The 112,881-nt window shown below is 72.4% G+C and carries 97 protein-coding genes and 6 pseudogenes; 49 read left to right on the top strand and 54 right to left on the bottom strand.

Translation table 11 applies throughout. From position 1 onward, the window contains the following. Positions 1-56 precede the first annotated feature (56 nt). A pseudogene (locus ACIP4X_RS31735) lies at positions 57-293 on the bottom strand (transposase); the annotation flags it as partial. Here ACIP4X_RS31735 and ACIP4X_RS31730 point away from each other — a divergent pair. From ACIP4X_RS31730 to ACIP4X_RS31720, 3 genes and pseudogenes are all read left to right on the top strand, one after another. Next, positions 202-804, top strand: a pseudogene (locus ACIP4X_RS31730) (transposase); the annotation flags it as partial. The pseudogenes ACIP4X_RS31735 and ACIP4X_RS31730 overlap by 92 nt on opposite strands. 46 nt (positions 805-850) lie before the next feature. Further along, positions 851-1,036 carry a hypothetical protein gene (locus tag ACIP4X_RS31725; protein ID WP_358738371.1) on the top strand — a complete coding sequence of 62 codons (186 nt, stop codon included), beginning with the start codon at positions 851-853 and terminating at the stop codon, positions 1,034-1,036. Positions 1,037-1,478: 442 nt separating this feature from the next. Further along, positions 1,479-1,769 (top strand): hypothetical protein, encoded by a 291-nt coding sequence (locus tag ACIP4X_RS31720; protein WP_358738364.1) that lies wholly within the window; start codon positions 1,479-1,481, stop codon positions 1,767-1,769. Positions 1,770-2,312: 543 nt separating this feature from the next. Here the strand turns inward: ACIP4X_RS31720 and ACIP4X_RS31715 are convergent. Both ACIP4X_RS31715 and ACIP4X_RS31710 read right to left on the bottom strand, forming a co-directional pair. Further along, on the bottom strand, positions 2,313-2,768 hold the full coding sequence (locus ACIP4X_RS31715; protein WP_401351619.1) for a hypothetical protein: 456 nt from the start codon (positions 2,766-2,768) through the stop codon (positions 2,313-2,315). A 60-nt stretch (positions 2,769-2,828) separates the two neighbouring features. Continuing rightward, a pseudogene (locus ACIP4X_RS31710) lies at positions 2,829-3,443 on the bottom strand (amidase domain-containing protein); the annotation flags it as partial. A 195-nt stretch (positions 3,444-3,638) separates the two neighbouring features. Between ACIP4X_RS31710 and ACIP4X_RS31705 the strand changes: the two are divergent. After that, positions 3,639-4,349: a DUF4232 domain-containing protein gene (locus ACIP4X_RS31705; RefSeq protein ID WP_358733591.1), complete on the top strand. Its 711-nt coding sequence runs from the start codon at positions 3,639-3,641 to the stop codon at positions 4,347-4,349. 490 nt (positions 4,350-4,839) lie between these two features. Here ACIP4X_RS31705 and ACIP4X_RS31700 read toward each other — a convergent pair whose 3' ends face one another. Beyond that, on the bottom strand, positions 4,840-5,721 hold the full coding sequence (locus ACIP4X_RS31700) for a helix-turn-helix transcriptional regulator (protein ID WP_401351614.1): 882 nt from the start codon (positions 5,719-5,721) through the stop codon (positions 4,840-4,842). 164 nt (positions 5,722-5,885) lie between these two features. Here ACIP4X_RS31700 and ACIP4X_RS31695 point away from each other — a divergent pair, with 164 nt between their 5' ends. Then, positions 5,886-6,281: a cupin domain-containing protein gene (locus tag ACIP4X_RS31695; RefSeq protein WP_401351612.1), complete on the top strand. Its 396-nt coding sequence runs from the start codon at positions 5,886-5,888 to the stop codon at positions 6,279-6,281. A gap of 126 nt (positions 6,282-6,407) precedes the next feature. Then, complete coding sequence (locus ACIP4X_RS31690) at positions 6,408-7,283, top strand: fructosamine kinase family protein (RefSeq protein ID WP_358733599.1); 876 nt, start codon at positions 6,408-6,410, stop codon at positions 7,281-7,283. Positions 7,284-7,353: 70 nt separating this feature from the next. On the opposite strand, the gene ACIP4X_RS31685 is transcribed toward ACIP4X_RS31690, so the two are convergent. Then, complete coding sequence (locus ACIP4X_RS31685) at positions 7,354-7,482, bottom strand: hypothetical protein (RefSeq protein ID WP_358733601.1); 129 nt, start codon at positions 7,480-7,482, stop codon at positions 7,354-7,356. A 417-nt stretch (positions 7,483-7,899) separates the two neighbouring features. On the opposite strand from ACIP4X_RS31685, the gene ACIP4X_RS31680 reads away from it, so the two are divergent. Beyond that, the gene (locus ACIP4X_RS31680; protein WP_401351610.1) at positions 7,900-8,937 is read left to right on the top strand and encodes a YihY/virulence factor BrkB family protein; all 1,038 of its coding nucleotides are present in this window, start codon (positions 7,900-7,902) and stop codon (positions 8,935-8,937) included. Between the two features lie 276 nt (positions 8,938-9,213). Beyond that, the gene (locus ACIP4X_RS31675; protein WP_391459229.1) at positions 9,214-10,122 is read left to right on the top strand and encodes an RNA repair domain-containing protein; all 909 of its coding nucleotides are present in this window, start codon (positions 9,214-9,216) and stop codon (positions 10,120-10,122) included. A gap of 96 nt (positions 10,123-10,218) precedes the next feature. On the opposite strand, the gene ACIP4X_RS31670 is transcribed toward ACIP4X_RS31675, so the two are convergent. The 4 genes from ACIP4X_RS31670 to ACIP4X_RS31655 all read right to left on the bottom strand — a co-directional run bounded on the left by ACIP4X_RS31670 (position 10,219) and on the right by ACIP4X_RS31655 (position 14,803). Then, positions 10,219-11,445 (bottom strand): acyl-CoA dehydrogenase family protein, encoded by a 1,227-nt coding sequence (locus ACIP4X_RS31670; protein WP_391459227.1) that lies wholly within the window; start codon positions 11,443-11,445, stop codon positions 10,219-10,221. 97 nt (positions 11,446-11,542) lie between these two features. Continuing rightward, positions 11,543-13,156, bottom strand: coding sequence for a hypothetical protein (locus tag ACIP4X_RS31665; RefSeq protein WP_391459226.1), 1,614 nt, complete (start codon positions 13,154-13,156; stop codon positions 11,543-11,545). A gap of 7 nt (positions 13,157-13,163) precedes the next feature. Then, a complete protein-coding gene (locus tag ACIP4X_RS31660; protein ID WP_401351608.1) occupies positions 13,164-14,117 on the bottom strand; it encodes a hypothetical protein in 954 nt (317 codons plus the stop codon). A 212-nt stretch (positions 14,118-14,329) separates the two neighbouring features. Next, positions 14,330-14,803 carry a hypothetical protein gene (locus tag ACIP4X_RS31655; RefSeq protein WP_358733611.1) on the bottom strand — a complete coding sequence of 158 codons (474 nt, stop codon included), beginning with the start codon at positions 14,801-14,803 and terminating at the stop codon, positions 14,330-14,332. 110 nt (positions 14,804-14,913) lie between these two features. On the opposite strand from ACIP4X_RS31655, the gene ACIP4X_RS31650 reads away from it, so the two are divergent. After that, positions 14,914-15,552, top strand: coding sequence for a LysE family translocator (locus ACIP4X_RS31650; protein ID WP_358733613.1), 639 nt, complete (start codon positions 14,914-14,916; stop codon positions 15,550-15,552). A gap of 43 nt (positions 15,553-15,595) precedes the next feature. Here the strand turns inward: ACIP4X_RS31650 and ACIP4X_RS31645 are convergent, their stop codons facing one another. After that, on the bottom strand, positions 15,596-17,104 hold the full coding sequence (locus ACIP4X_RS31645) for a cryptochrome/photolyase family protein (protein ID WP_391459221.1): 1,509 nt from the start codon (positions 17,102-17,104) through the stop codon (positions 15,596-15,598). A 335-nt stretch (positions 17,105-17,439) separates the two neighbouring features. Between ACIP4X_RS31645 and ACIP4X_RS31640 the strand changes: the two genes are divergently transcribed. From ACIP4X_RS31640 to ACIP4X_RS31605, 8 genes and pseudogenes are all read left to right on the top strand, one after another. Next, a complete protein-coding gene (locus ACIP4X_RS31640; protein WP_358733617.1) occupies positions 17,440-18,690 on the top strand; it encodes an NAD(P)/FAD-dependent oxidoreductase in 1,251 nt (416 codons plus the stop codon). Positions 18,691-19,093: 403 nt separating this feature from the next. Further along, entirely contained in the window at positions 19,094-20,221 is a 1,128-nt protein-coding gene (locus ACIP4X_RS31635) for a 4Fe-4S dicluster domain-containing protein (RefSeq protein ID WP_358733850.1), read from the top strand. Continuing rightward, on the top strand, positions 20,218-21,036 hold the full coding sequence (locus ACIP4X_RS31630; RefSeq protein WP_358733619.1) for an FAD/NAD(P)-binding protein: 819 nt from the start codon (positions 20,218-20,220) through the stop codon (positions 21,034-21,036). Before ACIP4X_RS31635 ends, ACIP4X_RS31630 begins: the two co-directional genes overlap by 4 nt. Position 21,037: 1 nt before the next feature. Further along, positions 21,038-21,916 (top strand): oxidoreductase, encoded by an 879-nt coding sequence (locus tag ACIP4X_RS31625; protein ID WP_358733621.1) that lies wholly within the window; start codon positions 21,038-21,040, stop codon positions 21,914-21,916. Beyond that, positions 21,913-23,259 (top strand): Ni/Fe hydrogenase subunit alpha, encoded by a 1,347-nt coding sequence (locus ACIP4X_RS31620; protein WP_401351605.1) that lies wholly within the window; start codon positions 21,913-21,915, stop codon positions 23,257-23,259. The genes ACIP4X_RS31625 and ACIP4X_RS31620 overlap by 4 nt, the downstream gene beginning before the upstream one ends. Then, the gene (locus ACIP4X_RS31615; protein ID WP_391459215.1) at positions 23,256-23,735 is read left to right on the top strand and encodes a hydrogenase maturation protease; all 480 of its coding nucleotides are present in this window, start codon (positions 23,256-23,258) and stop codon (positions 23,733-23,735) included. The genes ACIP4X_RS31620 and ACIP4X_RS31615 overlap by 4 nt, the downstream gene beginning before the upstream one ends. A gap of 21 nt (positions 23,736-23,756) precedes the next feature. Then, a pseudogene (locus tag ACIP4X_RS31610) lies at positions 23,757-23,828 on the top strand (CBS domain-containing protein); the annotation flags it as partial. A 113-nt stretch (positions 23,829-23,941) separates the two neighbouring features. Further along, entirely contained in the window at positions 23,942-24,616 is a 675-nt protein-coding gene (locus tag ACIP4X_RS31605; protein ID WP_358733626.1) for a CBS domain-containing protein, read from the top strand. Between the two features lie 31 nt (positions 24,617-24,647). Here the strand turns inward: ACIP4X_RS31605 and ACIP4X_RS31600 are convergent, their stop codons facing one another. Then, positions 24,648-25,466: a universal stress protein gene (locus tag ACIP4X_RS31600; protein WP_391459212.1), complete on the bottom strand. Its 819-nt coding sequence runs from the start codon at positions 25,464-25,466 to the stop codon at positions 24,648-24,650. A gap of 196 nt (positions 25,467-25,662) precedes the next feature. Between ACIP4X_RS31600 and ACIP4X_RS31595 the strand changes: the two genes are divergently transcribed. Together ACIP4X_RS31595 and ACIP4X_RS31590 are read left to right on the top strand one after the other, a co-directional pair. Then, on the top strand, positions 25,663-26,529 hold the full coding sequence (locus tag ACIP4X_RS31595) for a universal stress protein (protein WP_401351602.1): 867 nt from the start codon (positions 25,663-25,665) through the stop codon (positions 26,527-26,529). 298 nt (positions 26,530-26,827) lie between these two features. After that, positions 26,828-27,553, top strand: coding sequence for a CBS domain-containing protein (locus ACIP4X_RS31590; RefSeq protein ID WP_401351600.1), 726 nt, complete (start codon positions 26,828-26,830; stop codon positions 27,551-27,553). 349 nt (positions 27,554-27,902) lie between these two features. Here ACIP4X_RS31590 and ftsH read toward each other — a convergent pair whose 3' ends face one another. The 4 genes from ftsH to ACIP4X_RS31570 all read right to left on the bottom strand — a co-directional run bounded on the left by ftsH (position 27,903) and on the right by ACIP4X_RS31570 (position 34,036). Then, entirely contained in the window at positions 27,903-29,852 is a 1,950-nt protein-coding gene (gene ftsH, locus ACIP4X_RS31585) for an ATP-dependent zinc metalloprotease FtsH (protein WP_358733632.1), read from the bottom strand. 160 nt (positions 29,853-30,012) lie between these two features. Next, the gene (locus ACIP4X_RS31580) at positions 30,013-30,480 is read right to left on the bottom strand and encodes an Hsp20/alpha crystallin family protein (protein ID WP_358733633.1); all 468 of its coding nucleotides are present in this window, start codon (positions 30,478-30,480) and stop codon (positions 30,013-30,015) included. Positions 30,481-30,915: 435 nt separating this feature from the next. After that, complete coding sequence (locus ACIP4X_RS31575) at positions 30,916-31,377, bottom strand: universal stress protein (RefSeq protein ID WP_358733635.1); 462 nt, start codon at positions 31,375-31,377, stop codon at positions 30,916-30,918. Positions 31,378-31,582: 205 nt separating this feature from the next. Beyond that, entirely contained in the window at positions 31,583-34,036 is a 2,454-nt protein-coding gene (locus tag ACIP4X_RS31570) for a DUF4118 domain-containing protein (protein WP_401351597.1), read from the bottom strand. A 227-nt stretch (positions 34,037-34,263) separates the two neighbouring features. Between ACIP4X_RS31570 and ACIP4X_RS31565 the strand changes: the two genes are divergently transcribed. Next, entirely contained in the window at positions 34,264-34,731 is a 468-nt protein-coding gene (locus ACIP4X_RS31565; protein WP_358733638.1) for a universal stress protein, read from the top strand. Positions 34,732-34,936: 205 nt separating this feature from the next. Beyond that, entirely contained in the window at positions 34,937-35,557 is a 621-nt protein-coding gene (locus tag ACIP4X_RS31560) for a pyridoxamine 5'-phosphate oxidase family protein (protein ID WP_391459203.1), read from the top strand. Here ACIP4X_RS31560 and ACIP4X_RS31555 read toward each other — a convergent pair whose 3' ends face one another. From ACIP4X_RS31555 to ACIP4X_RS31495, 13 genes are all read right to left on the bottom strand, one after another. Beyond that, the gene (locus tag ACIP4X_RS31555; RefSeq protein ID WP_401351594.1) at positions 35,558-36,010 is read right to left on the bottom strand and encodes a CBS domain-containing protein; all 453 of its coding nucleotides are present in this window, start codon (positions 36,008-36,010) and stop codon (positions 35,558-35,560) included. A gap of 25 nt (positions 36,011-36,035) precedes the next feature. Next, positions 36,036-37,025 (bottom strand): Acg family FMN-binding oxidoreductase, encoded by a 990-nt coding sequence (locus ACIP4X_RS31550; RefSeq protein WP_401351593.1) that lies wholly within the window; start codon positions 37,023-37,025, stop codon positions 36,036-36,038. A gap of 30 nt (positions 37,026-37,055) precedes the next feature. Continuing rightward, positions 37,056-37,934, bottom strand: coding sequence for a universal stress protein (locus ACIP4X_RS31545; protein WP_358733645.1), 879 nt, complete (start codon positions 37,932-37,934; stop codon positions 37,056-37,058). Beyond that, positions 37,918-38,208: a DUF1918 domain-containing protein gene (locus ACIP4X_RS31540; protein ID WP_358733647.1), complete on the bottom strand. Its 291-nt coding sequence runs from the start codon at positions 38,206-38,208 to the stop codon at positions 37,918-37,920. Before ACIP4X_RS31540 ends, ACIP4X_RS31545 begins: the two co-directional genes overlap by 17 nt. A 152-nt stretch (positions 38,209-38,360) precedes the next feature. Beyond that, positions 38,361-38,981 (bottom strand): V-type ATP synthase subunit D, encoded by a 621-nt coding sequence (locus tag ACIP4X_RS31535; RefSeq protein WP_358733650.1) that lies wholly within the window; start codon positions 38,979-38,981, stop codon positions 38,361-38,363. After that, positions 38,978-40,366 carry a V-type ATP synthase subunit B gene (locus tag ACIP4X_RS31530; protein WP_401351590.1) on the bottom strand — a complete coding sequence of 463 codons (1,389 nt, stop codon included), beginning with the start codon at positions 40,364-40,366 and terminating at the stop codon, positions 38,978-38,980. Before ACIP4X_RS31530 ends, ACIP4X_RS31535 begins: the two co-directional genes overlap by 4 nt. Next, a complete protein-coding gene (locus ACIP4X_RS31525; RefSeq protein ID WP_401351589.1) occupies positions 40,363-42,126 on the bottom strand; it encodes a V-type ATP synthase subunit A in 1,764 nt (587 codons plus the stop codon). The genes ACIP4X_RS31530 and ACIP4X_RS31525 overlap by 4 nt, the downstream gene beginning before the upstream one ends. 35 nt (positions 42,127-42,161) lie before the next feature. After that, positions 42,162-42,671 (bottom strand): hypothetical protein, encoded by a 510-nt coding sequence (locus ACIP4X_RS31520; protein WP_358733656.1) that lies wholly within the window; start codon positions 42,669-42,671, stop codon positions 42,162-42,164. After that, positions 42,668-42,895 (bottom strand): V-type ATP synthase subunit F, encoded by a 228-nt coding sequence (locus ACIP4X_RS31515; protein WP_358733658.1) that lies wholly within the window; start codon positions 42,893-42,895, stop codon positions 42,668-42,670. The genes ACIP4X_RS31520 and ACIP4X_RS31515 overlap by 4 nt, the downstream gene beginning before the upstream one ends. Positions 42,896-42,897: 2 nt before the next feature. Then, positions 42,898-43,311, bottom strand: coding sequence for an ATP synthase subunit C (locus ACIP4X_RS31510; protein ID WP_358733659.1), 414 nt, complete (start codon positions 43,309-43,311; stop codon positions 42,898-42,900). Next, positions 43,296-44,738: a V-type ATPase 116kDa subunit family protein gene (locus ACIP4X_RS31505; protein ID WP_401351586.1), complete on the bottom strand. Its 1,443-nt coding sequence runs from the start codon at positions 44,736-44,738 to the stop codon at positions 43,296-43,298. Before ACIP4X_RS31505 ends, ACIP4X_RS31510 begins: the two co-directional genes overlap by 16 nt. Beyond that, the gene (locus ACIP4X_RS31500; RefSeq protein WP_391459187.1) at positions 44,725-45,654 is read right to left on the bottom strand and encodes a hypothetical protein; all 930 of its coding nucleotides are present in this window, start codon (positions 45,652-45,654) and stop codon (positions 44,725-44,727) included. The genes ACIP4X_RS31505 and ACIP4X_RS31500 overlap by 14 nt, the downstream gene beginning before the upstream one ends. Continuing rightward, positions 45,651-46,088 carry a hypothetical protein gene (locus ACIP4X_RS31495; RefSeq protein ID WP_401351584.1) on the bottom strand — a complete coding sequence of 146 codons (438 nt, stop codon included), beginning with the start codon at positions 46,086-46,088 and terminating at the stop codon, positions 45,651-45,653. Before ACIP4X_RS31495 ends, ACIP4X_RS31500 begins: the two co-directional genes overlap by 4 nt. A 170-nt stretch (positions 46,089-46,258) precedes the next feature. Here ACIP4X_RS31495 and ACIP4X_RS31490 point away from each other — a divergent pair, with 170 nt between their 5' ends. Further along, entirely contained in the window at positions 46,259-47,080 is an 822-nt protein-coding gene (locus tag ACIP4X_RS31490) for a CBS domain-containing protein (protein WP_358733666.1), read from the top strand. A 227-nt stretch (positions 47,081-47,307) separates the two neighbouring features. Here ACIP4X_RS31490 and ACIP4X_RS31485 read toward each other — a convergent pair whose 3' ends face one another. Further along, a complete protein-coding gene (locus ACIP4X_RS31485; protein WP_401351581.1) occupies positions 47,308-47,931 on the bottom strand; it encodes a CBS domain-containing protein in 624 nt (207 codons plus the stop codon). 266 nt (positions 47,932-48,197) lie between these two features. Here ACIP4X_RS31485 and ACIP4X_RS31480 point away from each other — a divergent pair, with 266 nt between their 5' ends. Beyond that, positions 48,198-49,103: a universal stress protein gene (locus tag ACIP4X_RS31480; protein WP_391459183.1), complete on the top strand. Its 906-nt coding sequence runs from the start codon at positions 48,198-48,200 to the stop codon at positions 49,101-49,103. A gap of 252 nt (positions 49,104-49,355) precedes the next feature. Then, positions 49,356-49,880: pseudogene (locus tag ACIP4X_RS31475) on the top strand (GAF domain-containing protein); the annotation flags it as partial. Positions 49,881-49,899: 19 nt separating this feature from the next. Here ACIP4X_RS31475 and ACIP4X_RS31470 read toward each other — a convergent pair. From ACIP4X_RS31470 to ACIP4X_RS31455, 4 genes and pseudogenes are all read right to left on the bottom strand, one after another. Further along, a complete protein-coding gene (locus tag ACIP4X_RS31470; RefSeq protein WP_391459181.1) occupies positions 49,900-50,553 on the bottom strand; it encodes a CBS domain-containing protein in 654 nt (217 codons plus the stop codon). Positions 50,554-50,564: 11 nt separating this feature from the next. Then, positions 50,565-50,660: pseudogene (locus ACIP4X_RS31465) on the bottom strand (regulator); the annotation flags it as partial. Positions 50,661-50,873: 213 nt separating this feature from the next. Then, the gene (locus ACIP4X_RS31460) at positions 50,874-53,363 is read right to left on the bottom strand and encodes a lamin tail domain-containing protein (protein WP_358733674.1); all 2,490 of its coding nucleotides are present in this window, start codon (positions 53,361-53,363) and stop codon (positions 50,874-50,876) included. 491 nt (positions 53,364-53,854) lie between these two features. After that, entirely contained in the window at positions 53,855-54,511 is a 657-nt protein-coding gene (locus tag ACIP4X_RS31455) for a DUF2238 domain-containing protein (RefSeq protein ID WP_358733676.1), read from the bottom strand. A 308-nt stretch (positions 54,512-54,819) separates the two neighbouring features. Between ACIP4X_RS31455 and ACIP4X_RS31450 the strand changes: the two genes are divergently transcribed. Both ACIP4X_RS31450 and ACIP4X_RS31445 read left to right on the top strand, forming a co-directional pair. After that, the gene (locus tag ACIP4X_RS31450; RefSeq protein ID WP_358733677.1) at positions 54,820-55,368 is read left to right on the top strand and encodes a DinB family protein; all 549 of its coding nucleotides are present in this window, start codon (positions 54,820-54,822) and stop codon (positions 55,366-55,368) included. Positions 55,369-55,550: 182 nt separating this feature from the next. Beyond that, entirely contained in the window at positions 55,551-56,006 is a 456-nt protein-coding gene (locus ACIP4X_RS31445) for a GNAT family N-acetyltransferase (protein WP_358733679.1), read from the top strand. Between the two features lie 166 nt (positions 56,007-56,172). Here ACIP4X_RS31445 and ACIP4X_RS31440 read toward each other — a convergent pair whose 3' ends face one another. Next, positions 56,173-57,549 carry a glycosyltransferase gene (locus ACIP4X_RS31440; protein ID WP_358733681.1) on the bottom strand — a complete coding sequence of 459 codons (1,377 nt, stop codon included), beginning with the start codon at positions 57,547-57,549 and terminating at the stop codon, positions 56,173-56,175. A 157-nt stretch (positions 57,550-57,706) separates the two neighbouring features. Beyond that, entirely contained in the window at positions 57,707-60,043 is a 2,337-nt protein-coding gene (locus ACIP4X_RS31435) for a chorismate-binding protein (protein WP_358733683.1), read from the bottom strand. 854 nt (positions 60,044-60,897) lie between these two features. On the opposite strand from ACIP4X_RS31435, the gene ACIP4X_RS31430 reads away from it, so the two are divergent. From ACIP4X_RS31430 to ACIP4X_RS31405, 6 genes are all read left to right on the top strand, one after another. Further along, positions 60,898-61,344 (top strand): MarR family transcriptional regulator, encoded by a 447-nt coding sequence (locus ACIP4X_RS31430; RefSeq protein WP_358733685.1) that lies wholly within the window; start codon positions 60,898-60,900, stop codon positions 61,342-61,344. Continuing rightward, positions 61,341-64,181 carry an AAA family ATPase gene (locus ACIP4X_RS31425; RefSeq protein ID WP_358733687.1) on the top strand — a complete coding sequence of 947 codons (2,841 nt, stop codon included), beginning with the start codon at positions 61,341-61,343 and terminating at the stop codon, positions 64,179-64,181. The genes ACIP4X_RS31430 and ACIP4X_RS31425 overlap by 4 nt, the downstream gene beginning before the upstream one ends. 69 nt (positions 64,182-64,250) lie before the next feature. Then, entirely contained in the window at positions 64,251-67,022 is a 2,772-nt protein-coding gene (locus tag ACIP4X_RS31420) for an AAA family ATPase (protein ID WP_391459176.1), read from the top strand. 5 nt (positions 67,023-67,027) lie between these two features. Then, positions 67,028-69,817 (top strand): LuxR family transcriptional regulator, encoded by a 2,790-nt coding sequence (locus tag ACIP4X_RS31415; RefSeq protein WP_358733691.1) that lies wholly within the window; start codon positions 67,028-67,030, stop codon positions 69,815-69,817. Positions 69,818-70,379: 562 nt separating this feature from the next. After that, a complete protein-coding gene (locus ACIP4X_RS31410; protein ID WP_358733693.1) occupies positions 70,380-71,105 on the top strand; it encodes a LuxR C-terminal-related transcriptional regulator in 726 nt (241 codons plus the stop codon). Between the two features lie 241 nt (positions 71,106-71,346). Beyond that, positions 71,347-72,702, top strand: coding sequence for a beta-1,3-glucanase family protein (locus ACIP4X_RS31405; protein ID WP_358733695.1), 1,356 nt, complete (start codon positions 71,347-71,349; stop codon positions 72,700-72,702). 88 nt (positions 72,703-72,790) lie between these two features. Here the strand turns inward: ACIP4X_RS31405 and ACIP4X_RS31400 are convergent, their stop codons facing one another. From ACIP4X_RS31400 to ACIP4X_RS31385, 4 genes are all read right to left on the bottom strand, one after another. Beyond that, complete coding sequence (locus ACIP4X_RS31400) at positions 72,791-73,297, bottom strand: hypothetical protein (protein WP_401351577.1); 507 nt, start codon at positions 73,295-73,297, stop codon at positions 72,791-72,793. Continuing rightward, the gene (locus tag ACIP4X_RS31395) at positions 73,281-73,772 is read right to left on the bottom strand and encodes an RNA polymerase sigma factor (RefSeq protein ID WP_358733698.1); all 492 of its coding nucleotides are present in this window, start codon (positions 73,770-73,772) and stop codon (positions 73,281-73,283) included. Before ACIP4X_RS31395 ends, ACIP4X_RS31400 begins: the two co-directional genes overlap by 17 nt. A gap of 142 nt (positions 73,773-73,914) precedes the next feature. Continuing rightward, complete coding sequence (locus tag ACIP4X_RS31390; protein WP_358733700.1) at positions 73,915-74,553, bottom strand: class F sortase; 639 nt, start codon at positions 74,551-74,553, stop codon at positions 73,915-73,917. Then, complete coding sequence (locus ACIP4X_RS31385; protein ID WP_358733702.1) at positions 74,550-74,933, bottom strand: sortase-dependent protein; 384 nt, start codon at positions 74,931-74,933, stop codon at positions 74,550-74,552. Before ACIP4X_RS31385 ends, ACIP4X_RS31390 begins: the two co-directional genes overlap by 4 nt. Before the next feature lie 226 nt (positions 74,934-75,159). On the opposite strand from ACIP4X_RS31385, the gene ACIP4X_RS31380 reads away from it, so the two are divergent. Next, positions 75,160-75,546: a DUF6343 family protein gene (locus ACIP4X_RS31380; RefSeq protein WP_358733704.1), complete on the top strand. Its 387-nt coding sequence runs from the start codon at positions 75,160-75,162 to the stop codon at positions 75,544-75,546. A 49-nt stretch (positions 75,547-75,595) separates the two neighbouring features. Here ACIP4X_RS31380 and ACIP4X_RS31375 read toward each other — a convergent pair whose 3' ends face one another. Both ACIP4X_RS31375 and ACIP4X_RS31370 read right to left on the bottom strand, forming a co-directional pair. Further along, on the bottom strand, positions 75,596-76,777 hold the full coding sequence (locus ACIP4X_RS31375; protein ID WP_358733705.1) for an amidohydrolase: 1,182 nt from the start codon (positions 76,775-76,777) through the stop codon (positions 75,596-75,598). Positions 76,778-76,892: 115 nt separating this feature from the next. Beyond that, complete coding sequence (locus tag ACIP4X_RS31370) at positions 76,893-78,023, bottom strand: PP2C family protein-serine/threonine phosphatase (RefSeq protein ID WP_358733707.1); 1,131 nt, start codon at positions 78,021-78,023, stop codon at positions 76,893-76,895. A 235-nt stretch (positions 78,024-78,258) separates the two neighbouring features. On the opposite strand from ACIP4X_RS31370, the gene ACIP4X_RS31365 reads away from it, so the two are divergent. Next, entirely contained in the window at positions 78,259-79,287 is a 1,029-nt protein-coding gene (locus ACIP4X_RS31365; protein ID WP_401351575.1) for a 6-phosphofructokinase, read from the top strand. Between the two features lie 22 nt (positions 79,288-79,309). Here ACIP4X_RS31365 and ACIP4X_RS31360 read toward each other — a convergent pair whose 3' ends face one another. Next, a complete protein-coding gene (locus ACIP4X_RS31360; RefSeq protein WP_358733711.1) occupies positions 79,310-80,170 on the bottom strand; it encodes a universal stress protein in 861 nt (286 codons plus the stop codon). A gap of 164 nt (positions 80,171-80,334) precedes the next feature. Between ACIP4X_RS31360 and ACIP4X_RS31355 the strand changes: the two genes are divergently transcribed. After that, complete coding sequence (locus tag ACIP4X_RS31355; protein ID WP_358733713.1) at positions 80,335-82,089, top strand: GAF domain-containing sensor histidine kinase; 1,755 nt, start codon at positions 80,335-80,337, stop codon at positions 82,087-82,089. Between the two features lie 84 nt (positions 82,090-82,173). Here the strand turns inward: ACIP4X_RS31355 and ACIP4X_RS31350 are convergent, their stop codons facing one another. Beyond that, the gene (locus tag ACIP4X_RS31350; protein WP_358733714.1) at positions 82,174-82,644 is read right to left on the bottom strand and encodes a universal stress protein; all 471 of its coding nucleotides are present in this window, start codon (positions 82,642-82,644) and stop codon (positions 82,174-82,176) included. 254 nt (positions 82,645-82,898) lie between these two features. On the opposite strand from ACIP4X_RS31350, the gene ACIP4X_RS31345 reads away from it, so the two are divergent. The 3 genes from ACIP4X_RS31345 to ACIP4X_RS31335 all read left to right on the top strand — a co-directional run bounded on the left by ACIP4X_RS31345 (position 82,899) and on the right by ACIP4X_RS31335 (position 85,877). Further along, entirely contained in the window at positions 82,899-83,804 is a 906-nt protein-coding gene (locus ACIP4X_RS31345) for a universal stress protein (RefSeq protein WP_358733716.1), read from the top strand. Between the two features lie 178 nt (positions 83,805-83,982). Then, a complete protein-coding gene (gene adhP, locus ACIP4X_RS31340) occupies positions 83,983-85,005 on the top strand; it encodes an alcohol dehydrogenase AdhP (RefSeq protein ID WP_358733717.1) in 1,023 nt (340 codons plus the stop codon). Between the two features lie 5 nt (positions 85,006-85,010). After that, positions 85,011-85,877 (top strand): universal stress protein, encoded by an 867-nt coding sequence (locus ACIP4X_RS31335; protein WP_358733719.1) that lies wholly within the window; start codon positions 85,011-85,013, stop codon positions 85,875-85,877. A gap of 2 nt (positions 85,878-85,879) precedes the next feature. On the opposite strand, the gene ppk2 is transcribed toward ACIP4X_RS31335, so the two are convergent. From ppk2 to ACIP4X_RS31315, 4 genes are all read right to left on the bottom strand, one after another. Further along, positions 85,880-86,683, bottom strand: a complete 804-nt coding sequence (gene ppk2, locus ACIP4X_RS31330) for a polyphosphate kinase 2 (protein ID WP_358733721.1) — start codon at positions 86,681-86,683, stop codon at positions 85,880-85,882. A 67-nt stretch (positions 86,684-86,750) separates the two neighbouring features. Beyond that, positions 86,751-88,100, bottom strand: coding sequence for a phosphoribosyltransferase family protein (locus ACIP4X_RS31325; protein WP_358733723.1), 1,350 nt, complete (start codon positions 88,098-88,100; stop codon positions 86,751-86,753). Positions 88,101-88,214: 114 nt separating this feature from the next. After that, positions 88,215-88,802, bottom strand: coding sequence for a hypothetical protein (locus ACIP4X_RS31320; protein WP_401351571.1), 588 nt, complete (start codon positions 88,800-88,802; stop codon positions 88,215-88,217). Positions 88,803-88,864: 62 nt separating this feature from the next. Continuing rightward, positions 88,865-89,263: an STAS domain-containing protein gene (locus ACIP4X_RS31315; RefSeq protein WP_358733727.1), complete on the bottom strand. Its 399-nt coding sequence runs from the start codon at positions 89,261-89,263 to the stop codon at positions 88,865-88,867. Between the two features lie 455 nt (positions 89,264-89,718). Here ACIP4X_RS31315 and ACIP4X_RS31310 point away from each other — a divergent pair, with 455 nt between their 5' ends. The 8 genes from ACIP4X_RS31310 (at position 89,719) to ACIP4X_RS31275 (ending at position 98,219) form a co-directional block, all read left to right on the top strand. After that, positions 89,719-90,789 carry a zinc-dependent alcohol dehydrogenase family protein gene (locus ACIP4X_RS31310; protein ID WP_358733729.1) on the top strand — a complete coding sequence of 357 codons (1,071 nt, stop codon included), beginning with the start codon at positions 89,719-89,721 and terminating at the stop codon, positions 90,787-90,789. Between the two features lie 111 nt (positions 90,790-90,900). Continuing rightward, positions 90,901-91,341: a pyridoxamine 5'-phosphate oxidase family protein gene (locus ACIP4X_RS31305; RefSeq protein WP_358733731.1), complete on the top strand. Its 441-nt coding sequence runs from the start codon at positions 90,901-90,903 to the stop codon at positions 91,339-91,341. Between the two features lie 102 nt (positions 91,342-91,443). Next, the gene (locus tag ACIP4X_RS31300; protein ID WP_358733733.1) at positions 91,444-92,178 is read left to right on the top strand and encodes a CBS domain-containing protein; all 735 of its coding nucleotides are present in this window, start codon (positions 91,444-91,446) and stop codon (positions 92,176-92,178) included. A gap of 129 nt (positions 92,179-92,307) precedes the next feature. Continuing rightward, positions 92,308-93,183 carry a universal stress protein gene (locus tag ACIP4X_RS31295; protein WP_358733735.1) on the top strand — a complete coding sequence of 292 codons (876 nt, stop codon included), beginning with the start codon at positions 92,308-92,310 and terminating at the stop codon, positions 93,181-93,183. Between the two features lie 7 nt (positions 93,184-93,190). Further along, the gene (locus ACIP4X_RS31290; protein WP_401351567.1) at positions 93,191-95,578 is read left to right on the top strand and encodes a glycoside hydrolase family 65 protein; all 2,388 of its coding nucleotides are present in this window, start codon (positions 93,191-93,193) and stop codon (positions 95,576-95,578) included. A gap of 135 nt (positions 95,579-95,713) precedes the next feature. Further along, positions 95,714-97,099 (top strand): rhodanese-like domain-containing protein, encoded by a 1,386-nt coding sequence (locus ACIP4X_RS31285; protein ID WP_401351565.1) that lies wholly within the window; start codon positions 95,714-95,716, stop codon positions 97,097-97,099. Continuing rightward, the gene (locus tag ACIP4X_RS31280; protein ID WP_358733740.1) at positions 97,096-97,476 is read left to right on the top strand and encodes a rhodanese-like domain-containing protein; all 381 of its coding nucleotides are present in this window, start codon (positions 97,096-97,098) and stop codon (positions 97,474-97,476) included. The genes ACIP4X_RS31285 and ACIP4X_RS31280 overlap by 4 nt, the downstream gene beginning before the upstream one ends. Next, a complete protein-coding gene (locus ACIP4X_RS31275; protein WP_391459149.1) occupies positions 97,473-98,219 on the top strand; it encodes a TSUP family transporter in 747 nt (248 codons plus the stop codon). The genes ACIP4X_RS31280 and ACIP4X_RS31275 overlap by 4 nt, the downstream gene beginning before the upstream one ends. A gap of 38 nt (positions 98,220-98,257) precedes the next feature. On the opposite strand, the gene ACIP4X_RS31270 is transcribed toward ACIP4X_RS31275, so the two are convergent. Then, the gene (locus ACIP4X_RS31270; protein ID WP_326801077.1) at positions 98,258-98,545 is read right to left on the bottom strand and encodes a metal-sensitive transcriptional regulator; all 288 of its coding nucleotides are present in this window, start codon (positions 98,543-98,545) and stop codon (positions 98,258-98,260) included. Positions 98,546-98,638: 93 nt separating this feature from the next. Here ACIP4X_RS31270 and ACIP4X_RS31265 point away from each other — a divergent pair, with 93 nt between their 5' ends. Then, positions 98,639-99,226, top strand: a complete 588-nt coding sequence (locus tag ACIP4X_RS31265) for a rhodanese-like domain-containing protein (protein WP_401351563.1) — start codon at positions 98,639-98,641, stop codon at positions 99,224-99,226. Between the two features lie 59 nt (positions 99,227-99,285). On the opposite strand, the gene ACIP4X_RS31260 is transcribed toward ACIP4X_RS31265, so the two are convergent. Further along, positions 99,286-100,092: a ribonuclease BN gene (locus ACIP4X_RS31260; RefSeq protein ID WP_358733743.1), complete on the bottom strand. Its 807-nt coding sequence runs from the start codon at positions 100,090-100,092 to the stop codon at positions 99,286-99,288. 361 nt (positions 100,093-100,453) lie between these two features. Then, the gene (locus ACIP4X_RS31255; RefSeq protein WP_100571208.1) at positions 100,454-100,687 is read right to left on the bottom strand and encodes a hypothetical protein; all 234 of its coding nucleotides are present in this window, start codon (positions 100,685-100,687) and stop codon (positions 100,454-100,456) included. 372 nt (positions 100,688-101,059) lie between these two features. Between ACIP4X_RS31255 and ACIP4X_RS31250 the strand changes: the two genes are divergently transcribed. Together ACIP4X_RS31250 and ACIP4X_RS31245 are read left to right on the top strand one after the other, a co-directional pair. Next, positions 101,060-103,306 carry a tetratricopeptide repeat protein gene (locus tag ACIP4X_RS31250; protein WP_401351560.1) on the top strand — a complete coding sequence of 749 codons (2,247 nt, stop codon included), beginning with the start codon at positions 101,060-101,062 and terminating at the stop codon, positions 103,304-103,306. Between the two features lie 61 nt (positions 103,307-103,367). Further along, positions 103,368-104,936: a phytoene desaturase family protein gene (locus ACIP4X_RS31245; RefSeq protein ID WP_401351558.1), complete on the top strand. Its 1,569-nt coding sequence runs from the start codon at positions 103,368-103,370 to the stop codon at positions 104,934-104,936. 204 nt (positions 104,937-105,140) lie between these two features. Here the strand turns inward: ACIP4X_RS31245 and ACIP4X_RS31240 are convergent, their stop codons facing one another. From ACIP4X_RS31240 to ACIP4X_RS31225, 4 genes are all read right to left on the bottom strand, one after another. Beyond that, positions 105,141-107,087, bottom strand: a complete 1,947-nt coding sequence (locus tag ACIP4X_RS31240) for a PQQ-binding-like beta-propeller repeat protein (protein ID WP_401351557.1) — start codon at positions 107,085-107,087, stop codon at positions 105,141-105,143. Between the two features lie 46 nt (positions 107,088-107,133). Beyond that, the gene (locus ACIP4X_RS31235) at positions 107,134-108,729 is read right to left on the bottom strand and encodes a vWA domain-containing protein (protein ID WP_401351555.1); all 1,596 of its coding nucleotides are present in this window, start codon (positions 108,727-108,729) and stop codon (positions 107,134-107,136) included. A gap of 100 nt (positions 108,730-108,829) precedes the next feature. Beyond that, on the bottom strand, positions 108,830-111,424 hold the full coding sequence (locus ACIP4X_RS31230; protein WP_401351553.1) for a hypothetical protein: 2,595 nt from the start codon (positions 111,422-111,424) through the stop codon (positions 108,830-108,832). A 36-nt stretch (positions 111,425-111,460) separates the two neighbouring features. Further along, positions 111,461-112,840, bottom strand: a complete 1,380-nt coding sequence (locus ACIP4X_RS31225) for a hypothetical protein (protein ID WP_401351551.1) — start codon at positions 112,838-112,840, stop codon at positions 111,461-111,463. Positions 112,841-112,881: the final 41 nt, after the last annotated feature.

Genomic DNA, 112,881 nt, shown 5'->3' with positions numbered 1-112,881 from the left:
TCCTGCGCGAAGAAGGCGGTCGCTTTTCCCAGGATGTCGACCGTCTTCTCCAGCTCACGGACCTTGCGCCGCAGCTGGGCGAGTTCTTCCCGCTCGGCGCTGGTCAGAGCCCCGGCAGGCCCCTCGCCCCGGTCGACCTTGGCCTGCTTCACCCAGCCACGCAGACCCTCCGGGCTCACCCCCAGGTCCCGGGCGACCTCGGTGACCGTCTTGTCCGACGACAGCGCCAGCGCGACGGCATCCCGCTTGAACTCCGCCGTGTACCGCTTGCTCGTATTGCTCTTCTTGCTCACTACCTGTGACTGCTTCCTCCGGGACCTTCCGTCCCAGTATCAGGCTGTCCAGGTCAAAGGGGGAGCTTCAGTACGTGCTAACCACGTCGTGCGCCTGGCGGCGGCTGCCAGGCTTCGGGGTGAGCCCGGTCATCGCTCACCGCCGGTACACCGCCTGGACGAAGGCGGATGTGTGGCGACGCCTGCATCTCGCAGTTCTCCACCGGCTCGGCGCCGCCGGTGCGCTGGACTGGTCCGCCGCCCTGGTCGACTCCGCCTCGGTGCAGGCGAAGGGGGGGGGCGAAGTGGGCGGGCCGAATCCGGTCGACCGGGGCAAACCCGGCTCCACCTCCTGACCGACGCCGAGGGTATGCCACTGGTCACCGTCGTTTCCGCAGCCAACACCCACGACAGCCTCGCTCTCAGGCCTTTGGCCAAGGCCGTTCCCGCCGTACTTTCGCGCCGTGGCTCCTGGCGCCGCAGGCCAGTCAAGTTCCGCGCCGACAATGGCTATCACTATCCCGAACTCCCCTGCTGGGTGCGCAACCGGATTCCACCGGAAGCACCATGGCGATGGCTTGAGGCTTGCTTCCGATGCGCTGCTGGAGGTGATCGCCGGGGAGTCCGCTGTGGGGCGGACCAAGTTCTGGCACTGGATCGATGCCGACAAGGACGGCTGCACCACCCGCTCCGAGGTCCTCAAGGCCGAAGCCGTCGTCGCGCCCGAGCAGGGACCCAAGTACGCACTGTCGGGCGGGCGGTGATACTCGCCGTAACGACGACCGCTACATCGACGACCCACGCGGACTCGACATCGACCACCTGGTGCCGCCGGCCGAAGCGCGTGACCGCGGCGCCTACGCCTGGAGCGCGGCGCAGCGGGACGTCTACGCCAACGATTGGGCGACGGCCGGACGCTGATCTTGGTGCGCAGCTGCTTCCAGTCGACCTCAGGGTGCGCGGCACCACCGCCTGATCGCGCCCCGTCAGCCTGAACGGGGACCGGCCCCCCCAACCCCTCAGCTCGCTTTGAAGCGCCATCGGCAGGCCTTCGCCGTCAGTGTGACAACGCTCCGGTACCGCAACTATGTTGAGCAACAGCTTCACGGGGCCGCCTGTGCTGAGCGTTCGAGCCGTGAACGCCCGGATGATGCAGGTGAGTTGCCGATTTCATGGACGTGCACCCGACTGATTATGATCTTGGTCATGACTGTGCAGAACCCTGACAAAACCCCTTCCCGTAAACAGAGACTTCAGGAGAGGCAGCGCCGTGAGCTGGCGGTGGCCGACACCGTGGACAAGGCCGAGGCCAAGGTCCGCAAGGCAGAGGTCGAACTGGCCCTGGCGGTCATTGAGGCAGTGCAGGTCTTCGGCGACGAGCAGTCCGCGTCCGAGGGACTCGATATGCCGGTCGAAGCCATCCAGCGCTTCCTTGGCATGGGACGGGACGAAGTGGCCAGGGGCGACAACGCCGCCGAGGTCGACGGCACATCCTGAGCCCGGCGTTCGTGGCGAGCCATGGTGCGAGATCAGCGTCACCCAAAACGGTTCAGCCACTGACCCGGCAAGCCGTTTGCGGGAGGCACCAGACAGCCGCCGGCCGTGCGGCAGACAATGAACCATCGGCCCGGGAAGGCGCTCTCCCGGGCCGAGTTCGCCGCCGCCGAGTGGACCGACGGGTAGTCGAAGCCGGGCTGTACAGCAACTACGCCGCCCTCTATGCCTGCCGTCTGAGCCTGGTCAGGTGCTCGGGTTCCTCCACAGATGCCGCTCTTCCAGGGTTCCGAACCGTACGTCTCCGCGTTCAAGGTCGACCAGGATGGGCCAGCAATCCAACAGTTGCTCTCTCACATCACGCGAGGCGAGGTACTGCACAGAGTTGTAAGGCGCGATCAGGAGCCCGTTGTTCTCGCGGACTCGCCCTGTGTCGATGGCAAGGGGCGGCTCGTCATCGCGTCGGCAGTTCGCGGTGGAGGCTAGTCAGGCAGTCTTCGAGGGGATCGTGGGCGGCCGGCCGATGTTCCTCATAGGAGGCGTCGCCTATGGTGCTGTGGGGTCGCCCTCTCCCAGTTGCAGCCACCACACGTCGTCGTGGTCGCGGCTGAGCTGCAGCGTCTGTCGCTGTCCGTCGCCGAAGTGGAGGTCGACGTCAGCGAGATACGGAACCACTGGCTCCTGGACGATCGCCTCGACCGGTCCGCCGGCGTGAGCGCTGTACCGGTCGACCATTTCCCGCGCGGCCCGTTGGCGGCCGGTGTACCAAGGGGCGCCGATGCGAGCCAGGTCGGAGGCGTCACCGGACTCGAGGCGTTGGATGTACACCTTGACGAGCAGATCGACGTCGTCGGCGGTCCCCTGAGTGTCAGGATATTCGGAGTTCTCCGCGTGGACGGTGACCGTCACTGCCGGCGTCTTGCGTAGGGAGTATGGGGTGGGGTCGCGCAGGAGCCACCAGATGGCGGGGACCGCTGCGAGGACGGTCACAGCCACGGCCATCACCGACAAGCGTCTCCGGTATGTGCTGGGCATCAGTACCATTCTGGAACGAAGTGACTTGTTCAGGCGGGCGCCGGTGTGTGCGCTCACGTGAGCCTTTCCGTTTTTCGTTTTGGTGATGACGCCCGCGTGGTCGCAGCCGCCCTTGCCGCCCCAATTGAACAGGACAATGTCACCGACCTTGACCTCCTTCCGCTTGGTCTCTGTGTTGGGCGATGCCGGGCTACGTTGTCCCGCCTTTGTGTGTTGATGATCGGCGTGACCGGCTGGCAGCGGGGCCGGTCGTGACCGCCGGAGCGGCTGAGGGGGTGGCGACGAGGGTTGTTCTACGTGCAGCCCCGGCGGTCTGCGGGTGGCGAGTACCGGCTTCTTGGGCGAGAGTCTCGGAGAGGTCGGCCGGCGGCGAACTCGGGGTGTGCGGGGACGCGGTGACGGTGCCAGGGCGGGGTCCGGCCCACATACGGTCCAGGTGGCCAGGTTCGTCACTTCTGCCGGTCGGTGAGGGCGGGGCTGCTGGTTGGTGGGGATGCGTCTCCGGTGGCGGCCCAGGCGGCGAGGAGTTGGAGCCTGTCGTGGTCGGGGGTGTTGGGCGGAGCGCCACGCAGCGTTGAGCCAGTTGCGTGCTGACCTGGGCACTCCTCGGGCCTTTCCCTCATCGGCCACGGTTTCGGTCATGTTCATCTGGGCGGCAACGAGTTTGTCGACGAGCGCTGTGAGCTCGACGAGTTGTTACCGAAAGCGGACATACCCGAGTGAACTACGCCCACCCTGGCGTCATCTGATGGGGTGCAGCGAAACAGTCGCTGCGGCCGGTCGCCCTGCGTGAGCAGGGGGTGCCGCGCCCTGACAGACTATGGGGGAGCTTTCATCATGACCACGCACCGTGCCCGCCGTACCGCCCGTTCCGCCACCCTGGCCGCCGTCACCGCCGCGCTGGCACTTGGCCTGACCGCCTGTGCCGGCGCCGACGACGGCTCGAAGTCGACGGGCGGCGACCACGCCGCTGGTACCGCGCAGAGCCGGCCCGCGTCCAACGGGGACGGCAAGGGCAGCGTGGAGCAGGCCCACAGCGGTGGTGACACCAAGGAGGGGGCGCCCTCGGCGACCGCCTCGGGCGGGACGGACGAGGTCGCGAGCAGCGGCACAACGGCCGGCGCCCGGCAGTGCCGCGGAGACGAGATGCTGGTCACCGCGGTGCACCGGTTCGCCGGTCAGCAGGGTGATCACCTGCTGATCACCGCGTCGAACGACGGCACCAAGCCATGCTGGGTCATCTCTTATCCGGCCGTGAAGCTCGGCGAGGACGTCGACGGCGCCGCACTGCCGCACTCGAAGAAGGACGCCCCGGGCGGCGACAAGCGCATCACGCTCCGGCCCGGAGGCAAGGTGTACAGCGCGGTGAACCTCTTCGACTACGGCTCGAAGAACCACACGGCGCACTCGTTCGCCATCGCGCTGCGCGGCGCGGACGGTCACAACGGTCCCTTCTACTCCGTCGACACCAAGGGCCAGAAGCCGCAGTTCAGCTGGAACGAGGCCGACGTGCTGAACTGGAACACCAAGAAGCCGTACGACTTCTGACGTCCCGTCGGCCAGGGCGGCGTTGCCGCCTTCCGGCACGTCCAGGTGAACGGCACCGCGCCCCGCGCCCTCAGCGCACTCGGCTGGGGTAGCGGTCTGTTCGTTGAGATCCACATTGAGGAAGTGGTATGAACCCGCGGCTTCGGTCAGGGCAGGTACTCGCGAGTCTCTGTCCGGGCGAGAAGCTGCTCCCGTACGGGGCTGGATTGCAGGTGATTGACGGGCCTGTCCAGATGAGCCTCGGGGTTTCAGTCCTGGTTGTCATCGTCAGGACCGAGCTGGTTGATCATCCACATCCGGGCCTGTCGGCCTGGGCGACCTGGTGGGCTGCCATCACCTGACAGATAGCCGATCTCGACAAGGTCGTTGAAGCCCGGTTCCCCGACCTCCATGCCCTCTGGGCTCGTCATGGCTCAACCAGGTCAAGCGATGTTCGCCGAGCCCACGAGCAACGCCGACATATGTCCGTTTACCGCATTGCCGGTGGTGCTCAGACATCCGACTTGGAAGGTAGGCGGCGCGGCAAGTCGCCTCCGTCCCCTGCATAACTCGCCAAGAAGTTGAATCCCTCCTCGGATCGCGATCCGGGCTCCGCCATGTAGGCGAAAATCTCCAGACCGGGGTCCGCGGTTACCGAGAGTCGCTCGTACCGCAGTGTGAGCTCGCCCACGAGAGGATGATTGAAGCGCTTCTCTGCTTCACGATGCAGGCGCACGTTATGGGTGGCCCAGAACGCGGCGAATTCGTCGGAGTGCAGAGAGAGCTCGCCAACGAGGTCGGACAGATCACGGTCGAACGGATCGCGCCCGACTTGCGTTCTCAAGGCTGCGACGCATTCTTTGGCCGTCCTACCCCAATCGGCGAAGAATTCCTTCGCGCGTGGATCGAGGTACGTGAACCGGGCCACGTTCGCGGGTGCGTGAGACATGAACATCGGTGCGTAGAATTCTCGTCCGAGATGGTTGACGGCGAGTATGTCCTGTCGACTGTTGACGACGAACACGGCCGCACCGTTCAGCGCATTGATCATCCACTCGATGCTCGGGCGCACAGTCCGCCTGGTCGGTCGACGGCGCTTGTCAGTGACCCGATCCTTCGAGGCGCGAGCCAGGTCGAAGAGATGCGCCCGCTCGGCTTCGTCCAGGCGAAGCGCGCCCGCGACCGCTCCGAGGATCTCCTCCGAAACGCCCGCCAAGTTGCCGCGCTCCATCCGGTTGTAGTAGTCGACGCTGACCCCTGCCAGGGCCGCGACTTCCTCTCGCCGGAGACCCGGAACCCGTCGCGCCCCGTAGGAGGAAAGGCCAACCTCCTCGGGCGTGATCTTTGCTCGCCGTGAGGTGATGAAATCCCGTATCTCGGTCTTTGCGTCCACGGCAGCGAGATTACCTCCGAAGCCGGGGTCGTGGGGTGCCCTGCGAGTACATGGATGCGTCCGCCCTCCCGCCCCCGCCGGAACGGTGTTTTCCTGGCCTCGGACGGAATTCGAAGACGGTCCACCCTCACTTCGAGGGCGAACAGCAACGTAGGAGGAGAAGGATGAAGGTCATAAAGAACGGACTTGAAACGATGGCTGGTCCCGGCGAATGGTTTGCCGGGAACGTCTGCATCAACATCATCAGCACACCGGCGCCGCCTTCGCGAATCATGGGCGGAGTTGTCCACTTCGCACCTGGAGCGCGTACGTCATGGCACACTCACCCCCTTGGTCAGACGATCCTTGTCACCGAGGGAATCGGTCTCATCCAGCGCGAGGGAGGACCGGTCGAGGAAGTGCGGCCGGGTGACCGCGTTTACATCGAACCGGGTGAGAATCACTGGCACGGCGCCGCACCCACGTGCTTTCACACCCAGATCGCCTACCAGGCGTCCGACAATGACGGCAATCACACCACTTGGGGTCGCCACGTCACCGAGGAGGAGTACTCGGGCTGAGACGTATTGCTGAAGGTCGTGAACAGACAGCCTGCGCTGGACTGTTGGCGTGTCTGGGCGTGCGGTGACGGATTGGACCGACCCGCATCTTCAAGGACGACGCGGGTTGAGTTAGCTTGAGTTCTCGTGCTTGTTACCTCTTTACTGCGTGACCGCCTTCACGCTGTCGGACTGAGCGATGTCACGGCAGTCGAGCCGGTCGAGGGCGGGATGGCGGCGCTCGCCGGCGTCGCCATCCGGCGCAGCGGGCCCCCGCTGTTCGTCAAGTCGTTCATCGATGTGCCGGCGGACGGCCTGTTCGCGGCTGAGGCGGAAGGACTCGACGTTCTGCGGGAACGCGGTGCGCTTGCCACGCCCCAGGTCGTGCGTGCGACGCGTGACGTGCTGGTGTTGTCCGTCCTGCAGGCGCGTCCGGCGAAGGAAGTCTTCTGGGAGCAGTTCGCCCACGTGCTCGCACGGCTGCACACCTCGACCGTGCACGACAGGTTCGGCTGGGGGCGCGACAACTGGCTCGGCCGCTACCGGCAGGAGAACGCTTGGACCGCCGACGGATACGAATTCTTCGCCCGGCGCCGTCTGCTGCGCTGGCTGCCGGAGCGCCGTGTCCAAGCGGCGCTGGACCAGCAGGACCGGCGATCCTTGGAACGACTGTGCGAACGGCTGCCCGACCTACTGCCGCCCCGGCCCGCCTGCCTGACCCACGGGGATCTGTGGGCGCACAACATCCTGGCGACCAACGACGGTCGACCCGCGTTGATCGACCCGGCGGTCTCCTACACATGGGCGGAGGTCGACCTGGCTCACCTGTGGTGCTCTCCACATCCGCCGGAGGCGAAGCGGTTCTTCGAGGTGTACGCGGAGCTGACGGGCCTGGATGACGACTGGCGAGCCCGAATGCCGCTGATCCAGCTGCGTCAGCATCTCGCCGTCATCGCCCAGTTCGACCACGACTGGGGCGCGGCGCAGCAAGTCCGCGCCATTCTCAAGCCGTTCCGCCGATGAGGTTCACGTCCACGGGGGTTGTTCCGCACGGTCGGCAGTATCGATCTTGCGGCTTCGAAGGTCACCTGGCCTACAGGCGAACGAGGGAACGGGCACGCACTGGGCCCGTGCTGCCGTTGCCGCCGCGGTCGGCGAAGACCGTGGTCGAGAAGTAGCCGAACAGGGTGAGCGCGGCGGCTTCGTACAGGGTGCGCAGCATGGTGCGTACCCCTTCGCCCGTGCCCCACAGCAGTGGGGAGGATGTCGAGCCGTGCGGCGTCCAAGGGCGGGTTCGCCGCGCCCAGCAGCAGCGCGCCCGCGGCCAGCAGGCGCAGGGCCACGCCCAGGGAGGACACGTGGATGGCCGGCGCGAGCAGGAGAGGAACGCCCAACAGGCACACGGTGGGCACCAGGGTCCGGGCGCTCACTCTTCCGCCGCGCAGGACACCCGCCAGGTGAGGTAGAAGTAGCCGAACGCGGACGCCGCGATCAGGGCCAGGTTGGTGCGCACCCGTTTGGGAACGTGAGACCCCGGATACCCGAACGGCGGAATCTGCTGCGCAGAGGGTCTTTCCGCATACGAAGTCGTGACGGCGCCCCATGCCGCCGGGCGCGGGGTCGGCATCAGGGAGACGTCATGGGTGCGGTGGACCGTCTCGACGGCTTCCAGCGACGGCATCGCTGGCTGGGCATGCCTTTGGCCGTGGTGTACAAGTTCGCCGATGACCAGGGAATGCATCTGGCCGCCCTCATGGCCTTCTACGGCTTCCTGTCCCTCTTCCCTCTTCTTCTGCTCCTGGTCTCCACCCTGGCGGCGGTGCTCCAGAACGACCCCACCCTGCAGCAGCAGGTCCTGAACTCGGCCCTGCGGAACTTCCCCGTGCTGGGCGACCAGCTGAAGCACAACATCCATTCCTTCCGCGGCAGCGGGGTCGCCCTGGCCGTTGGTGTGCTCGGAAGCCTCTACGGTGGCCTGGGCGTGACCCAGGCCGTGCAGCACGCCCTGAACAAGATGTGGGCCGTGCCGCGTCACGCCCGCCCCGATCCCGTGCGGTCCAGGGTGCGGGGGCTGCTGTTCATCGCTCTGCTGGCCGTCGGCCTGCTGTCCACCACCGGAGTCTCGGTCGTCGCCTCCTCGGCGCGGGCCTTCGGCCTGCGCTTCGAGGGTGGGGTCCGGGTGGGCGCTGTTCTCGGCGTCGTCCTGCTGAACGCCGCCCTGCTGGTGCTGACCGTCAGAGTCCTCACCCGCGCACGGATCGACGTGCGGTACCTGTGGGGCCCGGCCGTGGGCGGCGCCTGCGCATGGCAAGCACTGCAATGGGGCGGCGCTTACTACGTGCGCCACTACCTCAACGGCGCCAGCGCGACGTACGGCCTGTTCGCGATCGTCCTCGGCCTCGTTGCCTGGCTGTATCTCGCGGCCCTCGGCTTCGTCCTGACGGTCGAGGCCGCCGCAGTGCGCGCACATCGGCTCTGGCCGCGCAGCCTGCTCACCCCCTTCACCGACGACGTCCTCCTCACCGAGGCCGACCGCCGGGCCTATCGGTCGTATGCGACCACCGCGAGCTTCAAGGGCTTCCAGGAGGTCCACGTCGAGTTCCACGGCCAGCCGTTCCCAGGGCCGGACAAAGGCGGGGGCGACAAGGCCGTCGACAAGCCCTCTCGCGAAAGCTGATCCACCGGCACCGTAGCGGCGTCATCCGGCGGGGGGACATCGAATGCGGATACCGTCGGGGCATGATCACCGATTCAGCCGAAGGCACGATATCCGCTGCCCCTGCCAGGCTCGGCCGGGGCAGCGGATCGGCGACTTCCTCATCATCATCGATTGGCCTCGTGATTCTGAGCCTGGCACTCGCCAGCGTTCTGTGACGCTCGCTCGGCGCGCATCACTGATGCCGCTGGGAAGCGCTGGAGGAGGCCGAGGTGTGATGGTGGGAGAGGAGGCGTGGTGCGTACCAGCGACGAGATCTATCACCGGGTCCGCTGGGATCCGCGGTTCGACCCGGCCCGGTTCGTGCTGGGGATCAGCCGGCGCGGGGACGGCATCGACCGCGTCCCCCTGCCTTCCTTCGTGCCCGGCGGCGACATCCCGTGGCACCGGGTGGTGTTCATCGAGGCGGACGGCGAGGTGGTCTGGGACCGGGCCACGGGTGTGGACCGTATCGACGCGTCGGGCGTCGGCCGGGTGCGTACCCCGCGAGCGGACCCGAGCCGCGACACGAGGTCCCACGGGGCCGGGCACGTCCTCGACGTGTTCCCGACACCCCGTACGGCGGTGGCCTGGATCCCGCCCGCGGAACTGTGGCCGCCGCTCCAGGACATCCGCCAGGACTACGATCCGCAGATCCACCGGTGGCCGCCGCACGTCAACGTGCTCTTCGGCTTCGTGCCGGAGTCCGACTTCGAGCGGGCCGCCCCACTGCTCGCCGCGGCGACGGCCGAGACGCCCGTCTTCACCGCCCGGCTGGACGGAGTGCGCACCTTCCGGCACAGGGCGTACGCCACCGTGTGGCTCGACCCGGCGGCAGCCGGCAAGGCGCCCTGGGCTGACCTGCACCACGCACTGCGGCAGCGGTTCCCGCGCTGCGGTCGGCCCACCGAGGACTTCACCCCGCATCTGTCCCTGGGCCGGACCCGCGATCCGCGGCGGGTCACCGCCGACTGCGCCACCCGGCTCGACGCCATGACGGCGACAGTCTGGGAAGTCGTCCTGCTCTCACGCAGGGGCGACGGGCCGATGCGGCCGCGGGCCACGGTCGCCCTGCGATCGGGCGAGGTGCGCCGGCTGCCCGCGCTCGACCTCGAAGCGCCGGGCCCGGAGGACACGGCATGGCTGTCCGTGATCAACGACAGGTGAGGCCCTGGCCGGCTGGGGCGAAGCGCGGGGTTCTGGCTGCTCCCCGGGAGGCTCCGGGCAGCGGTACCGCCCACTCTGCGAAGCTCCGGGCCTCGCTCAGAGTCTGTGGAAGGACAGGTCGTACTGCTCGCCGAGCACGGCACGGCCTATGGTCGCGAGAACGTGATCGTTGTTGTCGTGCAGTCCGTACAGCGTCAGGTCGCGCAGGACCCGCTCCACGGGGCTCGGGCGGATCAGGCTGCGGGCGCCGCAGGCCTGGATGGCGTGCTGCACCGTCTCCTGTGCCAGACGCGCGATCGTGTGCCAGGCCCTGGCGCCGGCGATCCGGGCCTCGTCGTCCCTGCCCTCGTCCCACAGAGCGGCGACATGGCGCAGCCAGAGGCGCCCGGTCTCGACATTGACCGCCATGCTGCCCACTCGCTGCTGCACATAGGGGTCGCCGCCCTTGCCCTGTCGTTTCAGATACGCGAGCCCGTACTCGTACGCGGCGAGGGCGCCGCCGAGGAAGCTGGCAGCGTAATGGGGTACGAACGCGGTCTGCCACTGCCCCTCGAAGAAGCTGCCGGGACCCCCGACGAGATGCTCGCGCGGTATGAAGGTGTCGTGGAAGCACACCGCGTGGCTGACGGTCGCACGCATGCCGGCGGGGTCCCACCAGGAGGCGTCCACGGTCACGGTCGGGTCGGACAGGTCGCAGGCCAGCAGCAGGAGCCTCCCGCGGGCATCCGGGGTCTGACGGGCTCCGCCGGGTGTTTCCGGATCGACGAGCAGGATCGCCCACTGTGCTCCGGTGGCCCCTGTGGCGAACGCCTTGCTGCCACGGAGGACCCAGCCGTCGCGGACGGGGACCAGTGTGGTGCCGAAGCGAAGGTTCTCGCCCGGCTTCGGGGCTTGGGGTTCGCCGCTCCAGGCGGCCCATTTCTCCCCGTGTTCCACCACGCCCGCGAACCAGCGTCGTTTCTGCTCGGGGGTGCCCAGGGCGTCGATCAGGACCAGTGCGTTGGCGTGCCCTTCCCAGCAGCGGGCCAGTGAAAGATCCGCCTTGGCCAGCGTGGTGGTCATCTCCCACAGGGGCAGGGTGTGGCGCTGCTGAGGGCCGTAGCCCAGGCCCCCGTATTCGCGTGGCACGGTGGCGCCCAGGAGATTGCTGGAGAACAGGTCGTCGAAATCCTCGGTGGGGAAGACCGCCTCGCGGTCGTACTCCACCGCGCGGGGGGCGAATGTGTCCGCGGCGAGCCTGGCCGTGGTGACGAGAACAGCCTGGTCGTCTCCGATCGCCGGGACGCGGACGGATCCGGCGGCGCGGGGCAGGTCGTCGGTCATGTGGAGACAGCCTCCAAGCGCCATGTCACGTTCGCCAGGCGGGCGGTGGGCGGTCCGGACGGTCCCGACGGTCCGGACGAGGGCGTCGCACGGCTCGTCATGGTGCCTCCCGCCCCTTGCGGTGTGTCCGTGCCGGTCCTCCTGACGCGGTGAGGCCGTGGACAGCGGCCTGCTCGGCCGGTCCGAAGCAGATGGACCGCAGGGGCAGTGTGTCCGGCATCGAATGGCCCGTCATCAGCCGGAACTGCTCACGCACTTCGACGAACAGGACCTGCCAGCCGTCGACGCAGACCAGCCCGCGAGCACGGGCGGCGCGGGTGAGCGCGGTCGGCGGATCGCGGTAGGCCATCTCCAGCACCACCGCGTCCCGGTCGGCCGCGGCAACCGGGAACGGCTCCCGCTCCACCAGGGGTGTGGCATGCACGAGCAGGTCGTACCCCGCCGGGGAGAACCGGGACAGCGGTACGTAGGGAAGTCCGAGCCGCGCGGAGGCTTCCAGACCGTGTGCGATTCCCCGGTTGACCAGGGTCACCCTGGCTCCGGTCCCGCGCAGGGCCCAGGCGACGGCCCGTCCGGCACCGCCGCAACCGATGACGGCGGCCGTACGGCCGCTCGGGTCGACTCCGCCCAGGGCCAGGGCGCGCAGGGCACCTACGGCGTCAGTGGTGGCCGCCCGCCAGCGCCCCCGGTCGAGCCGCAGCAGATTGGCCGCACCGCACCCCAGCGCCTCCGGGTCGGCGACGCCGGCCACTTGGAGGGCGCTCTCCTTGTGCGGGGCGGTCACGGTCAGCCCGTGGAGGGGGAGCCCACCCAGCGACCCGAAGTCGAAGCCCCCCTGCCAGAACCGGGAGAACCTGTCCACCTGAAACGGCAGGTACAGCGCGGGCAGCCCGAGTTCCCGCAACGCCGCGTTGTGCAGCCGGGGCGACAACGACCCTCCCGGCGCACGCCCGGCAATGCCGAGAAGTCCGCCGAGCGGGGGCAACGCGGGCAGGCCGTAGTCGGTCAGGAGCCGGCTCACACTCGGCATTCCGTCCTCCCCCTCCGTGCCGATCCGGCCGAAGACGACGGGCGCGCCCAGCCACGGGGCCAGCACCCGGGTCCACGTGCCGGCCGGACCGGACGCGAACGCCGTCACGTCGGTGCGCCCGAGCCCGGTGAGCAGCAGCGGCGCGGCGGACCCGTACGGTTCGCCCGCAGACGGCGCGAGGAGGTACAGCGCCGCCGGTACGGCGGACATCGCGGCGAACCGCTCCCGGAGCCTTCCCTGTGCCTGCCGCAGCCCCGTTCGACAGCGCCCCTCGGCCCGCCCCGCAGGCCCGGACGCCTGCCAGGAGACACGCCGCTGCCGGGCCGGGACGGCTGCCAGCAGTTCCGGCCGCACGTCGTCCATCGCCTCGAGGTCGACCAGTTCGTAGTGGTCCGCCGCACGCAGCAGCCGGGTGCGCCGTTCCACCGGGCCGGCGACCGAGCGGCCACCATGTCGCGCGGAGCGCAGGCAGTAGGTCAGCTGCCCTCCGAAGTGCCGACGCAGCCCGGACGGATCGGGATCGCCGACCAGATCGGCCCTGACCTCCAGCTCGTCCGCGACTCCCGCGAGGTCGCGCAGCGAACGGGGGGTGAGGTCCTCCGGTTCGGCGGCCACCGCCACCAGCCGGGCCCGCCGGCCGAGGGCGGCGCCGTATCCGTTCGTCACTCGCGCCACTGGCATCCCCGCCTCACCCCCGTCCCGGAGTGGTGCCGCAAGCGCCGTAGGACTCGGCGAGCTCGCACAGGCGACCGCGTACGGAGCGCTGGATGTGCTGGGCGCACCGGCGGTACGCCTCCGGAGACTGCGCAAGCGCGGACCGGGCGCCGGGAGCCATCGCCCGCCCGGGCAACGGCGTCGCGAGTCCCGCGCTGGACAACCGGAAGGCGTGGGCGACGCCCGTCTCCATGGCTTCGGCCCATGCGATGACCTCCGCCATGGGCGAGCGGCACGTGTTCCCACCGCAGACGAACAGCACCCGGCATGCCGCGCCGGTGCCGCGGGTGCGCCGCCAGAGGACGGCCGACGGGCAGGACAGGGCCGCGGCCGCGCCGACCCCGAACACCAGCGCGATCAGCTGGCTGCTCCCGGGAGCCGGGAGCCCGGCCGGCCATGCGAGCGTGTAGGAGGCGACCAGGCCGGACATCAGACTGGCGAACGCCCAGGCCGGCACGCCCCAGGTGTATTCGCGCCGGTCGAGGTGGATCATCGACGCGAAGACGAACAGCGCCGGCCAGGAATGTTTCATGACCGGACGATTTCCCGCTCTGTCGATCAATGGGGAGAGAATGAGAACCCCGCCCCGCATCAACAACAGCATGAAGAGGATCGAGACGCCGGCAAAGGTGTAATTCATCGTGGTGGTGCCGATGATGAGCGAGGTGAAGAGGCCGGCCGCCAGTGTCTCCTGCCCCGCCACCGGAATCCGGCCCCCGCCGATCCCGCTCCGGCGCATGTGTTGCCATCGGCCCGACACGCCCAGGAAGATCATCATCGCGGCGAGCTGCCCGAGGACGGACGCGGGCAGCATCTCGAAGCCGCTGATCCGCTGGGACGACAGTGGCGTCACCCCGCTGGCCAGTGCCTTCACCGGCATGGCGTAAGGAATGTACGATACGAAGTATCCGAAGGAGAGCCAGCCCATGGGAGTCCCATTACTGGTCGAACGTCAACTTGCTGACGCCGAATAAATCCGCATGCTGTTCAGCATTTTTCAGCGCGTCAGTATTACTTGAGAGATGTTGTGCCCATCAATGTCTCAGGAAAAGCGCGCAGGCAATCGCGTTGACTATCCCCAGAAGCGTACCGCCCACGGCTATCCGCAGCCAACGCAGGAGCGAAGCGCACCGAGCGCGATCAGGCGTGCCGACCAGGCGGCGACTGCGGCGTGCGGCGCCCAAGGGCAGGGCTCGTGAGGTCGAGCTTCAGCCGCTTGCCCCAGTCGTTGGTGAAGACGGCGCCCGTGCCCTCGTAGTGCACTCCGACGAACGGGTTGGAGCGGCACATCACGGCGACCCACCGCAACGAGCGGTCGGCGTTGATGCGGGCGAGGTGGCCGATGTTGCCCATCCCGTCCGCGCCCCCGCCGGACATCCACCCTGATCCGTCCGGTAGCGGGCTCTCGAAGTAGGTGTCCACCCCGTCGACGCCGTGCCTCTCAATGGCCCGGGCCACATCGAGCGGTTCTCCGACACGGAAGGGAATCGGCTGCCCGGCATCCGGGTGGTACGCCCCCGGACCGTCGACATGGAGCTCCAAGCCGGTGCCGTCCGGCCGGTACAGCCCGTCATGGTGCGGGATCTCTCCGGCCGCCCAGAGCGCCTCAATCATGATCTCCTCACAACCTCTCCTGATCACGTATGACCGGGATCATCCCGTACGAGTGGTCGACGGGCACACAAGGGTTGCCGGGCACTGCCCCATCCTCATAGCCTGACGGCGTGTTAGGTATCGGGCACTTCTGGGCTTTTCTCGCCGTGGTCGCTGCGCTGATCGCCGTTCCGGGGCCGAGCGTGGTGTTCGTGGTCGGGCGCGGGGTGGCGCTCGGGCGCCGGGCGGCGCTGGCCACCGCGATGGGCAACAACGGCGGAGTGCTGGTCCAAGCCGTACTGGTGGCTTTCGGGTTGGGAGCCGTGGTCGCGCGATCCATCGTGGTGTTCTCGGTGCTGAAGTTCGCCGGCGCGCTGTATCTGATCTACCTCGGCGTCCAGACGTGGCGGCATCGCGGGGAACTGGCCGTCACGGAAGCGCGGCAGCGTCCGCCCGCGAACGTGCGACGCGACGTCCGGCAGGGCTTCGTCGTCGGGGTGAGCAATCCGAAGGGCTTCCTGATCTTCTCCGCGGTGCTGCCCCAGTTCGTCAACCGCTCGGCGGGGCACGTGACGCTGCAGCTCCTGATCCTCGGCATCGTCTGCGTCGCTGTCGCCCTGGTTTCGGACTCGGCCTGGGGGCTTCTCGCCGGGACCGCACGTGGCTGGATCAGCGGATCGCCCCGCCGTCTGTCCGGGATCGGCGCGGTGTCAGGGACGTTGATGGTCGGCCTCGGCGTCCGTCTCGCCCTCACCGGGAACGACGTGTGACGACGGCCCCCGCCGGCCCAGGGGGCCGGACCGCGTTGCCGCCTCACGGCACCTCGCCCGCCCGCCGCCGTTCCTGCCGCAGCACTTCGTCGAGGTCGCCGAGCCGGTCCAGGCCCTGTACCGAGCGCCGCATACGGGCGTTGCCGGACAGCAGCCGCCGGTGCCGGTGCAGGAAGGCCCAGTACCCGGCGGTGAAGGGGCACGCCCGCGGACCGGTGCGCTCGGTGGGCCGGTAGGCGCAGCCGTCGCACAGATCGCTCATGCGGTGGATGTAGGCGCCGCCCGACGTGTACGGCTTGGTGGTCATCCGGCCGCCGTCCGCGTACTGGGACATGCCCACCACGTTCGGCACCATCACCCACTCGTAGCCGTCGACGAAGCAGCGGTGGAACCAGTCGGTCACCGCGACCGGGTCCCAGCCGCGCTGCAGGGCGTGGCTGCCCAGCACCATCAGCCGGGGGATGTGATGCGTCCACCCGGTGTCGCGCACCTGGGCGAGCACGGTGGCCAGGCAGCGCGCGGTGACCGCGTCCGCGTCCAGCTCGGCGAAGTACTCCGGCAGCCCTTCCGTGTGCCCGAGCGTGTTGTCGTGCCGGTAGTCCTCGCCGAAGTGCCAGTACAGCTGCCAGACGTACTCCCGCCAGCCCGCGACCTGCCGAACGAAGCCCTCCGCGCTGTTGACCGGGACGGCGCCCTCCCGCCAGGCCCGCTCGGCTCGCTCCACGCACTCCGCCGGGTGCAGCAGCCCCAGGTTCAGCGACGACGACAGCAGGCTGTGGCTCATCACGGGATCGCCGGTGAGCATCGCGTCCTCGTACGGCCCGAAGGACGCCAGCCGGTGTGCCACGAAACGGCGCAGCGCCGACAGCGCCTCCCGTCGGGTGGCGGGGAAGAGGCGGGGCCCGTCCCGGCCGACGAACCGCACCCCGTCCTCGCATTCCCACCGGTCGAGGTCGTCGCGCACCTCGGCGTCGATGTCGTCCTCCCGCGGCCGATACGGGGCCGGCACGTCGAGCTCATGGGCGCCGCCCGGCGGAGGCTCGCGGTTGGCGTGGTCGTGGTTGAACCGGCCGCCGGCCGGGTGGCCGCCCTCCATCAGCAGGTCGTGCTCCTGGCGCACCCAGCGGTAGAAGTCCTCCTGGAGCAGCCGCCGCCCACCGTGCTCCTCGGCCCAGCCGGCGAACTCCTCGCTGGCCACCAGGAAGCCCCGGGCGGGCAGCACCCGCACCCTGGGCAGGGACCGCACCAGCCGGAGCGCCGCGTACGAGGTGGGGTGGCACACCGTGACCGGCGCGCCGCCCACCGCGCGGCGCAGGCCCTCCCGGTAGGTGTCGGCGCGCACATATGTCACCCGCCCGCCCAGTTCCGCCGCGCGGTGCCGCATCGCGGAGAGCACCAGGTGCGCCTTGGCACGGTGGAAGCGGTGCCGCCGGAAGACCGACCTGGCCTCGATCATCACCACGGGCGCCCCGTGGTCGGGCCCGTCCTCGCCTGCGGACGTGAGGAAGTGCGGGCCGAGCTGGTCGCCGAAGATCCAGTGCGGGGTGGTCATGGCAGGGGCACCTTCCGTGCGATACGGGTGTGGTGGCGTACACGTACGAGGTGTTGTGTGGGGTGCCGTTCCACGGCTCGTGCACAAGCGCCCCTTCACGCCCGCCAATTCCTCCGGCCGGCGCCGCACATGTGCTCCGTCCGGGTCGTACCGCCTGCCCCGGTGGATACGGCGGGCCGCCGGTGGTCGCCCGTTCGGGTGCGGGCGCATCCGCTGCGGTGGCCGACGGGGAAGTAGCTGATGAGGACGCCGGGCCCCTGTTGACGTCCTTGGGGGCGGCGGGGAGCGTGGCGGGCTCCGCTCGGCAACAGGCCCTTGAGAAGCGAGGAGAGGTGGTGGGCGTGGCGGAGGGAACGGCGGTCGCGGACGTCGTCGTGGTGGGTGCCGGGGTCGCCGGGCTGGCGTGCGCCCGCGACCTGGCCGCCGCGGGACTCGGCGTCACGGTGCTGGAGGCGGGCGACGCGGCGGGCGGGCGGATGCGGACCGACCGCCTGGACGGCTTCACGGTGGACCGTGGCTTCCAGGTCGTCAACCCGGCGTACCCGCAGCTGCGCCGCCGCCTGCCCGCACCGTTCCTCGACCCGCGCCCCTTTCTGCCGGGCGTCCTGGTGCACACCGGTGACCGGCGCGTGCTGCTGGCCGACCCGCGCCGCCGCCCCGACGCGGTGGCGTCGCTGCTGTCCGCGCGTTTCGCCCGGCCGCGCGACCTGGTGGCGCTGGCCGCACTCGGCGCCCGCGACGCGCTCGCCCCGGCCCGCGCGCTCAAGCACGCGCCCGAGCGCACCACCCGCGACGCGCTGGCCGAAGCGGGCTTCTCCGCGCCGTTCGTGGAGGGCTTCTTCCGGCCGTTCCTCTCCGGCGTCTTCCTGGAGGACTCCCTGGAGACCTCCAGCCGGGTGTTCCACCTCGTGTGGCGCAGCATGCTGCGCGGCGCGCTGTGCCTGCCCGCCTTCGGTGTGCAGTCCGTTCCGCGTGCCCTGGCCGCTGCCCTGCCCGAGGGCACCGTACGGCTCGGCACACCCGTGTCACGGCTCGTCGGCCGGGGCGTGGTCGTGGCGGACGGTGCGGAGTTGCCGGCGCGCGCCGTCGTCGTGGCGACCGGCGCCGCGGCTGCCGCACGGCTGCTGCCCGGCCTGGACGTCCCCGCCCAGCGCACCGTCACCACGTACTACCACGTCGCCCCGCGCTCTCCGCTGGGCCGTCCCGTCCTGCTGGTCGACATCCGCCGCCGTGTACTGAACACCTGCGTCCTCAGTGACGTCGCGCCCGAGTACGCCCCGCGCGGCAGTGCCCTGATCGCCACCTCGGTCCTGGGCGGCGACACCGGGCCCGTGCGGGCGGCCGTGGTCGCGGCCCTGTCCGAGATGTACGGCGCCGACGCCACCGCCTGGGACCTGCTGGTCGCGCGCACCGTCGAGAACGCGCTGCCCGCCATGCCGCCACCCTGGCCACTGACCCGGACCTGCCGCACCGGGCCGGGCCGCTACGTCTGCGGGGATCACCGCGGCACGGGTTCCGTCCAGGGCGCCCTCGCCTCCGGCGCGCGGGCGGCCCGTGAGGTGCTGGAGGACCTCCGCGGAAACTGATGCGTGAGAACCCCGCCGCGATCGCCGCGGCGGCGAGGTTGCTTCGGCGCGGGCGGCGCGGACGGACGGCGAACGCCTCACGCGATCGCGGGGACCAGCGGGACCGGCGCTCATCTCCGCCACGGAGCCACTCACGACGTGTTGGCGGTCCCCCGTGCGCTCGGACAGCAGCCAGAGGCGGCTGTTGATCACCTGCTGGGGCCGACGGGGGGAACAGGGCCGATGGACCCCATGGGCTTGCCCGCATGGCTCTGTCGGCACGACGAGGTGGCCGGAATGCTGCGATCGTAGGGCTCGGAGGACAGCAGGCCTCTTGCGCTGTCCGCGGTGCCGAAGGAGGTCGGTCGTGGATGCCGACGCCGAAGTGAACGTCTCCCCGGCCCCCGCGTCCGACGGGCTCGTCATGGGCAAGGACGGTGTGGCCGCGCTCGTGGACGTGCTGGTGCGGCGAGGATTCACCGTGGTCGGCCCCACTGTGCGGGACGGGGCGATCGTGCTGGCCGAACTGCGGTCGGCCGACGAGCTGCCGTACGGGTGGGGCGTGGAGTCGGAGGCCGGGCGGTATCGGCTGCGGGAGCGATCGGACGGTGCCGCCTTCGCGAACGCGGCGGGTCCCCAGTCGTGGAAGCCGTTCCTGCATCCGCCGCGGGTGCGGCAGTGGAGCGCCGATCGCGTGGAGGGCGAGCTGGTCCTCACGGCCGAGCAGGCCGCACCGCCTCGATACGCCTTCCTCGGGGTGCGCCCCTGCGACCTTCGGGCCATCGCCGTCCAGGACCGGGTGCTGACCGGTGGGACGTACCGCGACCCCGTCTACGAGGGGCGGCGCTCCGGGGCGCTGCTGATCGTGGTCGAGTGCACGGAGCCCGGCGCCACCTGCTTCTGCGTCTCGATGGGCACCGGACCCGCTGCCGGTCCCGGCTACGACCTGGTGATGACCGAAGTGGCCGACGAGGACGGGCACCGCTTCTGGATCCGCGGCGGCAGCCGGGAGGGCGAGGAGATCCTGGCCGAACTGCCCGCGCGTCCGGCAGACCCGGAAACCCGGGAAGCGGCGCGCGCGGACGTCACGGCCGCCGCGAGCCGCATGGGACGGAGCATGCCCGAAGCCGACCTGCGGGAGCTGATGGCCGGCACTCTCGACGCGCCCCGCTGGGACGACGTCGCCGGGCGGTGCCTGACCTGCGGCAACTGCACCATGGTCTGTCCCACCTGCTTCTGCACCACCACCGAGGACGTCACGGACCTCACCGGCGACCACGCGGAACGGTGGCGACTGTGGGACTCCTGCTTCGACCTGGACTTCTCCCATCTGCACGGGGGCCCGGTCCGCGCCTCGGCGCGCAGCCGCTACCGGCAGTGGATGACCCACAAACTCGGGACCTGGTACGACCAGTTCGGCTCGTCCGGCTGCGTGGGCTGCGGACGGTGCATCGTGTGGTGCCCGGTCGGCATCGACATCACCGAGGAGGCCGCCGCCCTGCACGACTGGACCCGGTCCGGCGTACCGCCGTCGGACCCGGGGGAGCGATGACCACCATGGCCGCCCCGTTGCCGTACCACGTGGCCGACACCTGGGCCGAGACCGGCGACACCCGGTCGATCGAGCTGACGCCGGCCGCCGGAGCACTCGCGCCCTTCTCACCGGGGCAGTTCGCGATGATCTACGCCTTCGGGGTCGGCGAGGTGCCCATCTCGGCCAGTGCCCTGCGTGGCCGCCAGGGGGGACTCGTGCACACCGTGCGCGCGGTCGGCGCGGTCTCGACCGCCCTGTGCCGGTTGCGCCCGGGGGCAGGCGTCGGACTCAGCGGGCCGTACGGCACCGGCTGGGACCTCGACTCGGCAGTCGGCCACGACGTGCTGGTGATCGCCGGCGGCATCGGGCTGGCCCCGCTGCGTCCGGTCGTACACGCGGTCCTGGACCGGCCGGACATCTACGGCCGGCTCACGGTCCTCGTGGGCGCCCGTACCCCCGCCGATCTGATCTACCGGGACGAGATCGAGAGCTGGCGCGGCCCGGCCCGGGTGGCGGTGACCGTCGACCGCCCCGGGCCCGGCTGGCGCGGTGAGGTGGGCGTGGTCACCACGCTCCTCGACCGCCTCGACCTGCGCCCCGAACGGACCCGCGCGCTCGTGTGCGGGCCCGAGGTGATGATGCGGCACACCGCACGCTCCCTCCTGGCCCGGGACCTGGTCCCGCAGAGCGTTCAGGTGTCCCTGGAACGCAATATGCGCTGCGCCACCGGCCATTGCGGCCACTGCCAGCTCGGCCCGCTCCTGCTGTGCCGCGACGGGCCGGTCGTCGGCTACGACCGCGTGGCACACCTCCTCCTCGTAAGGGAGTTGTGACATGGTCACGGAGCCCGGATCGGCGCCCGACGCACGGCCGGCGCTGGCCGTGTGGAAGTTCGCCTCCTGCGACGGCTGCCAACTGACCCTGCTCGACTGCGAGGACGAATTCCTCGGCCTCACCGAACGCGTCCGGATCGACCACTTCGTGGAGATGACTCCGGTCGAGGGCGCCGGCGGGGAGCGCGTACGGCCGGACGGCCGGGGGCCGTACGACCTCTCCCTGGTCGAAGGGTCGATCACCACCGCCGAGGACGCCGAGCGGATCCGGCGCATACGACGCGTCTCCCGGTACCTGGTGACCATCGGAGCCTGCGCCACCGCAGGCGGCATCCAGGCGCTGCGCAACTTCGCCGACGTCGACGAGTTCCTCGCCGCGGTGTACGCCCAGCCGGAGTACATCGCCACGCTGGAGACCTCGACGCCGATCTCGGCCCATGTTCCGGTCGACTTCGAACTGCGCGGCTGCCCCATCGACCGCGGCCAGCTCCTCGAAGTCATCACCGCCTTCCTGGCCGGACGCAAGCCCCGGATCCCGAGCCACAGCGTCTGCTTCGAGTGCAAGAGGCGCGGGACCACCTGCATCACCGTGGCCCACGGCACCCCCTGTCTGGGCCCGGTCACGCAGGCCGGGTGCGGAGCCATCTGCCCCGCCTACGGACGCGGGTGCTACGGCTGCTTCGGACCCACGAGCCGACCCAACCTGCGCTCCATGGTCGCGCAGCTGTGCCACGACGGGATGAGCGAACAGGACATCCAGCGTGTCTTCCGTACCTTCAACGCCGCGTCGCCGGAATATGCCCCCGTACCCGACCTCGCGGCCGAGGAGCAGCACAGCCCTCGTGCCAGGCGAGGATCCCGCCCGGAAAGGCCCGCATGAACCATCGCGGAACCCGCGTCCTGCGCCTGGACGCGCTCGCCAGGGTGGAAGGCGAAGCGGCCCTCCACCTGCGCATCCAGGAGGACACCGTCACGGAGACGCGGCTGCGCATCTACGAGCCGCCGCGCTTCTTCGAGGCCTTCCTGACCGGCCGGGGCCACACCGAACCGCCCGACATCACCGCCCGTATCTGCGGTATCTGTCCGGTCGCCTACCAGATGAGCGCCTGCCAGGCGATCGAGAACGCCTGCGGTGTCACGGTGGACGGCCCCCTCGCGGAACTGCGCCGCCTTCTGTACTGCGGCGAGTGGATCGAGAGCCACACCCTGCACATCCACCTGCTGCACGCCCCGGACTTCCTCGGGCGAGCGGACATCGTGCAGCTGGCCCGTGACCAACGCGCCGTCGTCGAACGCGGACTGAGGATCAAACAGACCGGCAACGCGATCATCGAGCAGCTCGGCGGCCGCCCCATCCATCCTGTCAACGTTCGGGTCGGCGGCTTCTACCGCACGCCGGCGCCGGAAGAACTCCGCCCGCTCGCGGCACGGCTGCTGCGGACCCGGGAAGACGCGCTGGAGACCGTCCGCTGGGTCGCGGCGTTCGACTTTCCCGACGCCGTGTGCGATCACGACCTTCTCGCACTGCGTGACCCGGGCCGCTACGCCATCGACTCCGGAACGCCGGCGGCCATGGCCGCTCACGGCCGCGGACGGGCGCTGCGCGAGTTCCCCGTGGCCGACTTCGAACAGCACGTCCGGGAAGAGCAGGTACCGCATTCCACCGCTCTCACCGCCACTTTGGACGGCCGTCGCCATCTGACCGGCCCGCTGGCCCGCTACGCGATCAACGGCCGGTGGCTGCACCCCGTGGCCGCCGAGGCGGCGAAGGACGCCGGCCTGGGTGACCCGCTGACCGGTGCCGTCTGCGACAACCCCTACCGAAGCATCGTCGTACGCGCCGTCGAAGTCGTACACGCCGTCGAGGAGGCCCTGCGGATCATCGACGGATACGAACGCCCTCCCCGGCCTGCCATCGAGGTCCCGCCCCGCCAGGGTGTCGGCGCCGGGGCGACCGAGGCTCCCCGAGGCCTGCTGTACCACCGCTACGCCCTCACGGAGGACGGCACGCTCACCAAGGCCCGCATCGTCCCGCCCACGGCTCAGAACCAGACCGCCATCGAGGAGGACGTGCGCCGGGCCGTCCAGGCGCGTCTGGACACGGCCGGACCCGCCGCTGACGACGAGGAGCTCACCCACCTGTGCGAACGGACCATCCGCAATCATGATCCCTGCATCTCCTGCGCCGCCCACTTCCTCGACGTGTCCGTGGAACGCCCATGAGCGGCCGGATCGTGGTGATCGGTGTGGGCAACTCGCTGCGCGGTGACGACGGAGTCGGCCCGGCGGCGGTGGAGGCGTTGCCGGGCCGCGTTCCCGACAGCGTCGTCCTGGCGGTCAGCGACGGGGAACCCGCGCGCATGCTCGATCTGTGGAACGGCGCGGAGACGGTGGTCCTGCTGGAAGCCCTCCGCCCCGGGTCGGCCCGGCCGGGGGAGTTGCACACTCTCACCGCGGCGGAGGCGACCGGTCGTACGGCGGGTACGGCGAGCACGCACGCGCTCGGCCTCGGAGAGTGCCTCGCGCTGGCAGAGGCCCTCGGTCAACTGCCGCCGACGCTCGTGGTGCACGCCATGGAAGTGGCCGACATCGAACTCGGCACGGGCCTGAGTGAAGCGGTGCGATCAGCGCTCCCCGAGCTGATCGACCGCGCCGCCGCCTCCGTGCGACAGGCTCACGAACAGAGCCGGGGGACCTGAGGGGCCGGTGGCCGTCGTACCGCCGGCGTACCGGTCGTCGATGGGGAAGGGCGGGTCGTCGGTGTGGTGTCCGAGTCCGACCGGCGCGCGTGATCGCCGCATTCTTCACAGAATGGTGCTGTAGCCAGCCTGCGCCGCTCGACGCACGCCGCACGAGGCGAGAGGTCTCGCGCCGCGAGGTGGGCGGCCCGTATCCGGGAGGCACTGTGCACCACCGAACGGTCGAGGAACTCATGACCCGCGACGTCGTCCGGGCACGGCGTGACACGCCGTTCAAGGAGCTCGTCAGGTTGCTGGAGGAGAACGACGTCACCGCCGTGCCCGTCGTGGACGAGCTGGACCGCCCGATGGGGTTGGTTTCCGAGGCCGACCTGCTGCGGAAGACCACCGACCAGGCCGACCCGTCGGGGAGGACCCCGATCCCGCACCTGGAGGCATGGGAGCGGGCCAAGGCCGAGGGTTCACGGGCCGAGGAACTGATGTCCGCTCCCGCGGTGTGCGCGCGGCCGGAGTGGACAGTGGTGGAGGCCGCCCGCCTCATGGAGACCCAGCACGTCAAACGGCTTCCCGTGGTGGACGAGGCGGACCGGCTGCTGGGCATCGTCAGCCGCGGTGACCTGCTGCGGATCTTCCTGCGCCGCGACGAGGCCATCCGAGAAGAGATCACCGGGGATCTGCTGCGGCGTACCCTGGGGCTCGATCCACGGGACGTGACCGCGGAAGTGCACGACGGGCGGGTCACCCTCGCCGGCACCGTGGAGTACCGGAGCCTGATTCCCGTCATCGAGCAGTTGTGCCGTGGCGTCGACGGCGTCGTGTCCGTTTCCGGGAACCTCGCCCACCGCACGGACGGCCCTGGGAACGCATCCGCCGGCACCTGATCAGGGAGCATGTTCGGCGACGTCCGAATGGTCACATTTGCGGCACGACCGCGACGGGACACGGCGCGTGATGCAGCAACGCGTGATTGATCAGGCCCAGCTGCAAGCCCGAATACCCAAGTCGCCGCCGGGCGCCCACGACCAGCAGATCCGCCGTGGACGCGGCCTCCAGCAGGGCACGGCGCGCCGGTTTCTCCATCAATCGCCGGCTCACCGCGGCGTCCCGGTACTTTTCGGCAGGGTGGCGCAGGGCGTCATCGAGTACCTGCGCCGGCGGACGCCGGTGGGCCTCCAGGAACCACGACGGCGCTCGCGGTGTCGTACAGGCACCGGACGGTGCGCTCCAGGCGTGCACCGCCACCAGTCGACAACCCCGCACATGGGCCTCGCGCAGCGCGAAGTCCACCGCCGTGCCGCTTCCCTCCCCGTCCTCGACTCCCACGACGACATTCCCGAACCGGGCGGCGCGATGCTCCTGGCTGCCGCGGACGACGACGACCGGACAGCCTGCACGCGCTGCCACGGAGAGGCTGACCGAGCCCAGGAGCATGCCGGAAAGATCCCCGTGCCCCCTGGCCCCCAGCACCAGAGCGAAGGCACTGCGTCCCCTGTCGAGCAGAGCAGAGGCCGCGTCCTCGAACGAGACCTCGCTGGACAACCGCACCGCTGGAGCATCCTGCCTGGCACGCGCCGAAGCAGAGCCGATCACTTCGGAGGCTTCCTGCTCATCGGCCGCCGCGTGCAGGAGATGGAGCGGGATTCCGTGCCGTGCCGCCTCGTTGGCCGCCCAGCCGACTGCCTCCAGGCTCGCCTTGGACCCGTCGACGCCCACCACCAGGGGAATCCCCACGCGCCCTTCTCCTCTCGAGTCGGACTCCACGGCTCCGATCGCTCCTCCGCGGGTCCGCATGCGCCGCGGTCGGGGCCGGGGGATCCTCGAAGGGGAGAAGCTCATCGCGCCCGGTATGCAGGCCACGTCCCGACCGCACGCTCGATCGGACGTTCACCGTCCTCATTCAGCTTCATACGAGACGGAGGCCGCCGCCATGCAACCAGTCGTCACCGTGGGCCTCGACGGCTCGCCCGAGAGTCTGGCCGCTGCCCGCTGGGCCGCGGACGAAGCGGTGAGACGCAAGCTCGCGCTGCGGCTGCTGCACGCGTGGCCGCTGCTGGCACCGGAACCGACCCGGGTCGCCGCCGAAGTCGATCAGAACTACTGGGCGAAGCGTCTCGTCCGTACGGCGCAGGCGGAGCTGCAAGCACGCCATCCGGGCCTGTCCGTCGTCGGGAACCTGGTCGCCGACGACGCCCAGCACGCCCTGCTCCAAGCGGCCTCGGAGTCGGAGATGACCGTTCTCGGTTCCCGGGGGCTCGAGCCTGTCGAGAGCTACTTCCTGGGGGACGTCAGCATGCCTGTCGTGGCGCGCGCCGAGCGGCCCGTGGTGCTGGTGCGTGCCGAGCGACCGGGGCGGAGACCACCGACGTCGGCGAGCCGTGTCGTCGTGGCCCTGAAACTGCACGGATCGTCGGACGACCTGCTCGACTTCGCCTTCCGCACCGCAGCGGCCAGGGACGTCCCTCTCCTCGCCGTCCACGGTCGCGCCGTGCCGTTCCACGCACGAGTGCCCTGGGGAGTGGACCACCGCATCAGCGAGGACATGAGCCGGGATGCGCACGAGCAGATGAGCCGAGAGCTGCACTCGTGGCGGGAGAAGTACCCACAGGTGGGCGTGGCCGGCAGTATCAGTCCCGACAGTCCCGCCAAGGCGGTCGTGGAGGCCGGCGAGGGAGCCGCTGTGCTGGTCCTGGGCCGGCGTCGGCACCGTGCCGGCCTGGTGCCCCACCTCGGGCCTGTGGCACAGGCCGCCATCCATCACGGACGCTGCCCTGTCGCCGTCGTTCCCCATGGCTGAGCCCAGCCTTCGCGCCGCGTGGCGGGCCGGGAGTGCGGGAACCATCCCCGACGTCAATCCGTGCGCCGTCCGTCGGCGGCAGGGCCCGCTGGAGCGGCGGGGGGTGGGACCACCGCCCCGTACCCCAGACGACATCGTGTGACCGCCTGGGACTACCGGCCCCGGCGCTTCCCCGTTCAGCCCATGGGCGGGCGGCCCGCGGCGCCCGACGCTTGAAACGTCGAGGTGATGACGTCGCGTGCGTCAGAGGAGCACCGGGAGCCGTCATCCGCGCCGACTCGCCGAGGAGGGATCGGATGTGAAACACGACAAGATCGGCTCAGTGATGACCACCGAGGTCGTCCGGGCCGAATACGGAACCCCGTTCAAGGAGATCGCCCGCCTGCTCGCAGGCCACCGGATCAGTGGACTGCCGGTGATCGACGCCGACGAGCATGTCATGGGTGTGGTGTCGGGGACCGACCTCATGACGCGCCAGGCGGACACGCCCGGCCGACACGAGTCGGCGCGCCGGTTCCGCGCGGTGGTGACCATGGCCGCCCGCCGGCGGGAGGCGAGGTTGAAGGCGCGTACGGCAGCTCAGTTGATGACCGAGCCGCCCGTCACCGTGCACGCCGACGACACGATCGTGGAGGCCGCCCGGACCATGGCCGAGCGACGAGTGGAACGGCTGCCGGTGCTGGACGACGAGGAGCGCCTGGTCGGCATCGTCACCAGGCGTGACCTGCTGAGGGTCTTCCTGCGCCCGGACGCCGAGATCCGTGAGGAGGTCGTCGGCGAGGTGCTGGTACGCGTGCTGGGGCTGGCCCCGCGCAGCCTCACCGTCTCGGTGACCGAGGGCGTCGTCACCCTGGAGGGCACCACGGAACGCCGGAGCGACGCCGAGATCGCCGTCTCGATGACCCGGCAGATCGACGGCGTGGTCGACGTGGTCGACAGGCTCACCCACGGGCTGGACGACTCGCGTCGGCCCGGGGCCCGGACCCCGCACGGTATGGGCGAGGACCGACTGCACGGACGGTGACAGGAAGCGGGCCACCTTGCCGCAGACACACCGGCCGGTGGGCAACGGTCCGAACCAGGGCCGTTCACCGCGGCGACTGGGACTGACGGTCCCCCTCCGGAGGTCCCGGCCGACCGACGGTGACGATCGGGACGGCGACGGCGCACGGCGCTGCGCTCGTCGGCAGCCTCCGAACCGGGTTACCGGCGTGTCGCCTTCGAGGCCGACGAGGTGGACGTGACTCCCGGGCACCGGGCGGAGGGTCGTCTTCACCGACTCCGACCCGGTGGTGACCGACTTCTGATCCAGGGGGACGCCATGGAGGAATCCAAGTACCCGGCGATGACGCGATGCCCCGGATCGTCGTGAGTCAGGACGTGTTGACGGCCAGGTCATCGCCTCGTCCGTCGGCCTCGCTGTGTTCCTGGCGCAGGACGTCGAGGACGACGGAGCCGTCGATGGTCTCGTGGGCGACCAGCCGTTCGGCCAGGCGCTCCAGGGCGGACCGGTGGCCGCGCAGCAGCGTGATCGCGCGTTGTTCGGCCTGGCGCAGCAGCCGGGTGACCTCCTCGTCGACGATGCGCTGGGTCTGCTCCGAGTACGGCGGACGGCTGGGCTCGTCCGTGGTCCGGCCGGGGAAGTGCGGGTCGGAGGAGGAGTACCCGATGGGGCCGAGTTCCGGGGAGAGGCCGAACTCCCGGACCATGCGGGTGGCGATCTGAGTTGCCCCGGACAGGTCGTCGGCGGCCCCCGTCGATCCCTCGCCGAAGACCACGAGTTCGGCTGCCCGCCCGCCCAGGCGTACCGCCAGAAGGTCGGTCAGATAGCCCTCGCTGTACAAGTGGCGTTCCGCCTCGGGGAGTTGCTCGGTGACGCCGAGGGTGACGCCGGCCGGAAGGATCGTGACCTTCGCCACCGGGTCGGCGTGCTCGCACAGTGCCGCGACCAGGGCGTGGCCCGACTCGTGGACGGCGACGGAGCGGCGTTCCTCGGGCAGCAGGGCGTTGGAGGACTCCCGGCGTCCCAGCAACACACGGTCGCGGGCGGCGTCCAGGTCGCGCGGCTCGATCCGGGTGCGATTGTCCCGCACGGCGTTGATGGCGCCTTCGTTGACCAGGTTGGCGAGATCCGCGCCCGAGAAACCGGGAGTGGCGCGTGCCACGGCGCCGAGGTCGATGTCCGGTGCCAGGAACTTGTCGCGGGCATGGACGGCGAGGATCGCGGTGCGCTCGGCCTGGTTGGGCAGCGGCACGGTGACTTGCCGGTCGAAGCGTCCGGGGCGCAGCAGCGCCGGGTCGAGGGCATCGGGCCGGTTGGTGGCGGCGAGGACGACGATGCCGCTGGATTGGTCGAAGCCGTCCATCTCGGCCAGCAGCTGGTTGAGGGTCTGCTCGCGCTCGTCGTTGCCGCCCAGACGTGCCCCGTCCGCGCGACGCGATCCGAGTGCGTCGATCTCGTCGATGAAGATGATCGACGGGGCGCGCTTGCGGGCTTCGTCGAACAGGTCGCGTACTCGGGAGGCGCCGACCCCGACGAACATCTCCACGAACGCGGAGCCGGTCATCGACAGGAAGGGCACGTCAGCCTCGCCGGCGACTGCCCGCGCGAAGAGTGTCTTGCCGGTACCGGGAGGCCCGACCATGATCACGCCCCGTGGTCCCTTGGCCCCCGCGGCGGTGTATCGCGCGGGATTGCGCAGGAAGTCGACGACCTCGCTGATCTCCTGCTTGACGCCGTCGTATCCGGCGATGTCGTTGAAGCCGGTGGTGGGCCGCTCTGCCTCGATGATCTTTGCGCGCGAGCGTCCGATGGCGCTCAGTCCGCCCGTCACTGTTCCTGCGGCACGGCGTCCCATCCACACGAAGAAGCCGATCAGCAGCAGGAACGGCAGGAACGTGAAGAGCACGGACAACCAGGCCGAGCCGCCGCCGCTGCTCTGGCTGGCTTCGATTCGCACGTGGTGCGATGTCATCTGCTGCTGGAGCTGGGCCCCGGTGCCCAGTGCGGTGGGGATCTGTGTGGTGAACTTCGTCCCGTCCTTCAGAGTGCCGCTGACCCCGCCCTTGTCGTTGATGTCGACCATCTGCACCTGGCTGGCGCCGACCTTGCCGACGAAGTCGGTGTAGGACAGTGATGTCGTGTGTGGCCCGGAGCGGGCGCGAGAGAGCAGCAGGACGATGACGAGCGTCGTAAGTATCCACCAGAAGATCCACCGTCCGCCGACCGGCTGAGGTTGCCGGGATGTGGAGGGTTCACGGGACGGCCCCGGCTTGGCGGGTCGCGTCAGATGCCGGTGCGGCATCCGCACTCGTGTGATCACCGGTCCCACGCCCTTCGGTCCCGGGAGCCGGCCAGTCGGCCCGGGCAATCGTGAGTGTCCTACCACGTTCTTGTGCCAGCTTTCTGCTGGTGACCACACGGATGCGGATCGAGGGTCGGTCGTCCGCACCCGTCGAACGTGCCCGGGCAGGGGTGGTGGTTCAGCCCTCGATCTCGACGTGGTGGGGCTTGGCTGCCTGAGACTTGGGGACGACGACGGTGAGGATGCCGTCGGCGAGATTGGCGTGGACGTTCTCGGCTTTCACCTCGGTGGGCAGGAGTGCCCGGTACTCGAATCGCCCGGTGCGGCGCGTGCCGCGGCGCAGGACACCTTCCCGTTCGCCTTCCTTCAGCTCCCCGGTGATGTGGAGTTCCCGTCCGCCGACCTCCACGTCGACGTCCTCGCGCTTGATGCCGGGCAGTTCGCACTCGACCTTGTAGGCCTCGTCGGTCTCGCTCAGGTCGGCCAATGGCGCCCAGGCCATGGGCTCGGTCCAGGACGGAGCGGCTGACTCCAGAAACCGGTTCATCCGCTCGAAGAGTTCGTCGAACTCGGCGGCTATCGGCTCACGCCAGGGGTAGGCCCGCTCCAGCAGGCTGCCGTGCCTGTGTCGTACGGGCAGAGTCATGCGGCTCACCTCCGCGGACTCGAACTCGAAGAGCCATGTGACTCCCTCCGTTTCCATCATGCGCGACGGCTGCCGGGTCGGCGACCTCGTACCCGCACGGCTCGGATCCTGTGGGCTGCGGGTGTTCGGCGGCTGTTGATCAGCGTGGTGGTGTTCAGGACGGAAGGCGAGGTCGTGATCGCGCAGGCCGGCGTCGGTGTCGGACCGGCCGGGTCTCCGCGCCGAAGCGCGCGGAGAAAGGACCAGCAGGGCGGTACCGCAGGCCAGAAGCGTGGGCCGGTTCGTGGGCCGGTTCGCCCTACCGCCTTGGCCGGAGTTCGGTGCGGTCCGGAACCGTCGGGGCCGCACCGAACGTGACGTCAGTCGCCGTGCGCCTGTCCGAGAGAGCAGTGCGTCCGGCGTGAGGTGGTCACGAGGCGCTCGTCACCGCGCCGTTCAGGCTCCGCTGCGACCCCGGACTACGACGACGGGGCATGGGGCGTGTTGCACGCAGTGCTGGCCGACCGACCCCAGCAGTGCCTCGCTGAATCCGCCGTGCCCTCGGTTGCCTACGACCAGCAGCTGTGCTCCCGCGGCGGCATCGAGCAGGACGGCGGCCGGGTGTCCGTGAGCTGAGACAGGACGGAGGTCGACGGGCCGTCCCGGGCCCGGGCCGAGGGCGTCGTCGATCGCCTGGTCGAGGATCTGGCGTGCCTGCTTCTGGTAGTCGGTCGGATCCGTGTCCGTAGGCGGGGTCAGGCCGAACCAGGGCGTCGGGAAGTCCCAGGCGATGATCGCGTCGACCACATCCCCCGTCAGCCTTGCCTGGTCGACTGCCCAGCGCAGGGCTGCCTTCGAGGGTTCGGAGCCGTCGACACCCACCACGATCCGCGGAACTGACGTCGCTTCGTCACTCATCACGTACCTGCCCGGTCACACTTGGCATCCCCTTTTCACCATGGCTGTGGCTGCCTGGGACCGCAACTTCGACGGAGCGTCGATGACGTCCACTGCTGCGCCTTGCGGCACTCGGACCGGTGAGCCGCTACGCCACATGGCGCTGACCCTCCGATGGGCGGTGCGCTTCGTCGTGGGGACCCGGGAGCAGCGCGGCGGGTACGGCCTACTTTCTGCGGTCGGGTGACTGCGCAGGGTGGGGGCAGGAGTCCATGGCGGCCGCTGGAAGAGTGAGTGTCACCGAGAACAACCGTCCGTCGTCGCACGTCGGTTCGAGCGTGCCGCCCATCGCCTCGGTGAGGTCCTGGGAGAGCCGCAGCGTCAGGCTGTCGGCACGCCGGGCGCCGCCGGCGCCGCCCGTGAGCCGGATGCGAAGCCTGCCGTCAAGGACTTCAACGGTCAGCGTCGGCGGCCGCCCGGCCTGGCTGTGGACGAGGGCGTCGGCTGCGAGAGCGGTCAGGACCCGGGTGAGCAGGGCACCGTCGGCAATCACGTCTGGCGCCTGCTCCGGTAGCCGGACCTGGATGGTGCGGCCGCCGGGGCCCAGGTCGTCCAGTACGGCGATCAGCAGTTCGTCGAGGCCGACGGGGCGCAGGTAGAGGTCGAGAGCTCCGCCCTGCAGCCGGTCGAGGTCGGCGAGGTCGGCGACGACCTGTGCGGCGCGGTGGACCGACGTGCGGGCCGCGCCCGTGTCCTGGCGGGCGAGGGCTTCCTCCGCCGCGCGCAACCGCTCCCGCAGGTCGCGGTCGGCTGCCCTGATCAGGGAGGCGCGAGTGCGTTCGGCGTCGGCGAAGGTGTCCGTCGCGGCGGCGTGCCGGGCGAGCGTGCCGTGCAGGTGGGCCATGCCGAGTTGGGCCGCGCACGCGCCGAGGATCCGCTGGTCGTGGGTGGCCAGGACCCCTCGGGCCGCCAGCGTGAGGGTGTCGCTGACCGGACTTTCGACGTCGGCTTCGAACGGGTGCTCCGGTGGGTGTGCACCGGAGCTTGCGACCACGTACCAGCGTGGCCCCGGTGCTGTCTCGGGTGCGCGTTCGAGAAGGCTGACGCCGGTCAGCCCGAAGCTCTCCCGCACCTGTTCGACGAGGCTCGGCAGGTCCTGGCCGTGCATCATGGCCGTTGCCAGCCGGTTCAACACCCGCGCCTCCCATGTCGCGCGGACAGCCTGGCGGGTGTGCCGGGCGGCCGCGTCGGCAGCCGCTCCCACCAGGATGGCGGCAATGACGAAGCTCGCCAGCGCGAGGGCGTCGCCGCCGTGTTCGACCCGCAGCGAGTGAAGGGGCGCGGTGAAGTAGTAGTCGGCGAGCAGCGCCGCCGCGAGGGCCGCTGCCAGCGCCGGAACCAGCCCACCGGCCAGGGCGGTACCCACGGCGGCGAGCAGGTAGACCAGAAGCACGCCGGACAGGCCGAGCCGGGGGACTGGCGCGGTGAGGACCAAAGTCAGCACAGGGAGCAGCAGCGTGGCCCCGACCGCCGCCGACCAGAACCGCCGTGGTCCCATACCGCGGCCGGGGTGCGGCAGCCGCGTCGTGAAGGCCGAGCCGGCGGCCGCCTCGTGGGTGATCACATGGACGTCGATGGGGCCGGAGCCACGGATCGTGCGATGCCCCACCCCGGTGTCCAACAGCAGGGACAGCCGGCCCCGACGGCTGGCGCCGAGCACGATCTGGGTGACGTTCTCGGCCTGGGCGAACTGCAGCAGCGCCTCGACCACCGACTCGCCCGTCGTCTGGTGGTAGGTGCCGCCCAATGACTCCACCAGGGTGCGCTGGGCCGCGAGGGCCGCCGGATCGGCGTGGGTGAGCCCGTCGACAGGCACGACGTGCAGCGCCAGCAGTTCGCTGCCCGGGGTACGCGCGGCGATCCGGGCGGCTCGTCGGATCAGCGTCTCGCCCTCCGGGCCGCCGGTCAGCCCCACCATGATCCGCTCACGGGTCTCCCAGGGGATGGCGATGCCGTGCTCGGCGCGGTAACGCTGCAGTCCCTCCTCCACCCGGTCGGCGAGCCACAACAGCGCCAACTCGCGCAGCGCGATGAGATTGCCCACCCGGAAGTAGTGGGTGAGAGCCGCCTCGATCCGGTCCGGCGGGTAGATGTCGCCGTGCGCCAGGCGCCGGCGCAGTACTTCGGGCGGAAGGTCGACCAGCTCGATCTGATCGGCTCGGCGGGCCACCTCGTCCGGCAGCGTCTCGCGCTGGCGCACCCCCGTGATCTGCCGGACGACGTCGTTCAGGGACTCCAGGTGCTGGACGTTGAGTGTGGTGATGACGTCGATCCCGGCGTCCAGCAGCTCCTCCACGTCCTGCCACCGCTTGCCGTTGCCGTCGCCGGGCGCGTTGGTGTGGGCGAACTCGTCCACCAGCGCGACCTGGGGGCGACGAGCCAGCACCGCGCCGAGGTCCATCTCGGTGAACTCCGCTCCCCGGTGGGTCACCGTACGCCGCGGGAGCGTCTCCAGGCCCTCGGCCATGGCGGCGGTCGGTCGCCGCCCGTGTGGTTCGACGAAACCCGCGACCACGTCGGTGCCGGAGGTGCGCAGGCGCCGGCCCTCTTCGAGCATGGCGTACGTCTTGCCCACGCCGGGGGCCGCCCCCAGGTAGATCTGCAACCGTCCACGCGCCATCCCCGGGCTCCCGCCGGCTCTTCGCACCGTTCGCCGCGTACCCCCTTCATGATGTACCCGGTTTCCGCGGTCCAGCGGACTTCTCGTGGCGCGCCAAGGGCCGAACGGCTCACACCGCCATCTCGGCCGTCCTTCCCTGGCGCGCCACCGCGGAGTGGCGCAGCGTGGAGGTGAGGGAGGCGGAATTCGGCGTGGCCGGCGGGAGGCCCGCGGGAGAGGTGTGACGTATGGGCACGGACACTGCGAGGCCTCGTGTCGTGGTCGGCGTCGACGGTTCGCCGTCCTCGCACGCGGCGCTGCGCTGGGCCGTGCGGTACGCCGGACTGATCGGCGGAACCGTGGACGTGGTGGCGGCTTGGGATATGCCCGGAGCCTACGGCTGGGCGGCTCTGGCCGTGGATGCCGATTTCGACGAGGCTGTCGCCCGGCAATGGCTGAGCCAGGAGCTGAGCGAGGTACTGGGAGCCGAGGAAGCCGCCTCGGTCAGGGCGCTTGTGGTCCGTGGTAACACCGTCGAGGTACTTCTGGAGGCTGCCGAGGGGGCTGAGGCGTTGGTGGTGGGCAGCAGGGGGCGCGGCGGGTTCGCCCGAGCTCTGCTGGGGTCCGTCAGCCGGCACGTCACCGCGCATGCCAGGTGCCCGGTTGTCGTCGTGCGCCCGGAATCGCGAGGAGGGCAGTCCGGCGGACCCGTATGACCCGGTTCCCCGGACCGCGGCCGGGTGGTGGCCTCGCGACAAGCCCCGACTCCTGCTGTTCGGCGAGAAGATATCCTTGGATGTCAGGATCATCACCGGAATGGGCAACCGAGACCCGGGCCAATGACCACGAGATTCACTGCCCCATCGGTTCGGGGAGGAGACCGTGAATGAGGACACCGCAGGTCGGGCTGACCGCGATCTCATGTGTCGCATCGAGGTGCGACTTGCGCAGCTCGGTCTCACGGAGGAGGAGCTGGCGGGTCGGGCAGGCATGTCGCCGCGCTACTTCCGGCACCTGATCGCGTCCGGGGCCGACTTCGACCCCGGTGGCTTCCTGCGGATAGCCGTCGCGCTCGGGATGACCTACCAGGAGTTGCTCGGAGGCCGGAGCGACGCCCCCGCCGGCCAGGGCGGAGCGGCACAGCACCCTGTGCTCATGAGGCTCACCACCAAGGAATGCTGGGAGCGGCTCGGCACCCACGGGATCGGGCGTGTCGCGTTGCCCGCGCATCCGGGGCCCGGCGTCTTTCCGGTCAACTACGTTGTCGACGGTATGACGGTCGCCTACCGCACGGATCCCCGAGGCGCCGCGGTGCCCGAACCCGGCGGCGAGGTCTCCTTCCAGGTCGATCACGTCGACGAGAGCCGGAGCGTCGGCTGGAGCGTCCTGCTCGCCGGCTCCGCCGAGCACGTCACCGATCCTGAAGCCGTCGAGCGCCTCGCTGAGCGGCCCGTCGGCGAGCCGTGGGCCGGAGGCGTCCGAAACCTGTGGATCCGCGTCGTCCCGGCCGAGATAAGCGGCCGCCGGATCCACGGCCTTTGATCATTGCGGGGACGCGGTTTCCGAGGGAGGCCCGGGCGGCTCCTGCAGGACGCTCCAGGCGACCGGGCCCAGCAGGTCGGCGAGTCGCCGGAAGACCTCGAGAAACAGGTCGTCGATCGTCAGCACGCCGACAACCCGTCCCGCGGCCAGCACCGGAAGCCGGCGTACCCCCGTGCGACGGAAGGACCGGTAGGCCGACTGGAGGTCGTCGGCTGCCTCGATCGTGGCGACGCGCACTGACATGACCGCCTCCACTCGGGCCTCCGTGCCCAGCCCGCCGCCCATGCCCCGTACGGCCAGGTCGCGGTCGGTGACTATGCCGCGCAGTGCCCCGTCCTCGACCACGAGGACGGAGCCGACGGCGCACTCGGCCATCCGCCGGGACACCTCGGCCAGGGAGACGTGTGGTGGTACGCACACCGCCGGAGCAGTCATCACCTCGGAAACCTTCACGCGACTGCACGCTCCCGTCGGTCCGTCAGAGGACGTCGAGCAGGTCGGCCACCGGCCGCCGTGGGCTCGCGTGGCCTTCGGGGCCGTAGCCGAGCCGGATCACCATCTGGACGTGGGCCATGGCCGAGACAGGATCGCGGACGGCCCACCGGATCTCCGGCCACTCCAGGGGCTGGGAGGTGACCGAGGCGACCAGACCGTCCGCGGTGGCCCGGAGCAGGACCCGCTCCAGTGCCTGACCGGCGCGGAGCCAGTCCACAGCCTCGTCGCGGGCCGTACCCAGCAGGGCGATGTTCGGGTCCTTCTCGAAGGCCGCCCAGCCCCGCCCGGGCATCGGACGGCCGACGGCGAAGTCACGCAACGGTGCCGTGGTACCGCGTGGGCGAGGACCGAACGCCTCACCGGGAACGCCGTCGGCCGCCCTCGCGGCACCCGACAGCTCCGTGTGCGTCCAGCGCTCCGTCTCCCCGCGTACTTCCGGGTCGAGTGCCTCCCGGCCTTCGGCATCCCGCACCAACTCCAGGATCGCCTGCACGTGCCAGGCACCGGGAAACGACAGCTGGGCCCCCTCGGCGCGGGCCGCTTCACGCAGCCTCTCCCGCACGGCGGCCGGGACTGCCTCGTCACGGAAGGGAAGACGGCTGGAGTGACGTCGGCCGATCGCGGGGCCCAGCCGGGCGAGTGCCCCGTCGGGTGGTCCGGTGCCGCACAGATCCGCCTCGGCGAGGAAGTCCTGCTGGTTCGGGTCGGGCAGCAACCGGACGACCGGCGCCAGCCCCGCCGCGGCGGCGGCCGCGCGCAGGTTGAGGAGCGCGGCGCCGCACCCCATGCGCATGCCGCGATTCACCGGGTCCGTTCGCGGCAGTGCGCGCTGCGGATCGGCGTACAGACGCACGACACCGGTGTCCCGCAGATAGCGGAAGGCCCAGGGCTGCGCGTTGTGCAGCGAGGGGGCCGCGGCGGCGGCCTCGACGAGCGCCTCGACGGCGTTCACGCCGGGAGGTTCTGCGGTCACGGTGGTCTCCCTTCCTGACGGCCCGGCCACTCACCCGGGCGAAGGGACGGCGATGACAGGGCAGCCGGCGTGGTGGAGCACGCCTTGGCTGACCGAGCCGAGGAGCATGCCCGCGAAGCCTCCCCGGCCCCGGGTCCCCACCACCAGGCCCAGCGCGTGCGCCGAGGCGTCCGTGAGCACCCGGACCGGATGCCCGACGACCACTTCGTGGCGCAGCTCCACCTCGGGGAAACGGGCGTGCCGGCCCGCCACGATCTCGGAGAGCAGCCGACGGCACTCCTGCTGCGGCTCGTGCTCGTCGAAGATCCTGAGCGGCCCCGGCTGCCAGGCCAGCACGGCCCGCAGCTCGGCGCCGCGCAGGGCAGCCTCCTCGAACGCCAGATCGACCGCGGCGGCGGAGTGTTCGCTGCCGTCGACGCCGACGACGTAGTACGCGGGGTCCTGGGTGATGTGTTCCGGCTCGGGGACGACCACCAGGGGACAGTGGGTGTGGGCCATCACCGGGAGGGCGACCGACGCGGAGCCGAACGCCTCCTGCCTCCGGCTCAGGTGCCGTGATCCCAGCACGACGGCGGTGGCGTCGCGGCTCTCCTCGCGCAGCACCCACACCGGGTCGCCCTCCGCGAGCAGGGCGTCCACCTCGAGCTGCGGGTGCCGGGCCACGACGAAGTCCGTGACCTCTTCGAGCACCTGCTTCCCGGCCTTGTGCAGCGCCTCGTTCCATTCCTCCCACGACGGCGGGACGTCAGGCTTGCGGTAGCCCCTGGTCGGCACGCCCTCGACGTGGACAGGGCGCAACGGCAGCCGTCGGCGGGCGGCCTCGTCGGCGGCCCAGGCCACTGCCATCCGGTGGGCCGGATCAGGATCGACGCCCACCACGACCGGCCGGCGGTCACCGGCCCGTGACATCGTCGCCCCCGGTCACCAAATGCCTGATGTACGCATCAGGGCCGGGGAAGTACAGGGTCACCAGTCCGCTGTCGGCCCAGCGTACGTCGTACGGCGGGCTGCCGTCCGGATGGCGGAGACCGACGATCTCGCCGTCTCGGGCGATGACCCCGGCCGCGGTTCCACGTACGACGATCTCGTCGCCGACGCGGGCGCGCTTCCAGGCCTCGCCTGCTTCGGAGCCGGTACTCCGTACAAGCCGGTCGTTGTTCTTCGCTGGTGCGGGAGCTGACATGCCCTCGCCTCCTCCCTGCGGTGGTGCGGAGAGGCGCCTCCGATTCCATGGAAGCCCCTGGGAGGCGGGACCCGCCAGGGGCCATTGGTCCCCGCGTCCCGCCGGCCGGCGCTCCCGCTCGGGCCCGCCGTCGGCGCGCCTTGCGCGGGGTTTCATTGGTCCGTGCGGATGGAGGCCCAGCGGCGTCGTACCGCTTCTTCGTGTTCGGCCTCCTCAAGCGCCAGTTCCATCGCTGCCAGTTCGTCCTGCAGCTGTGGGATCCAGTGGCGGCGCAGGGCCCGGACCCGCTGCCGCGTCCGTTCGGTCTCGGCGGCCAGGAGCGCGGCGGCTGCCTGGTGGGCGGCAAGGTCCGCCGCGGCGCGGGCCGCCGCACGATAGGCCGTCTCGGCGTGCGCGAGGGCCGTGTTGGAAGCTGTCGGTTCCGCCGGGGAGCGCATGGGGTCCGTCCAGTCCACTCGTGCCGGGTGGCTGACGCCCATCAGAGTGGCCCACGCGACGTCGACGCGCGCCCGGTCCGCGGGTGCCGCCACGGCCAGCGCGTGTTCGCCGCCGAGCAGTACCCCGCGCAGCAGCCAGGTTTCCGCGTCGGCCAGCCTCTTCCGCCACACCCGGCCCGCGTCCTCAGCCGCCCGTCGCGCGGTGCGCTCCCGGTCCAGCAGGAGCCGGAGTTTGCGTTCCAGCAGGTCCGCTGCGCGCACGGCGGCGGCGAGACCGCGTCGCAGCCGCAGGCGGCCGGCTCGTCCCGCCGGAACCCGGCGCCTGCGCGGGCTCATTGCGCCCCCTGCGGCGGAGTGCGGGTGTCGAGCAGGTCGGCCGGGAGCATGCCGAGCTGGCTGCGCGGCAGGGTCAGCAGCACCTCCCAGGCCCGGTCGAGGGAATCGTCCAACGACCGGCCCTCGGCGGTGCCCTGGGCGAGGAACCGGTTCCGGAAGACGTCTTCGAGGTCCAGGAGGCGCAGATCGGCGGGGCTGAGCGCCGACCGCCCGATCAGGTCGGCGAGTTCCGCCACCTGCCGGGACCGGGCCAGCGCGGCGATCAACTGTGCGGCGACGGCCGGATGGTCCGCGCGGGTCCGTCCGGCTCCGGTTCCCTTGCGCATCAGACGCGACAGCGAGGCCAGCGGATCCACGGGCGGATAGGTGCCCAGGGCTTGGACATCGGCGGACAGCACGATCTGCCCTTCCGTGATGTAGCCGGTGAGATCGGGGACAGGGTGGGTGATGTCGCCCGCCGGCATGGTGAGCACCGGCAGGATGGTGACCGATCCCGGTCGGCCCCTGATTCGTCCGCAGCGTTCGTAAAGGGAGGCGAGGTCGCTGTAGAGGTAGCCGGGGTAGGCCCGCCGGGCCGGTATCTCGCCGCGCGCGGCGGAGACTTCGCGCAGCGCCTCGGAGTAGGCCGTCATGTCCGTCATCACCACCAGGACGTGGCGGCCTTCCGTGAACGCGAGGTGTTCGGCGACGGTCAGGGCGAGTCGCGGGGTGAGCAGCCGTTCGATCACCGGGTCGTCGGCTGTGTTGAGGAACAGGACCAGTTCCCGCGCGGCGGAACGCGCGGCCAGCCCTTCTCGGACGAACGCCGTGTCGGCGTGGGTGAGCCCCATGCCGGCGAACACGGCGGCGAACGGCTCACCCCCACAGGTCGCCTGAGCCGCGATCTGCACCGCCAGTTCCAAGTGCGGCAGTCCCGCAGCCGAGAACACCGGCAGTTTCTGGCCGCGCACCAGCGTGGTCAGCACGTCCACCGCGCCCACGCCGGTGAGTACCGGTTCGTTCGGCGGTTCCCGGCGTACCGGATTGATCGGCGCGCCGCCGACTGCCGCATACGACCCGCCGAACACCGGCGGCCCGCCGTCGGCCGGTTCGCCCCGGCCGTTGCACACCCGTCCCAGCCATCCGGCACCCACCGGGATCCGCAGCGGCGAGCCCGAGAAGGCGACCCGGGTGCCGGCGCGGCTCATACCGGCGGTGCCCTCCAGGACCTGGACCACCGCGAGGTCGCGGTCCACCTCCAGGACCAGCCCGTGCCGTCGTTCACCGGAGTCGAGGACGATCGTGGCGAACTCGTCCCAGCCGACCCCGCCGACCCCTTCGACGACCACCAGCGGGCCGCGCAGTTCCGGCACGCTCGTGTACTCGACGACCTGGGGACCAGTCATGCCGCCTCCTTGAGCCGGGCCATCACGGTGTCGCGTGCCGCGGTCACCGGAGCGGTCTCCGCCGGGCCGGCCGTCTCGCGCGCCCGCAGCAGCGGGGTGAAGTCGACCGCCTCGACGGCGTCCACGGGGGTACCGGAGTCCACCAGCTCCGCACAGCGGTCGATCACCGTCAGCACTGCCTCCACCAGGGCCGCGGTCTTCTCGGGGGTGCTGTAGGTGTCCGCCGGGGACAGCGCGTTCTGCTGGACCGCGGCCTCGCGCAGCAGCCGTCCGGCGAGCACACTGATCCGCTCCCCGGGCGGCAGGGCGGTGATGCCGACCAGTTCGACGAGTTCGGCCAGCCGGTCCGCCTCCGCCAGCTGCCGTGCCACCCGCCCCCGCCGCCCGGCCCACTCGGGGTCGTCGGCCCGCGCGTGCGCGGCGACCAGACCGGCGGCGTCCCGGGAGAAGGACTCCGACCAGGAAACGGCTGGATAGTGCCGCGCGTAGGCAAGACCTCGGTCCAGACTCCACAGACACCGCACGAACCGCTCGGTGTGCGCGGTGACGGGTTCGGTGCGGTCGCCGCCCGGTGGGGACACGGCGCCGATCACGGTGACGGAGCCGTTCGCGCCGCCGAGCGTGCGTACGGCCGCCGCCCGCTCGTAGAACGCGGCCAGCTGGGAGGCGAGCCCTGCCGGATAGCCCTCCTCGGCGGGGAGTTCACCCATGCGGGAAGCGAACTCGCGCAGTGCTTCCGCCCAGCGGGACGTCGAGTCGGCGATCAGGACGACATCGAGGCCCATGTCGCGGAAGTACTCCGAAACCGTCGCCCCCGTGTGCACGCTCGCCTCGCGGGCCATCATCGGCATGTTGGAGGTGTTCGCGATCGTCACGGTCCGCTCCGCCAGACGGCCCCCGGTCCGCGGATCAGTCAGCTCCGCCAGCTCTTCGATCACGTCCGCCATCTCGTTGCCGCGCTCGCCGCAGCCGACGTAGACGATCACATCCGCGTCGCACCACTTGGCGATCTGCTGGAGCAGCATGGTCTTGCCGGTGCCGAAGCCACCGGGAACGGCGACCGTGCTGCCCCGCGCCACGGGGAAGAGCAGGTCGACGGCGCGCTGGCCGGTGTTCAGTGGCACGTCCGCCGTCAGTCTCCGCGCCACCGGTCGCGGCCTGCGCACCGGCCACGACTGCGCCATCCGCACCTCATGGCCGTCCACCACGGCGAGCACGGCGTCCGAGGAATGCTCGCCCGCCGACGCGATCCGAGTCACCTGGCCCGTCACATCCGGAGGCACCAGAAGCCGTAGGGACACGCTCGCGCCGATCTCCCCGAGGACGTCTCCGGCCGCGACCCGCGTACCCTCCGACTGCCTTGGTGTGAACGACCAGTCGACCGGGCCCGGTTCACCGGTCGTCGGCCCGCCTGTGGTGAGAAGGTCGCCGGTGCCGGCCAGAGGGCGCAGCAGACCGTCGAACACACCGCCGAGGAGATCGGGGGCCAACCGCACCGACAGCGGTCGCCCCTGGGGTTCCGCGGGATGGCCGGGGGCCAGCCCGCCGGTGTACTCGTAGGCCTGGACGGTGGCCGTGTCGCCGTGGATGGCGACGACCTCGCCCGGCAGCCGGGCGTCGCCCAGTGCGACCAGATCGTGCATGGCGACCGTGGGAGGGCAGGTGATCTCCACGAGGGGACCGGCGACGCGGAGAATCCGGGGGCGGTCGGTCCCGCCGGTTGCCGGAGCACTGCTCGTGACCCGTGCAAGCGAGCCCACGCCGGCTGAGTCCGACGTCTGGTTGCCGACGGCGGTCACGGTGGCCCCCAGAGCGTCTCGGCCTGGAGACCCAGCCTGTCCAGGGCGCGGTCGGCGAGGGCGTCCGCCGACAGATCAACCCGGCGGCCAGGCACTTCGGCCGTCACCCCGCCCTCCGCGGCGGCCACGACCCGCGCCTCCGCTCCCAGCAGGGCCCGTGCCACCTCCGCCAGGCGCGACTGCGAAACCGCGTCCTCGGCCAGGGCCCGCCGCACGCCCGCGCGAACCGCGGCCCCGAGCGCCGCATAGACGTCGGCGCGGGCCGCGAGTTCCACCGCCCAGGCGTCCTGCCTCCCACGAACCCGTTCCCGGGCCGCCTCGGCGGCACCGTCGGCCTCGCCGAGTTCCCGGGCCCGCGTGAGCACTGCCTCAGCCGTGGCGCGAGCCGCGCGCAGGGTTTCAGCCGCGGCGGCCCGTGTACGGTCCAGGACCGCGTCGGCCGAGGCGCGTGCCGCGCGCAGCAACTCGGCCCGCACCGGGTCCAGCGCATCCACGGGCGCGGTCATGAAGGCATCACCACCGTCAACGGCCGGGCCGGGTGAGGCGCCGTCGCCGCCTCCCCCAGCACCTCGGCGGCCTCGGGCGTGAGAATCACCAGGCCGACCGTGTCGGACAGCGTCCGCCAAGCCTCGCGGACGGCGTCCGGTTCCTCCGCGACGAGGACGTCGACCCCGGCCAGGGCCAGCCCGCACACGTCGGTTCGTGCGCCGATGGCGGCCACGGTGCTCATCGTCAGGCCTTTCCGATCAACAGGATCGCGACCACCAGCCCGTACACGGCGATGCCCTCCGCCAGACCGACGATGACCATCGCCCGTCCGAACATCTCCGGCCGTTCGCTCAGCGCGGCCAGCGCCGCGGCTCCCGTGTAGGCGACGGCGATCGCGGCTCCTATCGACGCGCCGGCCACCGCGATGGCCGCCCCGATCAAGGCGGATCCGTTGACTCCGCCGTGCGCGGCGGCCTGCGTCGAGGCCTGCGCGGGGCCCGCCAGCGCCGTGGCGAGAACGGCGAAGGCGCCGCCCAGCAGGGCGAGGTTCGTGGCGAGCAGCCAGCGGAAGGCGTGTCTGGTCCGGCGTCGCCGCAGCAGCCGGACGGCGCCGAGCACCGCGACCAGGACCGGCAGGACGATCAGCCAGGTGAGCATGGGACCACCTTCGTAGCGGGGTCGGCGGGTTCCGCCGGGGAAACGTGCCAGGGACGGAACGGTCGGCCTTCCGTCTCGAAGAGCCGGGAGAAGAGTTCGTAGAACTCCAGCCGCAGGGCCTGTACACCGGCCACCAGGGCCTCCAGGCCGAAGGTCACGGCCGTGCCCACGATGAACAGCAGGACGGCGCCCGCGACTCCCGCGGCCCCGCGCCCTGCCAGGGCCGTGGCACCGCGCCATACCAGGCCTGCGAGCGCGGCATGGGTGAGGCCGAACGCCGCTAGCCGGGCGAACGACAGGGTGTTGGTGCCGGTGCGCACGACGACGTCGAACAACCGCACCACCGTCTCGGCGAGTCCCGCGCCGCCGCCCGCCGTGGCCCGGAACAAGCCCGACGCCACCACCGCCAGCCCGGCCACGGCAAGCGCGCCCCCGGCGACGGCCGGGGCGCGCAGGTGCAGCAGCAGCCCCGCCGCGGCCAGAGCGAGCCCCAGATAGAACAGCAGTCCGGCACAACCAGTCGCCGCGTACAGTCCCGTGCCCCAGCCGCCCTCACGCACGCGGTTCACCGCGCCGGCGACGTGCGCGAGCGCCAACAGACCGGCCCCGAGGGCCACGGCGGCGGCCAGCAGACGAGTGGGATCCTCCAGCGGGCTCAGCCACAGCACCGGCAGCAGCCCGGTGGGCCCGAAGAACTCGCCGTAGGCGGCCCCCGCGAGCATGGCGGCGACTCCCGCGCCGGCCAGGAAGGGCCACAACCTGCCCAGCCGGGCCCACCGCCGGGGCCACCCGAGGCGCAACGCCAACGCGCCGAGCAACAGCAGCGCGCCGTGCCCCACGTCACCGAACATGATCCCGAACATCGCGACGTAGGCGAGGCCCGCCGGCCAGGAGGGGTCGAGGTCCGCGTAGGCGGGCGTGCCGTACGTCGTCACCAGCGGGGTGAAGGAGGCGGTCCGGCCCGGCCGCAGCAGGGTCGGGGGATCGGTACCGCGCGGGGAGGGAAGCGGCAGCAGCGTACCGCCCGCCGCGGCCAGCCGCCCCGCCACGCCGGGAACCTCGGCGGCCGGGCACCATCCCGCCAGCGCGACGACCTCCCCACGCCGTACGGCGCCTACCGAACGCTCCTCCAACTGAGCCTCGCCCGCAAGCAGAGCGACGCTGCCGTGCTGTTCGAGCAGATCGAGATCGGGCGCGGCGGCCGCAAGAACAGCTGGAGCCGCGCTCTCGGGTCCGGCGGTCGGTCCCCGTCCGCGCAACCGCTGCAGCCGCACGGCCGCCGCTCCCGGGGCAGCCGTCTCGGCGCGGTCCAGTTCCACGCAGCCGGCTTCGGCGATTCGCACGAGTGTGTCCCGCAGGGCCACTTGCGGCACGACCACCGCCACGCGGCGCATCCGGACCGGCGTCACCGCCTCAGACCAGGGCATCGAACGCCTCCCCGGGCCGTCCACCGCGAGCCGCGGATTCCAGCGCCGCCCGCACCCGCCAGGCGTCCACGGTCAGCACGGCGACCGCCCCGACGACCATCCTGGGCCCGTACCGGCCCTCGCGCAGCATCGCCGTCCCGTCGGACTGCACCGTCCGCCACCAGCGGGCCTCGGCCCGCCACAGCTCGCCCGGCTCGTCGACATCCGCCAGGACCCAACCGGCCGTCGGCGGCAGGTGCTCACGGAACTCCTGGTACGAGGCGGCGCCCGGCGCCCGGGTCCCGAGCAGCCGTGCCGCGTCGCGCCGCGCGGGCTCCGGAAGAGAGCGGTGGTGTACGAAGCGTTCACGTGCCGCGAGCAGGAGCGCGCGTCCCCGGGCCCATCGGCGTGCGGACGGTACGGCGACAGCGGTGCGCCGCGCGGCGGCCATCCGCATGCCCGTGAGCAGGGCCCATGGCGTATCGCCGCCCGGGTCGCCCCAGGGTGAGGCGGTGAGGGCCGCGCGCAGTTCCGCGGGCGTCCCGGCCCGCTCCAGACTTCGCCAGGCGGTCTCCAGCGCCCCGAGCCGGTACGGCTCAGGCACCTCCGCCCGGCGGCCCTCCGGTGCGGGCAGCCGGGCGGCCACGTTGGCGATCTCGAACCCGGCGGCGAGTGGAACGAGCAGGCGAGCACCACCCGGCGGCAGCCATCCGGCCAGAACCCGCAGATGCCACAGCACGGTGGCGGCCACCGCCCGCTGCGCCTGCGGCAAGCCCGCCGCTGTCCGCGCGTAGCGGGCGTACGGCGTCGTGGCCAGGTGCCGCAGGGCGTCGTCGAGCGTGGGGCCACGGGCGATCTCCCGCACCCCGACGGCACCCGGATACCGGCCGACGAGGGCTTTCGCCCGGACCGCTCCGGCGACCCAACCGGCACTCATGGCTCTCCTCGTGCCCCGCCTGCCAGACGCAGGGCATCGGCCACCGCGAGGTCCACCAGGTACGGCATGCGCTCCATCGCCCGCGCGCGGATCGCCGAGGCCGCGCGGTCACCGGCGATGCGCAGGGCCTCGGCTTCCTGCCGCGCCTCCCGGAGAAGTGGTTCAGCGGCCTGTCGGCGGACCTCCGGAGCTTGGTCCCGCGCGGCCGCCACCAGACGTTCGGCTTCGTGCGAGGCGTCCCGCCGAAGGGCCTCGGCCGCCTCTTGAGCGGCGGTCCGGATCCGTGCCGCCTGGCGTTGAACGTCCGTCAGTCGGTCAAGGGCAGGCTCCAGTTCGGCGGCGCGCTCCGCCGCCCGGTCGGCGGGCACGCCCGTGGCGGACGCTCCCGGCGTGCCCGCCGGACGGAACTGCTCCAGGAAGTCCCGCAGGCTCATCGACACGGCCTCCCGCCGATCGGCTGTTCCTCCAGTTTCACCGTTCCTCGTCCGCCCCGCACCGGATAGGGCCGGCACGCCGTTCCACCAGGGCCGATCGGCTCTTGGCACGGTCGGGGAGAGCGAAAATACTGGGACGGCAGGCAACTCGACGGAGTCAGGAGGCCGCCGTGGACGCGCACCAGAACTTCCGCGCGGAGGCCGAGGCCCGGCGGGATGTGCCCTCCCGCTCCTGGAGCCCCGAGGAAACGGCATGGCAGGAGAGGCTGCTCCGTTACCTGGGTGCCGTGGCCACTGCCGCGAAGCACGCGGGCACCACGGCCGAACAGCCCGGCACGGAGGGGCAGGCACCCACGATGCCTTTGGTGCGGGACGTGATGGACGTGCCGGCCACTTTCCTCCGCGAAGACCTGCCGTATCGTGACATCGCCCGCTTGCTGGCACGCGAGCATGCGGGCGCGCTCCCGGTCGTGGACGCCGAGGACCATGTGGTCGGCGTTGTCTCGGAGTCCGATCTGCTGGCGAAGGTCGCCTTCGAGGCCTCCGGGCACCGGCCCGGACACATCGGCAGGCTCCGCGAGCGCCGCATGCACGGCAAGGCGCGTGGTGAGACGGCCGCCGACCTGATGACAAGCCCCGCGATCACGGTTCTGCCCGGCGCGACGCTCGCCGAGGCCGGCTGGCTCGCTGCGCTGGCCAGGCTGAAGCGGATGCCCGTCACCGATGGCAAGGGCCGTCTGGTGGGTGTCGTGCGGCGTGACGCGCTGCTGCAGGCGCTGATCAGGGACGATGCCGACATCCAGGCGGAGGTGCGGGCCAGGATCGAAGGCTGCTGTCCCCCGGCGGACCGGAAGACCGTCGACGCGACCGTGCACGACGGCATCGTGGAGCTGACCGGGCGGCTGCCCACGGCGACGACGGCCCGGCTGGTGGCCCAGGTCGAGGAGATCGCCGACGTCGTCGAGGTGAAGAACCTGCTCACCACCGCCTGACCTCGGCCGCCGTCATCGGACCACGGGCAGCGTGGTCCTTGGCGCGGTGTGCGTTGTGCGGGCCGGATTCGCGCTGGTCGAGGCGCGAGGCGAGGACCGCCGCCTGGACCCGGTGCTGCGCCCCGAGCCTGGCCGGCAGCCGAGGCGTGCTTCTTGACGGTCTTCTCCGAGAGGTACCGCTTCTGGCCGATCTCGCGGTTGGCCGGACGTCGCGGTATGTTCCCCGGCTATCGCGGCGTGCCGGCGTGCGAGAGGTCGAACTCCACGTCCACCACACCTTCGACCGCCCTGATCAGCCGTGCGGCGGCGGGGACGAGGGCGGGGTCACGTATCCGGCCGGTGAGCGTCACGACACCGTCGTGCACGTCCACCTGCACGGCCGACGACGGCGGCAGGAAGAGGTACGACACGACCTCGCGCCGCACCTCCTCGGCGATTTCCTCGTCCCCGCGCAGGAAGACCTTGAGCAGGTCGACCCGACTGACGACGCCCGCCAGCAGACCGGCGTCGTCCACCACCGGCAGCCTCTTCACCCCTTCACGCGCCATGATGCGCGCGGCCTCGGCGAGGGTGGCGCAGGCCCGGATCGTGATGGCGGGGGAGGACATGACATCCGCTGCGGTGAGGTCGCCGGCCTTCGTCATGGTGACCGGCTGACGCCGAGGGAGGCAGTCCGCATCGGGGCTGTCCCTGAGTTCCTCCTTGTGCAGCAGGTCGGCCTCGGAGACCACCCCGACCACCCGGCCTTCACCCTCGATCACGGGCAGGGCGCTGACCCGCCAGTCCTGCAGCAGCTGCACGATCTCCTTGAAGGGGGCCCGAGGGCCGACGGCGGCGACCGTGTGGGTCATGACATCGCTGACGACGTACGAGGTGGTGCCGTGGTGTGCTGCCGTACATGGTGACTCCGTAAGGGCCTCGATGGAATGTCCGGCTCCTTCCAGGGTGTGCCGGGAGGCCGGGGACGGGCCAGGGGGCGCCCGGCCTTCGGGCGAGCCACTCGGCTTCTGCGCTGGAGGGGGCCGGTCGGGCCCCGATGGGGTCGGTTGGCCCCTGATCCCGGCAACGTCGCGGCGTCACGTTGGTATCGGAAGCCTCGACCCGGGAGGTGGAGACCGTGCCCCGAACCGTCACCGTGGGTCTCGACGACTCGCCCGAGAGCCGGGCCGCGGCCGAGTGGGCGGCGCGCGAAGCGCTGCTTCGTGGCCTGCCCCTGAAGATCGTGCATGTCCGGGAGCCCGCGCCGAGGTACGTGGCCCGGACCCCGCTGCTGGACCTCGAGGGCCACCGGCACTGGGTGGAGCGGATGACACACGAGTCCGCGGACGGCATCCGGCTTCGTCATCCGGGCATCGAGGTGACCACCGAGCAGCTCACGGGGACGGTGGCCGACGTCCTTTGCGAGGCAGCGGGCTTCTGCGAACTGCTGGTGCTGGGCTCACGGGGCCTCGGCGTGCTCGGCGGGTTCATGGTCGGCTCGGTCACCCTGGCCGTCGTGGCCCGCGCCGAGCGGCCGGTGGTGCTGGTGCGGCCGGGAGAGCAGGCCGCTGACGAGCACACGATGGATCCGGCGGGCGTACCGAGTGCTGCCACCCCCTTCCGGCCCGTCGTGCTCGGCCTCGACATCGATCACCCGGACGACACGCTGCTGGAGTTCGCCTTCGATGCCGCCGCGCGCCGGAAATCCGCCCTGCGGGCCGTCCATGGCTGGCCCGAGCCGCCGGCCTCCTCCCACTGGTCCTCCGGTCGCGCCGAACTCCACGACTCCCTCGGGCGCGGGCAGGCCGCCCTCCTGAGCAAGGTGCTGCGTCCCTGGCGGCAGAAGTTCCCGGATGTCGAGGTGATCGAGGCGAGCCGGCCCGGCAATGCCGCGCAGGTTCTCGTGGACGGTTCCCGTGACGCCTCTCTCGCGGTCGTCGGCCGGCGTATCCGCACCGGCTCGTTCGGTGCCCACATCGGCCATGTCACCCACTCCGCCCTTCACCACATCGCCGCCCCCGTCGCGGTCGTCGCGCACGGCTGACCCGCCGCAGCGCCTTCGTGATGGTCCTGATCGTGATGGGGGTGAATGAGAGGGCTGCGCCCGGGGGGTCCTCGATCCAGCAGGGTGGGTCAACGGCCCCGAGCGCCGAAGTTGTGTCGGCTCCCCGTGCCGGACGGCGGTTGCCGGTCGCGAGGCCGCCGCGCTGCCGTCCCCCACCTGGACGGTTACCGTGGCAGAGTGCCCCCACATTTCGGAGGACCCCAACATTCCGGACCCGCGCTGGAGGGCGAAATGGAGGGTCGGGGCCCGGCGGAGCCCCGCGTACAGCTGCCTCAGCTCAAGCTCGACGAGTTGCTGGAGGAGTTGCAGGCCCGGATCAACACGGCCCGGAACACGCGGGATCGGGTGCACAACCTGCTGGAAGCAGTGCTCTCCGTCGGTCGGAAACTGGACCTCGAACAGGCACTGCGCTCCATCGTGGAGGCTGCCGCCGTCCTGGTCGACGCCGAGTACGCAGCCCTGGGGGTCATCGGCCCGGAAGGCACCGCTCTGTCGGCCTTCCACACCATCGGTGTGACCGAGGAGCAGGTCGCCGCCATCGGCAACTTGCCAGAGGGCCACGTCGTCCTCGGTGAGGTGATCCGGAACCCGGAGCCGCTCCGGCTGGAGAAGATCTCCCAGCACCCGGCCTCCTACGGCTTTCCGGACCACCATCCGCCGATGAACAGCTTCCTGGGCGTGCCGATCCGCGTCCGTGGTCTTGTTTTCGGCAATCTGTACCTGACCGAGAAGCACGGCGGGGTGCAGTCAAGCGAATCGCTGCGGAGGAAGCGGGTCATTCGGCGTCGGCCGCGGTGAGACGGCAGTCCACGCCCACGACCCCTTCGACACTCTGGACCATGCGGGTGGCCAGCGGAATTCGAGCGGACTCGCCGACGTGTCCGGTCAGGGTCACGACGCCGTCGGTCACCATGATGCGCACGGGCTCGAGCGGGGCCGGGAACAAGACGTCGACGACGCCGCGGCGGATCTCGTCGGCGAGTTCGCTGTCCGGGCGCAGGAACACCATCAGCAGATCGCCACGGCTGACGACGCCTTCGAGGACACCCCCGGTGTTCACGACGGGCAGCCGTTTGACGTGCCGCAGGGCCATGATGCGTGCCGCCTCGGCGAGCGTGGCGTCCATGTGGACGGTGACGGCCGGCGTGCTCATCAGCTCCTCGGCACAGACCGCCCCAGCCTTGGCGAGGTCGGTCAGCCGGTGCGACTGGGTGAACCGGGAGGGGGCGTCGTCCCGGAGTTCCTCCTTGGGCAGCAGGTCGGCCTCGGAGACCACGCCGATCACCCGGCCGTCGCCCTCAAGTACCGGAAGGGCACTGACCTTCCACTGCTCCATGCGCTCGACGATGTCCTTGAACAGGGCCTTGCGGCCCACCGCCACGACGGCGCGTGTCATCACGTCACCAACCCGGTGCGGGCTGCTGTGCATGCGCTCCTCCTCTGACCGAACTCGGCGTCCTGCACGCATGTCGCGCGCACCGCCTCGGCGTCGAAGTCCCAGGCCCGCACCGGGCACACCGCCTCGGCACCCAGGTGTCAGGTGCGCGGCTGCCGACCCGCTTCTCCTCCTCTCCGACCGTCCTTCTCACCCCTGTCAGCGCACCACCGGGACTCCCGGTCCACCAGGGCCGACCGGCCCCGATGCGGGGACAGCATCGAGGATCCCAAGAACATGACAGGCCCCGAAACGCGGACAAGCCCGCCCGCCCCGCTGCGTGGAGCGCGGGAACGGGCGGGCTTGCGAGGGCCTTACGGCTTCACACGCAGAACCTGCGGGTCGTGGTCGCTGACCTGGTCGGCGAACTCGGAGTTGATGTGCACCACGTCGTAGGTGACGTGGTTCAGCATGCTCGGGTTCACCATCATGTGGTCCAGCACCTGCGAGTTGCCCTGGAAGACGTAGGAGTAGCGCTCGTCCGCCGGCAGGGTGTTCACCAGGTCGGTGAGCTGCTTGCCGTCACCGGTCAGGGTCTTCATCGCGGAGGAGAACTGGTAGTCGTTGTAGTCGCCCAGGGAGACGATGAGGGCCTTCGGGTCGGCGGCCTCCAGCTTCTTGACGAAGGCGTTCTCCAGCGCGGCCTGCTTGTTGCGCTGGATCTCGGAGCTGCGGACCGGCTCCTGGACGCGGCCGGCGACGTTCTGGTCGCCGCCCTTGCTGTTGAAGTGGTTGGCGATCACGAAGATCGTCTTGTTGTCCTTGGTGAGGAACTCGCCCACCAGCGGCTTGCGGCTGCTGTTCCACGCCTCGTCCGTCGGGGCGATCCGCCCGGGCGAGACGGTCAGGTGGGTCTTGTTGTTCTTGCCGACGACGTCGACGGCGGTGACGGAGTCGCCACCCGGCCGGTCGACGAAGCTGATCCGCTTCGGGTCGAACAGGAAGACGGTGCGGATGTTGCCACCCGGCTGGCCGCCGTCCTTGTCGTTCACCGGGTTGATCTGACGGTACTCGTAGCGCGGGCCGCCGGCGGCGACGATGGCGTCGGTGAGCTTGGCCAGCGTCTTGTCGGGGTCGACGGTGCCGTCGTCGATGGCGCCGCTGTTGTCCTGGATCTCCTCGACGCCGACGATGGCGGGCGCGCGCAGGTTGGTGACCAGGTTGTGGCCGAGCCGGTCGAACTTGGACTGCGGGTCGCTCGGGGCGAGGTTCTGCACGTTGTACGTGCCGATGGTGACCTCGTTGGACTTCGCCTCGCTGGTGACCTCGGGCTTGAGGCCGTTGTCCTTGTGGGTGCCGAGCTGGCGGGCCGCGAGGATGTAGGTGCCGGCGAACTGGCTGTAGTCCAGCGGGCCCGCGGTGACGCCGGTGAGCTCGTCGCCCACGTTCGCCATCGGGAACGGGTCCGTGGTGTTGATCGCCTGGACCTGGAGGCGAGCCACGTTGGGGTCGTCGTACGACGGGTAGTAGACGCCGCCGCGCTTGGTCTTGTTGTGCGTGGGGTCGGCCGTGACCCACAGCTCGTGGTAGGCGTCCGTGGCGCCGACGACGCGGGCGTCGGAGACCTGGACGTTCATGCCCTCCAGGGACTCGTAGAAGTCCAGGGCGTACTTGGTCGGCTCGAGGTCGGAGTACTCGATGCTGCCGTTGGCGTCGGCCTTGGGCGACCACACGGCGGGGATGCTGTGCTTGTCGAGGACGACCGGGGCCGGCAGCGCGTTGCCGCTGGACAGCACGGTGACCGTCGGCTTCATGATCTCGGTGGTCGACTGGATGCCGGAGTCGTAGCCGCCCGGGTAGTACTCGGTGACGACGCCGGACACGGTGACGCTGTCGCCGACCTTCACCGTGGGGTTGGAGCTGGTGTAGACGAAGATGCCCTCGCTGGTGCGGGGGTCGTTGTCCGGGTTCGGGTCCTGCATCCAGAAGCCCTTGGACGTGGAGGACGTGCTGGTGGTGCGGACACCGGTGACGATGCCGGTGACGTCCTTGACGTTCTTGGTGGACAGCGGGGACCGGCGGGTGGTGCCCTGGATGTCGTGGATCTTCGCCGAGATCGCGTCGGCGGGGGCGCTCGCGGTCGGGCTCGGCGACGGGGAGGTGTCGCCGCCGCCCGTGCCGCCGCCCTGGCCGCCGGAGTTCTCCGGGGTCGGGTCACCCGCGGCGAAGTCCGCCGCGTTGTCGTCGGTGTCGACCAGCGTCTTGCGGGCGACCGAGGCGGTGTTGCTCGCGCCGGCGGCCGGGCCGGAGCCCTCGTGGACGAGAGCGGTACCGAAGCCGACCAGGTCCTTGATGCGGGAGTCGGCGGCGCAGTCGGCCTTGGTGACGCAGGTGAGCAGGTCGGTGCCCTTGACCAGCGCGACGGTGCCGGTGGTCCCCGACATGTTGATGTTGCCGGTGGCGTCCGGGCTCGGCAGCGCGGTGGTGCCACCGGTGCCCGCGGCCTCCTGGATCAGGTAACGGCCGTTGCCGGCCAGGGAGCCGGTGAGCGGCGTGGACTGCCACTTGGTGGTCGGACCGGGGTTGCCCGAGAGGTACTGGACGCTGTAGTCGGAGAGGTCCAGCGAACCGGATCCGGCGTTGGCCAGCTCGATGAAGTCGTTCGTCAAGGTGGCGCCGGCGTTGCCGCCGCCCCCGTAGACCTCGGAGATGACGGCGTCGGCCGACGGGGTGGCGAAGGCGGAGTGGACGCCCACTCCGGCCAGCACGACCGAGCCGGTGATCGCCAGGGGTATCAGCCGCTTGCGCAGAGGGGTCGCGCGGTGTCTTGCCGGGCGGGGCGTTTCAGCGCTGGAATTCGACACAGGAAGGGTCTCCTTGGGAGCCGGGAAAACATGAGGGCGCCTGGGGAAGCGCCGACCGCCCCGGATCCGCTCTGGACGGCCGGGGTCTGGCACGCGGTCAAGCTACGCGCATAGATGCGTCCGAAAAAAGGCCGCGGGACCAACACTTGGCAAACTGTTATCCGACACCCGGCGCGCCTGGCGCCGGAGCGCGCGACGACATAACCGGTGGTGAGCCCGATCCGACGGGTGCGGCGGCGTACTGAGCCGTGTCCGGCCCGGGTCTCCGGTCGCTGTCCCGCGACGGGTTCAGGGTCGGATGTCGGGTCCTGCGCGAGTCCACGTGCCGGGGCCGCACCGCATGGGCGACATCACCCATTTTCCCCTGGAAAATGGGGAGTTCCTCAACGCTGGTCGAGCGCCGACCACATGGGCGCGGACCCGCCCTCGCCGCTCTGCCGCCAACGAGCCCCCGGCCGCCCTGCAACTGACCGGCCGCGAGCGCGCGTTCGCTAGTGCGCCGCGGTCTCCAGGGCCGCCATCCGGCGGTCGTGGAGGCGGCTGAGGACCAGCACCGAGACGGTGGCCCCGATCAGCGCGCAGAACATGTCCCACTGGGTGTCCCACACATCGCCCTGAGTGGCGAGGAACGCGTCCGCGTCGTGGCCGCCGATCACGGCCGCCGCCCACTCGAACAGCTCGAAGAGCGCGCTGAACGCGAGGCACGCGCACACCGTGAGCGGCGCCAGCCAACGGCTGCCGCGCAGCGGGGAGGTGCGGCTGAGCAGTTCCCGTACCAGCACCGCCGGTACGAAGCCCTGCAGCAGATGGCCCAGCCGGTCGTACGGATTGCGCTGGAGGCCGAAGGCGTCCCGGATCCAGTCGCCGAGGGGCACCTGCGCGTAGGTGTAGTGGCCACCCGTCGCCAGCACCAGCGCGTGCGCGGCGAGCAGGCAGCACAGCAGGTCGGTGAGCGGGAAACGCCGCCAGGCCAGCATGACCAGCGGCAGCCCGACGATCACCCACACGGTCTCCAGCAGCCAGGTGACGCGGTCGCGCGGGGCCCAGCCCGACACGATCAGCCCGGCCACCACGATCCCGGCGAGCAGGAGCGGCGGAACGCGCCAGGGGGAGGGGCGTGCCGGAGCGGGCAGGGTCGGGGCGGACATGGGCGGACTCCTCGCCGTAGGGCGCTCCTTGTGGCGGGAGCGCGACAGGTGCCCTCATCCTGGTGCGGCGCCGGTACGGCGGCATGAGTACCGCTACTCATCCCGTTCCGGGGCCCGGCCCAGGGCCCCGGAACGGGTCGGTCGGACACGCCCCGGCACCCCGGCCGGTGCTTGGGCGAACACCGGGTCGGCTCGCGGAGATTCTCCGGGGCCGGGCCGTTGAGGACAGGATCTGACCTCAATGGTCCGTAGCGTCGTTCCGGTCGGGGCAGAAGTCCCGGCGTGGATCGACGAAAGGCGGCCGGACAATGGTCACTCACGTTTCCGCGGAGGCGCACGGCGACGAGCGTGGAGCGCTGCTGGCGTTCATCGAGGAGCAGCGCGGCGGTATCCGCCGGTCGGTGCTCGGCCTCACGGAGGAGCAGGCCGCCTCGAGGCCGAGTGCCAGTGAGCTGTCGCTGGGCGGGCTGGTCAAGCACGTGGCCGAGGTCGAGCAGAGCTGGATCGCCCGGGCCAAACAGGAGGCGCCGGCGGTCGCGCGGGACCAGTCGAACTGGCACGAGTGCTTCCAGCTGGTCGGCGACGAGACCGTCGCCTCGCAACTGGCCCACTGGGAGAAGGTCGCAGCCGAGACGGAGGCGTTCCTGCGCGCGGTGCCCAGTCTCGACGACACCTTCCCGCTGCCGTCCCAGCCCTGGTTCCCGCCCGAGGGACGCGTCTCCATGCGCTGGGTGGCCCTGCACCTGATCCGCGAGTTCGCGCGGCACGCCGGCCACGCCGACATCATCCGCGAATCCCTCGACGGGGCCACGGCCTTCGAACTGGTCGCCAAGGAGCGGGACGCTTCCGGCGAGTGAGCCGCGGCGTCCTGCGCCGGTCCGTATGTCAGTGATCCGGCCGCCAGGACCTGTCCGGTCGGTCGTGTGACCTTTCCGCGTCCGGAGCGCCGGCGAACGCGGGAAGGCCGACGGCGATCGGGTCGTAGCGGGAGAGCGGAGGGTGGTGTGAGGATGGCGCGATGTTGATGGTTTCCTCCTGTATGGCCGATGACCCCGCTCTGCGTGCGCTGGTGGATGCGATGACGGCGGAACTGATTCCCGTGTACGAGCTTCCTCCAGACGTCCGGCCCGCTCCGTTGGCTTCGGCGGCCCGGTATCTGCTGGCTCGGAACGACGGCCAGGCGGTGGGCTGTTGTGCGGTGCAGCCGATCGGTGCGGAGACATGGGAGCTGAAGAGGATGTTCGTCTCCCCGGCCGCCCGGGGTACGGGAGTCGCCGACCTGCTGCTGGCCGAGGCCGAGCAGGTCGCCTCGGGGCTCGGCGGCCGGTTGATGCGCCTGGAGACGGGAGTGCGGCAGCCCGCCGCGATGCGCCTGTACGAGCGGACCGGGTACCGCAGGATCGCCAACTACACGCCGCACGACCAGGATCCGACGTCGGTGTGCTACGAGAAGGCGCTGTCCGCTCTGTCGCCGAGGGTTGCCGTCGGCGAGTAGGAGCCGGGGAGCGAGGGGCTCAGCGGGGTTCAGGCACACCCACCCGCCGATCACCCCGTCCTCGCAAAGGGGGCGCGCGCACCGCCGGCGCGCCCCCTTGTCGTGGAGGGCTGCCGTGGAGCGGCCCGGCCGTCGAGGAGGACCGGGCGCCGGGAGTCGCCGTTTGTCAGACCAGGGCCGGCAGGCCGAGGATCAGGTCGGCGGCGGCCGTGCGGCCGCCCGCGGCACGTTGCAGCGCGCCGATCCGTTCCGCGTTCTCGTGGAAGGACGGCTCGGTCAGGACCCGGGTGAGTTTGTCCACGACGTCGTCGACGGCGATGGTCTCCGGGTGGTCGAGGGTGAGGGAGACCCTGGAGTCCCGGCCGCGTACCGCCTGGTCGTAGCAGTTGACCCACAGGGGCCGTACGACCAGCGGCTTGCCGAAGTAGAGGCCCTCGTGGAAGCCGTTGCCGCCGCCGTGGGTGAAGAACGCCTTGACGGCCGGGTGGGCGAGGACGTCGAGTTGGGAGGGCACCCAGCTCTCGATGCGCAGGTTGTGCGGCAGTTCGCCGGTCGGCGGCAACAGGTGCTGCTGTTCGGCGGGCAGCTTCCACAGCACCTGGTGCTCGTCCGCGAGCCGGCGGGCCACCTCCACCAGGGAGCCCACCTGCTCCCGGGTCAGCCGGGTGATGGTGCCGAAGCCCAGGTAGACGACGGAGGACTGGTCGTCGAGCCACTTGCGTACCGGATCCTCTCCGGGGGTCTCCGGCAGGGGCGGCAGCACCGCGCCGACGAGGCGCACCTTCTCCGGGATGTCGAAGGGATAGTCCAGCTCCGCCACCGAGTTGCACAGCACCAGCTCGGCCTTGTCGATCCGCGTCATCGGATTGGGCGGCGGTAGCCCCAGCCTCTTGCGGATACGGGCGTCCTCCTGGAGGACTCTGCCCATGGCCGGGTTGAGGAACATGGCCAGGGTGCGGAGCTTGAAGAGCTGGTTGGCCACCCGCTGCGCCAGGTTCATCCGGCGCGGCAGCCCCGAGTGCGGGACCGGGAAGTCGCGCGGGGTGTGCCCCTTGGTGAGGGGATGGTGCGAGGTCAGCACGTTGCTGGGCAGGAACGGCACGCTCAGCACGAACGGGATGCCCCGGGAGACCGCCAGGTCCACGGCGAAACCGCTCATGCAGTCGACGACCATGAGCGTCGGCCGGACCTCGTCGACGATCTCCTGGAGCCGGCGGAACTTCTCGGCCTGGAGGACGGGCTTGTAGGACTGCCGGATGACCGCGCGGTGGGCCCGGAAGCGGGAGGGCTGCGTGACCTCACGGTAGATGTCGTCGGGCCAGGTCACGGCCGACAGCTCCGGAATCACCTCGCCGAGGGAGGCGAACCGGACCGGCGTGCGGTGCACCGTCGCGCTCACGTCCTCCCTGCGGGGCTCGTCGGTGGCGAACCACAGGTCCTCGACGCCCTGGCGGGAGAGTTCACCGGCCAGGACCAGCAGCGGGTTCAGCAGACCGCACTCGGGGAGACTGACGAACAGGATCGGCCGTCGTGCGGATTCCATGAAGAGCCTTGTGCCTTTCGTCGGTGGCCGCGGGGCGGGGGAGCACTCCCGGGGCGATCATCGCCCGGCACTGTGATCTCATGCCGGGTGCCGGAAGATCCTTAGACCTCCCGCCGGCGCCGGACGAGGCCGTCGACGGGGCCCGTCGCACCCGTGGTCAGTGCCCGTATTCGGTCGTGGCACCCGGAAAAGCCCTGGAAGCGGCGGGGCGCGAGCCGTGCGGGCCTACGCCGGAGGGCTCCGGTGTGCCGTGGCCGGGGAAGCGGGCGCCCAGGAGGGACAGCAGCGGCCCGGCCTCGCGCGCGGTCTCCTCGAACACGGCGTCCGGGTCGCACGGCGCGGTGACGGCGGCCCCGACGCCGTAGCGCAGCCGTTGGCCGTTGAACACCGCGGTGCGGGTGGCGAGGCCGAAGTCGGCCGCTCCCGAGAGGGAGAAGTAACCGATCGCCCCGGTGTGGATGCCGCGCGGCCCGCTCTCCAGCCGGTCCAGGGCCCGCATCGTCCCCGGCTTCGGTGCGCCGGTCACGGAACCGCCCGGGAACGCCGAACGCAACGCCGCCACGGCCGTGGTGTCCTGGCGCAGCCGTGCCCTGACCGTGCTCACCAGACGGTGACCCTCGGGGCAGGTCACCACGTCGAACAGCGGATCGACGGTGACGGCGCCCGCCTCGGCGCGGGAGCCCAGATCGTGCCGCGCCAGGTCGACGAGGGTCAGATGCGCGGCCCGTTCCGGCTCACTCGTGGCGAGGTCCGCGATCAGCAGAGCGTCCTCCTCCGGCGTGCTGCCGCGCGGACGGGAGCCGTTGGTGACCGTGGACTCCGTCCACCCGTGCCGGTCGACGCGCAGGAAACGCTCCGGGGCGGAGCTGAGCACGGACAGCGCGCCGAACCCGAGGAACGCCCCGAACGGCGCCGGGGCGAGCCGTCTCAGGGCGCGGTACGCCTCCCACGGGTCGAGGTCCGTCCTGGCCTCGACCATGTTGGCGAGAAACAGCCTGTGAGCCTGCCCCGAGGCCAGTTCCTCCTGGCAGGCGGCGACGAGTCTGAGGTACCTCTCGCGCTCATGCCGCAGCCGCAGACGCGGCCGAACCGGGCGCGCGGGTGCCGGGAAGCGGGCGGCCGGGACGGGCGGAACGGGCGTCCGCGGCAGGGCGGCAAGCCGTGCCGAGGCGGCGGTGAGCCACGATCGGGCGGGGCCCTCGTCCCCCTCCTCGGCGAGGGCGAGCAGATACGTGGTGTCCGTGCCGTGGTCGAGGACGACGGCACGGTCGGCGAAGACCATGACGGCGTCCGGCGCCGGTGAACGGTGTGCCCGTGTGCCGCCGCATTCGGCCTTCAACTCGTAGCCCAGGAAGCCGACCCAGCCGAGCGCGAAATCGAACGGCAGCTCGGGGATCTCCGCCGTCAGGGACCGCAGATCCTCGTCGAGCAGGCGCAGGAACGGATCGCGGACCACCTCAGGCGCCGTACCCGGCTTCCGCACGGAGACGGTGCCCCTGACCACGTTCGCGGTGGCCACTTGGGCGAGCGGCCCGTCCGCGTTGCCGAGCACGGAGACCCGGCCGGGGCCGCCGTCCGCCCGGCTGCTGTCCAGCCAGAAGGGATGGTCACCGGAGCGGAACAGGTGGTCGAAGACCGTCTCCGCCTCCCAACGCGTCTCCAGCGGTTCGGCCAGCACCCGCAGCCGGCGGCGTGGCGGCCGTGACCGGCCGGCGCCCGGGAGCCGCAGCGGCGTCCTTCCGGCACCCGCGGTGACCGCCGATGCCCTTCTCGTACCCGCGGCGGCCGCCGGTCTCTCTCCCGCACCGGTGCCGACCGCCGCGGCCTTGCGTGTCCCGGCGGTGAACGGCGAGGGCCCGGCGGTGAGCAGGGACGGCCCGGTGGTGAGCAGGGAGGGCCCGCGGCGTGAAGCGTGGTGCCGCTCGGTCAGTTCACCGAAAGCGGCCAGCAGTTGGCGACCCGTGTCCGTCCCGGCGGATTCCGGGTGGAACTGCACTCCCCACAGAGGCAGGCTCCGGTGGCGCAGCGCCATGACCACGCCGTCGTCCGTCGCCCAGGCGGTGGGCTCAAGGGCGGGGGAGAGGCCGGTGACCGCGAACGAGTGGTAGCGGACGACCTCCAGGGGATTGGGCAGATACCGGAGGAGCCCGGCACCGGTGTGCCGCACGGGCGAGATCCGCCCGTGGCACGGCCAGGGGGCCCGGCTCACCGCACCGCCGTGCAGCAGCGCGATCGCCTGGTGGCCGAGACCCACGCCGAGCACGGGCAGCCGGTCCTGACGGCAGACCTCGGCACTGACGGCGTTGCCCAGCCGGTCGTGCGGGGTGCCCGGGCCGGGGCACAGCACCACGTTGTCGAAGCCCCTCAGCAGTCCGGGGCGCCAGGAGGGATCGTCGAATCGAACGATCTGGGGCTCCACGCCGTTCATCTCCGAGAGGCGGTGGAACAGGTTGTGGGTGAAGGAATCGTCGTGGTCGACGAGCAGAGTGCGCATCGCGGGTCCTCGCTCCACTGGTGCGGGGACCGGGACCAGGGCGTCGGAGAGGGAGCGTCGTCAGCCGGAACCGGGGCACGCGTCGGTCCCCGTGCTGCGGATTGGGCGGCTCGGTTTCCGGAAGGTGGGAGAAGTGTGTGGATTCCGGCCGAGTGCAATTCGGTCATCAAGCGGGCACCGCTCGGGCAGTCCCTATTCTTGACACCATGACAAGGCGGTTCCTCTGCCTGAGAGGAACTGCGTGGGCGAAATTGCGCTGTTCACGCGCGATTCAACCAAAAGTATTTGCTGTCGGGAACTTGGATGGTCTATCCGGGCTCGGGTTTCAGGGTGTGGACGTGCACGGAAACCCGAGCGCGGCGGGGGTGGTTCGACGGTCCTGTGGTTCTCATCGGACTCCCGCTCCTTCCGGTCTGGACGTGCATCGCCTCCCTATGTGATCTCATGCGCGCCACCGGAAATTCCCTAATGTCGATCGCGCGGCTGAGGTAAGTGAAGGGGCGTGTGGGCAGCGTGTTGGCGGGGTGACGCGAGTCACTGCCTCCGGCTCGGCCGACGCCGGCTCGACGGCGGGACGTTCGGGTCGCCGCCGGGCCGTGGTGCCCGGTGGGCGGCGGGATCGGTGAGCGTGTTCCAGTCGGTCCCGGTGGCCCGCTCGCACCGCGCGACATCCCTCGCCGAGCAGGCGCATGCTCGTTGACTATCGCAAAGCAAGCCACCGGACATGAGGGTTCTACTCGTGTCAACACAGACATCGGCGCGCAATGCTGTTCGGCCGGACATTCACACGTGAAACGCATGTCTCTGACTTGGCAATAGCTGACTGCACAACTGTTCTGGCATAGAATCTTTGAGTGCCTTCCTCGGACCTGATCGACCACCCCCTCATCACCACGTTCGGCCGCCTGGTGGAGACCCACTGCCATCTGGAGCGGCGCCTGGGTACGGCCATGCAGACGGAAGTCGGCCTGCCCCACCTCTGGTTCGAGGTGCTGATACGGCTCGCCCGCGCGGAGAGAGGGCAGTTGACCATGAGCGCGCTGGCCGACCAGATCGCCCTGACCACCAGCGGGGTCACCAGGCTGATCGACCGGATCCAGGCGGTCGGCTACGTCGAGCGCTGCCCCTGTCTCAGGGACCGGCGGATCGCCTACGCCGCCATCACCGACGCCGGGCACGACATCCTCGCCCGGGCCGCCGTCGGACACGTACGCAACCTGCGCGCCTCCTTCGCGAAGTTCAGCGAGGACGACCTGGCCGTCCTGGACGATCTGCTCGACCGCCTCCGGAGTACGACGTGATCCACGGCCGAGACAACGAGCTGACCGCACTCGGCGCCGGGGCGGACGCCGCACGCCGCGGCGAAACAGGGTGCGTCGTCCTGACCGCACCGCCCGGCTACGGCAAGACCGTGCTCCTCGACGCCCTGCTGCGTACCCCCGCCTGCCGGAACATGACGGTGCTGCGGGCGCACTGCGGCGAGGCGGCCGGAGGCGCCGGGGCCTACGCGGGCCTGAGGGCGCTGTTCACGCCTGCGGGCGCGCCGGCCCCGGACCGCCAGGAGCCGGAACCGGGCACGGACAGCCCGGCCATGTACCTGCCCGGCCCCGGAGACGACCAGCAGTTCGCCCTCGCCGCGGCCTATCCGGTGTTCCGGCGGCTCGTCGGGCACGTGCTGCGGCTCACCGCGGGACGGCCCCTGCTGCTCGCCCTCGACGACGCCCACCACTGCGACGAACACTCCCTGCGCTGGCTGGAGTTCCTGCTGCGGCGAGCGGCCGGGCAACCGCTTCTCGTGGTCCTCGCCCGCGACTCCGGCACCGAACCGCGCGCTCCCCGGGCCTGGGCCGACCTCCTCGCCCACCCCGCGGTGTCCGTGGCGCGCCTCGGGCCGCTCGGCACCGACGCCGTCGGCGGCCTCGCCGAAGAGGTCTTCGGCCGGCCGGTGCACCCCCGACTCGCCGAACGCGTCGCCACCGTCACCGGCGGCAACCCGCGCACCGCCGTAGGACTGCTGCGCGAGCTGAGAAGACGCGGTGCCGCTCCGGACGAGGCCGGGGCGCGCCAGGCGTGGGACCTCGGCGGCGGCATGGCCGCCCGGGCGGTGCGGCGTGTCCTCGACCGCGAGTCGCCCGCCGTCCGCGGCGTCGCCGCGGCGGTCGCGCTGCTCGGCGGTGCCCGGCCCCCGGAGCGCGTCGCGGCCCTGGCGGAGGTGGACGGCGCGCAGGCCGACGAGGCGATCGCCGTGCTGCGCCGCGAGGGAGCCCTCACCCCCGACGGCACCGCGCTGGTCCACGAGGCCGTGCGCTCCGCGCTGCGCGAACCGCTCGGCGCCGAACGGACCACCGACATGCACGCCCGTGCCGCGCTGCTGCTCAGCGACGCCGGCCGGCCCGCCGAAGAGGTGGCCCGCCATCTGATGCGGATGCCGGGCGCCCTGGAACCCTGGATGACCGCGGTCCTGCGGGACGCCGCCGCCCGGGCCGAGCAGCGCGGCGCCTTCGCCGACGCCGCCGACTTCCTGCGCCGGGTCCTGGAGGCCGAGCCCGACGACACCGAGGCGCGACTCCGGCTGGCGCTCGCCGTGGCACCCGGCGACCCCCTGAGCTCCGTTCCGCTGTTCCGCGCGGCACTCGCCGGCACGGCCGACACACACGCGCGAGCCGCCATCGCGGTCCAGTACGCCATGGCCTGCCTGGCCGTACCGCTTCCCGCGGTCTCCCGGGCGGAGATCCTGGGCGCCCTGGAGACCGCCTGGGACGCCCTGACGACCGGCCCCGAGCGCTCCCCCCACCTGCGCGACCAGGTGGCGGCCGTACTGCTGATGATGGGACGGCGCGGGACCGGCGTGGCGGCGCGGGAGCACCGCGGCACGGTGACGGCCTCGTACCGGCTGCGCACCGACCGCCACCAGACGGAGGCACTGGCCGCGCTGCGCACCGCGCTGGCCGGCCACTCCCGGGAGGCGGCCGTGAAGGGCGCCCGGCGCGCGCTGGAGACGACCTCGCCCCAGCAGCCGCCCTGGCTGCGGTTCACCGCCGCCGCCACCCTCGTCCTCGCGGACGAGACCACCGAGGCGCACGCCGCGCTGGACGCCATGCTGCGGCAGGCGGGCGACGAACCGACGACCTGGGTCCGGGTGCTCGCCGGCTCCCTGAGGTCCCATCTGCTGCACCGTGACGGCGCCATCGTCGACGCCGCCGCGGAGGCCCGCGCGACGATCGCCGCGGTGGGCCGGACAAACTGCGAGGCCCGGCTGGTGACGGCACGGGCGGTGCTGGCGTCGGTGCTCGTCGACCGCGACGAACCGCAGCAGGCCGAGCGGCTGCTCGACCGGATCGGGCACGGCGAGGCGACCGGCTCGGCCCTCGCCTACCTGGTGTACCTGCACACCCGCGCCCGCACCCGCTGGGCGACCGGCCACCCCCGTCAGGCGCTGCGGCTGATGCGCGAGTGCGGCGCCGTGCAGGAGACCGCCGGTGTGCTGAACCCGGTGCTGACGTCCTGGTGGGTGGACACCTGCCTGATCCTCGCGGCCATCCGGCCCGCCGAGGGCAGGGAACTGGCCGAACAGGGAGCCGAACGCGCCCGCCGCTGGGGAACGCCCCGCGCTCTCGGCCTCGCCGCCCTCGCGGCGGGCGTCCTCACACCGGGCCGTGCCGGGCTCGACCTGCTTGCCGAGGCGGCCCACGAACTGTCCCGGTCGCCCGCGGTGTCCGCGTACGCCCGCGCCGAATACGCGCTGGGCCGGGCCCTGCTGGTGCATGGCGACGAGGCCGGCGCGCGGGAGCGGCTGCGCCAGGCGGCCGGTATCGCGGGGGGTTGCGGGGCGCTCGCGCTGGCGGAGTCGGCACGCAGCCTGCTGGTCTCCGCCGGGGGACGCATGGGCCAGGCAGCAGACGCGCCGACCGGGGGCCTGCTCACCACCACCGAGCTCAAGGTGGCCGGTCTCGCGGTGTCCGGGGCCAGCAACCGCCAGATCGCGCAACGGCTGTTCGTCACCGTACGCACCGTGGAGTCCCATCTGACCAACGTCTACCGCAAGCTCGGCGTGCGCCGACGGGACCAGCTCATGGACGCGCTGCGCGCCGTGCACGGCGGCTCCTGGCCGGGCCGGCCGGTGCTGGAAGGGGCGTGAGGGTCAGTCCTGTCGGGGACGCACGCGCCGCAGACACGAACGGGGGCAGGAAGACAGGGTGATGGACGGATGACGGGGTGGACCCCATCTCCCCACGTGTGGTACCGCACGCGGCCGACGGCGGCCGTCGAGGATCCGCCGTCCCGCGTCCGCGCGCGGGAACGGTCGATGATGACGGACGTACTCGACGGGCTCGACACCTCGGGCCCGGTGCTCGTCACACTGTCGGGCCGAAGCGGCCTCGGCCAGTCCGCCCTGGTGCGCTGGGCCGCCGACCGGGCCGCCGCGTCGGGCCGCCGCGTGCTGCGCGCCCGGGCGGCGCTGTCGGAGTCGGAGCTGCCGTACGGAGTGGTCACACAGCTCCTCGAACCGCTCGGCCTCCCGGCCGCGCACCCGGGACCGACGCGGCGCGAGCCCTTCCCGAGGGCGGCCGGGCTGCTGCGCGCGGCACGGACGTGTCCGACCGTCCTGGCCGTCGAGGACGCGCACTGGCTCGACCGGGAGTCGCTGCACTGGCTCCAGGCACTGCTGCGAAGATCCGCCGGCACACCGCTCGCGGTGGTGTGCGGCGGTGACGACGCGGCGGCGGCCGACCCCGGATGGTCCGGTGCGCTCGGCTCCGTGCCCGGCCCGGCCGCCCACCACCTGACCCTGGCACCGCTGCCCCCGGACGAGATCGCCGCCGAGGTGGCCCGGGTCTGCGGACGCGCGGACGAGGCGTTCACGGCCGAGGCGGGCCGGATCAGCGGCGGTCATCCGGCGGTCCTGCACGACCTGTTGCAGCGGTTCGCCGCGCTCGGCCACCGGCCGGCCGCCGCCCGGGTGCCGGTGCTGCGGGCGACCGGCACCGCCGTGCTCGGCGACCACCTGATGAGCGCCGTGCGGACACTCGGCGCCGAGGCGGGCGAGGTGGTGCGGGTACTGGCGGTCTGCGGAGACCTGCTCGACTTCCCCCTCGCGCGCACACTCGCCCGCGCCGGAACGCTCAACGAACACCGGCTGCGGGCCGCCCTGGCCCGGACCACCGGAATCCGGGTGCTGCCGGACGGCCGCCTCCGGGTCGACCCGGCCCTGCGCGTCCGCGTGCTGGAGGAGATGACCGCCGACGACCGGACCGACCTTCACGTCCGGGCCGCCGAACTCGCCCATCGCACCGGAGCCGAGGACCGTGCCGTGGCCGACCTGCTCCTCGCCGCCCGCCCGACCCGGTCCGCCTGGGCGATCCACACCCTGCGACGCGACGCGGACCACGCGGTACGGGAGGGCGAGCACGACCGCGCCGCCCTGCTCCTCGCGCGCGCGACGGAAGTGGAACGGGACCCCGACGAGCGCGCCCGCCTCCGCCTCGAACTGGCCGCCGTCCACCTGGTCACCGAACCCGAGGCCGGCGACCTGCGGATCGAGCGGCTGATCCGCACACCGCGGACCCCCGCCGCCGTACGCCTGCACGCCGCGGACCTCGGCCTCACCGGCGGCGGCACCGACGTGGTGCGCCGGTCGCTCGCCGACGCGCTGACCACCGCGGCCGGGGCCGAACGGGACGACCTGCTCGCGCTCTTCTGGGCCGCCGACCCCACCGGTCAGGCAGTCGGCGCGCCCTCCGTACCCGCGGTGCCGCCGCTGCCGCAGCGCCCGGCCTCACCCGCGCAGGCCGCCGTGCGCGCCTGGCAACTCGCCCTGTACGGCGAGAGCCTGGACGAGGTCGGAAGCCTGGCCCGGGCCGCCCTCGCCGACGGCCGGCGGCCGGACGGCCCACTCATCCAGCCCGCCCTGGCCGCCTGCAAGGCCCTCTGCCTCACCGACGCGCTCGACGACGCCGAGTCCGGCCTGAACCGGCTGCTCGGCGCACTCGACGGCAACCGGCGCCGGCTCGCCGCCCCCCAGATCCTCGCCCTGCGCGGCGAACTCAACACCCGCCGAGGCCGGCACGCCCAGGCCGATCGCGACCTGGAGGCCGCCGAACAGGGGGCGGGCCGGCTCGGCAGATCGGATGCCCTGCTGCCCCACCTGTACGGCATCCGCGTCATCGTGGACGTGGAGAGCGGCCGTGAGGACGCCGCACGCGAGCGTGCCGCCACGCCCCTGCCGCCCGCCGCGGAGGACAGCGAGCACTGGCCCCGCCTGCTGTTCGCGCGGGGCGTGATCGCGCTGCGCGGCGGCGACCCCGTCGAGGCACGCGACCAGTTCCAGGAGTGCGGCCGCCGGCTGCTGAGCCGCCATCACCTCAACTCCGCACTGGTACCGTGGCGTTCGCTGACGGCACTGACCTGCCACACCCTGGGCGAGTCGGCCGAGGCGCGGCGGCTGAGCGAACAGGAACTGGCGCTCGCCCGGCGCTGGGGCACGGGCAGCACCCTCGCCTGGGCCCAGCTGACGGCTGTGCTGGTGGCCGGACGGGAGGACCGCCTCACGGGCATCCGCTCGGCCATGGGAGCGGTGCGCTCGGCGCCCACCGGCCCGGAGTACGCCCGGGTCCTGGCGGAGTACACCGCCCTGGAGATGACCGAGACCGGCGGTGACCGGCGGATGGCCGCCCTGTCGCTCGCCGAACTGAGCGCGCTCACCGCCGCTCATCCGGCCGCCCCCATGGCGGTCAGGGCCCGCGCCCTGGCCGGAGCGGCCACCGGAACCGTGTCGGTCCCCGGCTGGGACTCCCTCTCGGAGGCCGAGCAGCAGTCGGCGCTCCTCGCCGGCCGCGGCCGCAGCAACCGCGACATCGCCGCGCTGCTGGAGATCTCCAGCCGTGCGGTCGAACTCCGGCTCGCCCGCGTCTACCGCAAGCTGCGGATCAACGGGCGCCAGGAACTGCGGGAACTGGTCCGCGCGATGGAAGGACACTGAACGGGATGCTGCTCGAACGAGGTGCCGAGCTCGCGGCGGTGCGACAGGCCCTGCGCGCCGCCGCCGAGGGCCGCTCCTCCTTCATGGTGCTGGCCGGCCCCCTCGGCATCGGCCGCTCGGCGCTGCTGAACGAGCTGCCGCGCTGCGCCGACGACGGCACGGTGCATGTGCTGCGGGCCAACGCCGCACCGACGGAACAGGGGCTCGCCCACGGTGTGGTGCGTCAGCTGTTCGACAGCCTGCTGACCACGGCATCCGGATCGGTACGAAGACGGCTGCTCGCCGACGCGGGAGCCGCCCGGCACGTGCTCGGCGACGACGTGGTGCCCGGCCCCGACGCCTCGGAGGGGACGGTTCTCCGTGATCTGTGCACCCTCCTGGCCACGTTGAGCGCCACGGCGCCCCTGCTCGTCCTCATCGACGACCTCCAGTGGGCGGACTCCCGGTCGCTGAGCTGGCTCGCCCGGCTCGCCCCGCGGCTGGACGGACTGCGGCTGCTGCTCGTGTGCACCCTGCGGGACGGCGATCCCGGCTCGCGCGACCCGTTGGTGCGGGAACTGGTGAGCTCCTCGGCCCGCATCCTGCGACCCGCGTCCCTGTCCCCGGCCGCCACCGGGGAACTCGTCCGCGCCCACCTGGGGGAACCCGCGGACGAGGACTTCGTCCACGCCTGCCACGACCTCTCCCGGGGCCGCCCGCTGTTCCTCCGGTCCGTACTGTCCGAAGCCGCCCTCACGGGCTGCCCGCCCGTGGCCGCGAGCACCGGCCTCCTGCACACGGCGCACCCCGCCCAACTCCGCGACCGGTTAGTGAACTGCCTGCTCCTCCAGCCCCGACCGGTCCGGGACGCGGCAGCCGCGATCGCCACGCTGGCCGGGCACGAGGATCCCGCGCTCCTCGGCCGCCTCGCGGGACTCGACGACGTCGGCCTCACGACGGCGCTGCGCGTCCTGCGCCAACTGGGTCTGACGGCCGAGGAGGACGAGATCCGCTTCGCCCACCCGTCCGTACGGGAGGCCGTCGAATGCTCGATGAGCGCCGCCGAACGGCAGCGCTGGCAGGAGACCGCCGCAGGGGTCCTGTACGACAGCGGGCTCCCGGCGGAGCAGGTCGCCGCCCAGCTCATGGCGGTTCCGACGCCCCGGTACGCCTGGGCCGTCCCGGTGCTGCGCAGCGCGGCCGACAGCGTACGCCGCAAAGGGAAGCCGGAGTTGGCCGTCCGGTATCTGCGCCGGGCGCTGCTCGAAGCGGTGGAGCAGGACCGGACCAGGGCCCAACTGCTCGTCGAACTGGCCTCTGTCGAGCGGTCCTTCGACCCCCCGGCCGCCGAATCCCATGTCGCGCAGGCGCTCCCGCTGCTTCCCACGGCCCGTGACCGCGCCGCCGCGGTGCTGCGGCTCTCGCCGTGCGTGACCAGCCCCGTGACCCCGTCGGGCGCCGCCCTGCTCAGGCGCGCCGCCGACGACCTCGTCGACCCCTGCGTGCGCGACGACTCCGGAGGCGAAGAGGCGCTGAGTCTGGAGGCGAGGCTGCGGTACACGGGGCTCGACGACTACGCCCAACTCGCCGACGCCGTCGCGAGACTGCGCGTCCTGGAACCCCCGGTCCGCTCGCGCGGCGGCAGGGAACTCCTTGCCGTGCTGCTGCACGCGGCGACACTCAGCGCCGACGGGGAGGCGTCGGAGGTCGTGCGCCAGGCCCGCGCCGTCCTCGACTGGGAACCGGCGACCACCGCGGGTGGTGGTTCGGTGATGCAGCTCGTGATGTTCTCCCTGGTGGGCGCCGACGCCCTGCAGGCCGCCGAGTCCTGGCTGAACGCGGCGGAGCGCGGCGGACGCGGAGACGGGGGCGGGGCCGACGCCATGACGCACGCGCGGCGCGCGCTGTTCCACATCGCGCGCGGCCGGCTGCCCCAGGCCCGCGAGCAGGCGGAGCGCATCGTCCAACTGGCCGGCACGATCGGCGAGGAGAGCCGCTGCTTCGTCTACGGTGTGCTGGGCGCGCTGGCGCTGTCGACCCGTGATGTGCAGCTCGGCTCACGCATCGTGGACGACGCGGCCGGCCGGTGCCTCGGACCGGTCCCGTCCGCGCTGCTGAGCCTGCTCCGGATGGCGAAGCAGGCGCAGGAGGGCGATGCCGACGCGGCGTTGGAGACGGCCATGGAGTGCGGCCGGCAACTGGAGTGCGCGGGCTGGCGCAATCCCGTTCTGTTCCCCTGGCGCCCCTGGGCGGTCTCCCTCTCCCACCAGCTCGGCGACCATCATCTGGCCCGGACGCTGGCGGCGGAGGAGTACGCGCGGGCGAAGGAGTGGGGGGCGCCGGTGGCCGTCGGCCGGGCGCTGCGGCTGCGTGCCCGCACCGACGGGGCGGGAGAGCGGGTCGATCTGCTGCGGGAGGCGGTGGGAACACTCCGCGACTCCGCCAACCAACTCGAACTCTTCATGGCCGTACGGGACTTGGGACGGCTGCTCGGTGACGGCGCCGAGGCCCGGGAGTCCTTGCGCGAGGCCGGTGAACTGGCGGAGTCCTGCGGCGTTCCCTGGCTGCCCGGGCCGGTCACCGGGGAGGGCAGGCCCTCCGCGCCCGCCGTACGGACGGCGCTCACCCGTACCGAGAGCCGGGTGGCATCACTGGTTGTCAACGGCCTCACCAATCAGGAAATTGCAGCTGAACTTCAAGTGAGTGCACGGGCTGTGGAAAAGCACTTGACTAACTCCTATCGTAAACTCGGCATTACGGGCAGGCGAGAGTTGGCCGCAGTTGTGCAGGAATCCGGTGTACACGCCCCCGGCTGATCGGGCATTCGGTCGCCGCGTTCCGGTGATGTGCCCTCTGAACTGGGGCTTAGCAACCGTACCGAACCTTGTGTGCGGTGCCCGGGCGAGAGACCGAACCTTCTCGCGCAACTCCACAGAATCGGCGGGATCGGGCGGGTTCACGTTGACCCGGTCGCCGTCAACTCTCTAGAGTCCCTGGTGTGGTTCCGGTGGTAATGGCGAATTGATTGGTCGGGAAAACCGAGTGCTTCTCGGCTTTCCTCTTCCGTGAGGGAGGAGAGGGGAAAGCCCTGGAGGACCGGTGACTGTCCCGGCCAGGAAGGCCACGGGAACCCGCTACCTGTTCACCCATCTCATGAGTACCAACCGCTGCGCAGACCGACGGTCCGGTGACGGCGACGAGAGTCCGCTGCCCGGCAACGTTGTCAGACGCGTGAGGCACTGCACGCCGCCCTCCACGTCGGCGTGCGCCCTCCACGCAGGGGCGCCCGGGCGCCCTCGTGCCGAGCCGTCCTGCCGGGCCCGAACCCATCGGGTCCACCGCGCGCGGAGTACACCCCCCACCGCACGAGAGGCGATTATGCCGCAGGTCACCAACTCACGACGTGAGACGATCCCGTTCACGTCCACCCTTGCCGCTTCGGGCAAGGGGAACACCCGCGACCTTTCGGAGGGCGGTCGATCGCCGCAGACCGCGCTGCTCGACGAGAGCCGCCTCAACATGGCCCGCCTCGACCGGGCCCTGACCATCCAGCAGGCCAGTGAGGGGTTCTTCTGGCAGTTCGGAGGCTCGTCCGCGGACCTGTGCGGCCGGACCTTCAGCGATCTCGTCCACCCCAGCGTCCAGCAGCCGCTGATGCGGCAGTTCACCGGTCTGATCGAGGGCCGGCGTGACCGCTTCGCCACCGACGTCATCGCGGTGGGACGGGACGACGCCACGTTCACCGTCCCGTTGACGGCCCTCATGGTGCGCGGCGGGCTCCCGGACGAGTCCTCGATCCTGGTCATGATGCCCAGCGCGCAGAACGAGCCCGCCGACTCGGAGGTCGTCGGCGGACGCGGCAAGAAGCTCCTGAGCCAGATCGACGCCCGGATCCTCGAAGGCATAGCCTCCGGACTCTCCACGATCCCGCTCGCCTCACGGCTGCACCTGAGCCGGCAGGGCATCGAGTACCACGTGACCTGTCTGCTGCGGAAACTCCGGGTGCCGAACCGGGCGGCGCTGGTGTCCCGCGCGTACTCCATGGGCGTGCTGAAAGTCGGCGTCTGGCCGCCGAAGGTGGTGCCGGACTTCATCAAGGACTGACGGCACGGAACACTCCGGCGGCCGGCCGGGCTCAGGCCGGCCGCCGGTGCGGTCCTCCCACGAGCCGTCCGCCGCACCGGGCGGCTCGTATCAAGTAGTGAAGGCATCCATCGCCAACTCATGGGATTTCGGCTTCAGTTGTTGACGCCTGCCGGTGGTGGGGATACAACCCGGAGAGAGCGCTCTCACGTCTGCTACCGCTCCACCCCCACGCACGCCGAACCGGCTTGAGGAGACCTGTATGCAGTCCTTCTCCGGCGTACTCGACCGCAGACCGGCGACCACCGCCCGTGCCCGTACGGCACTGGGCCTGGCCGTCGTCCTGCTCGCCGCCTGCTTCGCCGCTCTGACCCCGTCGTCCGCGCACGCCGCGGACCAACTGCTCTCCCAGGGGCGCCCCGCCGTGGCGTCCTCGGTCGAGAACGACACCTTCCCGGCCGCCGCCGCGGTCGACGGCAACACCGGCACCCGCTGGTCCTCCGCCTTCTCCGACCCGCAGTGGCTCCGGGTGGACCTCGGATCCGTGCAGAGCCTGACCCGCGTCACCCTCAACTGGGAGGCCGCGTACGCCAAGTCCTTCCAGATCCAGACCTCCACCGACGCGAACACCTGGACCACGGTCTACTCCACCACCAACGCCACCGGCGGCATCCAGAACCTCGCCGTCACGGGCAGCGGCCGCTATGTGCGCGTCTACGGAACCCAGCGGGCCACCGCCTACGGCTACTCCCTGTGGGAGTTCCAGGTCTACGGACCCGGCGGCACCACCACACCGCCGGACGACTTCTGGGGCGGCACCGGTGACATACCCGCCGCGAAGAACGCCGTCGAGGTGAAGATCCTCAACCGCACCAACGGCAAGTACCCCGACAGCCAGGTGTACTGGAGCTTCAACGGCCAGGTCCACTCCATCGCCGAGCAGCCCTACCTCGACATGCCGGCGAACTCGGCGGGCCGCATGTACTTCTACCTCGGCTCGCCCAACAGCTCCTACTACGACTTCATCGAGTTCACCGTCGGCAACAACGTCTTCAACGGCAACACGACCCGCGTCGACGCCTTCGGCCTGAAGCTCGCCATGCGCCTGCACTCCAAGGACGGCTACGACGTGGAGGTCGGCGAGAACCGGCAGACCTTCGCCGAGGACCGCGCCACCACCTTCCAGCGGTTCACCAGCGCCGTTCCCGACCAGTTCAAGGTACTGGCCCAGACCCAGGCCCCGTACCGGATCATCGCCCCCGGCAGCGACCCCAGCTTCCGCGCGGGCGGCGCGAACGCCAACTACTTCACGTCCTACGCCCAGTCGGTCGGAGTGAACGCGGCCACCTCCGACATCTTCGGCTGCGCCGCCTCCCTGGCCGGCAACCCCGACATGTGCGCCGCCCTGAACCGGCACGTCGCCACGCTGCCGGCCTCCCAGCAGTCCGACCCGGCCCAGTACTACAAGGCGGCACCGGCCAACTACTACGCCAAGTTCTGGCACGACAACGCCATCAACCGGCTCGCCTACGGCTTCCCCTACGACGACGTGGCGGGCCAGTCCTCGTTCGTCTCCCACGGCAGCCCGCAGTGGCTGCTGGTGGCCGTCGGCTGGTAGCCGACCACGAGAGGGCGCCCGGGGCCGTCCGTCACGACGGCCCCGGGCACCCTCTCCTCGCGTCCGCGGCCCGGTGAACGGGCCTGCGCTAGCGGGGAGTCGCCGCCCCGGGCGTGGGAACGACCCGGGACCGCTCCGGGGTGACCGGAATCGTGCGGACCGGGCCGGGCCCGGCCGCCCCGCGCGTGCCGGCCTCCGTGGTGCGGCTCGGCGCGTCGGGGGTCCTCCTGGTCGAGGTGTCCTCGCGGGGGCTGGGGGTGGGAGAGTCCGAGGGGCGAGCGGTCCGTGCCTTCGTGGGGGAGGGGGCCGGTGTGCTCGCGGAGGGCGCAGGGGGCGGCGGAGCCAGGGGGACCACCGTGGGTGTGACGGGGGCGGAAGGGGCCGACGGATGCAGCGGCAGCACGACGATGGCGGCCGCCGCGCAGGTCACGGCCGCTCCGGCCGCGGCCCGCAGCAGCCTGCGGCGGCCGGCCGCGCGGCGGATCGCCTCGTAGCGGCCCGGAGGCGGGCCGAGACGGTCGGCGGGAGGCCGCAGGATCACCGCGAGCGGGTCGTCGGGCGCGAACTCCGGGTCGTGGTCAAAGCGAGTGGTCAAGGCTTCTCCTGAGGTGGACGCGGAGCAGTTCTCGGGCCGCATGGAGGTCGGCTTTGACGGTTCCTTCCTTGCGTCCGGTCAGCACGGACACCTCCCGGATCGGCATGTCAGCGTAGTAGTGGAGCAGGATCGGGACGCGCAGCCGTTCGGGCAGGGACTGCACGAGCAGGCGTACCGACGGGTCCGTCTGCTCGGTGTGGGGGCGGATCGCGGCCTCGGTGGTGGCGCGGCGCACGGCGCGCCGCTCGCGCTCCTGCTTGCGCCAGTGGTCGCGGACGATGTTGGCCGCGGTCACGTACAGGAAGCCGTGCGGCTCCTCCACGGACGTCCAGCGGGCCCAGAGCCGGGTGAACGCCTCGGAGGCGATCTCGTGGGCCGTCTCGTCGTCGTCGACGAGACGGCGGCACCAGCCGGCGAGGCGCGGGTACAGGGCGGCGAACAGTTCGGCCGCTGCCTTGTCGCGGGACCGTTTCAACGCTCTCCAGGGTCGGGGTGCCGGTTCGGGCACGAGTGTGTGGGGGCTGCGGGCGGGGGCGGCGGCTCCCGAGGAAGGATGCCGGGCCGGCGGTGCTTCGTCTCCGCCGGCCCGGCCGGTGTCGCCGTCTCGGCCGTCGCCGTCAGCGGAAGGCGGCGGTGAGGGCGGCGAACACGATCACGTTGTCGCGGTAGCCGTCACCGTCGCGCGGGCCGCCGCAGGTGATGAGCCGCAGCTCAGGGCGGTCCACGTTCCCGTAGACGTCGTCGGTCGGGAAGCGCGCCTTGGCCACCGTCCGGGTGGACGTGACGGCGAACTGCGCCTGTGTGCCGTTCTCCAGGCGGGCGACGATCGTCTCGCCGGTCCGCAGCCGGTCCAGGTGACGGAAGACTCCGTCGCCGTAGGGGCCGACCGTGACATGGCCGAGGACGACCGACGGCCCGAGCTGCCCCGGTGTGGGGGAGTCCCGGTACCAGCCCGCCCGGTCGTGTGCGGTGACCGGGGGCACCTGCACGGTGCCGTCCTGTTCCAGCCCGAGGCTCAGCAGCGGGGTGTCGACCCCGATGGCCGGGATACGGAGCCGGACCGGGACGGAACGCGGCAGGGGGCGCGGTGAGCCGATGGCACCCGGGGCGGCCGGCGTGGTGCCGGCCGCGTCCGGGGTGGCGCCCTCGACGGTGGGGTGGGAAGTCACGGACCCGTCCCTCCCCGCGCCGCCGCAGCCCGCGAGCAGTCCGGCCAGCGCCGCGGTGCCGAACGCGCGCCTGGAGAGCGGTGTCATGCGCCGGTCGTCCGGCGCTTGCGGACGATGAGGAAGGCCCCGCCGGCCACGACGAGCGCCAGGCCGGCGCCGCCGCCGATCAGGCCGTCCCGGGAGCCGGAGTCCTGGGCCGTGGTGGTGACACCGGTGTCGGGCGCGCCCGCGGGCACCGCGCGGACCTGGCCGCGGGCCGGGGCACGGGTCGGCTCGGCGACCGGCGCGGGCGTGGCGGCCCTGCTCGGGACCGGGGAGGGGGTGGCGGCCCGAGTGGGGACCGGCGAGGGGGCGGCGCCCCGGGCCGGTACCGGGGAGGGAGCGTCCCCGTCGGCGAAAGCGGGTGCGGTTCCCGCCAGCACGGCAGTGCAGGCGACTGCCGCGACGGTGAGGATGGTTCGGCGCATCGATTCGCTCTCTTTCGTCGGCGCCCGCCGGGTCGGCGGGCGGTTGCGGATCGAGCGGAGAGACGAGGCGGGGCGGGACCAGGTTGTAAAGGGATGGCAAAGCCGCGTGTGTGTGCCCGGCCGTCCGGCACACGACCGCCGCTCCGCGGGCCGCCGTTTCAGCGCTGTCCGGCAGGAAACCCCGACCGGAACGCCCGGCCGCCGAGAATCCCCGAGGAGCGATGTCATGAGCGGAACGAATCCGGACCGCCCCGAGGAACGGACGACCCGCGAGGACTCCGGAACGATCGGCCGCCGCTCCCCGCGGACCGGCACGGAACCGGTCACCGCGCAGAGCCCGCTCGGGCTGCGACTGCTGCTGTCCGCCGTGTTCGTCCCGGTCTTCGCCGCGGCGACCGCGTACTTCGCGGTGTGGGCGGCGGACTCGGGCCCGGGGGACAGCCCGGGATCCGGCCCGCTGACCACCGTCGCCGCCGTGTGCGGCGTGCTCACCCTCCTGGCCGCGCTGGACCTGACGGTCGTCGCACGCCGCCTCAGGCGCGAACGGGGCCCCACCACGACCAGTCGCCGAGCTGCTCGTCACGCGCGTCGCGGCGGGCCCGGCGCAGCTTGACCGTGTCGGTGGCGAGTGAGTCCTGTCGCGGCCGGGGCGCGGGCGTGGGTCAGTGGTCCTCGTGGCGGTGGTGGGTCCACGCCTTCTCGCGCAGGGCCGCGCTCGACAGTACGTCCGCCGCCGTGCACGCCAGTGCGCCGGTCACCGCGACGAGGGTGTCGCGGGCCCGTGGGGAGGCGGCGGCCGCGGCGAACTCGGGGGTGTGGTCGGACCCTTCGTCGGTGATGGCGACGAAGGGGTGGATGGCGGGCACGCGCGTGCTGACGTTGCCGATGTCCGACGAACCCAGGTACACGCCCGGCACGGGCGGCGTCAGCGTGATCCCGGCCCGTGACAGGTGCTCGGCGAACCGTTCGGACAGGACGCCGCTGTCACGGAAGTGCTCGTAGCGGAGCGACGTGCGTTCCACCTCGGCCCTGCTGTCCGTGGCCAGCGCGACGCCCTCGGCGCACGCGCGCAGATGCCCGGTCAGGTCCCGCAGCGCACGGCTCGTTTCCGCGCGCAGGCCGAACAGGCCCTCCGCGTACTCCGGGACGATGTTCGTGGCCGTGCCCCCGGCGGTGACGATGCCCTGGACATGGGAGGCTTCCGGCAGGCGCCGGCCCAGCGTGGTCAGCACGTTGAACAGCTCCACGAGGGCCAGGAGCGCGTCGATGCCTTCGGCCGGGTTGCCGGTGGGGTGCGCGGCGCGGCCGTGGAAGGCCACCCGGTACTGCACCGACGCGGTCAGCGGCGCCCGCGTCCAGCTGCACACACCCGGGTGGAACATCAGCGCGGCGTCGACGTCGTCGAACACACCGGCCTCCACCTCCACGACCTTTCCGCCGCCGCCCTCCTCGGCCGGGGAGCCCACCGCCATCACGCACCCGGCCGAGCCGTCCAGCACCGTGTGCAGCGCGAGCGCCGCTCCCAGGCCGGCGGCCGCGATGAGGTTGTGCCCGCAGGCGTGGCCGAGGCCGGGCAGGGCGTCGTACTCCAGGAGCAGCGCCACGGCGGGGTGGCCGTGGCCCGTGCGGGCGGTGAACGCGGTGGGCATGTCGGCCACCCCGCGCTCCACCGTGAAACCGGCCCGTTCCAGCTCGTTCGTCAGCAGGGCGGCGGCCCGGTGCTCGGCGAAGGCGTACTCGGGCTCGGCGTGGAGACTGAGGGCGACCTCCCACAGCAGGTCCGCCCGCTCGCCGACCGCCGTGCGAAGCCTGTCGTGGACGTCGGCGCTCACGTCGTCGGGCATACGGGCCACCTGGTCTCCTCGGGGTGCGGGAGCCGGTCGTGACCGTCGGGTGCCACTCTCCCCGGCCGCGACACCTCCGGGTTTCGACGGCACCGCCGGTGCGACAGGTGCTCCGCTACTCGGGTCGGGCGTCCCGCGCGGCAGGCGACGGCTGCTGCGGCGTGCACATGACCGCGACGGCCGCCGCGTCGTCGGTGAGCCGGCCCCCGACGTACGCGAGGAGGTCGCCGCGCAGACGCCGGAGCACCTCGTCGGGCGTGCGGTCGCCCCACGCGGAGAGACGTTCGGTCAGCACGTAGAAGGCGCCGGACTTGTCACGGGCCTCCACGACACCGTCGGTGTAGAGCAGCAGCAGGGCGTCCTCCTCGAAGGGGAACTTGTCGAGGACGTAGTCGCCGCCGTTGAACTCGCCCAGTCCGAGCGGCGGCGCCGACGGGCTGCGGTCGAGCGGCACGACCGTGCCGCGGTGCAGCATGAGCGGTGGCGGGTGCCCGCAGTTGACCATGTGGACGCAACCGCCGTGGTCGGGGAAGTCGAGGAGCACCGCCGTGACGAAGCGCTCCTCGCCGCTGTCCTCGCCCGTGTGCGGATCCCATCTGACGCTGCCGTCCAGGTGGGCCGCGAGGGCGGGCAGGTTCTCCTGCCGGTGGGCGAACCCGTAGAAGGATCCGAGCAGCATCGCGGCGTCGCCGACCGCCGCCAGCCCCTTGCCCCGGACGTCGCCGATGAGCAGCCGGGTGCCGGTGTGGGTGCGCGCCGCGGCGTAGAGGTCGCCGCCGATCTGCGCCTCCGCCTCGGCGGCGAGGTAGACGGAGGCGACCGTCAGCGGCCCGATCCGGTCCGGCAGTGGCCGCAGCAGCACCTTCTGCGCGGTCTCGGACACGGAGCGCACCTGGCTCAGCACGCGCCTGTGCCGGTCGCGCACCGCCGTGAAGGCGACCACCACGATCGCGCCGGCGGCCAGCGCGGCGATCTCCCCGTTCCGGCTCGCGATCCCCGCCGTGTGCTGGAGCGAGGCCACCGTGAGCCGCGCTCCCACGGCCAGGACACCGACCAGCGCGGTGAGCCGGGGTCCGGCGAACGCGGCGGTGACGGCGGGCGCCGCCATCAGCAGCGGTCCGAGCTCGACGTACGCCGGAGTCAGGGCGTCCGTGAGGGAGATCAGCGCGATCATCGCGAACGGCAGTGCCACCAGCGCACGCCTCGGCCGCCCCCGCACCCCCACGAACAGTCCGTTGGCTCCCATGTCCCTCACTCAGCCCTCACCCCGCGGCCATCGGCGCCCACGCCAGGCTGGTGCCGCCGGAACATACAAGGCTCATACAGGACCATATTGCGACAAAGTCGCCGCCGGGCGAGTGCACCGTCGAACGGTGGCCCCACGAGCCGTCTCCGGTGCCATGGACCCGGACGCCCCCTCCGTGCCGTGCGGCGCGTCGGCGGCGGGTCCAAGCTGGAGGGGGATCTGCGAGGGAGTGACCATGCGGGTGGGAGTGCTGACCGGAGGCGGTGACTGCCCCGGTCTGAACGCGGTGATCCGCAGCGTCGTGCGCAAGGGCGCGCAGGAGTACGCCTGGGAGTTCGTCGGGATCGCGGACGGCTGGGGCGGCGCCGTCAAGGGCGTCACCCGTCCCCTGGACGTCGCGGCCGTGCGCGGGATCCTGCCGCTCGGCGGCACCATCCTCGGCTCCTCCCGCACCAACCCGCTCCGCATCGACGGGGGCGTCGACCGCATCCGCGAGACGCTCCGCGACCATGAGATCGACGCCCTCGTCGTCATCGGCGGCGAGGACACGCTCGGCGTCGCGAGCGCGCTGTCCGGCGCGGGGGTCGACCTGGTCGGTGTGCCCAAGACCATCGACAACGACGTCGGCGGCACCGACTACACCTTCGGCTTCGACACCGCCGTCGGCATCGCGACCGAGGCCATCGACCGCCTGCACACCACCGCGGAGTCGCACAAGCGCACGCTGGTCGTCGAGGTGATGGGGCGCCACTCCGGCTGGATCGCCCTGCACGCCGGCGTCGCGGGCGGCGCGAACGCCATCCTCATCCCGGAGGTGGAGTTCGACGTCGACCAGGTGTGCGCCTGGGTGGAGAGGCGCTTCGAGATCAACTACGCGCCCATCGTCGTCGTCGCGGAGGGCGCGGTCCCGCTGGCCGGTCAGATGGTGGTCCAGGACGAGTCGCGCGACGAGTTCGGGCACGTGCGGCTGTCCGGCATCGGCGACTGGCTGGCCCGGGAACTGGAGAGCCGTACGCGGAAGGAGGCCCGAACGACGGTGCTCGGCCACGTCCAGCGGGGTGGCACGCCGTCCGCCTACGACCGGTGGCTCGCCACCCGCTTCGGTCTGCACGCCGTGGACGCCCTCAGGGACGGGGCCTTCGGCACGATGGTGGCGCTGCGCGGCACGGATGTCGTACGTGTTCCGCTCGCCGACGTCACCGGCACGAACAAGCGGGTCCCCATGGAGCTGTACGAGGAGTTCGACGTCTTCTTCGGCACCTGACGCGCGCTCACCGTACGCGTGGTCAGCCGTGGGGCACGACGGCCACCGGGCAGTGGGAGTGGTGCAGCACGGCGTGGGCCACGGGACCCAGCCGCTGCTCCGCCGCCCGCGGGCCCGTACGCCGGCCGACGACGAGCAGGCCCGCCCGCTGCGAGGCGTGCACCAGCGCGTGGGCCGGGTGGAGCAGGACGACATCGGGGAGCACGGAGACGTCCGGATACCTCTCCCGCGGCTCCCGGAGCACGTCGGACAGCCGCTGGACCTCCTCGTCCTCCCACGCCGCCCGGTCCTCCTCGGGCACCGCGAGCGCGGTCCACGGCGGCGCGCCGGTGAGGGCCCACGCGTGCACGGCACGCAGTCGGTCCGTGCGGAGCCGAGCCGCGCCGAAGGCGAAGTCCACGGAGGGCTCGGCCGCCCTGCGGGCGTCGACTCCCACGGCCACCTCCGCCTCGTGCCGTGCGGCGGCGGGCGGCCGGGGCACGACCACCACGGGACAGGGCGCGCGGCTCGCCATCGCCAGCGCCGTCGATCCGACCACGAGACCGTCGAATCCGCCGTCCCCGCGCGCCCCGACGACGAGGAGCTCGGCCGTCCGCGCCGCGGAGAGCAGGGCGTCCGGGGCCGAGCCGGTCACCTGCGCGCAGCTCGTCGTCACACCGGGACGGCTCGCCGCGAGAGCGGCCTCGGCGCGCCCCAGCACCTCCTCGCCGGACCGCTGCCAGGAAAGGGCGAACGGCGGTTCGGCGACGCCGTCGGCGGGGTCGGGCACGGCGAGAACCAGCCGCAGTTCCAGACCGCGGCGGCCCGCCTCCTCGGCCGCCCACTCGCCCGCGACGAGGCTCTCCCGGGACGCGTCGATACCGGCCATGAGGAAACGGGTCATCCGGTCCTCCCCTGCGGGACAGACGACCATTGTGGACGGGCCGTCACCGCGCCACCACCGGAACCGGCCGGGCTCCCGGTGCCCTCGCCTGCCGGGGCCGTTAATGTGGCTGCCAGGTCGGTGAGACGGCTTTCGGTGGTGCGTGGGGGTTTGGAGGGTCGCCGGTGAGTGGTTCCGGGGAGTCGGGGGAGGCCCGCGTGCGGCTGCCGCAATTGCGGTTGGACGAGTTGCTGGGGGAGCTGCAGGCGCGTCTCGACGCGGCGCGGGGCACCCGGGACCGGGTGCACAGTCTGCTGGAGGCGGTGCTCGCGGTCGGCCGGGAGCTGGACCTGGAGCAGGTGCTGTACAGCATTGTGGACGCCGCGGCGACGCTGGTGGACGCCGAGTACGCGGCGCTGGGCGTGATCGGTCCGGACGGCAGGCGGCTGTCGGCGTTCCACACCGTCGGGGTGAGCGAGGAGGGGATCGCGCGGATCGGCCCGTTCCCCGAAGGCCACGGGATCCTGGGCGAGCTGATCCGGCATCCGGAACCGCTGCGGCTGACGAAGCTGTCGGAGCACCCGGCGTCGTACGGCTTCCCGGAGCACCATCCGCCGATGAACACGTTCCTCGGCGTTCCGATCCGGGTGCGGGAGCAGGTCTTCGGCAATCTGTACCTGACCGAGAAGCGCGGCGGCCTGGAGTTCGACGAGGACGACGAGGCGGTGCTCGCCACGCTGGCGGTCGCGGCGGGCGTGGCGATCGACAACGCGCGGCTGTACGAGGAGTCGCGGCTGCGGGAGCGCTGGCTGCGGGCGATGGCGGAGATCACGCAGAGCCTGATGTCGGGTGCCGACCAGGCTGAGGTCCTGGGGCTGATAGCCGAGCGCGCGCGGGAGATCACGGGGGCGGCGCTGGCGGCGATGTCGACGCCGGTGAGGGAGACCGGGACGCTGAGCGTGGAGCTGGCGATCGGCCAGGAGTCGGAGGCGCACCGGGGCCTTGTGCTGCCGGTGGAGGGCACGCTGACCGGCGAGGCCTTCGCCGGCGGGGTACCGGTGAGCAGCCCGGACATCTCGCGTGACCCGCGGGTGACGGCGGGTCCGCCCCGGTTCGCGGGCCTGGGTCCCGCGGTGGCGGTGCCGGTAGGAGGCCCGGGCGATCATGTGCGCGGGGTGGTCCTGCTCGTGCGGGAGGCCGGCGGGAACGACTTCTCCAGCAAGGAGCTGGAGCTGCTGAAGGGATTCGCGGCGCAGGCCGCCGTGGCGATGGAGCTGGCCGGGCGGCGGCGGGACGCGGAGCAGATCGCGCTGCTGGAGGACCGCGACCGGATCGCCCGGGACCTGCACGACCTCGCCATCCAGCGGTTGTTCGCGACGGGCATGACCCTGCAGAGCGCGGGCCGGTTCATCGACCATCCGGGGGCCAAGGAACGGGTGCTGCGCGCGGTCGACGACCTGGACGAGACGATCAAGATCGTCAGGTCGACGATCTTCGGTCTGCGGGCGCACGACGAGGAGGCGGGCGCCGGACTGCGGACGCGGGCGGTGCAGGTGGTCGGAAAGGCCGCGCCGGTGCTCGGGTTCGCCCCCGGGGTGCGGATGGAGGGGTTGCTGGACACCCATGTGACGCGGGAGACCGCGGACGAGGTGGTGGCGGTCCTGTCGGAGGCGCTGACGAACGTCGCCCGGCACGCGCACGCCGACCGCGCGGAGGTGGCGCTGGAGACCGACGGCCGCAGCGTACGGCTGACGGTCACGGACAACGGCGTGGGGATCCCCGTCGGGGGGCGCCGCAGCGGCCTGTCCAACATGGCCGAACGGGCCCGCCGGCTCGGCGGCGGCCTGGAGTGGACCACACCCGAGGGCGGCGGCACGAAGCTGGTCTGGCACGCGCCGGTGGGCTCCGCGGAGTCCACGCGGTCCTCGTCGAAGGCGTGACCGGGGCCGCGTCGGGGGAGTGACCGGGGTTTCACCCGGGAAGTGACCGCGGCGCCGGTGGGCGCGGCACGGCCGCGGGACGGATCAGCCGGGCCGGTCGTGATCGGGGCGCACCTCGTGGTCCGGGCGCACCACGACCACCGGGCAGGCCGCGTGCTGGGCGCAGCGCTGGCTGACCGAGCCCAGCATCGCGCGGGCGAAGCCGCCCCGGCCCCGGCTGCCCACGACGAGGACGTCCGCGCCCGCCGAGGCGCGGATCAGCACCTCCGAGGGATCGCCCTCGACCAGGTACTCCGCGAGGTGCGCGGGGCGGTCGTCGCCGAAGACACCCCGCAGGCCCTCCGCGAAGCGCTCCCGGGCCTGCTCCAGGTCGAACTCGGGATCGATCGCGGGGCCGGTCCAGCCGATGGCCGACGGCGTGTCCCAGGCGTGGATCGCCTCCACGACACCGCCGACGAGCCGCGCGTAGTCCGCCGCCCAGCGCAGCGCCGCGCACGAGGACGGCGAACCGTCCACGCCCACGACCACCCGGCGTCGCGGTTCGGAGGGTTGCATGGCCACCTCACTGAGCAGTCGTTGTGCCTACGTCCACGCTGCCCGGCCCGGGGCGACCGTGCCAGCCAGGACCCGTCCCGGTCAGGGGGCCGGTCGGCCCTGGCGCGGGACCAGCGGCCCATGGCCGCCACGGCGGCCGACGGCAATCCTCGGAAGCGGATCACCTGATCAACGGACCAACAGATCACCTGATCAACGGATCACCTGATCATCGAAGTGCCCCGTCGCGGCAGCGCCGCAGGAGGTGGGAGTCCATGCCCCGCACCGTCACCGTCGGTCTCGACGGCTCGCCCGAGAGCCGGGCCGCCGCCGAATGGGCGGCGCGGGAGGCCGCGATGCTCGGACTGCCGGTACGGCTCGTCCACGTGCGGGAGCCGGCGCCCGGGCCCCTGGCGCAGGCACCGCTGCTCGGTGCGGAGACGCACCAGCACTGGACCGGGAGGGTGCCCCACGAGGCCGCCGAGCGGCTGCGATTGCGCCATCCGGGTGTCGAGGTGCGCGCCGAGCAGTTGTCCGGACGTCCCGCCGAGGTGCTCACCGAGGAGGCGGCCGGCGCCGAACTCCTCGTGCTCGGCTCGCGCGCCCTCGGCGGGGTCGGCGGCTTCCTGGTCGGCTCGGTCGGACTGTCCGTCCTCGCGCACGCCGAGCGACCCGTCGTACTCGTACGGGCCGGGGAACAGACGGCCGACGAGCAGGAATCGAACCCGTCCGACGTCCCCTCCGCCGCGGCCGCTCGCCGGCCCGTCGTCCTGGGCCTCGACACCGCGCACCCGGACGAGGACCTGATCCGGTTCGCCTTCGAGGCGGCCGCCCGCCGCGGCACGTCGCTGCGCGTCGTGCACGGCTGGTACCCGCCGCTGTACTACGGCTACGGCGTGCCCGCCGACGCCGAACTGCTCACCTCGCCCGCGGTGGCCGAGGCCGCCGCGCTGACCGAGGCGCTGTGCCCCTGGCGGCGCAAGTACCCGGACGTCGAGGTCGCCGAGGTATCCCGCCCCGGCAGCGCCGCGGAACTGCTCGTCGACGCCTCTCGCGAGGCATCCCTCGTCGTCGTGGGCCGGCGCGTGCGCCGCAACCCCCTGGGCGCCCGCGTCGGGCACGTCACCCACGCCGTCCTGCACCACGCCGCCGCCCCCGTCGCGGTCGTCGCCCACCCCTGACCGCCGACCGGTCGGCCCCTGACCGCCATCCGAACCACCGCCCCCGAGCCGCACACGAGCCGCCCCGACCCGCACGAGCACCGACGCCCGAACACCGACACGGGCATCGCCACCGGCACCGGCACCACGAGCACAGCCCACCGAACACCACAGGACCCCCATCCGAGGAGTGAGGATCATGAAGGCTGCGGTCGTACGGACCTTCGGCGAACCCCTGGTCGTCGAGGAGCGCCCGGACCCCGAGCCAGGACCCGGCCAGGTGCGCGTCCGCGTCGAGGCCTGCGGGCTGTGCCACACCGACATCCACGCCGCCCACGGCGACTGGCCGGTCAAACCGAACCCGCCGTTCGTGCCCGGCCACGAGGGCGTCGGCCTCGTGGAGAAGCTCGGCGAGGGCGTCACCCACCTGGCAGTGGGACAGCGGGTGGCCGTGCCGTGGCTCGGCCACGCCTGCGGTCGCTGCGAGCACTGCCTGTCCGGCTGGGAGACGCTGTGCGAGCAGCAGATCAACACCGGATACGGCTGCGACGGCGGCTACGCCGAGAAGATGACGGCCTGGGCGGACTTCGCGCAGCCGGTGCCGGACGGTGTCTCCCCCCTCGACGCGGCCCCGCTGACCTGCGCGGGCGTCACCACGTACAAGGCGCTCAAGGTCGCCGGCGTCCGGCCGGCCCAGCTCGTGGCGATCTCCGGGGTCGGCGGACTCGGCCACCTGGCCGTGCAGTACGCCAGGATCGCCGGCGCCCGTGTCGCCGCGATCGACGTCACCGACGACAAGCTCGAACTCGCCGCCGAACTCGGCGCGGACCTCCTCATCGACGCCCGCGCCCAGGACGTCGGCCGGGAACTCAAGCGGTACGGCGGCGCCCACGCGGCCATCGCGCTCGCGGTGAGCGAGGCCGCCTTCGAGGCGGTCGCCTCCGGGTTGCGGCGCGGCGGCAAGCTCGTCATGGTGGCCCTGCCGGCGCAGGGCACGGTCCGGGTGCCGATCTTCGACACCGTGCTCGGCGGCACCTCCGTGATCGGCTCGATCGTCGGCACCCGGCAGGACCTCGCCGAGGTCTTCCAACTGCACGCGGAGGGCCGCACCCGGGTCATCAGGGAGAGCCGCCCGCTCGCCGCCGTCAACGAGTCCATCGACGAGGTGCTGCGCGGTCAGGTCAAGGCCCGCATCGTGTTCGACCTCGGAGAGGGAGGCTGAGGACCATGGATCTGCCGCTGGTCGTCGGAGTCGACGGTTCCGAATCCAGCCTGCGGGCCGCTGACTGGGCCGCAGACGAGGCCGCCCTGCGCGCGGTGCCGCTGCGGGTCGTCTACGCCTCGCTCTGGGAGCGCTACGAGGGCGCCGCGCTCGCCCGCGAACTAGGCAAGCCGGACGACCAGGTGGAGGCCGAGGAGGTGGTCGCGGCCGCCGCCCGGCGCGCCCGCGCCCGCCACCCCGACCTGCCGATCAGCAGGGCCGCGCTGCCCGAGGCGCCCGAGTACGCGCTGGTGCGGGAGGGCAAGAACGCCTCCGCCCTGGTCGTGGGCGCCCGCGGCCGCAGCGCGGTCGTCGATCTGCTGCTGGGTTCCGTCAGCCTGTGGGTGGCCGCGCACGCCGACTGTCCCGTGATCGTGATCCGCGGCAGCCACGACAACCAGGCCCGCACCCCGGTGCACGGCCGTGTCGTCGTCGGTGTCGGGGACCGGTCCGCGGCGGCGGTGCGCTTCGCCGCCGAGGAGGCCCTGCGCCGCGGGGCCGAACTGGAGGCCGTACGGGCCTGGCGGTGCCCCGCGCACGAGGCCCTCGACCATCCGCTGATCGGCGGGGAGCCCGAGCGGGTGTACGAGGAACGGGCCGTCGACGCCCTGGAGTCGGCGCTGCGGGACGTGCCGCCGGAGGTGAAGGTGCGCCGGCGCACCGCGGAGGGAACCGCCCGCCGGGTGCTGCTGGACGCCTCGCCGGGCGCGGACCTGCTCGTGGTCGGGACCCGGCGCAGGTCGGGACGGTTCGGGCTCCAGCTCGGCCGGGTCGCCCACACCGCGCTGCACCACTCGGCCTGCCCGGTGGCCGTGGTGCCCGAACGGGCGTGAGGTCACAGGTCCGCCGTGCGGTCGGGGACGTAGGTCTGAAGATCGCGCGGCGGCCGCTCGTAGCCGGTCGGCGCCGGCCGCTCGGGCAGCCGCAGCACCATCGGTGAGACCTCGTGGTACGGCACGGTGCCGAGCAGATGGGCGATCATGTTCAGCCGGGCGCGGCGCTTGTCGTCGCTCTCGACGACGTACCACGGTGCCTCGGAGATGTCCGTGTGCACCATCATCTCGTCCTTGGCCCGCGAGTACGCCTCCCAGTGCGTGATGGACTCCAGGTCCATCGGCGACAGCTTCCAGCGCCGCAGCGGGTCCTCCAGACGGCGCCGGAAACGCTCCTGCTGGACGGCGTCGCTCACCGAGAACCAGTACTTGCGCAGCAGGACCCCGTCCTCCACCAGCATCCGCTCGAAGATGGGGCACTGGCGCAGGAACCGCTGGTGCTCCTCCTTGCTGCAGAAGCCCATCACATGCTCGACCCCGGCCCGGTTGTACCAGGACCGGTCGAACAGCACGATCTCCCCGGCGGCCGGCAACTGCTCGACGTACCGCTGGAAGTACCACTGGGTGCGCTGGCGTTCGGTCGGCGCGGGCAGTGCCACGATCCGGGCGATGCGCGGGTTGAGGTGCTCGGTCACCCGCTTGATGGTGCCGCCCTTTCCGGCCGCGTCCCGCCCCTCGAACACGACGATCAGCCGGGCCCCGGTGACCCGCACCCATTCCTGGAGCTTGACCAACTCAGTCTGAAGGCGCAGGAGTTCGTTCTCGTAGGTCTTGCGCGGCAGCGCCGCCCTGTTGTCGGCCGTCACAGCAGGACACCGTACGTTCCGGCGGGCGCGGACGCACCCGGGCGGACGCGCTGACGACGGGCGCCGCTCATGCCGACGTCAGGGGCCTCGCCGCCCCCTCCGGCCGGGCGTGATGGGCGGTGAACCAGTCCCGGGCCAGCTCCGCCACCGTCTTCACCGTGTCCGGTGCGGTGAACAGGTCGGCGGCGCCGCGGACGGGGACCACGCGATGGTCGCAGCACATCCAGTCCGCCGCGAGCCGGTTGAGGCCGAGGAGCCGTGTGTCCAGGGCGCCGACGACGAACAGGCAGGGTGCGCGCACCCGGGCAAGCGCCGAGGGAGGGGCCAGATCGGGGCGGCCGCCGAGGCAGACGACGGCGCGGACGTCGTCGTGCGCCGCGGCCTCCACCGCGGCGCCGGCTCCCGTACCCGCCCCGCAGTGACTGACGGGCAGCCCGGTCTCCCGGCGCAGCCAGTCGGTGGCGGCCCGCAGGCGCCCGGCCAGCAGCACGATGTCGAAGACGTTGTGCGGGGTGCGCTCCTCGTCCTCGGTGAGCAGGTCGATCAGCAGCGTCCCCAGACCCGCCCGGCGCAGGACGGCGGCGACGCGCTGGTGGGGCGGGCGGTGCCGGCCGCTGCCGCCGCCGAGGGCGTAGGCCACCGCCACCGGCGGTGTGGGCGGCAGGGCGAGCCGGGCGGCCAGGCGCACCGGTCCTGCCGGGACCTCCACCTCCCGGTCCGGCGAGGGGGCTTCCGCAGCGGGCTCGGGGAGCGGTCCGGCGGCGGTCGTGGCGGTCGCGGTGGTCCGCCGGGTCTCGGCGAGCAGCGTGGCGACCTCGGCGTCGGTGACGTGCCCGGAGTCCGTGTACCAGGCGCCGACCGAACCGAGGTGGCGCAGCGGCTGGAGACAGACGACCTGGTCGGCCACCGCGCGCAGATGCGGCAGCGCCGCCTCAGGTCCGACCGGGACCGCGAGGACCACCTCCGCGGCGCCGCGGGTCCGGGCCACCCGGCAGGCGGCCTCCGCGGCGGCGCCGGTCGACAGCGAGTCGTCCACGACGAGCGCGGTCCGCCCGGCCACGGACAGCGGCGGGAGGCTGTCACGCAAGTGCCGCAGCCGGCGCTCCAGTTCGGCACGCTCGGCGCGTTCGACGGTCTCCCGCCCGGCGGGATCGAGGCCGCTCTCGCTCAGGACGGCCCGGTCGATGACGCGTACGCCGTGCTCACCGAGGGCGCCGAATCCGAGTTCCGGCTGCCAGGGCACGCGCAGCTTGCGCACCACGGCCAGGTCCAGCGGTGCGTCCAGGTGCCGGGCCACCTCGAAGGCCACCGGGACGCCGCCCCGGGGCACTCCGAGCACCACCACGTCCTCGTCGCGCAGGTATTCCAGGCACCGGGCCAGGCGCCGTCCCGCGTCCGCGCGGTTCTCGTAGCGCATGCGCCGCCACCTCCTCGTACATGGTCCTGGCGGCGCGGCGGCAAACCGCCTCGACTCCATTCGAACGCTTCCGGCGTGCGCCCGCCTCCGGGGCGGGCCGCGTCGCCTCGGCGGTCAGCTCGCCGTCCGGTCCCAGCGGGGGCCGACGACGTCCCACTGCGCGCTCCACAGGTCGTGGCGGCGCCGGTCCAGCCGCCGGCGGACCAGAGCCGTCGTCCCGTACGTCAGTCCGCCGAAGGCGAGCGCCGCCGCGGTGCCGAACAGGGCGGCCTGCGCGGTCGCCTCCGCCGGGCCGGGCGGCTCGGCCGCCAGGAAGCCCCGGCCGTCCTGCCACACGGCGACCGCCGCACCGGCGGGCAGGTCCGTGCCCACCAGGGCCTGCCCGGTGCGGGTGGCGCCGTCGGGGCCGGTCCAGCGGACCTTCACCGGTGTTTGGTAGCTCACGTCGCCCGTCGACGCGGTCCCCGGGGCGGCCGTGAGCAGCACGGCCCGCACGGGCTGCCGGTCGGCACGCTGCCGGGCGAACTCCTGGCCCGCGGCGCGTCCCGCCGCCGTCCCGGCGACCACACCGCCGACCACGATCACCACCCACATCACGAGGATCGCCCACGCCTCGACGATGTCCTCGTGACGGCGCAGCGGACTGCGGCGCCATCGCCACAGCCTCCGCCGCGTGCGCCCGTGGCGCGTCCTGCCGCTCACCGGTGCCGCCTCCCTTTCTCTCCTCCGCGTCTCCCGCTCACCGGACGTTCCCGGCGCATGCGTCATCCCGGTCCCGCGGCGACCACCCCCTGCCGGGAGATCGGCCCGGCGCCCGGGGACTCCCCGAACTCCGGCAGCACCTGGAAGACACCGGTCAGGCCGGTGTGGCGCAGAATCCGCCGGAACGAAGAACTGCCGCTGACCAGCCGCAGCCGGCCACCGCGCGCGGCCACACGGTTGCGGACCCGGCACAGCAGACCGAGCCCGGCGCAGTCGATGAAAGGCACCGGCCGCAGATCGAGGACCAGGTCCGGCCGGGGCCCGTCGGTCAGCGTGTCGAGGCGCGCGGCGAGGGACAGCCTCGTGACCAGGTCGACGTCGCCGCTCAGGGTCACGACGGTCGTGGTGCCGACCGTGCGTTCCGCATGGCTGTCGGCGGGCCCGGTGGGACGTTCGGACATGCCGCCAGCCAAGCCGGTCCCGCCGGGTGCGCGGAAGGGCCGTTCGGTCCTCTTCGCGGCGGCCGAGGAGCCCGCGGGCGACCCCGCTTCCCGGTACGCGCCCCCCGGTGAGTGGTCGATGGGGCCGACCGGCCCATGCGGAACCCCCGGACGTCGGAGAAGCTGAAGGCGTGGGCGGTCCCGGTGCCGGTGCCACGCCCCGAGCACGGCCCACGCCCACCGGCCGCGGACGGCCGGGACCCGGCCGGCCGATCAAGAAGGTCGATCGCCCGGGAAGGCGGTCCGACCGCGAAGGCCGACCGGGAAAGCCGTTCGACCACGGCGGACGTCCGGACGCGTCGGGTGTCCGACCTGGACGGTCGTCCGAGAAGGCCGTTCACGACGGCCGCCCGACCGGAGGGCCGTCCGTCCGCGAAGGCCACCGGTCCCGGAACGAAGAGGGTGAGGTTTTCGGCATGAAAGGCTACGTCTTCCACGGCCCCGGGCAGTCCGCCTGGGAGGAGGTCCCCGACCCGGACCTCGACGAGGCCACCGACGCCGTCGTCCGCGTCGACGCCGTGACCATCTGCGGGACCGACCTGCACATCCTCAAGGGCGATGTGCCCGAGGTCCGCCCCGGCACGGTGCTGGGACACGAGGCCGTCGGCGAGATCGTCGAGGTCGGCGCCGAGGTACGCACCGTACGGCCCGGCGACCGCGTCCTCGTCTCCTGCATCACCGCCTGCGGCCGGTGCCCCTTCTGCCGCGAGGCCATGTACAGCCAGTGCCGCGGCGGCGGGGGATGGATCCTCGGCCACCTGGTCGACGGCACCCAGGCGGAGTTCGTCCGGGTGCCCTTCGCCGACCTCTCCGTGCATCCGCTGCCCGCCGCGGTGACCGACGCGGACGCCGTGCTGCTGGCCGACATCTTCCCCACCGCCTACGAGGTCGGCGTTCTCAACGGGCGGGTACGCCCCGGGGACACCGTCGTCGTGGTCGGCGCCGGGCCCATCGGACTCGCGACGATCGCCACCGCCCGGCTGTTCGCGCCCGAGCGGATCATCGTCGTAGACCTCGCCGCCGCCCGTCTGGAGGCCGCCCGCAAACTCGGCGCCGAGGCCGTCGCCGACGCGCGCGAGGCCCCCGAGCAACTGGTCGAGGACCTCACCGGAGGCCTCGGCGCCGACGTGGTCGTCGAGGCGGTGGGCGTACCGGAGACCTTCGAGCTGTGCACGCGCATGGTGCGGCCCGGAGGGCACGTGGCCAACGTCGGAGTGCACGGCAAGCCCGCCACCCTGCATCTGGAGGACCTGTGGAGCAGGAACGTCACCCTCACCACGGGCCTGGTCGACACCCGCTCCACGCCCACCCTGCTGCGGATGGCGGCGGCCGGCCGGCTGCCCACCTCCCAGCTCGTCACGCACACGTTCCCGATGGAGCGCATGGAGGAGGCGTACGACGTCTTCGCCCACGCCGCCGAGACGGGAGCCCTGAAGGTCGTGCTCGGCGGGCCGCGGCGCGAGGTCGTCCCGGTGCCCGCGGCCTGACGGGCAGGACCGCGGGCGCGTACGCGCGGGAGACACCCACGCAGGAGACACCCAGGAGACGCGGTGCGGAACGGCCGCACGCGCTCCGCCAGGCGGAAAGACGGATGACTGATGTATCGCAACGACGGGTTCCGTGAGCTCGGGCGGCAGGAGTGCCTTCGGCTGCTGGCCAAGGCGCCGGTGGGCCGTATCGTCCACACGCGGCACGCCCTGCCCGCGGTGCTCCCCGTCAACTTCGCCCTGGACGGCGACGGCGCGGTGCTGCTGTGCACCTCGGCCACCTCCGAACTGGTCCGCGCGATCGACGGCGCGGTGGTCGCCTTCGAGGCCGACGAGGTGGACGCGGTCGCGCACTCCGGATGGAGCGTCGTCGTCACCGGTCCCGCCTCGGTGGTGACCGACCCGGCCGAGCACCGGCGCCTGCTCCACGGCGGCCCGCGCTCCTGGGTGCCCTCGCCGCGGGTGGTGTTCGTCCGTATCGAACCGGAACTGGTCACGGGCCGTGAACTCGTCGGCGGACTCAGCGTGTACGGCCTGGACTCCGTCGTCTGACCCCCGGACCGTCCCCCTCGTCGGCCCGCCCCCTTGTCAGTCCCCTCTTCCTCTTTTCCTCGAATTTTCCTCGAATTTTCCTCGAACCCGCCGGAGGACGCCATGCAGGGTTCCCAGTACACCGTCGGCGACGTCATGACCCCGACCGTCGTCGCCCTGGCAGGTGGAGCGATGTTCAAGGAGATCGTGCGGACCATGGAGGAGTGGGGTGTCAGCGCGATGCCCGTGCTGGACGGCCGGCGCCGGGTGCTCGGCGTCGTCTCCGAGGCCGATCTGCTGCGCAAGGAGGAGCTGCGCGAGGACGAGCAGGACCTGCCCGGCGGGCCGCCGCGGCTCGTGGCCGGTCCGGGCTCGGCCAAGGCCCGGGCCGTGACCGCCGAGGAGCTGATGAACACCCCGGCCGTCACCGTCCACCCCGCCGCCACCCTGGGCGGGGCCGCCCGCCTCATGGCCCGGCACGGCGTCAAGCGCCTCCCGGTCGTCGGCGACGACGGCGTGCTCGTCGGCATCGTCAGCCGCTCCGACCTGCTCAAGGTGTTCCTCCGCGGCGACGAGGACATCGCCGAGGACGTGCGCCGCCAGATAGTCGCCGCCGGTTTTCTGGCGGATTCGGTGGGCGTGGCGGTGCGCGAGGGCGTGGTCGCCCTCACCGGCCGGCTCCCGGACGCCTCCCTGATCCCGCTCGTCGTCCGTCTGGCGCGCGCCGTGGGGGGAGTGGTGGACGTGCGGTGCGACGACCTCACGGGACCACGCCGCCGCCCCCTCCTGGAACCCGATCTGGCGCACGAGCAGCCGTCGTCCCGCGCCACGGGGACGGGGACCGGACCCGAGACCTGACGGCAGGGGGGCCGAACGGCCCTTCGAAGGACCGAACCGCTCTCGCGCCGTGCCGTGCCGGATGCGACGGTGAAGGTGGCGGACGCTGCCGCAGAAGGGCGGCAGCCCCGGTGGAAGGCGGTGGGGTCGATGGAACTGCCCCTGGTGGTGGGTGTCGACGGGTCGGACCCGAGCCTGACAGCGGTGGACTGGGCGGTGGGTGAGGCCGCCCGGTTCGGACTGCCGCTGCGCCTGGTGTACGCGTCCCTGTGGGAGCGGTACGAGGGCGCGATGCCGTCGGGGACCGTGGAACGTTCCTCGGAGCAGGTGATGGCGGATCACGTCGTCGCGTCCGCCGCGGAGCGCGCCCGGCGGCGCGACCCGGAGGTGAAGGTGTCCACCGAGGTCCTGCCGCAGGACGCGGTCACCGCCCTGCTCGGCGAGGCCGCCAACGCCTCCGCGCTGATCACCGGCTCCCGCGGGCGGGGACAGCTGAAGGGGCTGCTGCTGGGCTCGGTCGGCCTTGCCGTGGCGGCCCGGGCGCACTGCCCTGTGGTCGTGGTCCGCGGCGACCCGGCGGGCCTGGCCGGTACCCACGAGCGGATCCTGCTCGCCGCGGGCGACGCCGACACCGGGCACGAGGCCGTGCGGTTCGCGTTCCGGGAGGCCGAGGTGCGCGGCTGCGTCCTCGACGTCGTACGTGCCTGGCGGCGTCCCGTGCACGAGGGCGTCGGCAACCCGCAGCTCGCCGACGAGCCGGCCCAGCGGCACGAGGAGCACGCCGCCGCCGTCCTCGAGGAGCTGCTGCGCGAACCGGAGACCGAACACCCGACGGTACGGGTGCGCCCCGCGACGGTCGAAGGCCCGGCGCACCGGGTGCTCGTGGACCGCTCGGCCGCCGCCGACCTGGTGGTCGTCGGGGTGCGGCGCAGGGAGGGCCACTTCGGTCTACAGCTCGGCCGGACGGCTCACACCCTCCTGCACCACGCGCACTGCCCGGTGGCCGTCGTACCGCAGGGGGTGTGACCGCGCGGTGCCGGCGCGGACGGCGCCGACCTGGGCGTACGACGGCTACGACCCCGCGAAGGAGCGGCTCAGGGAGGCCCTGTGCACCCTGGGCAACGGCCGCTTCGCGACCCGCGGGGCCCTGCCGGAGTGCGCCGCGGACGAGACGCACTACCCGGGCACCTATCTGGCCGGCTGCTACAACCGGCTCGTCTCCCACGTCGCCGGCCGCCAGGTCGAGAACGAGGATCTGGTCAACCTGCCCGACTGGCTGCCGCTGCGCTTCCGCCTCACCGGCGGAACCTGGCTCACCCCGGACACGGCGCCAGTCCTCGATCACCACCAGGTCCTGCACCTGGACCCGGGCGTACTGGAACGCCGCACCCGCTACGGGCTCGGCGACGGGCGGACGCTGACCGTGCGCCAGCAGCGGATCGTGCACATGGCCGACCCGTATCTGGCCGCCCTGAGCACCGAGTTCACCGCCGAGGGCGGCCCGGCCGACCTGGAGGTGGAGGCGGCGCTCGACGGCGGCGTGACGAACGCCGGGGTACGCCGCTACCAGGACCTGGACGGCCGCCACCTCACCCAGGTGCACACCGGCGGCGCGGCCGCGGACACGGTGTGGCTGCGCTGCCGGACCCGTACCTCCGACATCCGGATCGGCCTGGCCGCCCGACTGACCTGCGACCCGCCGGCCGGGCCGGTCGACACCCGCCACGAGCATCCGCGCGCGATCCAGCGGACGCGCCTCGACCTGGCACCCGGCCGGACCGCCACCCTGGACAAGACCGTCGCCCTGCACACCTCCCGCGACCCGGCGATCAGCGATCCGCTGGACGCGGCGATCGACCGGGTGGCCGCGGCGCCCGGTTTCGCCGAGCTGCTGGAGAGCCACCGGACGGCGTGGGGGCGCATGTGGCGCCGGGCCGCCATCGACGTCCCCGGGGAGCCGGGGCGCATCCTGCGTCTGCACCTCTTCCACGTGCTCCAGACCCTGTCCCCGAACACCGCCGACCTCGACGTCGGCGTACCCGCCCGCGGTCTGCACGGCGAGGCCTACCGCGGCCATGTCTTCTGGGACGAGCTGTTCGTCCTGCCGTATCTGAACCTGCACTTCCCCGAGGTCTCCCGCGCCCTGCTGCACTACCGGCACCGTCGCCTGGAGCGGGCCTGCTCGGCGGCGCGCGCGATCGGCCGGCGCGGCGCGATGTTCCCGTGGCAGAGCGGCAGCGACGGCCGGGAGGAGACCCAGCGACTGCACCTGAACCCCCGCTCGGGCCGCTGGCTGCCGGACCACTCGCACCTCCAGCGCCATGTCGGCTCGGCGGTCGCCTACAACGTGTGGCGGTACTGCGAGGCGAGCGGCGACGCGGAGTTCCTGCACACCAAGGGCGCCGAGACGCTGTTCCGGATCGCCCGCTTCTGGGCCGACTCGGCAACCTGGGACGAACATCTGGGACGCCATCGCATCCTCGGCGTGATGGGCCCCGACGAGTACCACGACGCCTACCCGGACGCAGAGCGGCCCGGCCTCGACGACAACGCCTACACCAACGTCACGGCGGCCTGGGTGCTCGACCGCGCGCTCGAAGTGCTGCGTGTCCTGCCCGAGCCGCGCCGCCGTGAACTCGTCGAGCGCACGGGCGTGGACGACGCCGAACTCGATCATTGGGAGCACGTCTCCCGCACGCTGCACGTGCCCTTCCACGACGGTGTCGTCAGTCAGTTCGAGGGGTACGGCGGACTGGCCGAGTTCGACTGGGCCGGCTACCGCGAACGCTACGGGGACATCCGCCGTCTGGACCGGATCCTGGAGGCCGAGGGCGACAGCGTCAACCGCTACAAGGCGTCCAAGCAGGCCGACGTGCTCATGCTCGGCTACCTGTTCTCCCCGGCCGAGCTGTGCGCGCTCCTCGGCCGCCTGGGCCACCGCCTCGACGACGACCTGTGGCGGCGCACCGTCGACTACTACCTGGACCGCACCTGCCACGGCTCCACCCTCAGCGGCCTGGTGCACGGCTGGGTCCTGGCCCGCGCCCGCCGGGCGGAGGCCTGGACCTTCGTCCAGGAGGCCCTGCGCGGCGACATCGCCGACCTCCAGGGCGGCACCACCGGCGAGGGCATCCACCTCGGCGCCATGGGCGGCACCCTCGACCTCGTGCAGCGCGGCCTCACCGGTCTGGAGACCCGTGAGGGCGCGCTGTGGCTCGACCCCGCCCCGCTGCCGGAACTGTCCTCCTACGGCGTCTCGATCCGCTACCGGGAGCACTGGGGCGTGGGGCTGCGTCTTGAGCACGGCCGGATCCGGATCGCCGTGCCCGAGTCCAACGGCTCCCCGATCGACGTACGTCTGGCCGACCGCGCCGTCAGTGTCCAGCCGGGCGAGACGTGCGTCCTGGTGCTGCCCGACTGAACCCCCTTCCCGGACCCTCCCGGACTCTCCTCGCCACCGCCCCGAAGGGGCGCGGAAATACCCCCGGGGGTACTCGTGCTACTGTCGGCACGAGATACCCCCGGGGGTAATTCTTCGCTAGGAAGGGAGCGTCCTGTGTTCTTCGTCGAGACCATCGAGCTGGCAGGACTCGGCAACCGCAGCTACCTGGCCGGAGGCGAGCGCGCGGCGGTGGCGGTCGACCCGCCCAGGGACGTCGACCGGGTGCTCGCGGCGGCGGCCCGGCGCGGAGTGCGCATCGCCTGCGTCGTCGAGACCCACGTCCACAACGACTACGTCTCCGGCGGCCTGGAACTCGCCCGGCTGACCGGAGCCGACTACCTCGTCCCGGAGGGCGCCCGCGTCAGCTTCGCGCGCACCCCCGTCCGCGACGGCGACACGGTGATCGTCGACGACGACGCCCGGCTGACCCTGCACGCCCTGGCCACCCCGGGACACACCCCGCATCACACCTCGTACGTCCTGCGCGAGGCCGGCACCGCCCTCGCCGTGTTCACCGGCGGCTCGCTGCTGATCGGCACCGTCGGCCGCCCCGACCTGGTCGAACCGCGGCTGACCGAGGACCTGGCCCGTGCCCAGCACGCCTCCGCCCACCGGCTCGCCGACGCGCTGCCCGACGCCACCGAGGTGCTGCCCACCCACGGCTTCGGCAGCTTCTGCTCCTCCGGGCAGGCGGAGGGCGACAGCACGACCATCGGCCGGGAGCGGGTGGTCAACGACGCGTTCACCCGCGACGTCGACGCCTTTGTGGCGGACCTGCTCGCGGGCCTGGACGACATCCCCGCGTACTACACGCACATGGGCCCGGCCAACGCCGCCGGACCCGAGCCGGTCGACCTCACCCCGCCCGCCGTCGCCGACCCCGAGGAGATAGGCGGCCGGCTGGCCGCGGGGGAGTGGGTCGTCGATCTGCGCAACCGGGTCGCCTTCGCCGAAGGGCACGTAGCGGGGTCGTTCAACTTCGAGGCCGAGGGCAAGCTCGCCACCTACCTGGCCTGGCTGGTGCCCTGGGGCAAGCCGGTGACGCTGCTCGCCGCGACGGCCGCGCAACTGGCCGACGCGCAGCGCGAGCTGGCCCGGGTCGGCATCGACCGCCCGGCCGCCGCGGCCACCGGCGGGCCGTCCGACTGGCTCCGCCCGGGCGAGGAGCCCGCCTCCTTCCCGCGGGCCACCTTCGCGGACCTCGCCGAGCGGCACTCGGCGAAGGGCGTCGTCGTACTGGACGTGCGGCGCGACTCCGAACGGGCCGACGGCTTCGTCGAGGGCTCGGTGCACATCCCCGTCCACCAGCTGCACCGGCGGACCGGCGAGGTGCCCGACGGCCAGGTGTGGGTGCACTGCGCGGGCGGCATGCGCGCCGCCGTGGCCGCCTCCCTGCTCGACGCGGCGGGCCGTGACGTGGTCGCCGTGGACGACGGGTTCGAGTCCGCGGAGAAGGCCGGACTCACCGTACGGACCGCACCGGAGGGACAGTGCCGATGAGCCAGGTCCGCCGCGGTCCCTCCCGTATCACCGCCCCGGAGGCCGCCGCACGCACGGACCACGCTCCGACGGGCGGCGCGCCCGGCGGCGCCGTGCTCGTGGACGTGCGGGAAGCGCGGGAATGGCGCGCGGGACACGCTCCCGGCGCGCTGCACCTCTCCCTGAGCGCGCTCGCCTCGGGCGCCGGCGTGCCACCCGAGGCGCGCGGGCGGCTCCTGGTCGTCGTCTGCCGCTCCGGCAACCGCTCCCGGCAGGCCGTCGAACTGCTGACCGCCCGAGGCGCCGAGGCCGTCGACGTGATCGGCGGGATGCGCGACCGGGTACGGGCCGGACTGCCCGTGGTGGACCAGCGGGGCGAGGACGGCACGATCGCGTGAGTGCTCTGCTTCTCGCCCTGGCCGCCGGGGCCGTCACCGGCCTGGCGCTGGGCGCGCTCGGAGGCGGCGGCAGCGTCCTGGCCGTCCCCGCGCTGATCTACCTGCTCGGCTTCACCCCGGCCGCGGCCACCACCGCGAGCCTGGTCGTCGTCACCGTCACCTCCGCCACCGCGCTCGTCGCACACGCCCGCGACGGCCATGTGCGATGGCGCACCGGACTGGCGTTCGCCGCCGCGGGCATCGGCCCGGCGATGCTGGGCGGCGCGGTCGCCGGACGGCTGCCGGACGCCGTGCTGACCGCCGCCTTCGCGCTGGTCGCGGCGGTCGCCGCGGCCCGGATGCTGCGCCCGCGCCCGGCGCGGGAGGAAGATCGTCCGGTACGGCACGGGCGGGCGGCGGCCGCCGGCGCCGGACTCGGCGCGGTCACCGGAGTGCTCGGCGTCGGCGGCGGCTTCCTCGCCGTCCCCGTCCTGGTGGGCGTGGTCTCCCTGCGCATGCGCGAGGCCGTGGGCACCAGCCTGCTGGTCATCACCGTCAACTCACTGGCCGCGCTGGCGCTGCGGGCCGGAACGGTCGACGGGCTGGACTGGGCGGTGATCGCGCCGTTCGCCGGTGCGGCGGTCCTCGCCGCCTGGGACGGCAGGCGGCTGGCCGCCAAGGTGTCCGGGCCGGTGCTGCAGCGGATCTTCGCCGTGGCGCTTCTTGCGGTGGGGGCCTTCATGCTCGTCGACGCGGTGGCCTGATGAGCGCCGCCCGGCCGGGCCACTTGAGGGGCCCGCTCTCACGCCAGCGACAGGAACAGCTTCTCCATACGGGCCCGCATCTGCGCGGGGTCCTGGCCGTTCGTCCGCCCCGCCTCGATGTCGGCCACGCACTTCTGCAGGCCGGTGGCGATGATGGCGAAACCTGCGCGGTCCAGGGCGCGGGAGGCGGCGGCGAGCTGTGTCACGACCTCCTCGCAGTCCCGGCCCTCCTCGATCATCCGGATCACCCCGGAGATCTGGCCCTGCGCCCGGCGCAACCGGTTCAGCACGGCCTTGAGGTCCGTGCCCTCGAGCTCCAGTTCCACGATCACTCCTCGCAAAATACCCCTGGGGGTACTGTACGTCCGTCCTCGGGACGACGTCGACCACCCCACCGACCGGAAAGGACCCGTTCCGCCGTGACCGTTCCCTCCACCCCCGTCTCCCTGGCCGTCGAGCAGGCGCGCTCACGGCTCGACGAGCTGACCGTCATCGACGTGCGCACGCCCGGCGAGTATGCCTCCGGACACCTCCCCGGCGCGCTCAACGTCCCACTGGACCGCGTAGGGCAGGCGCTGCCCGAGATACGGCACGCGGCGGAGCGCCGCGAGATCCTCGTCGTCTGCGCCTCGGGCGCCCGCTCGGCCAAGGCCTGCGTCTACCTGGCACGGCAGGGCGTCGCCACCGCCACCCTCACCGGCGGTACGGGCGCCTGGGGGGCGGCGGGTCACGAGCTGCACCGGCCGACGGCCTGCGAGACCCCGGCCGGCTGGAGCATGGAACGCCAAGTGCGTTTCACGGCCGGAACGTTGGTGCTGCTCGGGCTCGCACTCGGACTGCTTGTCCACCCGGCCCTGCTGATCCTTCCGGCGGGCGTGGCGGGCGGACTGGTCTTCTCCGCCCTCACCGACACCTGCGGCATGGCCGTCCTGCTCGCGAAACTCCCCCACAACCGGCCGCGTGCGGCCCGGCTCGACGCGACGCTCGAGACGCTGCGGAGCAGGTGAGACCGCGGGGCGACCGACCGGCCGCCCCGCCCCGACCGGCCGCCCCCGGTGGCCCGGACTCACTCGACGGGGCCCTCCTCGTGTTCCAGCAGATGCCCCATGCGGTCGCAGAACAGATGGCCGAACAGGGCGCCGCCGTAGACGACGAACCCCGCGCCGACCAGCCAGGACTCCACCACCAGGATGGTGCCGATGGCGCCGTAGCTGAACGCGTTGGTCACGATCAGCGGGGTGAACACCAGGAACGAGAAGGCGCGCAGGCCGACCAGGCCGACCATGGTGGCGAGGGCGCCGGGGAAGAGGAGCCGCCAGCGCACCTGGCGGCCGAGCAGGAAGTGCGGGCCCCACCAGAAGAACAGCACGCCGACGCCCACGCTCAGCAGCATGCGGTAGGTCCCGTCGAACACCGTCCGGGTGAGCACCTGCATGTACAGGTACACCATGAGCGCGACCAGCCAGACGGCCTGCCGCCAGATCCGGTGCCAGGGCCCGGCGGGCAGCCGCCACACCCGCTCATAGGCGTTCTGCACGCTCGACGCGAAGGACACGCCGAACACCGCGAGCAGCACCAGGCCCCACGCGCTGGTGCTGCCGGCCACCTTGCGGGCCGGGCTGAAGACCTCCGAGAGCACGTCGGCGGACCGGCCGGACAGGTCCATGCCGTCCACCAGCCACAACGCGAACCCGCCGTGGTGCAGCGGATCGAGCGCGGCCACCACGATCAGCAGCGGGGCCAGGGTGACCAGGGAGAGCGTGGCGAACCCCATCGCCCGGTGCATGAGCTCCAGCCGCTTGCCGCGCCGGTAGAGCTCAGCGGCCCACCCCAGGTGAGTCGTCGGGCGGTCGGAGGACTTCCGCTTGCTCAACTCGGCCGCCGCGAACGCCCGTCACGGAGGCCGGTGCCGCTCGACGCCGGAGGGGACGGGGTGGGACATGACATGGCGACGGCGCCTCCTCTCCGGGGCACGGGTGACCGGCGCCCGGCCCGCGCAAACCCAACATCGCGACCCGTCCGCCCGGCCGCACCACAGGCAGGCGTGGGTCCGACAGGTTCCGGGAAGGACCTGCGCGGTGCGCCGCCCCTCAGCACTTCCATCGTCGCGCCGCTGTCCCGCACGGGCACACCGGGAGCGCGGGCACCCCCTTCGCGCCTCGTCGTCCGCGTGCCCAGGCCCCTCCCGCCCGTGGACGAGAAGGGCCCTCCTTCACTGATGGCGAGGCCGGGCCTCAGCGCATCCTGGTGGTACAGACCATGTGCTCCGAGACCCAGACCCTCTTGCCGTGGCGGGTCGTGAAGTAGTGTCCCTTGACCTTGTGACAGTTGTGGTGCGCTGTCCCGTACGAGGTGGTGCTCTTGGCGGGCGCTGCCGATGCTGTGCCCACGGAGGCCACGGCGGCGCCACCCGCCATGACGCCCGCAGCGAGGCCGGTGGCCAGTGCGCGTGTGAGTCGACGTCGCATTACTGGCTCCCTTTCGCTTGGGAATCAGGTACGTTGCCCATTTTCGTCCCTCCCTCGGGCCCTTGCATCAGCGCTGGTGGGCGGGCCGGGACCGGGCCCGGCGGGCGGGTGCCGCAGGCGTCCGGAGCGTCGTACGGGGTCATTTCGCACGGTGGGATGCGCAGTTCGGGCTCCCCCCTGGGGCGGCGCGCGGGTCCGGAGTCCCGCGCCCCCGGGTCCGTTCCGCACCGTACAAAGCCGGGCGGTCGCTCGCCATACTGGACGGGGGCCCTCCCGCGGATCAGGCCGGTGCCGGGAAGGGGCCAGGGGGCGGCCCGGACGGGGTACGCCCCGGAGAGGCGGGGTACACGGCGACGGGGGCGGCGGCGCGAGATGTCGGACACCATGCTGATCCAGGGCCGTTACCGGCTGCTCGACACCATCGGCCGGGGCGGCATGGGCGAGGTCTGGCGGGCGCGGGACGAGTCGCTGGGCCGCCATGTCGCGGTGAAGTGCCTCAAGCCGCTCGGCCCCCAGCGCGACCCGTCCTTCACCCGGGTGCTGCGCGAGCGGTTCCGGCGCGAGGCCCGGGTGGCCGCCGCGCTCCAGCACCGCGGGGTGACCGTCGTCCACGACTTCGGCGAGTCAGACGGCGTGCTCTACCTGGTGATGGAGATGCTCGACGGCCGCAACCTCGGACAGTTGCTGGAGGACAACGACCACCGGCCGCTGGCCGTGCCCGACATCGTCGAGATCGCCGAACAGGTCGCCGCGGCCCTCGCCTACACCCACCAACAGGGCATCGTGCACCGGGATCTGAAACCGGCGAACATCATGCGCCTGACCGACGGGACGGTGAAGATCTGCGACTTCGGCATCGCCCGGCTCGGCCACGACATCGGCTTCACGGCCCGGCTGACCGGGACCGGCGTCGCCATGGGCACCCCGCACTACATGTCGCCCGAGCAGATCGGCGGAACCGAGGTCGACCAGCGCAGCGACCTGTACTCACTGGGCTGCGTGCTGTACGAACTCGCCACCGGGGCGCCGCCGTTCGACTTCGACGACGCCTGGGCGATCCTCGTCGGGCACCGCGACACCCCGCCCGAGCCGCCCCGCCGCCGACGCGCCGAACTCCCCGAGTACCTCGAGCGGGTCATCCTCGACCTGCTCGCCAAACTGCCCGAGCAACGGCCGCACGACGCCCGCGCGTTGAGCCGCCGCATCGTCGTCGGCCGCACGACGGAGCCGCGGTACGCGCCCACCGTGGTCACGCCACTCCCACGGCCGCGTCCGTCACGACCGGCCGGTCGTGACGGGCGACTGCCGTCGTGGACAAGGGGCATGACCACCGGTCACAAGGCGGTCGGCGCGGCACCGCGCACCGCACCTCCGGCCGACGCGGGCGGCCTGACCGGCGAGTGGACCCCGCGCGGCGCCACGGACGGCCCGGCGGAGACCGGGCGGACGCCCGGCGGGCGGCCGGTCCCGCCGCCGGAGGCAGTCAGGGCGCTGACCGACCGGCACCAGGCGGCCCTGGGCCTCGGACGGCTCGGCCGCTGGGAGGAGGCGGGCGAGGCACACCGCGGCATCGCCGACGAGCGGGCCCGTCTCCTCGGCCGCGACCACCCCGACACCCTCGCCAGCCGGTACGAATACGCCTTCGGCCTCAGCCGTACCGGTCGCCCGGCCGAGGCGCTGCGGGAGTACAAGCAGGTGGCCGAGGCACGGATCGGGGCGCTCGGCGCCGACCACCCGGACACACTCGCCGTGCGCCAGGAGATGGCGTACGTACTGGGCCGCCTGGGCCGCCACTTCGACGCGCACCAGGTGTACGCGGCGGTGCTCACCGCGCGCGAGCGCACCATGGGCCCGGACCATCCCGACACCCTGCGCTGCCGGCACAACCTCGCCTTCAGTCTCAGCCGGCTCGGCCGCCTCGACGACTCGTACCGCATGGCCTGCCAGGTCGCCGCCGCGCGCGCCCGGGTGCTGGGGCCGCAGCACCCCGACACCCTGGTCACCAGATTCGAAGTCGCCTACGCCCTGGGTCAGTTGGGCAGGTGGGCCGAGGCCCTGGACACCTACCACGAGGTCGCCGGGGCACGCGCCCGTGCGCTCGGCCCCGGCCACCCCGACACCCTGGCCGCCCGCTACGAGGTCGGCATCTGCCTGGGCCGGCTCGGGCGCAGCGCGGAGGCGCTGGAGCTGTACCGGGCCCTGATCGACGACCGCACCCGGGTGCACGGCCCCGCGCACCCCGAGACCCTGCGCGCCCAGCACGGTCTCGGGGTCAACCTCGGCCGTCTCGGCCGCTGGGAGGAGGCACTCGCCGAGTCCCGCGACGTGTGCGCGATCCGTGGGCGCGTGCTCGGCGCCGGCCACCCCGACACCCTCGTCAGCCGCCGCGAGGTGGCCGTGAGCCTCGGCTGGCTCGGCCGCTGGGCCGACGCGCTCACCGAGTACCGCGCGGTGGCCGAGGCCCGCGAGCGCGTCCTGGGCGCCGGCCACCCCGACACCCTCGTCAGCCGTACCGACGAGGCCCACTGCCTGGAACAACTGGGCCGCGGCCAGGAGGCCGCGGAGCTGTACCGCAGGGTCGCCGTCCTGCGCGGGCAGCGCACGGCCGACGGCCCGTAGGCCGCGGTCCGCCGCGGACCGCACCCTGGCCGCCGTGGATCACCGCGTGTTACGAAGAACCATGAGCGCACACGAGGGACACGGTACGTACGACGCCGTCATCGTCGGCGGGGGGCACAACGGACTGGTCGCCGCCGCCTACCTGGCCCGGGCCGGACGGTCGGTGCTCGTGCTGGAGCGGCTGGACCACACCGGGGGCGCCGCCGTCTCCACCCGCCCGTTCGCCGGTGTGGACGCCCGGCTGTCCCGCTACTCCTACCTGGTCAGCCTGCTGCCCCGGAAGATCGTCCAGGACCTGGGCCTGGACGTCCGGCTGCGCACCCGCACGATCTCCTCGTACACGCCCGTCGAGCGCGGCGGACGGCCCACCGGACTGCTCGTGGGCGGCGGCGAGGAGCGCACCCGCGAGGCGTTCGCCCGGCTCACCGGCTCCGACCGCGAGTGGGAGGCCTGGCAGCGCTTCTACGGCATGACCGGACGCCTCGCCCGCAGGGTCTTCCCCACGCTCACCGAGCCGCTGCCGACCCGCGAGGAACTGCGCCGCCGCGTCGACGACGAGGAGGCCTGGCGGATCCTGTTCGAGGAGCCGCTCGGCGTCGCCGTGGAGGACCGCTTCGCCGACGACCTCGTACGGGGCGTGGTGTTCACCGACGCCCTCATCGGCACCTTCGCCGACGCCCACGACCCGTCCCTCGCGCAGAACCGCTGCCTCCTCTACCACGTGATCGGCGGCGGCACCGGCGACTGGGACGTGCCGGTCGGCGGCATGGGCGCCCTGACCGACGCGCTCGCCGCCGCGGCCCGCCGGACCGGAGCCGTCATCGCCACCGGCCACGAGGCGATACGGGTGGTGAGCGACGGGCGCGCGGCGGAGGTCACGTACCGCACCCGGGACGGCGAGGGCACCGTCGGCGCCCGGCACGTGCTGGTGAACGCCTCCCCGCAGGCCCTGGCCGCGCTGACCGGCGACGAGCCGCCGGAGCCCGCCGAGGGCGCCCAGCTCAAGGTGAACATGCTGCTCAAGCGGCTGCCCAGGCTCCGGGACACCGCGGTCGACCCGCGCGAGGCCTTCGCCGGCACCTTCCACATCGCCGAGGGGTACCGGCAGCTCGCCGACGCCCACGCCCGGGCCGCCGCGGGCGAGCTGCCCGCCGCGCCGCCCTCCGAGATCTACTGCCACTCCCTGACCGACCCCACCATCCTCGGCCCCGGCCTGGTCGAACAGGGCTACCAGACGCTCACCCTGTTCGGCCTGCACACCCCCGCCCGGCTCTTCGCCCGGGACAACGACGCCGTACGCGAGGAACTGCTGAAGTCCACACTCGCGCAGCTCGACGCCCACCTCGCCGAACCGCTCGCCGACTGCCTCGCCACCGACGCCGACGGCCGGCCCTGCATCGAGGCGAAGACCCCCCTGGACCTGGAACGGGACCTGCGCCTCCCCGGCGGCAACATCTTCCACCGCGCCCTGAGCTGGCCGTACGCCCAGGAGGGCACGGGCCGCTGGGGCGTGGAGACCCGGCACGCCAACGTCCTCCTCTGCGGCGCGGGCGCGGTACGCGGCGGCGGAGTCAGCGGGGTCCCGGGCCACAACGCGGCGATGGCGCTACTCGAGGCCCACGCCACCTGACGCGCCGCGCGGCCGGGGGCGATGGGGACCCCGTGTCCGCGTTTCGCGCGCCGTGCGGGCGGTCGGCGCCCCGGGTGGTGGTGGGGGCCCGTCGACTCCTTCCTGCACGCCGTGCCCGGGGCCGTGCCCCGGGCGGCCGGATTCGGAGCGCGGTGGTGTGCGCCGCCGCAGGCAGGGGACGCGCCCCCGACCGACCGCCGCCGGCTACCGGATCGCCGCGGCCGGCAGTGTGTGCAGGGTGCCGCCCGAGGAGGCGGCGTGGACGCTGTTGGCGCCGGGGGAGCAGGCGGCGGCCAGGATCTGGCCGCCCAGGTCGAAGCTCTGGAGCGACGCGCCGTCCGCCGCGTCCAGCAGATGGAGCCGGCCGCTCCAGCCGCCCGCGTACACCGCGGCCCCGTCGGAGCACAGGGCGAAGAACTCCTCGCGCTCCCCGTGGTGCGCGCGCCAGACCGGCTCGCCGGTCGCCGCGCCCAGGCAGTGGACCGTGCCCGCGACGTCCCCGACGACCACCGTGTCGAGCACCCGGACCGGCGCGGCCACCACCGGCGCGCCGAGCCGGACCTCCCACACGGCGGAGCCGTCGGTTGCCGCGAGGCACCTCAGCGTGCCCTCGCCGTCCGCGACCACCAGGTGCTCCTCCAGCGGCAGCGGCGGCGCCAGGACCGGGGCCGGCAGCCGTACGGGCGCCTTCCAGGCCAGGGCGCCGTCCTCGTCGTCGACGGCGAGGATCTCCGCGCCCCGCACGGCCGACAGGTACACGTGCCGGGCCCCGACCACCACCGGGACGGCCGGGGCGCCCGAGGTGTCGGTGAGCGGATCGGTCTCCCACCACAGACGCCGGGTCACCGCGTCGAAGTGGTGCAGCCGGCCGGTCGCGTCGCCTAGGAACACGCTCCGCCCGCGCAGCAGCACCCGCGCCTGGGCGAGTCCGCTCGCGGTGGAGGACCACCACAGACGGTGCTGCCGCGTGTCCCAGGACTCCAGCCGCCCGTCGGCGTCGCACACCAGCAGCACGTCGCCGTCCGCGCACAGCTGCACCGGAGCCGTGAAGTCCGGCCGGCGCACCTTCTCCACGCCCGTGGCCGCGTCCAGCCAGCGCACCGCGCCCCCGCCGTCGGCCACGACCACCCCGTCCTCCTCGGTCGCCACGACGCACTGCGGCCACTCCCCGACCCCGGCGCTCCAACTGCGCCGCCCCGGACGGAACGGCACCGTCAGATCCGCGGTGTTGCCCACCCCGGCCAGGAAGTCCCGCAGTTCGGCGCGGTACGCGGTCAGGGTGCGGCCCACCTCCTCGGGCAGCCGCAGCGCCCCCGGCCGGCCGAAGCCTTCGGCGACCTCGTCCAGGTGGGGCCGGTCGGCCGGGTCCTCGGCCAGACAGGCACGGATCAGCCGGCCCGTGGCGTCGTCCGGCAGCCCGGACAGATCGGGCGCGGCCCCGCTCACCCGGCGCACCAGCATGGCCCGGGCGTCGTCCTCGGCGGTGTACGGCGGGTGGCCGGTGAGCGCGTACAGGACGATGCCGGCGAAGGCGAAGACATCGGTCGCCAGCCCGGTCCTGGCCAGCCCCCGCACCTGTTCGGGGGCGCAGAAGTGGGGCTGGCCGATGACCATGTCGAGGGTGAGCGTGACCCGCTGGCCGCGGATCCGGGTGAGCCCGAAGTCGATGATCCACGGCCCGTCGTGGGTCAGCAGGATGTTCCCCGGGTGCAGGTCCCGGTGGAGCAGCCCCTTGCGGTGCGCGGTGCCGAGGGTGTCGAGGAGTTCGGCGGCGAGCGTGTGCACCGTGTCGCGGGGCAGCGGGCCGCCGTGCGCCTCCACGACCCGGTACAGCGACAGACCGGGGATGAAACGGGTGGCCAGCGTGGGTCGCCGGCCGGCCGCGAAGTCGAGCGCGAGCAGCTCCGGGATGCGCGCGCCCCTGCACCGTTCCAGCGCCTTGCTCTCCTGGTGGAAGCGCTGCATGTGCTGGGCGTCCTCGGTGAACTCGTGCTTGAGCAGCTTCACGGCCGCCAGCGTGTCCGGCCCGTGCCGGTCACCGGGCCGCCGGCCGAGGTAGACCGTGCCGAACCCGCCCGTGCCCAGTCTGCCCAGCAGCCGGAACCCGGCGGCCTCCGGCGGGTCCCTCTCCGGGTCCAGGGGCATCACCATGTCGACGTCCTTTCTCTGGGCCTTCCGCGGCCCGCCGGGGGAGGGGTCACTGAAGGACGGCCGCCTCGTTCTCCGTCTCGTGGGAGAACCCGATGCCGCACAGCACGGTGGACTTGCCCAGCTCGCAGGTGCCGGTGTCGCTCAGCCGATCCCCGCCCGCGCGCGGGGCGTCGCGTTCGCACCGCAGGACGAGGACCGGGCGTCCGGCCTCCTGCCGGCCGCGTACGGTGACCCGGGCCCGCACCTGCCCGGCGTCCGTCTCCCCGGTGACCTCCCGGCCGCGCAGCGGGATCGTCTGCCGGTTACCGGTCCGCAGGTCGGTGACGACCAGCAGCCCGGCGAGTTCGGGGTTGCGCTGCCGGTGGACCCGCCAGACGATGGCGGAGCCCACCAGCAGGACGAGCAGGACGAGGGGGTAGAGCCAGCCGGGCGGCCGGCCGGGCACGGAGCCCCGCAGGTCCAGCGTGGTGACGACCGGCTCGCCGGTGGAGAACTTCGACTCGCCGAGGGAACCGCGGACCGTCGTCGTCCACGCCGAGGAGATCTCGGCGCGCAGGTCCACCCGCTCCCGGAAGTCGCTGGAGCCGGGGAACAGGCTGAACCGGGCGTCCTGACGCCAGGTCAGTGTCATCGGCACGGTCTTCTTCTCGCCCGGGCGCAGGGTGACGGGCGTGGCGGGTCCGTCCGGGGTCAGCCGCGGACCGCCGGACTCCCCGCCGGTCGTCAGGCGGACCGTCAGCGGCACGTGCGTGGCCTTCGACTGCAGCGTCACCCGCAGCGTCCGGGTGCGGGCGCCGGCGCGGTCCCCGGTGGCCACCGCGACATGTGCGCCCGCTCCGCTCACGCCGTCTCCGGCGATCGACACGGTGACCGTGCCGCCCTGGTCGGCGCGGAGCCGTGAGACGGCCTTCTGCGTACGGACCTGGTCCTTGGCGGCGCTGAGCTGCGAGCCGAGGGCCGTGGGGTCGACCGGCAGGATGCGGGGGGCGCCGAACGCGCTGCCCAGCACCTCGGAGACCCCGGTGCCCTCGGCGAGCGGAAGCCCGTAGCCCATGATCTTGCGGTCCTCGCCCAGCGCTGCGTAGCGCGACTTCAGCCGCTGCCAGGCGGTGCTGCCCAGCTCGGCGTACGGGCTGCCCGGCGCGTTGACGGCGCCGTCGGTGAGCATCAGCACCGCCCCGACCGGGGCTGTGCTGCGGTCGAACTGGTCGGCGGCGGCGTCCAGCGCGGCGCCGTGGTCGCTCGCCGACTCCTTGGCGGACTGGGGGAGTTCCTTGGTGAACAGGTTGTCGGTGCGGTTCGCCGGGGACATCGGGTGGACGACCCCGGTCGCCCGGCCGAAGGTGATGACGGCCACCTGGTCGGCGGGCGTCAGCGAGCCGAGGAAGTCGGCCAGGCGCCGCTTGACCGTGGTGTAGAGCGGTACGCCGTCCGGGCCCCGGTCCTGCATGGAGCTGGAGACGTCGACGAGGACGACGTAGGCCGCCGGGACGTCGTCGACCTTCAGCGAGCGGTAGATGTCGTCGCGCGGCACCGGTGGGTCCGCGGCCGCGGCGGGCGCCGCGCCGCACAGGGCCAGCAGGAACGCGAAGGCGAGGGCGAGCAGCGCGGCTCGGTGGGCCGTGGCCCGGGTGGTGGGCATGAGGTGGTGTCCCCCTGGTGTCGTGCGGTTGTGCGTCGCGCGGTGTCTGTCGTGTCTGTCGTGGGGCCGTACGTCGTTCAGGTGTGGGGCTGGGCGTCGTTCAGGTACGGGCGCGGGCGGCGACGGCGTCGAGCTTGCGCAGCCGGGTGATCTCCCGCTCGCACTGCCGGCTCTGCCGGTCGAGGTCGTCTTTGAGCCGTGCCTGCCGGCTGATCGCGTGGTCGCGGTACTGGGTCCAGATCCGGTGGCCGGTGCTGCACCGGATGAGGGCGAGCTCCAGGTCCTCGCGCTCCTCGGCGGCACGGCCGGTCGCGTCGTAGGAGGTCCAGACCTGCTCGTAGGCCTCGAGCAGGGTGAGGACGCGTTCGCCGACGCGTCCGTGGGTCGCCCAGGCCCGCAGGGCGGCGGCGAGCTGGTTGTTCGCGGCGCCCGCCCGTCGTGCCCCGCAGACCTGCACGGCCAGCTTCTCGCAGTCCTCCGGGGTGCCCGAGCACCGCGACGCCAGGCCGTGGACCCGGCGCAGGCCGATCAGGGGCCGCAGCGACGGCAGGCGGTCCGCGACGCGCAGGAGCCACCGTCGGTCCTCGGACGTCTCGCGCCAGTTGGGCTCGTCGGCGGCGAGCCGGTACACGGCGTCCAGGACGATCTGCTGGAAGGCGCCGGGCCAGTGCGACAGATGCCAGGCGAGGTCGCGGCCCGCCTGCCCCGGACCGGCACCGGTGGCCTTGTTCACCGTCAGGGCCCGGTCGAGCAGCAGGTCGACCACGGCGGTCGCGTGCTGCTGCGCGGGGCGCGTCTGGAGCGCCGCCCGCAGCGTCGAGACATAGGTGTCGACCCGTCCCGTCACGCCCGCGGTGCCGGGCTGCGGCGCGGTCGCGGCCAGGGCGAGGAAGCCCGACGGCGGCAGACCGGCCAGGAGGCACAGCACGTCCCAGTGGGCGGCCGTCTCCGGCCGCATCCGGGCGGGCGGCCGGCTCAGTGTGCGCTGCAGAGGTGATCGGAGCGGGGCGCCGTCCGCCGCGGCGGGGGAGCGGAGCACGTGGTCGAGGAGCCCTTGGAAGAAGCCGGGCAGCAGGACCTGGTCGACGGCGCCGCAGACGACGGCGCCCTCCAGGAGAGTCGCCGCCTCCTCCGGGTGGCCCGCGGCCCATTTCCGGTCGGCCTCGACCGGGCCGGCGCCCGTGCTCAACAGGGTGTACAGCAAGGGGAGTTCGCGGCCTCCGGCGATCTCCGTACGCTGCTCGGGCCCGGCTTCGCCGCACAGCCACCGCAGCCAGGCGCGGACGAGGGCGCCCGGGTCGGCCTCCGCGTACAGGGCCCGGACCAGGCCGCCCGCGAGGCCGGGCACCTGGCACAGCATGGAGTGCGTGAAGCGCATGGTGCCCTCGCCGAAGGGGGCGACGGCGGGCAGCAGCCCCTCGGTCACAGGGTCGGGCACGCCCTTCGGGGAGCGGGCCCGGAGTTCGGCCAGAGCGCCGGCCAGGACCTCGTCCAGCGGGTCCAGGCTCTGCCCGGTGGAGGTGAGGGCGGCGCGCATGTTCTCGAAGTCGCGGCGGGCCACGTCCGTCCGCCCGTGGAGCAGGTCGGCGAAGAGCTGGTCGCGGTAGGCCTGGGAGACCTCGGGGCTCGACATCAGGGGCGCCAGGGCCTCCATTCCGGTGTGCGGGTGGGTCAGCGCCCTCTCCGCGAGGACGGCGAGCGCTCTGGAACTGATGTCGGGCGTGCGCAGGGCCTGGTTGATCCGGTCGGCGTCCACCTCCTGGCCCGCGGTGACGGCCTGGGCGACCGCCAGCGACGGGTCCAGGGCCGCCAGTACCTCCAGCGCCCGCTCGTGCGCGTCGGGCCCCTCGATCTCCAACGGCTCGCGGGCGTTCGCGAGATGCCGTACGACGGCCTCCCCGCCGTGTGTGGCCCAGTTGTCGAGGAGCAGATCGTGGTAGCCGCGCGCCTGCGGGGACAGCTCGCCGAGATCGGGCAGCGAGGCGCTCACGGGCAGCGCGGTCACCCCGGGAGAGCCCTCGGCGTCACCCCAGTACAGGCGCATGGGCACCTCGGAGCCGGAGGACGTCGAGCTGGCCGCGGACAGGGTGCTGCGCATGCCGAAGGGCAGCAGGGCGGCCACGGAGTCGAGGACGCCCAGCAGTTGGAACGGCTCGTGGTGGCGGTCGCCGGTCACCGCCACCGGGCCGTCCAGCAGATGGGCCGCCGCGGCCGCCAGCCAGCGGGTGCGCTCCGAGACCGAAGGGGTGATGTTGTGACCGACGTCGGAGACCAGCAGGTCCTCTTCGTGGAAGGCCAGGTGCGCGGGTCCCGCGCCGGAGCCGGGCAGGCCCGCGGCGGTGGCGTGGGCGGCGCGGGCCAGCGCGCACCAGCCCACGCCCGCCGCGCCCACCTCCGCGTAGGGGACGGCGAAGTGGGTGATGCGGTAGATCGCGCGGTTGCTGGCGTCCACGTCGTCCGTGCGGTCCAGCAGGAAGACCCCGACCGCGCGGGCTCCGTCCGGGCCCCTGGCGCATCCCATGGTGATCCACGGCAACGGGTCGCCGGGCTCCGGAGTACCCGGCGACCATTGGTGGACGGCGGCGTTGAACTCGGCGCTGCGGCCGGGCGGGTGCGCGACGAGGACCCCGTATCCGCTGCTGGTGTGGGGCTCCTTGCCCCACACGGCCCAGTCGGCGATCAGCCCCGGTGCCATGGCGTGTCCTTCCTCATGCGGGTGTTCGGGTGCGGATCAGGACTGCGTCGGGCGGAATCCCCGCAGGAAGAGGAACGGTTCGAGGACGTTGACCGGCCGGGGCGGCGCCACGAAGCGCACGCTGTCCTCGACGTGGTTGATCAGATACGGGTTCTCGAAGTCGAAGCCCCGTTCGGGGTCGACCCAGAATCCGACGGCCGAGCAGACGAAGTAGCCGACGCGTTCCGGCGCGAAGAACTGCTCGATCTGCTGCTGGATCTCGCGCAGGCTGCCGTGCGGGAACGCGTTGCACAGCCCGTCGAACAGCCGCTTGGCGTCCACGACCTCGGGCTGCCCGGTACGGGGGTTGACCCGCACGTTGCCCTGTTCGCAGGCGAACCGGAACACCCGGTCGTCGTCGAACTTCGCCAGGCACACGGCGATGCTGTGCGGCAGGAAGTTGCCCTGGCGCTCACGGCGCATGTTGATCTCGGTGGCCACCCCGCCGAGGACCTCGGTGAAGAAGTCCGCGTTCTGCCGGGCGTCCTTGGTCACCGGTCCGTCGTCGCCGTTGACCTGCCACTCGCGGACGGGGTCGACCACGTAGACCATGGATCGCGCGGCACCGAGGTCCTTGATCAGCCTGCTTCCGTAGGCGGCCCCGGTCTGCGAGCGCAGGTCGAACGCCTCGCCGGGCAGGTCGCGCACGGTGACCTTGAACTCCGTCAGATCGCGTGCGCGTTCGGCGCCGCGCCGGAAGAGTCTGCGTCCGGCGCGCGAGAAGCGGGTACCGGTGAGGTCGCCGGCCAGGGTGAAGCGGACCGGACGCTGCTCGGTCAGCGTCGCGTTGGGGAACTTGCGCTCCCGGTACAGCAGGCGGGCCAGGTCGCCCAGGAACTTCTGGGAGGCGTGGTCGTCCGGATAGATGGTCCACTTTCCGTACAGCGGGTCCTGCACGGCCCGGGAGAGGGCGGCCAACAGCGTGGACTTGCCGCTCTGCATACCGCCCCAGAGCGTGATCGTCGACTCGGGCGAGGAGGACCGGTCCTCCGGCTCCTGAGAGGACGCCTCCTGCTTCTCGCGCTGCTCCACGTCCCCTTTCCGGCCGGACTTGGCGGGCTTGTCGGCGTGTGCGGGCGCGGCCGGCTCGTCCACCTTCTCCAGGAAGACGCTGCGCAGCGCCCCGTCCTCGGGCGCGGACCGGGGCGCGGGCGGGGCGGTCGCGCGGGCCCGGTCCTGCCGCGAGCCCGGGGGGCCCGGGCGGGGGCGCGGGGGTGCGGACGTGGGCGGGGCGGTCGGCGGTGGGGGCAGGGCGGCCAGGCCCCCGACCAGGGTTGACCTGCCCAGGACGTCCAACGGCCCCTGTTCGCGGTCCTGTTGCCTGCGGTCCGGTTCGGCGTCCTTGGCGCGCTCGGACCGCGCGTCGTCGTCGACCATGGATGTGCTCCCGCTCGATGGGCGGCGGCGGACGTCGTCCG

The sequence above is a fragment of the Streptomyces sp. NPDC088817 genome (genome assembly GCF_044750345.1).
In the GTDB taxonomy this organism is placed as follows: Bacteria; Actinomycetota; Actinomycetes; order Streptomycetales; family Streptomycetaceae; genus Streptomyces.
Note: the sequence above shows the minus strand (reverse complement) of the source record. Positions and strands in the feature narration are given on the sequence as shown.

Excerpts from the sequence above, each read along its gene's own strand:
- ACIP4X_RS31295 (WP_358733735.1), top strand. The coding sequence starts at position 92,308 with ATGGAACTGCCCCTGGTGGTGGGTGTCGACGGGTCGGACCCGAGCCTG.
- ACIP4X_RS31440 (WP_358733681.1), bottom strand. The coding sequence starts at position 57,549 with ATGGAATCCGCACGACGGCCGATCCTGTTCGTCAGTCTCCCCGAGTGC.
- ACIP4X_RS31580 (WP_358733633.1), bottom strand. The coding sequence starts at position 30,480 with ATGACTCTGCCCGTACGACACAGGCACGGCAGCCTGCTGGAGCGGGCC.
- ACIP4X_RS31305 (WP_358733731.1), top strand. The coding sequence starts at position 90,901 with ATGTATCGCAACGACGGGTTCCGTGAGCTCGGGCGGCAGGAGTGCCTT.
- ACIP4X_RS31505 (WP_401351586.1), bottom strand. The coding sequence starts at position 44,738 with ATGCCCTGGTCTGAGGCGGTGACGCCGGTCCGGATGCGCCGCGTGGCG.
- adhP (WP_358733717.1), top strand. The coding sequence starts at position 83,983 with ATGAAGGCTGCGGTCGTACGGACCTTCGGCGAACCCCTGGTCGTCGAG.
- ACIP4X_RS31255 (WP_100571208.1), bottom strand. The coding sequence starts at position 100,687 with ATGCGACGTCGACTCACACGCGCACTGGCCACCGGCCTCGCTGCGGGC.
- ACIP4X_RS31300 (WP_358733733.1), top strand. The coding sequence starts at position 91,444 with ATGCAGGGTTCCCAGTACACCGTCGGCGACGTCATGACCCCGACCGTC.
- ACIP4X_RS31345 (WP_358733716.1), top strand. The coding sequence starts at position 82,899 with ATGCCCCGCACCGTCACCGTCGGTCTCGACGGCTCGCCCGAGAGCCGG.
- ACIP4X_RS31225 (WP_401351551.1), bottom strand. The coding sequence starts at position 112,840 with ATGGTCGACGACGACGCGCGGTCCGAGCGCGCCAAGGACGCCGAACCG.
- ACIP4X_RS31560 (WP_391459203.1), top strand. The coding sequence starts at position 34,937 with ATGTGTCGCATCGAGGTGCGACTTGCGCAGCTCGGTCTCACGGAGGAG.
- ACIP4X_RS31240 (WP_401351557.1), bottom strand. The coding sequence starts at position 107,087 with ATGGTGATGCCCCTGGACCCGGAGAGGGACCCGCCGGAGGCCGCCGGG.
- ACIP4X_RS31570 (WP_401351597.1), bottom strand. The coding sequence starts at position 34,036 with ATGGCGCGTGGACGGTTGCAGATCTACCTGGGGGCGGCCCCCGGCGTG.
- ACIP4X_RS31535 (WP_358733650.1), bottom strand. The coding sequence starts at position 38,981 with ATGAGCCCGCGCAGGCGCCGGGTTCCGGCGGGACGAGCCGGCCGCCTG.
- ACIP4X_RS31655 (WP_358733611.1), bottom strand. The coding sequence starts at position 14,803 with ATGATTGAGGCGCTCTGGGCGGCCGGAGAGATCCCGCACCATGACGGG.
- ACIP4X_RS31625 (WP_358733621.1), top strand. The coding sequence starts at position 21,038 with ATGGTCACGGAGCCCGGATCGGCGCCCGACGCACGGCCGGCGCTGGCC.
- ACIP4X_RS31705 (WP_358733591.1), top strand. The coding sequence starts at position 3,639 with ATGACCACGCACCGTGCCCGCCGTACCGCCCGTTCCGCCACCCTGGCC.
- ACIP4X_RS31620 (WP_401351605.1), top strand. The coding sequence starts at position 21,913 with ATGAACCATCGCGGAACCCGCGTCCTGCGCCTGGACGCGCTCGCCAGG.
- ACIP4X_RS31485 (WP_401351581.1), bottom strand. The coding sequence starts at position 47,931 with ATGACCCACACGGTCGCCGCCGTCGGCCCTCGGGCCCCCTTCAAGGAG.
- ACIP4X_RS31360 (WP_358733711.1), bottom strand. The coding sequence starts at position 80,170 with ATGACCCGTTTCCTCATGGCCGGTATCGACGCGTCCCGGGAGAGCCTC.
- ACIP4X_RS31375 (WP_358733705.1), bottom strand. The coding sequence starts at position 76,777 with ATGCCCGACGACGTGAGCGCCGACGTCCACGACAGGCTTCGCACGGCG.
- ACIP4X_RS31530 (WP_401351590.1), bottom strand. The coding sequence starts at position 40,366 with ATGACTGGTCCCCAGGTCGTCGAGTACACGAGCGTGCCGGAACTGCGC.
- ACIP4X_RS31715 (WP_401351619.1), bottom strand. The coding sequence starts at position 2,768 with ATGGCCGTGGCTGTGACCGTCCTCGCAGCGGTCCCCGCCATCTGGTGG.
- ACIP4X_RS31315 (WP_358733727.1), bottom strand. The coding sequence starts at position 89,263 with ATGTCCGAACGTCCCACCGGGCCCGCCGACAGCCATGCGGAACGCACG.
- ACIP4X_RS31310 (WP_358733729.1), top strand. The coding sequence starts at position 89,719 with ATGAAAGGCTACGTCTTCCACGGCCCCGGGCAGTCCGCCTGGGAGGAG.
- ACIP4X_RS31575 (WP_358733635.1), bottom strand. The coding sequence starts at position 31,377 with ATGAGTGACGAAGCGACGTCAGTTCCGCGGATCGTGGTGGGTGTCGAC.
- ACIP4X_RS31685 (WP_358733601.1), bottom strand. The coding sequence starts at position 7,482 with ATGCTGCGCACCCTGTACGAAGCCGCCGCGCTCACCCTGTTCGGCTAC.
- ACIP4X_RS31615 (WP_391459215.1), top strand. The coding sequence starts at position 23,256 with ATGAGCGGCCGGATCGTGGTGATCGGTGTGGGCAACTCGCTGCGCGGT.
- ACIP4X_RS31370 (WP_358733707.1), bottom strand. The coding sequence starts at position 78,023 with ATGGGAGCCAACGGACTGTTCGTGGGGGTGCGGGGGCGGCCGAGGCGT.
- ACIP4X_RS31380 (WP_358733704.1), top strand. The coding sequence starts at position 75,160 with ATGAGCGGAACGAATCCGGACCGCCCCGAGGAACGGACGACCCGCGAG.
- ACIP4X_RS31335 (WP_358733719.1), top strand. The coding sequence starts at position 85,011 with ATGGATCTGCCGCTGGTCGTCGGAGTCGACGGTTCCGAATCCAGCCTG.
- ACIP4X_RS31390 (WP_358733700.1), bottom strand. The coding sequence starts at position 74,553 with ATGACACCGCTCTCCAGGCGCGCGTTCGGCACCGCGGCGCTGGCCGGA.
- ACIP4X_RS31495 (WP_401351584.1), bottom strand. The coding sequence starts at position 46,088 with ATGAGCCTGCGGGACTTCCTGGAGCAGTTCCGTCCGGCGGGCACGCCG.
- ACIP4X_RS31520 (WP_358733656.1), bottom strand. The coding sequence starts at position 42,671 with ATGACCGCGCCCGTGGATGCGCTGGACCCGGTGCGGGCCGAGTTGCTG.
- ACIP4X_RS31720 (WP_358738364.1), top strand. The coding sequence starts at position 1,479 with ATGACTGTGCAGAACCCTGACAAAACCCCTTCCCGTAAACAGAGACTT.
- ACIP4X_RS31245 (WP_401351558.1), top strand. The coding sequence starts at position 103,368 with ATGAGCGCACACGAGGGACACGGTACGTACGACGCCGTCATCGTCGGC.
- ACIP4X_RS31420 (WP_391459176.1), top strand. The coding sequence starts at position 64,251 with ATGACGGGGTGGACCCCATCTCCCCACGTGTGGTACCGCACGCGGCCG.
- ACIP4X_RS31365 (WP_401351575.1), top strand. The coding sequence starts at position 78,259 with ATGCGGGTGGGAGTGCTGACCGGAGGCGGTGACTGCCCCGGTCTGAAC.
- ACIP4X_RS31385 (WP_358733702.1), bottom strand. The coding sequence starts at position 74,933 with ATGCGCCGAACCATCCTCACCGTCGCGGCAGTCGCCTGCACTGCCGTG.
- ACIP4X_RS31635 (WP_358733850.1), top strand. The coding sequence starts at position 19,094 with ATGGGCAAGGACGGTGTGGCCGCGCTCGTGGACGTGCTGGTGCGGCGA.
- ACIP4X_RS31470 (WP_391459181.1), bottom strand. The coding sequence starts at position 50,553 with ATGCACAGCAGCCCGCACCGGGTTGGTGACGTGATGACACGCGCCGTC.
- ACIP4X_RS31695 (WP_401351612.1), top strand. The coding sequence starts at position 5,886 with ATGAAGGTCATAAAGAACGGACTTGAAACGATGGCTGGTCCCGGCGAA.
- ACIP4X_RS31405 (WP_358733695.1), top strand. The coding sequence starts at position 71,347 with ATGCAGTCCTTCTCCGGCGTACTCGACCGCAGACCGGCGACCACCGCC.
- ACIP4X_RS31545 (WP_358733645.1), bottom strand. The coding sequence starts at position 37,934 with ATGTCACGGGCCGGTGACCGCCGGCCGGTCGTGGTGGGCGTCGATCCT.
- ACIP4X_RS31325 (WP_358733723.1), bottom strand. The coding sequence starts at position 88,100 with ATGCGCTACGAGAACCGCGCGGACGCGGGACGGCGCCTGGCCCGGTGC.
- ACIP4X_RS31350 (WP_358733714.1), bottom strand. The coding sequence starts at position 82,644 with ATGCAACCCTCCGAACCGCGACGCCGGGTGGTCGTGGGCGTGGACGGT.
- ACIP4X_RS31410 (WP_358733693.1), top strand. The coding sequence starts at position 70,380 with ATGCCGCAGGTCACCAACTCACGACGTGAGACGATCCCGTTCACGTCC.
- ACIP4X_RS31235 (WP_401351555.1), bottom strand. The coding sequence starts at position 108,729 with ATGCCCACCACCCGGGCCACGGCCCACCGAGCCGCGCTGCTCGCCCTC.
- ACIP4X_RS31665 (WP_391459226.1), bottom strand. The coding sequence starts at position 13,156 with ATGCCAGTGGCGCGAGTGACGAACGGATACGGCGCCGCCCTCGGCCGG.
- ACIP4X_RS31455 (WP_358733676.1), bottom strand. The coding sequence starts at position 54,511 with ATGTCCGCCCCGACCCTGCCCGCTCCGGCACGCCCCTCCCCCTGGCGC.
- ACIP4X_RS31500 (WP_391459187.1), bottom strand. The coding sequence starts at position 45,654 with ATGAGTGCCGGTTGGGTCGCCGGAGCGGTCCGGGCGAAAGCCCTCGTC.
- ACIP4X_RS31450 (WP_358733677.1), top strand. The coding sequence starts at position 54,820 with ATGGTCACTCACGTTTCCGCGGAGGCGCACGGCGACGAGCGTGGAGCG.
- ACIP4X_RS31660 (WP_401351608.1), bottom strand. The coding sequence starts at position 14,117 with ATGGGCTGGCTCTCCTTCGGATACTTCGTATCGTACATTCCTTACGCC.
- ACIP4X_RS31415 (WP_358733691.1), top strand. The coding sequence starts at position 67,028 with ATGCTGCTCGAACGAGGTGCCGAGCTCGCGGCGGTGCGACAGGCCCTG.
- ACIP4X_RS31680 (WP_401351610.1), top strand. The coding sequence starts at position 7,900 with ATGGGTGCGGTGGACCGTCTCGACGGCTTCCAGCGACGGCATCGCTGG.
- ACIP4X_RS31280 (WP_358733740.1), top strand. The coding sequence starts at position 97,096 with ATGAGCCAGGTCCGCCGCGGTCCCTCCCGTATCACCGCCCCGGAGGCC.
- ACIP4X_RS31670 (WP_391459227.1), bottom strand. The coding sequence starts at position 11,445 with ATGACCGACGACCTGCCCCGCGCCGCCGGATCCGTCCGCGTCCCGGCG.
- ACIP4X_RS31595 (WP_401351602.1), top strand. The coding sequence starts at position 25,663 with ATGCAACCAGTCGTCACCGTGGGCCTCGACGGCTCGCCCGAGAGTCTG.
- ACIP4X_RS31565 (WP_358733638.1), top strand. The coding sequence starts at position 34,264 with ATGGGCACGGACACTGCGAGGCCTCGTGTCGTGGTCGGCGTCGACGGT.
- ACIP4X_RS31540 (WP_358733647.1), bottom strand. The coding sequence starts at position 38,208 with ATGTCAGCTCCCGCACCAGCGAAGAACAACGACCGGCTTGTACGGAGT.
- ACIP4X_RS31630 (WP_358733619.1), top strand. The coding sequence starts at position 20,218 with ATGACCACCATGGCCGCCCCGTTGCCGTACCACGTGGCCGACACCTGG.
- ACIP4X_RS31445 (WP_358733679.1), top strand. The coding sequence starts at position 55,551 with ATGGCCGATGACCCCGCTCTGCGTGCGCTGGTGGATGCGATGACGGCG.
- ACIP4X_RS31435 (WP_358733683.1), bottom strand. The coding sequence starts at position 60,043 with ATGCGCACTCTGCTCGTCGACCACGACGATTCCTTCACCCACAACCTG.
- ACIP4X_RS31230 (WP_401351553.1), bottom strand. The coding sequence starts at position 111,424 with ATGGCACCGGGGCTGATCGCCGACTGGGCCGTGTGGGGCAAGGAGCCC.
- ACIP4X_RS31510 (WP_358733659.1), bottom strand. The coding sequence starts at position 43,311 with ATGCTCACCTGGCTGATCGTCCTGCCGGTCCTGGTCGCGGTGCTCGGC.
- ACIP4X_RS31250 (WP_401351560.1), top strand. The coding sequence starts at position 101,060 with ATGTCGGACACCATGCTGATCCAGGGCCGTTACCGGCTGCTCGACACC.
- ACIP4X_RS31515 (WP_358733658.1), bottom strand. The coding sequence starts at position 42,895 with ATGAGCACCGTGGCCGCCATCGGCGCACGAACCGACGTGTGCGGGCTG.
- ACIP4X_RS31645 (WP_391459221.1), bottom strand. The coding sequence starts at position 17,104 with ATGACCACCCCGCACTGGATCTTCGGCGACCAGCTCGGCCCGCACTTC.